Here is a 115,343-nt window from a genome sequence, read left to right as displayed (position 1 = left end):
CACTTACCGTCACCATGGCATTTAAAAAGTAATAGCTAAACATTTGAAAAATAGTTGGACGGATATTCGGCAAAATAACGCGTACCACCGTTTGAATCCAGGAGTCTTTCAACAATTCCCCCGTTACTTCCCAAGTCGGGTCCATTTTTTGCAAGGAGTTTTTCGCCATCAAATACGGTGTTGTGAAAAAATGAACGGCTGTATAGGCAACAATAATAAAGAAGGTTCCTTTTAGCGTGCTTCCATTAAAGAAAAACAAATAAGAAAGACCAAGAACCATTCCTGGCACAGTGTTCGTAACCATCGACATAATATCTATCGTTTTCCTTCCTTTCAGTGGTGTTCTGACATTGAGAAGAGCTGAAACAAATGCTATACAAACACCTAATACGGCTGTAAAGAAGGCAACAATTAGTGAATTAAAATAAACTCTCGTTAAATTCTTTTCTGCTAAAACATTTTGAATATGTTCCAATGTGAAACTAAAGTCATATGGATATCCCTTTGTAAATGGCACAATGAACATTGTCGAGAAGATGAGTAAAATTGAACTCACACATGCTAGTGAAAAAACTGTAAATACACGATCTCGCAGACGATGTACGACTAGCTCACTTTGGCTAGCATGCTTATATTGAAAATTAAATCGGTCTAGCAAACTTAGCATCACGATACCAAGTACTGCAGGCACAAGCATCAATACAGAAATCACTGCCCCTTGTTCAAATCGCACAATAGAGCCAAGCATTGCTTGATAAAGCTCAGTAGCAATAACTTTATAGCTCCCTCCTACCGATGCGGGTATTCCAAAGTCGGTAAAGCTTAAAATAAACGTTAAAATAAAAGCGCCACCAATTGTTCCTATCATTGGACGAAGCACGGTATGGTAAAATCGACGTGACGGTTTATCATGCATCAGCATAGAAACGAGTAAAAACCGTTTATCGATATACTGCATCGAATTTTGCATTAAAATAAAGGCAACTGGTAATGTGTAAAGCACATATCCAATCAACAATCCATTAAATCCATAAATGCTCACAATAGGCTGTCCGACTAATTTAGTAATAATGCCTTGATTACCAAATGTATAAATTAATACAAAACCATAGGTGATTGTCGGCAACAGCATCGGTAATGTAATCCCTACGTGAACAAGTTTTTTAACAGACCGATTCATCGTCGTAAAATGTAATGCATAAGCCAATACAAACGCTAAACAGGTTGTAATAATTGCAGCTACGATTGACACTTGAAAACTATTGAGAAATGCTTCACGTATTTCAACGCTCTGTAATGCTTCTACATAGTTTTGTAACGTTATGCTATTGCCTTTTTTCAAGGACTGCCAAAACATATAAAGCAATGGCACAATTAAAAAGAAGAGAAAAAACAAGGCAATGGGCATAAATAAAATTTTCACCATTTTTTTCGTTTTAAGCATAGGATTCTCCAAACAGTTGGTAGATGTTATGACGTTTAATGTGAAGCTGCCTTAAGATAAAATCTTCGATAAATTGATTTTTTGGCGATTTTAAAATTTCATGAGGTGTACCATATTGTGAAACAGTTCCCTCATTAATAATGAGTACTTTATCTGATAACGTAAGCGCCTCTTCAGGATCATGGGTCACGATAATAGTTGTTAGATTAAACTGTCGTGCAATCGATTTAATGCGTTCTTTAATTGATTCCTTAATTACTCCATCCAGCGCACTTAATGGTTCGTCTAGTAATAATATTTTCGGTTGCATTACAAGTGTTCTAGCTATTGATACACGTTGCTTCTGCCCACCTGATAATTCGTGAATCTTCTTATGTAAATGTGGGGCAAGTTCTAAAAAATCAACATACTCTTGTATCTCGCTTTTTGTCATTTGCTGTTTTTTATTTTTTAAACCATATACGATATTGTCGTAGGCATTTAAATGTGGGAACAACGCAAAATCTTGGAAAACGATATTAAATCCTCGTGCCTGCATCGATTGTTTCGATATATCTTGTCCATTGTAAAAAAGTTGTCCTTCCGTTTGTTCTGTAAGACCTAGAACAATGTTGAGTAATGTTGTTTTGCCACAACCACTCGGCCCCAATAAAGAAACTATTTCTCCAGAGCCAATCGTTAAATTTATATCATTTAATACTTTTTTATTTTTATAGCTTTTTGAAATATTTCTTAGTTCCAACAAATCGCTCACTCCTTTTGAGTTGTTACTCACAGTATAGAGGCAATTTGTAAAGGGAAAATACATATTTGTGTAAATGTTGAGTAAATTTTGACCAACTGTTGACAAAGTCTTTACTACTTTGAGTAAATAACAAATAGAGGTGATTGAATGTACACATTAGAAAGGCAGCAACAAATTTTGCAATATGTGCGCAATAATAAAGTAGTGAAATTAGTGACCTTAACAAAAGAATTCAATGTATCAATGGAAACTATCCGTAGAGATATTCAACTACTTGTGCAAGAGAAGAAAATCGAGAAGTTTTATGGAGGCGTAAAATATATTGAACCTGTCGAAGGTTTAATAGACAATCGATTAACGCAGCAACTAACAGAAAAAATTGCCATCGCAAAAGCTTGCGCATCTTTAGTAGAGGATGGTGATTGTATATTTATTGATAGCGGCACAACAACCTATCAGATGACGCCATTTCTTTTAGGAAAGGAAAAACTAACGGTTGTTACAAATTCTCTACCTGTGGCATTTGATTTAATTGGCTCTAATATTGAAGTCATGATTATCGGCGGGAAGATACGACATTCAGAAAAGTCGGTCACTTCAAATGATTTTCTTTTCCGATTTGAGCATTTGAATATTAATAAGGCGTTTATATGTGCAAGCGGGGTAACGCTAGAAAAGGGTATATCCGATTTCAGTGTAGAAGAGGCGATGACGAGGAAACAGCTCATTAATATATCGCAAACAGTCTATGTTGCAACAGATTCTTCTAAATTTAATAAAGATGTTGCAATTCAAGTGTGTCCGTTAAATCAGGTCGATATGATTATTACGGATAACACGCTCTCGAAAGAAACGGTAGTGAAATATAGCGAAGCAGGAATTGAGCTAAAAGTCGTTGCTATTTAACGCAACAAGCTCCTAAAGTAAAAACCCACGTTATTTCTGCGGGCACAACGGAAGCTATAACCCTCGCTGTCGAGCGGCCTGTTGCTTCTTACATTATGTGTGTTCCCGCAGGGGTTTCCGTGGGTTTTTTACCTATTTAGCCCTACTAGCAGTGCCATAAAAATTCAGAATTGTTTGGGTGACTGGCACTTAGATAATCTTCAGATAGCGCATCGCTTTCGCAAGTCCGTCCGCATCTACATGATCTGTAATATGTGAAGCAACTGCCTTGACTCTTTCATGACCATTTCCCATCGCTACGCCTGTGCCAACAGCCTCTAACATTTCGATATCATTAATCCCATCACCAAAAGCAAAGGCATCTTCTAACGTGAGCCCCATTTTTGCAAGCACTTTTTCTATCCCCGCAGCCTTCGAGCCTCCTTTAGGTAAAATATCACATGAATATGGATGCCAACGTACAAACTGAACATTCGGAAAGGCTTCATCATATAAATGTTCATCTTTCTCTTCCATGAAAATCAGTGTTTGATAAACATCGTTCTGCATATAATAAGATGAGTCTAGTTCTGGATATGGATATTTTAAAGTTTCGAGACTTTCAGATACCATGTTATGTTCTCCAACTGACGCAATCATGCGCTTGTCGTCTAAAAAAACAACTGGTTCATTACGCGCTTCACCAAAGGCAATAATTTTCGCTAACTCATCTCTGTCAACACCATTTGTATAGACAACCTCACCACGATAAACAACGTACTGTCCATTGAAGGTCACATACGTATTTATATCAAGTTCTTCTAACAATGATTGAATCATAAACGGTGCACGTCCAGTGGCGATTGCAATCTCATAGCCTTTACGACGAGCCTCTAATAACGCTTCCTTTGCCGAAGCTGGCAATATTTTTTCACTGTTATAAAGTGTTCCATCAACATCAAAAAATAAAATTTTATTCATTCTATAATTCCTTTCTTTATGTAATATATTGCAAAGGCAAAATACTTTACACAGGTATCGTTTTTAATTATAATGATCCTAAGGAGTGATGTGCCATGCTGAAGAAACTAAAGCAAAAATTGTTGAAGCAACTTCGCGGCGTACTCGGAAAAAAATCAATTGCCTAACATTTGCCCTTCATTATTTGAAGGGCTTTTCTTTATTTTAGAGTAGCCGCGTGATAATATAAAGGAAATGCATTTATTTGACTATGCGCAACCACTGTCTCACTGCCTTATGAAAAGTGCAAGATTAAAGTATTGAGATACAAGAAATTCAAACGCTCATTTCTTTATTAGTTTGAAGTATACTAGAAATTCGCGGTTTTTTCTTGTAGTACGTGTGTGGTAATAGCCAAATCTGCAATAATAATGTACGCAATTAAAGGAGAGCAAACTATGATTTACAAAGTTTATTATCAAGAAAAAGCAAATGAGATTCCAGTTCGCGAAAACACTAAAAGTCTATACCTTGAAGCTGCTTCAGAACGTGAAGTACGTCAAAAGTTACAAGACCGTCATTACAACATTGAGTTCATCCAACTGCTTGAAGGTAACTATTTAGACTACGAACAAGCAAGCCCGAACTTCGTCTTGGAGGAAATTTAACAAACATGAAGTTTGTTAAAAATGACCAAGCAGCTGTTTTCGCGCTCGGCGGACTGGGCGAAATCGGCAAAAACACTTACGGCGTTCAATTTCAAGATGAAATCATCTTAATTGACGCCGGAATAAAATTTCCAGAAGACGATTTACTCGGAATCGACTATGTTATTCCTGATTACACGTATTTAGTACGAAACGTCGATAAAATTAAAGGGTTATTTATAACACACGGACACGAAGACCATATTGGTGGTATCCCTTATTTACTACGTCAAGTGAATGTTCCCGTTTATGGTGGTAAGCTTGCACTTGGCTTATTGCGCAACAAACTTGAAGAACATGGTTTACTACGTACAACTAAACTAATCGAAATTAAAGAAGATGATGTTATTAAATTTAGAAAAACATCTGTAAGCTTCTTTAGAACAACGCATAGTATTCCAGATGCTTATGGTATCGTCGTAAAAACACCTCCTGGCAATATCGTGCATACAGGTGACTTTAAATTCGACTTTACTCCAGTAGGCGAGCCAGCAAACTTAACAAAAATGGCCGAAATCGGTCGTGACGGTGTGCTGTGTCTACTATCTGATAGTACGAATGCTGAAAAACCAAATTTCACAATGTCTGAACGTACAGTTGGGAAAAGTATTGACGAAATCTTCCGCAAGGTTGATAGTCGTATTATTTTCGCAACATTCGCATCAAATATTCACCGTTTGCAACAAGCAACAGATGCAGCCATAAAATACGGACGCAAAATCGCCGTATTCGGTCGATCTATGGATAATGCCATTACAATCGGTCGTGAACTTGGTTATATCAACGCACCAAAAGATACATTTATTGATGCCCAAAGCATTAACCGTTTACCTGCCAACGAAGTGATGATTTTATGTACAGGCTCTCAAGGTGAACCAATGGCAGCTCTATCTCGCATTGCCAACGGTACACACCGTCAAATTCAAATCCAGCCTGGGGACACAGTTGTCTTCTCTTCTTCACCTGTACCAGGTAATACAGTTAGCGTAAATAAAATCATTAATTTACTTTTCCGTGCTGGCGCTGAAGTTATTCACGGTGCATTAAATAATATCCATACATCTGGTCATGGATCACAAGAAGAACAAAAGCTAATGCTTCGATTAATGAAACCAAAATTCTTTATGCCTATTCACGGTGAATTCCGTATGTTAAAAATGCATACACATTTAGCAGAAGATTGTGATGTGCCACTTGAAAATACTTTCGTAATGGAAAATGGTGATGTACTTGCATTAAGTGCAAATGAAGCACATGTTGCAGGTCGTATTCCTTCTGGCGATGTATATATTGATGGTAACGGCATTGGAGATATTGGTAATATCGTACTGCGCGACCGCCGTATACTTTCCGAAGAAGGTTTAGTAATAGTGGTTGTAAGCGTAGATATGGAAAACCAAAAAATTGTTTCTGGTCCTGATATTATTTCACGTGGATTTGTTTATATGCGTGAATCAGGTACGATGATTAATGAAGCACAAAAAATGCTGAACCGTCATCTTAACGAAACCATTCAAAGCAAAACGCCACAATGGACTGAGCTTAAAAATGAAATTACAGACGTTTTAGGGCCTTACTTATTCGAGAAAACTAAACGTCGTCCGATGATTTTACCGATTATTATGGAAGTATAATCTTTTAAATTAGAAAGCTACGCATTATTTGCGTAGCTTTTTCTGTTTATACACTTTATTTTATTTCCATAATATTATAGAGTTGCAGTATGTAGTTAGACGCCGTTAAATTAGGTTACCGATACTCAATGACTTATCCTTCCAACTAGTTACGCGAAGAGGCTTTTTTGAACGATTCCAAATTTAATGAAATAAATTACTAAAATATTGAAACCTCCTTTAACAACGAACGTATATAGTATTAGAATATGCTTCCTTCCCCATTAAAAACGAAATATCTTGTTCAATCCATAAAAAAGAGAATTGCTCACTATTACTTCTTGTGAACAATTCTAATTCAATGTGTACAATTAGAAATATTTATCTAATACATATGCGATCCATTGACACCCTGGTTGTAGGCGAATATTTTCAATTAGACCTTTAATAATCGGTTTACTGTATGTTTGGTGTTCTACTTGACTTTTTAATAGCTCTAATGATTCTCGCTCAATAGATGGCTCTAAGTTCTGGATGTTTTGTTCGATTAACTGCAATAAGGATTGTTGCGTGACTTCCTCTTCACAAGGTCTTGCGACTATTTGTGCGAGTTCCTCTGTAATAAAAGGAATTGTCGTATGACGAGCAATAATATCTGTCTTTTCGGCTAATGATTTTGCCAATTGATCTAAATCAAGCGGCAAATTTGAGAACATAAACAGCTCGGCATAGCCTTTCACAAATCCTTTTACACAATACATAACATCATATATCGTCTCTTGTAGCTCTTCTCGATAAAGCTCTTCAAGCATTTGGACGATAAACTTCGACATATCCGCTTCATAAGCACTTACTTTATGAAACAGCTCTTTTTTTGTAAGAAAAACTTTTTCATTAAAAAACACACGCGAAGAAGCTGAATGTTTTTTAAACGCTTGAAAAATACCTTTATAAAAATCTACCAATACTACATCTTTGTTGTTCATGTTTCTGACTACTTGGTCAATATCCGCTATAAATTGCTGTAGGAAGTAGTCAACCATTGAAAAAAGTAATTCATCTTTTGTTTTAAAAGACAAATAAAATGCCCCTTTAGAAATCCCACAGCGCTCTGTAATTTGCTGCACAGACGTTGCTTCAAAGCCTTGTTCAGAAAACAGTTCTAATGCTTTCTCCATAATCAGTTGCTTTTTTGACATATTTTTAAATCTCTCCTAATGCATTTCATTGACAAATGACCGATTAGTCATTATTATAAATAATTGAATCTAGTAAGTCAATAAAGGGTAGGTGTGAAGGTGAAAGGTTTAGTTAATTTTGTATTGAAGAACAAATTGGCAGTGTGGTTATTAACAATTATCATCACTGTCTCTGGTATTTATTCAGGTACAAGAATGAAAATGGAATCAATCCCTGATATATCGATTCCATACTTAATTGTAATGGGCGTTTATCCAGGTGCAACGCCTGAACAAGTCATGAATGAACTTTCCATTCCATTTGAAAAATCAATCGAAAGTTTAGAGGATGTTAAAGCAGTTTACTCTACTTCTTCATCCAACATTGCACAAGTTCAAGTTGAATATGACTATGGCATTGATATGGATGAAAAAAAACGCCAGTTAGAGTCAGCTTTAGATAATGTGAAACTTCCTGAAGGTGCACAAGAACCTACAATTATGGCAATTAGCATGAACATGATGCCTGTTGTCGCATTATCAGTAAGTAGCTCTAAGGAAGATATCGTTGATCTGACATCAACAGTAGAAGATATATTACTTCCTAAAATCGAAAAAATCGACGGTGTTGCTTCTGCAACTATTACTGGTCAACATATTGAACAAGTTTCGTTTAAATATGACGAAGAAAAAATGGCTGCTCTCGGCTTAACTGAGGATACTGTCAAACAAATGATCCAAGCAAGTGATATGTCTCTATCACTCGGTTTATATCAATTTACGGTTGGTGAACAAGCGGTTTCCGTAGATGGTAAAGTTAAATCTGTTGATGAATTAAAAGATTTATTGATACCAGTCACACCTTCAGCAACACAACCTTCTCCATTCGTTCGTTTAGGTGATATTGCAACGATTGAAGTTGAAGGTAAAGTACAATCTGTTTCACGCACAAATGGTAAAGATGCCATTGCGATTCAAATCGTGAAAGGTCAAGATGCAAATACAGTAACTGTCGTAAATGCAGTAAAAGACCTTATTAAAGATGAAGAAAAAAGAATTGACGGCTTAAAAGTGGATATCTCACTTGACCAAGGTGCGCCTATTGAAGATTCCGTCTTCACAATGATTGAAAAGGCAGTATTCGGTGGCGCTATAGCTGTATTAATTATTTTACTATTCTTACGCGATTTCAAGTCAACAATTATTTCAATTATTTCTATTCCAGTTTCTGTATTCATGGCTTTACTATTACTAAACTGGATGGATATTACGTTAAATATTATGACACTTGGTGCAATTACCGTTGCAATTGGGCGGGTTATTGATGACTCCATTGTCGTAGTTGAAAATATTTATCGACGTATCCACTTAAAACAAGAAAAGTTAACAGGTCGCGCACTTATCCGTGAAGCGACAATCGAAATGTTTAAACCAATCTTGTCTTCTACATTAGTTACAGTAGCGGTATTTGCTCCACTTATTTTCGTTGGTGGTATGGTTGGCGAATTATTCATGCCATTCGCCTTAACAATGACATTTGCTTTAGGTGCGTCATTATTAGTAGCGATTACAATCGTACCTGCTTTATCTCATTTCTTATTCCGTAAAAAAATATATGGAGAGAAAAAAGAAAGCCAACATCAAGAAGTTGGTAAATTAGCTACTTGGTACAGAGGTGTATTAGAAAAAGCGTTAAATCATAAAATCATTACGTCTACGATTGCGATTTTAATGCTTGTTGGTTCACTTGCCCTCACACCATTAATCGGTTTCAGTTTCATGGGATCTCAAGAGGAAAAGGTGATGTACTTAACATATACACCTGGTACTGGTGAGTTAAACGATGAAACAGAAGCAAATGTGGCAAAAGTAGAGCAAGAATTAATGAAACGTAAAGATATTGATATTTTACAAGTTTCTATTACAGATGCTACAAATGCAGACCCTGCAACAATGATGATGGGTGGCGGAGCTGGCGGTGCATTAATGTACCTAATCTTTGATCCAGAGATGGAGGACTTCCCTGCAGCACGTGAAGAAGTAGAAGATTACGTCTTTAACATTGACCAATCAGGTGAATGGAAAAGCCAAAACTTCTCATCAATGTCTATGTCTTCAAACGAAGTTAGCTACACATTATACAGCGAAAACTTAGATAACCTACGTAGTGCTGTAAAAGACGTTGAAGAAACGTTAAAAGATGTTGATGGTTTAGAGGATGTTAAATCCGATAATGAAGACCCTTATGTAGAGCATGTCTTAAAAGTAGAGCAAGAAAATGTCTTACAATATGGTTTAACGACTGCTCAAATCGTCATGGCTTTAAATTCTACAACATCACAAGAAGTGTTAACAACAGTTGAACGTGATGGTAAAGACATTAATGTTATTGTAAAACGCGATGCAAAGGCAGCAGCCTTATCAATCGATGATGTTCTAAAAACTGAAATTAAAACAGCTTTAGGCACAACGATGACTATTGGTGAATTAGTGGATGTTGAAGAAGGTACAACACTTAATTCATTATCACGCTCAAAAGGTGAATACTTTGCAACTGTATCTGCCACAATTATCGGCGATGATATTTCAAAAGCAACAACTGCAGCAGATAAGAAAATTGATAAGTTAGACTTACCTAAAGGTGTGACAACAGGCGTATCAGGTGTAGCTGCAGATATGCAGGAAACATTCACACAACTTGGCGTAGCTATGTTAGCCGCAATTGCCATCGTTTACTTCATTCTTGTCGTAACGTTTGGTGAAGGTTTAGCACCATTTGCAATCCTCTTCTCATTACCGTTTGCGGTAATTGGTGCATTTGTTGGCTTATACGTAACAAATCAAACAATTTCTGTTTCAGTTATGATGGGTCTATTAATGTTAATAGGTATCGTTGTCACAAATGCCATCGTACTTGTTGACCGCATTATCCATATGGAGCGCGACGGTCTCGGTATGCGTGAAGCAATTTTAGAAGCAGGTGCAACGCGTTTACGTCCAATTTTAATGACTGCTATTGCAACAATCGGTGCAATGATTCCAATGGCACTAGGCAGTGGCGGTAGCGGATTAATTTCCAAAGACCTTGCCATTACAGTAATCGGCGGTTTATTATCTTCTACATTATTAACATTAGTAGTCGTACCAATTGTGTATGAAATGCTATCAAAAATGTTAAAGAAAAACCGTAAAGATATTGAAGAAAATTAATTAATCTTAGCAATGCAAAAGAGGGCATTCCAGAAATGGAGTGCCCTCTTTTTACGTTGTGATAACTAAAAGTAGTCTTAATATTTAATAATTGTTCGACCCAAATGTTGGCCATTCTTAATTGCTTCAATTGTATGGGGTAATTTTTCAAGTGAAATTTCATTGATGAGAGTTGTTTGAGAAATATTCCATTCATTCGCTATTTTCTCCCAAATATAATCACGATCTTTAATTGGTACATTTACCGAATCAATTCCCAAAAGGTTAATTCCTCTAAGTATAAATGGCAACACGGTTGATGTTAGTTTTATCCCACCTGCATTCCCACACATACTCATACTTCCACCGTAGGAAATTTGAGAAATTAATACAGAAGCAATATCCCCACCAACAGTATCTAAGACAAAATCATAATTTTGTTTATTTAATGGTTTATTTTGTTCTCCTAATTCATTTACGAAAATAACATCGGTAGCTCCTAAAGATTTTGCTACCTCTTTCTGATGTTCTTTTCGAACTAAAGCAGTAATATTTTTGTAGCCGATTTTAGATAAAATCTGTAAAGCTATACTACCTACTCCACCAGTTGAACCAGTGACTAGAATCCTAGGGTTTTTATTTAAATCCATACCTTTCTCCTCTAATGCTATGATTGAAAGAGCAGCAGTAAACCCAGCTGTTCCAAAAACCATAGCATCCTTTAACGAGAGATTGACTGGTAATGGAACAATCCAATCTCCAGAAACTCTTGCATATTCTGCAAACCCGCCTGTATGGCTCATACCCATCGTAAAGCCTGTAACAATCACTTTCTGTCCCTCTGTGTAACGATTATCTGTCGTATGAACAATGGTTCCACTTAAATCAATGCCTGGGATCATCGGATAATTCCGAATAACTCCTCCATTTTTTTGAACAGCCAACATGTCTTTATAATTTATTGAAGAATACGCTACCTTAACTAAAACCTCACCATCAGAGAGACTGTCGAGATTAACATCTTCCAAACCATAAATTACTTGATCATGATTTTCTTTTACAACAATTGCTTTGAATGTCTCCATTGATATTTCCCTCCTTTTGATACAAAACATTTTTGCACCAAAAATGTTTCTTATCAAAAACTAACATGATATTATAGGTAATGTCAATACGGAGGAGATGCTATGGAATTAAAAGATTGCATGAACTTTTTACTAAGTGCTAGTCAGAATAAAGTTTTTAAATATTTCAGTAAGCTTTTAGAAGAGTATGGTGTAACACCTGCTCAATACGGTGTGTTGAATTGTTTGTGGAGAGAAGGACAATTATCTCCTAAACAAATCGGAGAAATGGTTTTTTTAGAAGCCCCTACTGTCTCAGGAATATTAGATAAAATGCAAAAAGCTGAATTAATAGAGCGTTCGGTAGATCCAAAAAATCGTAGAAATGTTTTAGTAATGGCTACTCAAAAATCTAAAGAAATTAGAGATGAAGTTGAAGCTGCAACCATTAAGTTAAATAATAAGGTACTTCAAAACTTGACAGACAGTGATAAAGAAGTGTTAAAAAAAGCATTAGAAGTAATAATAAAGTCTGAGTTTTGATTATAAAACATAAGTTCTTTTAACAAATAGATGGAACAGTACTTGAACGTAGATTAAAGGTTGTAACTTTCTCTAACTATTTATGTTCGTAGTATAAAATTAAAGTAACCCCCATCATAATTTGTTGATGGGGGTATTGAGTAATTGCATTGGAAATTTTTCTTTATAAACGATCAATTAATGTGAAATACCAATCATTATTTTAAAATTTACAGCTGGAGCCGCCTTCTGCGGGCATGGCTTAAATGTCTCCACCATTTTCAACTTGCGTTGCCTTTTACTTACCGATTTAGCCCTTAACCATCTTAAGTTGTTTTCAATAACTGATAGACAGCTTGCTCATGACCAAACCTTTCTAAAACCATTATTTTTTGCATCCCTAACTTTTCTAATACACGACAGGAGGCAATATTTGCAGTTTGCGTTTCCGCAACTATCTTCGATAAATTAAGACTGTCGAATCCATAACGGATAACTGCTAATAATACTTCAAACGCATACCCCTTGCCCCAATATTGAGGCAAAAATTGATAACTCAGCTCATATGTTGATTTCTCATGATATGCATCAATCGATACTAAACCAATAAACTCATTTTTATTTTTTAATGAAATGCAAAAATAGGAATTAGGATAAGGTGCCTGTAGCATGCTGTCAAAAGAAGCATAAATGTAGCTTTTATCTGGTATCCCTCCGAGAAAGGCTCTGACATCTTCATTACAATACAATGAATAAACATCTTCAATATCGTTTGGCTTCACAGACTGTATTTTACAATTTTCAGTTATTATCATAACTTGTTGCCTCGCTATTCAAATTTTCTTTATTATGACAAAGCTATAACAGGAAATCAAACACAACTTTACATAAATATGTTACATTTACTAAAAATAAAAGACCTGCTTCGATACAATATCGAACACAGGCCAAAACGTTATTTCATTATTGGAAGCTCCTTTAAGCTTTCTTGTCTAGCTTCCCACTCTTCTCTTAACAAACCCATACGTATGGAATCATAATAGACACCCTCGTAAAAACGTACTTTACGAATTTTCGCTTCCAATTGCATCCCCAATTTTTCTCCGACGCGAATCATCCGCTTATTTCCCGACCATGTCGTAAAGCCAACACGGACAAGTGGCATCGTTGAAAATAAGTGATCAATCCATAGTGTCATTGCTCTAGTGCCAAGTCCTTTGCCCCAATTATGAGACTCATGAAAAACAATGCCCATTTCTAACCATTTAGAAGGCTCATGCTCCCAATAATAAGAAATAACGCCACAAATAATGCCATCAGCCTCGATTGCCCAAACGTTTTTCTGATTAATAAATTGCTGTGATGTTAACATAAAATCATGCAATGATTTAGCTTGATGTGGAAAATAAGGAGCATCCCATTTTTTCCATTCTGGTTGCTCGTCTTTATAAATAAGCTCCCAAATGCGCTCTAAGTCTGACTCAATGATAGGACGAAGGTTTAATTCTTGATCTGTGTACATAAGCAGCCTCTTTTCAATGATTATTCATTTTTTTACTATTGAAAAGTGGCATATCCTCTATATGCTACTTCTCAATCACGTTCCCAAGCTGTTTCATATTCATCATTCCTTCCATTGTAATTAGGAAAATTATAGCACATTTCCATTTCTAGTATGCTTACTTGCAATTTAAAAATTACTTATTTTCTTTTTCGACCGATTAATAGTGTTACTTGTGCCATTGTAAATGGTAATGAAGATTTTTTTCGGTACGCCACATATTTTGGTTCCCAAAAATCAGCATATTTTAATTTGAAATTTTTTAATCCTTTAAAATGATAGAAGTAATGGCCATGTAAAAATATTTGTGCTGCAATTTTTTCGCTTAAAAAGGAGTATCTCGATTGACCAACATTTGATAATGGCGACATGCCCATATTAAACACGCGATACCCTTGTTCTTTCGCCCATTCAAACAGCGATAAAAAAATGAAATCCATCGTGCCAGACGGTGCTCCTGGTTTAAAGCGCATAAGATCGACGGAAATTCTTTCGCCATCGTCATACATTGGCATAATACTAGCAAAGCCCATTACACCTTGAGCTCCTCTTAACACAGCAATGTTCGACTTACTCAAATAGTTTTCATCGAAAAAGCCAAGCGAAAAGCCCTTTTCAGCTCTTCCTTGTAGCCACTTTCTTGATACCTCTTGCAATTCTTTCATGACGTCCTGTGAATAAGGCGGGCTTAATAATGCAACAGTGTAGTTCTCTCGTTCAAACTTATTTTTTACTGCCCTACTACTCTTCATATCTTTACCAGTAAACGTGAATTTTTCTAAATCAACAAATGCTTCCTCTCCAAGTTTAAAAAAGCTATAGCCATGCTCATGTAGAGAAGGGAAAATTTTATTGTTTATTTCATAAAAAACAGGTGTATACCCATGTTTATCTGCTAACTCTAAAAACTCTTCCATTGCCTGTAAGAAATCACTTTCTTGACCTACTGGATCGCCCAACACAACAATTTTATCTGCAATTATTTGATACGCAAATAATACTGTATTTTTCTCATTCCAGTATACAAATTTATCATGCAAAAATATTAAATGAGAAAACTCCGTCCCTTTATATTCCATTAAATGATTTTTAATTTTATCTTCCTGCTCTTTTGATAGGAGCTTCTCCATTTTTTTAGGTCCGCGCGTAAAATAGCCGAAGTAAAAAATGATACACGCTATGAGGATACCAATAATTGCACTATAAAATAAATCCCGATAGTCGGTAAGAATATAGTATTGTAACGCTGTCGGAATATGAATTTTTGCTGTAGGTAAGTTGACATAGCCGATTAACAAATACATTGTAGTAATGAAAATAACAGCAGCAATGTCAAATAGGATGGCACCCCATGTGAGGACATAACTTTCTCGATAAAATTGTTTTTTCGATGCCATGAGTAACACGGCGACAATTAGTAAAAAAATCGCTTCTTCATAATCAAAGCCTTTAATAATGGAAAATATAGCTGAACTACCAAGCACAATAATTGCAAGCTGATAAGCTTTTTTCACCTTATAATTAATTCCCCTACACAACCCTAAAAGGATAAAGGCTGCTGCGACCGTCAATTGATGGGATATATTCATAATGGGTGATGATAAAAACTCCTGGGCAATTTTTAGCCGACTTAGAACGCCTGGTACCGAAGCCGATAGCAATAACACAATACCTGATACAAAAACTAATATTGTTAACAACTTATGACTAATTTTTTGAAAAATAACATTCGGTAAGTCATCCCAAGAACGATTCCAGCGTTCCCAATAATCTTTAATAAATAATAGTACGGATACTAAAAATGGTAATACAAAATAACCAACGCGATACAAAATTAATAAGAAAAGTACTTTTTCTTCACCTATGTCTACACTTTGGGTCCCCCACAGAAAAACAAGGTCGAATGAGCCGACCCCTCCTGGTATCATACTAATTATGCCAGCACACGAGGCTATTAAAAATATTGGTATAAGGGTCGTTAACTCAATAGGAATGTGCAAGATTAATGTTAACATCCAAATAACGAAAAAAACCGCAAGCCATTCTGCTACTGAAGTAATTATTAACTGAAAAGAAACTTTTATGGATAAGGAGCTACCTTTTTTATAACGAATAAGGTGCATCCCAATAAACGCGGGAACATACAAGCTGACAAGAATAACAGCAATTGAAAGCCACCGATATTCTTTTAGCAATGGGAAATCCCAAAAGAAAATATACATTAGCCACGCTAGTAAGGAAATGCCAGTCAAATAAAAAAGAGTAACGGTGGCAATACTTTTCAGCAAACCTTCTCGATCCTCTTTATATTTTGAATAAAAATAATTGCGTAGAAAAACGCCTACTAAACCACCAAAGCCAATAAGGTTCGAAAATGTATTGACGATAAATGAATTGTTCACCAAAGTACGCTTCTTCATTTTAATTCCTAGTAGCTTCGTTAAAATGACATCGTAAAAAATCATCGGAGTAATCGCACAAAATGCGATGACAAAAATCAATAACAGTTCCCATATTTGCAATTGACTAACTTCATTCCGAAGTAAATGAACATCTACCCCACTTAACGATTGCTGAATTTCATAAATAGCTATCGCTAAGAGTACGATTGGAAATAAAATTTTCAGAAACCGCATTAATGGTTCTTTTCTAATTTTGAACATGTGCTAAACCTACTCCCAAGCTTTCTTAAAAATTTAAAATTGTGTGCGTGCCTGGCACCCAATTTTTATTCTTTCATCGCTTTTTTCACAAAACGATTTATATCCACATCTGCACCAATAAGAAGCATAATATCCCCAAGTAAAATTTTGTCACTTGCCTGTGGCGAAACAATAATATCTGATCCACGCTTTATACCTACGATGTTAATGCCATATTTTGCTCGGATATCTAAATCCATAATAGAGTAGCCTGCAATGGCATCATTTGCTTTTAACTCCATGATAGAGTGCTCATCTGAAAGCTCTAAATAATCGAGCACCGTATTAGACAGCATATTATTAGCAATACGAATCCCCATATCACGTTCAGGATGCACGACAAAATCTGCCCCAATTTTTCTTAGCACTTTTTCATGATAATCATTTTGGGCCTTTACAGTAATTTGCTGAACACCGATTTCTTTTAAAATAATTGTCGTTAAAATACTAGCCTGAATATCTTCGCCAATCGCGACAATCACATGTTCAAAATTACGAATGCCTAATGAATTTAAAACCGATTCATCTGTTGAATCTGCAATAACAGCCTGAGTAGCAATCGCAGCAAATTCATCCACACGTTCTGATGAATGATCTATCGCCATCACTTGCGCTCCTTGACTCATTAATTCACGAACAATGCTTCCCCCAAAACGACCAAGTCCAATGACAGCAAATTCCTTTTTCATCATTACAAATCCCTCCGAAAACTACAATTACTTTATTTTAACTTATATTTCCCCATATGTATCGTCAAAACAGGATACGATTCCCCATTTTATATATTCTATCTATAGCTTTCGACATTCTATCATACAACTATTATTTATACATAAGCTTAACAACATTTAAATATTTTCGAGCACGCTTGAAACGCATCTCTTAAATACCATGACATTCCATCTGCACGTTTCTATAATGGAAGTTAAAAAAAGACGAGGATGTAAATATCCCCGTCTTTCTACAATCAAAATTATGCGTTACGCATTTCATCAAGCACTCGATTTACACGCTTTTCAAGCATTTTCATGCCACTTCCACCAGCTTGCATATGACGAAGCTGACCATCTTTATCGAAAACGAAGTACGCTGGAACATATTGGTTTTCAAATGCATCCGTTAGCTTCATTTCACTATCAACAAAAATTGGTTGCGTAATATCATGCTCTGCCGCAACAGCTTTAATTGTATCTAAATCCGTATCTTCTTCAGAACGAGGCATATGCACAGCAATCACATTTAGTTCATCTTTATATTGATCACGGAAATTATTCACATCTGGCATTGCTTCTTTACATAAATGACAGCTAACTGACCAAAAATGAATTAAAGTTGGTTTTTCGCCTACTAACTCTGCTTTTGTTACTTCCCCATTTAACCACGTTGTTGCGCCTACTAGTTCAGGCATTTGTTCACGAAGTTTCATTAAAAATCCTCCCTAGAAAAAAATATCCCCACAAGCGTATCGTGGGGACCCATTATTTATTTTATGCATCCATAACGTTCTAGCGTAATGGTGTTTAGATTTTTTCGAGCATGCTCGAAAATTATCTTATAAAATCAGTAATTAAAGTGTTGCTTGACCTGGGCGCCAGTTTGCTGGGCATAGACCACCTGTTTGTAAAGCTTGTAGTACACGTAATGTTTCATCAACATCACGGCCAATGTTATTATCGAATACTGTTTGATATTTTAATTCGCCTTCTGGGTCAATAATAAATAAACCACGTAGTGCGATACCTTCTTCTTCAATTAAAACACCATATTCTTTTGAAATCGCATGGTTTGTATCTGCTGCTAATGGGTATTTTAAATCGCCAAGCCCATTTTGAGTGCGATCTGTGTTAATCCATGCTAAGTGTGTGTGGATTGTATCAGTTGATACACCGATTACTTCTGCATCTAAGTCTTCAAACTCGTCATAACGATCGCTCATTGCAGTAATTTCTGTTGGACATACAAAAGTGAAGTCCATTGGGTAGAAGAAAAGTACAGTCCATTTGTCTTGTGCTTTAATTTCTTCTAAAGATACTTTACCAAAAGATTTGTCTGGAAGTACTGCTTCCATTGTGAAGTCTGGGGCTTGTTTACCTACCATGCGTTCTGCCATTATTAATCCCTCCGAATAATATGTAGTTTTATATTCTATTCGCACATGCGAACCGTCTTCTACGATAGCAAAGAAAGCTCAGTTTTTCAACGAAGTTCACTTCTCTATGCTAATCGTTTCCAACGCATTGACAATTATTTGTCATATACCCAAAAATAATCAACTCTACACATTAGTTATTCGCTTCTTTTCGCAAATTTATTCTGGAAAAGCCTAAAAATTTGCATGAAAATACATATGCATTTTTTCTATAAATTTCTTCTACTTTTTTTCTTTCAAAACGATTGCAAATTTTTTATTATTATGTATAATAGTAATGTTTTTAGTAAACTAAAAGTTTCGTTAAAGTAAACTTCGTTTTCTGAAAGTTTATGATTGCTAAACTTCTTCTAGGAGGGAAAGGATGCAAATTGGAGGAAAAATTAAAGCACTTCGTTTGAAAAAAGGTCTTACCCAAGAAGAGCTTGGAGAACGTACTGATTTAAGTAAAGGCTATATTTCACAACTGGAGCGAGATTTGAATTCGCCTTCTATTGAAACGCTTTTTTCATTATTAGAAGTTTTAGGATCGACGCCAAAGGAATTTTTTGATGATGATGCACCAGAACAAAAGGTTGTCTACACTGAGGAAGATCAATCAACCTATACTGATGAAGAAAAAAAATATGAAATTCAATGGCTCATTCCTACATCCAATGAGAAAGAAATGGAGCCTATCTTTTTGACACTCGCTGCTGATGGTGAATTTAAACAATTCGAGCCGTCTCTATCTGAAACTTTTATTTATATTGTCAAAGGGCGTATTCGTCTCGTTTTAGGGAATGAACAATATATAGCTAGTGAAGGCAATGCGCTCTATTTTGACGCAGCCGATCATCACCAAATTTTTAATGCACATGACGATGAGACGAAAATTTTACTCGTCGCAACAGATTCTTATTTATAGCTTAAGGAGGCGCTTCAATGACAACAAATTCAATTATCCGCTTTGAAAATGTTTCAAAATCATATAGTGACGGTACAGTCGTCCTACAAAATATTAATTTAGAGCTTGAAAAAGGAAAGTTTTATACGTTACTTGGTCCTTCTGGTTGCGGTAAAACAACTATTTTACGTATTATTGCTGGTTTCACAGAACCTACTACAGGTGATGTCTTCTTCCACGATAAAAAAATAAATACTGTTCCAGCTAATGAACGCCAAGTTAACACAGTATTTCAGGATTATGCGTTATTCCCCCATTTAAACGTTTTTGAAAATGTTGCATTTGGACTACGCATTAAAAAGCTTCCTGAAAAAAATATTAAAGAACGAGTGTCAGAAGCGCTTAAATTTGTCAATTTAGCAGGTTATGGAAATCGTGAAATTTCTGAGATGTCAGGTGGTCAGCGTCAACGCGTAGCTATCGCACGTGCCATTGTGAATGATCCAGAAGTAATTTTACTTGATGAGCCACTTTCTGCATTAGACTTAAAACTACGTACAGAAATGCAGTATGAGCTTCGTGAATTACAGCAAAGACTCGGCAAAACTTTTGTATTTGTTACACACGATCAAGAAGAAGCCCTTGCCATGAGTGATGAAATTTTTGTACTAAGCGAAGGTCAAATTCAACAATCAGGCACACCTGTAGATATTTATGATGAACCAATTAACCGTTTTGTTGCCGACTTTATCGGTGAATCAAACATTGTTAACGGTGTGATGATAGAAGATTTTACAGTTGAATTTGCTGGTAAAGTGTTCGAGTGTGTTGACCAAGGGATGAAACCAAATGAGAAAATTGATATTGTTATTCGTCCCGAGGATTTAGAAATTACAACAGTCGACAAAGGAAAATTAGTTGTTAAGGTAGATACACAATTATTCCGTGGAGTACATTATGAGCTTTCCACGTATGACAAGGCAGGCAATGAATGGCTTGTTCATTCATTGAAAAAAGCTGAAGTAGGGACAGAAATAGGATTAGACTTCGATCCAGAAGCCATTCATGTTATGCGCTTAAATGAAACTGAGGAAGAGTTCGATAAACGTCTAGAATCCTATGGAGATGACGAAGATGCAAACTAAAACTTCGAAATCAGCGTTATTTCCATACGTTTTATGGATTGCACTTTTTGTTATTGCGCCGATTGCTCTCGTTGTTTACTATTCCCTACTAGATTTACATGGCAATTTTACGCTTAATAACTACAAAGCCTTTTTCTCTTCTGTCTATTTAAAAATGACGCTTAGTTCGTTTTGGTATGCGTTTTTAATCACTTTCTTTACACTGCTTATTTCATACCCGACGGCTTATTTTTTAACAAAGACGAAACACAAGCAGCTATGGTTATTGCTTATTATTATTCCGTCTTGGATTAATTTATTGTTAAAAACATATGCGTTTATTGGGATTTTTGGTTTATATGGCCCAATCAACGCTGCTATTGAAGTATTTGGCTTTGATCCGAAACAAATGCTATTCACCGATATTAGCTTTGTCTTCGTTTCCGTATATATTTTCATACCATTTATGATTTTACCAATTTTCAACTCATTAGATCGTCTAAATCCAACGCTTGTATACGCAGCGCGCGATTTAGGTGCATCTGCTTTTACAACATTCCGTCGCGTTGTATTACCATTGACGATGGATGGTGTTAAATCAGGGATTCAAGTTGTATTTATTCCAGCTTTATCACTATTTATGATTACTCGCTTAATTGCAGGGAATCGTGTCATTACACTTGGTACAGCAATTGAACAGCAATTCCTTGTAACGCAAAACTGGGGCATGGGTTCAACAATAGCCGTATTTTTAATTTTATTTATGGTGATCATTATGCTTATTACAGGTCAAAAGGATAAAGGAGGTCGCGTACGATGAGCAAACTCTCTACATCTGCAAAAGTGTATTTAGCGATCGTTTTTCTCGTCCTGTATGCACCTATTTTTTACTTAGTCTTTTACTCATTCAATAGTGGGGATTCCATGAATAACTTTCAATCCTTTACATTGGACCATTACAAGGCAGTTTTCGAAGATTCAAGGCTAATCGTTATTTTAATTAATACGGTAATCGTGGCACTGCTTTCTGCCCTAATTTCCACAATTATTGGCACATTAGGAGCAATCGGTATTGTCACAGTAAAAGATTCAAAAATGCGCAATACCCTACTTTCCTTAAATAATGTGTTAATCGTTAGTCCAGATGTAATTATTGGTGCCAGCTTTTTAATATTATTTACAATGGTTGGTATTAAATTAGGCTTTGCTTCAGTGTTATTAGCCCATGTAGCATTTAGTGTTCCTATTGTTGTACTTATGGTTTTACCGAAGTTGCTTGAGATGAATAAGTCGTTAATTGATGCAGCTTTAGATCTTGGCGCGACGAAAAAAGATGTCATGATGCGCGTTATTTTACCGTATATTCAGCCTGGTATTTTTGCAGGTTTCTTTCTCGCTTTAACTTATTCATTGGATGACTTTGCCGTAACATTTTTCGTAACAGGAAATGGCTTTAGTACATTATCTGTTGAAATTTACTCGATGGCACGTGCAGGTATTTCGTTAACGGTTAACGCAATTTCTGGTTTAGTATTCTTCGTAACGATATTAGTTGTAGTTGGCTACTATTTCTTTACAAGCCGTACAAATAAAAGAACGGAGGGACAACGATGAAAAATTTAATTCAAGCAACCATTGCCATTCTTGTCGTGTCCGCCCTTTTAATGTACGCTGCTGACGCAATGAGTGCGAACGGTGGTAAAAGTGGTAAAGATACATTAACTATTTTTAACTGGGGAGAATATATCGACCCTGATTTGCTAAAGCAATTCGAAAAAGAAACGGGTATCCATGTTATTTACGAAACATTTGACTCAAATGAGGCTATGATGACGAAAATTAAACAAGGTGGTACGGCTTACGATATTGCCGTGCCGTCTGAATACATGATTGAAAAAATGAAGGAGGAAAACCTACTCCTTCCTTTAGATAAAACGAAAATACCTAATTTTAAAAATATCGATCCGTATTTTCTCGATTTACCATTTGATGATAACAATGAATACTCTGTTCCTTATTTCTGGGGCACAGTAGGTATTGTTTATAATCCAGATTTAGTCGGTGACTTAGATTTCTCTTCTTGGGAAGATTTATGGGATCCCTCGTTAAAACGTAAAGTCTTTTTAGTAGACGGTGCACGTGAAGTTATTGGCATGGGCTTAAATAGTCTTGGTCATTCTCTTAACTCGTTAAATAATCAAGAATTACGTCAAGCTACAAATAAGCTAATTACACTCGCTCCAAATGTGAAAGCAATCATCGGTGATGAAATTACACCTTTGATGATTAATAATGAAGCGGCTGTCGCCCTCACTTGGTCTGGTCAAGCAGCAGATATGTTATTCGAAAATGAAGATTTAGACTTCGCTGTTCCAGAGGAAGGCTCGAACTTGTGGTTTGACAATATGGTTATCCCAAAAACTTCGAAAAATGTTGATGGTGCACATGCTTTTATTAACTTTATGTTAAATGCGGAATCTGGTGCTCAAAATGCGGATTATGTAGGCTACTCTACTCCTAATATTGCAGCGACAAAATTAATGGATAAAGAAGTTGTAGCTGATGAGCGCTTCTACCCTTCCGAGGAGCAACGTAAAACATTAGAAGTATATAAAAACCTTGGTCCAGATTATTTAGGAAAATATAATGAATTGTTTTTAGAATTTAAAATGAGTATTCGATAAATACTAAAGAGAAAAAACAATATTTTTCTCTCTCAAAGCGTCGACAAAAGACATCAAGAGTTAAATATTTGATGTCTTTTGTCATTTTTTCTTTTAATCGTTCTAATATAGAATTTCACTTTCGATGTGTTCAGTTGATTGGAGCGGAGGTCAGCGACTCCTGCAGTAACACACAACACGTAAGAAGCAACAGACCACGCGCACCGAAATGATTGAGGCTTACCGTGTGCCCACGGGAAGCGACCGCAAGTAGCGGAAATCAACGGTATTATTCTGAGGAAAAACAATGTCTTCGTTCCGCTAACCAAGTCATTCACCTACGACTATAATCTGATAGCCAAGCAATATTTCTTTATGATAGACTTTAGGAATGTTTCAATAGAAAAAAGGGGGGTATACGATGACCCAGCAGAAGTCCAACAAGGCGGCTTTGTACATTTTAATGTTTAATATGTTTATCGCAATGGGGAGTATCGGAATTATTATTCCTGTCATGCCAAAGTACTTACACATATTTGGTGCTGCAGGACAAGTTCTTGGCATGTTAATTGCAACGTTCGCCTTTGCACAGTTTATATTTTCTCCAATTGCTGGGAATCTTTCGGATCGATATGGTCGAAAAAATTTGATTGTTTTTGGTCTGATTGTAACTGGTATTGGGCAAATTTCATTTGGGCTATCTACAGATGTGTGGATGCTTTTTGTTGCTCGTTTCTTAGGAGGGCTAGGTTCTGCCTTTATAGCACCTCCAATTATGGCATTTGTAGCAGATATCACAACGTATGAAGAACGAGGTAAAGGGATGGGCATGTTAGGTGCTGCTATGTCTCTTGGTTTTATGATTGGACCAGGTATTGGCGGGTTCCTCTCTAAAGTTAGTTTGCATTTCCCATTCTTTATGGCTGGAGGAGCGGCTATTATAGCCTCTATCCTTTCGTTGGTGTTATTACCTTCTACAAAACCAACTGCTGCTCAAAAAGCACAAAAGCAAGAAAATCTTGCGAAGCAGATGGCGCGTTCAGTCCAAATGCCTTACTTTGTCATGCTTATTATTATGCTAGTGTTTTCGTTCGGAATCGCCAATTTCCAAACGACATTATCATTATTTGTAACCGAGAAATTTAACTATACACCTCCAGATATTGCAATCATCTTAACTGTAGGTGGCGCATTCGGTGTTATTGTGCAAATGTTCATTATCACACCACTGTTTAAGCGCTATGGGGAAATGAAAGTTGTATTAGTCAATTTATTTATTGCTGCTGTAGCAATCTTCCTCATATTATTTGTTTCTGGCTTCGCATTAATTTTAGTTGTCGCAACAATTTTCTCTACGGCAACAACACTTATACGTCCAGCAGTCAACACACTGATTTCTAAGCTTGCTGGCAATGAGCAAGGCTTAGCCGCTGGACTTACCAATGCCTATATGAGTCTTGGAAATATGATTGGTCCTGCACTTGCGGGTCTTTTATTTGACTGGGATATGAACAGTCCGTATATATTCGGGTCGATTATTTTAATGACATGCTTCTTACTAGCGCTCATTTGGACCGTAAAAAAGGCTCCACATCTTATGCATCCTGATTCAAATTAGTCCATTGACAATTATTTCAAATATGGTACATTTATTATCGAAAAATTAAATCGTTTAACACCACTAGGGGAGTCTTTACAAGGCTGAGACGTATATGTTCATATACGGACCCTTTGAACCTGATCTAGTTCACACTAGCGGAGGGAAGTGGCGACACTTGCTTTTGTGTAATTTAAAAATGCAAGGCCGCTTCCTTTCGTTACTAGGAAGCGGCTTTTTTGTATTCATCAGGCAGTGCTATCGGCGATTTGTCCGATTTTATCGGCGATTTTGTGAGGTCTCTCGGCGATTTGCCCCGTTTTATCGGCGATTTCTCACATTTTATCGGCGATTCACTGAGTTCTATCGGCGATTCATCGCACAAAACTAAAAGGAGTAACTATCATGTCTATTCGAAAACTAACTACTATGGCTTTATTAGTAGCTATTGCAGTAGCAGGCTCTATTTTTGTCTCCATTCCAACTGGCATTGCACGTGCCTATCCTGTACAACATGCGATCAACGTCATCTGCGCCATTCTATTAGGTCCTATGCCTTCTATCGTCGTTGCTATAGTTACAGCATTGATTCGTATCTTAACAGGCACAGGCTCCCTTTTAGCGATTCCTGGAAGCGTCATCGGTGCGGCATGTGCGGCCTTTGCTTATAAATACAGTCGCAGCAATTGGCTTGCTGGTGCTGGTGAAGTATTTGGCACAGGTATTCTTGCCTCATTAGTCGCTGTTCCATATGCGCAATTATTTATGGGAACGTCTGTCGGTGCATTATTTTTTATGCCTGCATTTTTTACATCTAGTTTAATCGGGGCCGTTCTTGGCATGATGATGGCTAGCAGTCTACGGAAAACTGCGCCCCATTTTCTTATTACGAAATAGCTATGTTTATAAAAAAACGATGACACATGCTTTTTGCATTGTGCCATCGTTTTTTATTTATGAGCGTTTTTTCATGCCTTTTAATAACTGTGCAACATTCGTATCCTCTGACTGGACAGTCGCTTCTTCAACAGGCTTTTCTTTCTTTTGCCTTGTTATAAAGCTCCATCCAAAGCGTCGAATCGTAATATCTACGAAGAATAATAGCATCCCCGTTAATAGTAACCATGTTGCAATATTTTGGCGCTCTGCTCCTTTGTTGGTGAAATTACGGAACACGTCTTGTGGTTCTTTCAAGACAGAGCCACCCGTTTGCTTCGTTAGTTGCTCGACAAGTGTTTCATTCACAGGACGTAATTCATATTCTGCACTGTACGGTACGCTTAGACCAGCCTGGTAAATAGCCTGCTCTTCGTCAGCAATACGGAAAAAAATCAATCCTGGTTTCGCTTGCACAACTGCCCGTACTTGCGATGCGGAAATCGTTTCAAGCTGTAAATCAAGCTCCTCACCCGCTTCATCGACAGCGACAATATCTAAAAATGCTGCTTCATTTGTCGGATCAGTGATGAGAAATGAGCCGTCTGTATCGAGTCGTACATCATAGGCCACATCATTATAGCTTGGTAGCATTTGCGAAATGATTGTTTGCCAAAATGATCCCCATTCCTGCCATCTTGCCCAGTCACCAGCCCATTTCCCTGTCGAATCTGATGTGAAAGCAAAAGTTTTACCAAGCCCATATTGCCATTGGGCCAATACAGGGTCTTCCTTCTCACTTTCAGCTATCACAGCAGCTCCCTGCTTTGCCTTCGTGCCAATATATGCATTCATTTGTGGCACACCTTTTGCAAATAGTGTATTCCATCCAGTTGCATTATAAATTGTAGGATAAAACGGATTGTCCTCTATATAAGTACGGGAAATCATCGCTGTTTCACGGGATAAAATTGAAGGAATTGTTTGTTCATCAATAACATCATAGAAACGACCACTACCCATTTCACTTAATGACTGAAGTAAGTTGCCATCTGCATCTTGTCCAATCGCCACTGTAGAAAGTGTAATCCCTTGTTCCTTCCCATTTTCAATTAAATCCTCATAATTGCCTGATTGTGACTGTCCATCTGTTAGTAAAATAATATGCTTTCTCTGCAATTTTAAATCTGCCAAACTATCATATGCTGCTGAAAGGGAGCTATATATTTCCGTACCCCCACCAGGCGTCACTGATAAAATCGTATCGACTGCTTCCTCTTTATTACCAAGGGGGGCCGTTTCGATGATTTCCCAAGGGCGATCATCGAAGGCAATAAACCCGAGCGTATCCTCATCACGTAACATTTCCACTGATCGTGCGGCTGCTTCTTTCGCTAGCTCTAATTTTGAGCCATACATACTTCCTGAACGGTCTAGTACGATGACAAGTCCTAGCGATGGTAATTGCTCTTTACCTTTTATCTCCATTTCAACAGGTAACAATGTTTCAATCGGCGTTTTGAAATAGCCACCCAAGCCAAAGCTATTTTCACCACCGACCATTGTAAAACCAACACCGAAGTTTTTAACTGCCTGCTCAATAACACTCATCTTCGCTTCACCGACTAAGTGGCCTGGTACATTATCAAAAATAATAGCGTTATATTGCAAATAGCTAGAAAGTTCATTTGGCAAGCTTGCTGCATTTATCACATCATAGGAAATTGAATTCGTCCCTAGCGCTGCAGCAATAGGTGATGCCGTATCGTAGCCGTTAACAATAAGTAAATGTGGCTCGCTTTGCACCATTGTAATACTTGTTAATTTATTATTTTCAAAAATAGCATCCTGTCCAACTTGCACCTGTGCCTCATATTTTACAAGCCCCTCTGCAGTTGCGGTATGTTTATATGTGAAAACATTTGAACCTTGTGCAAGTTCCACCGACTCACGATGAATGAGTTCATCATTTTCGTACAGTAATAGTTCACCTTGTTCTGCAGCTGTAGCATTTACTTCCGTTACAAGCTGCTGCTGTTCACCTACATAAGCTACTTGTGGTGTGACAAAACTTTTAAGTGACACATCATTCGTCACGTTTTGATGGAACGGAACGACATCTACACTAATATTGGAGCCCTTTAGCTTCGTAGCAAAATCTATCGCACTGCCTTGGGTTTCATTAGCATCCGTTAGTAAAACAAGTCTCGTTGCCTTTTTCGGATCGACAATACCCGTAGCCAGTTGAAGACTTTGCTCAATATTCGTTTGGTCAGTTCCTTTAACTTCAGTAAATTTAGGAACTTCTTTTAAAGATTTCGATAAAATCGCTTCTGTTTGGAGAGTTGATGAAAAAGAGTAAATCCCTGCAAGTTGTTCATCCTTTTTCGATTTCAAACTTTCCTCTATAAAACTAGTCATTTCCGCTTCTGTGTTATTCATTGAAGCAGAACGGTCCATTAAATACAATACTTGCTCGTCCTTTACTGGTAATAAAATATAGGGCGCTGCGAGTGCGAAAACCAAACAACCGATTGCTATTATACGAATGCTCATGACGACTAGATGACTTTTTTTCAGGCGCATACGCTCTTGCCAATAAGACCATCCAAAGTATATAAACAATGGTACTAATAACAATAAGGCTAATGGCGTATCAATTCGTAAATCCACGGCGTCGTTGCACCTCCCACTCTGCTACAAGCAAACATAAAATAATGAGTATTAACCAAGGAACAAATGAAGCCTTTGATACTTCTTCCTTACCATTAGGCTGAAGTTCTCCAAGTGTATAACTTGTTCCTTCTTCTATTACACGTTCAGGTGCCTGTAGTTGCACGATAAGGCGTTTTTCTTCACTGCTTGAGCGAGCCGTGTAAATACCTGGCTGCATCGGTGCAGTTATTAAGCCATTAGTGATTGTCGATAAAAATTCATCGTCCTGAGAATAGACACTCCAATCACCTTGTGCTAACGCAACTGAACGTTGCTCATTTGGTACGAAAATGCCAAGAGAGCCTACTGATTCAGATAATTGTTGTGTCGCACTCCATAAAAATAACGGGAACGAAGGATATAACGGCCAGTCCGTATCAGCAATATCAGCTAAAACGATGATATCGCCTTGCGGTGATCGTTGAATAAATGGTTTATCACCTACTGTGGCAATTGTCTTATAGCCATCAAAAGCAGGATACAGAGCACTTACATAAATATCATTTAACTCACTAAATGCAAATAAAGCATCGCTCGTTGTTTTGACCTCACCATTGATTTCCTTTTTTTCTACATCATCACGTCCATTTAACACTAACGGTCGCTGCATGTTTTGAAGTAATGACGTTTGGTTTGTTACGATGGTAGCATTTTCGTTATCCGCTAGTTGTAATGACGGTACTATCTTTACATGATCGCTAATCGATTGGAAGCCCTTTTGAATAAGTTGATGCATGTTTTGATCGACAACGATATTCGATGTAGCTGTTTGAAGCACAACTGATTGTTTATTATCCACCACATAATCATCTTCCACATTAATGTTAGCTGTTATAGTATCCATTAACGGTAAATCTTTAAATGTTTTAGTCGTTGCCTCGTTTTCTGCTAAAGAAACTTGCTCTTCGATTACTACTTCACCTTGACTATTTTCTAGTGCAATTGTCAGCTCATGTTTCTGGTCGGTATCATTTTGCAACTGCACTAATGCCATTGTAGATTGCCCATCTGTCGTAGCGGCAAAGCGTGTTATCGCAACATTTGCTAACCCCTTCTCAGAACCATATACGAGCCATTTTACTGAATTTTTCTCCATCGGCAATTGCTTTTTATCAAGTGAATCTGTAAAGACGTAAATCGATGTTTGTGTATCACCGACAAATGCTTGTGCGACGTCAAGCGCTTTATTCATTTGCGCAGTTTCATACGTTACCTGTAAATCTTGTATCGCTTTTTCAATACTTTTCACATTCGTTTCCTGCTGTAGTACTGCTTGTGGCGTATTGCCAGTTGTAATCAACGTGACAGGTCGACCTTCAAGTTGATCTACTAATGATTGCATTTCTTTTTTATGTGCATCAAATGTGGATTGCTCTTTGCCAGCGAGCATTGTAGCAGACGTATCCACGATAAATATCGTCTGCGCACCAGCAATAGTGCTTTTTTTCATATACGGATTCATTAGTGCAAGCACTAATAGGAGCAATGCCAGCAATTGCAAATAGAGCAACGCATTTTTTTGTAAATGCTTTAAATATGGGGAAACCCTTGTTTCTTGCATAATTTCAGACCAAAAAAGTGTTGAGGACACCGTTTGATCGGTATATTTTTTTCGAAAGAAATAATAGAGCAGGACAATGACCGGGATGATGGCCGTCCAGCTAAACATAATTTGACTAAAGCCCAAAACGGCTCACCTCACCTAATCCAATGTGCTTTTAATAATTGCTGAAAGATTGCATGTTGCAACCCGTCCTCCACCTTAAGCTGCAGTTTACGTACACCAAAGCGACGGCAAATCGCTTCAAATTCCTCTTCGTGCTGGCGACGTCTTGCCTCATACGTATTTAGTACTTTTGATGACATTGTGACATTTACATCACGTCCTGTTTCACGGTCGAGTAAACGCACATCTCCTGCATAATGAGGGGATAGCTCCTCCTCCGTAACGATTTGTAAAATGCGGACATCACCTGCAAAACGGGGTAATCTTCTCAATAATTGCTCCCATTCCTCAATAGGTTCAAGCCCATCCGTCACGATGAATAGCACTGTACTATCCTTTGGTAAAGCCTTTAATGCACCTTGTGCAAAGCCTGCTGTATAAGTTGCTTCTTCAATATCTGTTACAACTTGCAAAAATGCACGACGATACATTGCTCCTTTCCGACGAAAAGGTGGCTTTACGTCATCTTGCACATAAGTAAACGATAAACGGTCATCTCGTCCAAGTACCATTAAACCAAGTGAAGCAACGATTTGCCTTGCGAACGTCCATTTAGCCGAATCGCCCATTGACTTTGTTGCATCTAATAAAATATGCACGCGCATTTCTTGCTCGTCTAAAAAACGTTTAATAAAATATTTATCGGTTCTTGCAAAAACGTTCCAATCTACTTGTCGCACGTCATCACCTAAATGATATTCGCGAAAATCAGAGAAATCGAGGGATGCCCCGAAGCGCTGCGAACGATGCGAGCCTTTATGTTGACCACGCAATTTGGAGGCAGTCGCCACTTGGAAACGACTAATTTTCGCTAACCAATCTTCGGGCAGGATGTTTTTTGTCATCGACTTACGCCTTGCTGTACTTTTTCTAAAATCACATCAATCACATCATCTGCTGTCTTACCTGAAGCCTCCCCTTCATAATTCAGCAGCATTCGGTGACGGAATACTGGCTTCGCCACTGACTTAATATCACCTACAGATACATGAAAGCGTCCACTCATTAGTGCTCTAGCTTTCGCTAATTTAATTAAGCTTTGTAAGCCCCTTGGACCACTGCCATATTGTACATAGTGTTTTACTTCATCTATAGCTTCTTCTCTTTCTGGATGTGTTGCCACTACAAGATCTGCTGCAAACTCAAGCATCTCATCAGCAATCATCACTTCCTTAACCATTTGTTGTGCCAATATTAGTCCATCTGTATCCAGAACTTTTTGTAAGCTTACTTCTTGCGCACCTGTTGTTCGCTTCATAATTTCCATAAGCTCACTTTTCTCGGGATAAGGAACAAGTATTTTACAAAGGAATCGGTCCATTTGCGCCTCTGGCAACGGATATGTACCTTCCATTTCAATAGGGTTTTGTGTAGCTAAAACGAAAAATGGTTTTGCCATTTTCTTCGTATCACCTAAAATCGTAACTGTTTTTTCCCCCATTGCTTCAAGCAAGGCACTTTGCGTTTTTGGTGTTGCACGGTTAATTTCGTCCGCCAATACCATTTGACTAAAAATCGGCCCAGGCTGGAATGTAAATTGCTGTCTGCCGTCTGCTGTTCGCTCAATCATGCTTGTTCCTGTAATATCAGCGGGCATTAAGTCCGGTGTAAATTGAATACGAGAAAAAGATAAATCGAGCACTTCAGAAATTGTACGAATGAGCATCGTTTTCCCTAAACCTGGAAGCCCCTCTAACAGCGCATGGCCATCTGCAAGGACCGCATATAACGTGTAATCAATTGCTTCTTCTTGTCCAACAATAAAGCGATGAATTTCATCCTTTACTTGTTGTAATTTCGTACCCATTTCAACATACTGTTGTTCTGTAAATGCCATGTTTTCTCCTCCTACTGCTGCTCAATAGTCGTGAAATAAGATTGCACGACTTGTTGTAAATCCTTCGGCAATTGTAAACGCTCAGAGCTTTCTAAATAGCTATCTTTATACGAGCCAATTACTTCTTCATACGGTCGGATAGAACCTTTCGTAATCGGTCCATTTCCTTGTTGCTCCGATACATGCGAACCGTCCCCTAATTGCCCACTATCGACAGACGTTTCATTAGTTCCACCAAGTCTAGGTGTAGTTAATAAGTTGCGGCTACCTTGACCGCTCCCCGCACCTTTTCCAGAACCAGAACCAGAGCCGCTTCCTTGTCCTTGACCCTGTCCTTGACCTTGGCCTTGACCTTGTCCTTGGCCTTGTCCTTGACCCTGTCCTTGACCTTGGCCCTGTCCTTGTCCTTGACCCTGGCCTTGCTGATTGCCTTGTGATTGCCCATTGCCTGTTGCTTGTTGGGAACCATTTTGTGAATTATTTTGCCCTTGCTGTCCCGCTTGCCCTTGTTGACTATTTGGCTGAGCGTTACCCGAAGTTTGATTAGCATTGGCATTACTTTGTTTGTTATTATTTGTACTATTCGCACTAGCAATCGCATTTTGTAACGTATTGCTTGCTGGTTTACCTAGATTGCTCATTGCAGTTTGTGTTGTATTTGCACTTTGTGTAAGCTGTTGCTGCATCTGAGCAAGCTCTTTTAACTGGGCGATTTCCTCTTTTGATAATGCATCATTGTTATTGTCTGCAGCGCCTTCATTACTCGCTGTTTGCTTATCTTTTAATTGCTGTTCTTTTAGAGCTAATTCCTTCTGCTTTTTCACAACTTCACGTAATGCTTCTTCCGCTGTTTGTGTTTCTTTTAATGTATTTTGTAATTCTTTTAACTGCTCTTTCACTTCTTTTGTCTCTGCTTTTTTCTCTAACTTGGCAACTTCTTTTTTAATGTCCTCAATAACCGCTTTTTCTTTTTCAACTTCAATCGCCTCGATTTGCGTTGCAGCTGGGAACATATAAAGTATTGCTAATACGACAGCTGTCACAAAAAGTCCGACGAATGCCTTAGGACGAAACAAATTCTTTTTTCGACCTTTAAATTCTGTAAATGCTTTATCCGACTTTTGCATTGCTTTCGCAAGTAAAGACTGCACGAGTGGGTCTTTATCATCTTTAAAAGATAGTGCGGTTACTAATTCATTATGAGAAAAGTAATGATCAAGCGCATGCAATGCTTCCTTCTCTTTCACACGCCGCCACCACATTAAAATAACAGTAGCAAGTATGCCTATAATAAAGGTAGCAACAGCAATCTGACGGTAATAAGGCCATACAAATAATCTTGATACAAGGACGAGTGAAGCACTCGTAAGCAATGCTAAAAACAACCCGTACTGTGCAATTGGAAGACTTCTCTCAAAAGTTAAACTACTTTGTGCACGCTGAATAAATTTTCGTAATTGCTGTCGACGCTCCATACTGTTCCCTCCTCATCGATTACTCTTCATATTGGCACGTAATTTTTTAATCGCAATCGATAAACTTAACACGATAATTAAAATATAAATTACTAAATAGGTAATCCATACAGGGAATTCTACTCCGCTTAGCTCTGTTAACGCATCTCCCATAGATGGAGAAATCAGTGTAAGCATTAAAGCTCCTGGATTAATAGATGCCCAAAAGTATGTCATAAATGAAGTACTTGTTGCGATCGTATTCCCCATTTGATGGAATGCCATTGATAGGAAGAAGAAAAACGCTGTAATTCCTCCTAAAAAAATGATAGAGCCATACGTAGCTATCATGGCAACAATGGTTTTCTTCGTAATAGTTGAAAACATAACTCCAATGCTGCCAATTGCAACGACTGTTAATAAGTAAAATAAAAAGATTGAAATAAGCTGTGAAGGTGATACACCACCAAATAAAAATACTAAACTATACAACGGTAGCCCTGCGATTAACATTAATACTAAAAACGCCACTGATGATAATAATTTACCAATAATAATTTGTGTTGAACTTTGTGTCGTTGTTAGCAAAATATTTAATGTTTGCTTTTCTCGTTCACTACTAATTGCCCCTGCAGTTAAACTTGGGGTAATGAAAAGAACGAGTGCCATTTGTAAAATTGTCAGTACGGCAAACATCATAAAGCTCGTATCAGGTCTAAAGAAGCCTCTGCCAGTAAATCCAGTCGTCAGCAGTAAAAACCCTGCGATAAAAATACAAATCACCGCTAGATAAAACATTAAACCTGAAAAGCTTTTAAAAGAACGGAAGCGTAACTTCAATTCTTTCACGAGTACGGGGTTATAAAACCTTTCCATCATTGATTGTCCGCTCCCTTCGTAATGGCCATAAAGACATCCTCTAAATCTTTTTCTTCCTCACTTAATGCATAAATTGGTAAATCCGCAAGCATTGCTTTTTTCAGTAGCATAATTTGATCGCGGTCTGTTCCACGATAATTAAAGGCAATTTCCAATCGATTGTCGATCACATCTATTGAAGAAATAAGTGGATCTTCCTCCAAAAATGCACGTACATCGTTTAATCTATCCGAAACCTTTATGACAATGCGTTTTTCTCCTTGTAACTGCGCTTGAATAGAAGCAACATTGCCATGAGCAATCAGCTTCCCATTATCTATAACGCCAATTTCATCACACATTTCAGCTAGCTCTGGCAAAATATGCGAGGAGATTAAAATGGTTTTCCCCATGGATTTTAAATTTCGTAATATATCACGCATTTCTACGCGTGCACGTGGATCTAATCCTGAAGCAGGCTCATCCAAGATTAATACCTTTGGATCATGGATGAGGGCTCTTGCTAAACATAGACGCTGCTTCATTCCTCGCGATAGTAAATCTACATATTCAAAACGTTTATTTGTTAAATTGACGAGCTCTAGTAACTGCGGTATTAATACTTTACGCTCCTGTATGCCAATGCCATAGCTCGCACCATAAAAATCTAAATATTCGTCTACCTTTAGTTGATCGTAGACACCGAAGAAATCTGGCATATAGCCTATTTGTTTACGAACTTCTTTTGGTTCCTTAATTACACTTTTTCCATTAATCAATGCATCGCCTGAAGTAGGGGAAAGCAATGTTGCTAAAATCGAAAATGTTGTCGATTTCCCAGCACCATTGGCACCTACAAAACCAAACACTACCCCTTCCTCCAATGACAGATTTAAATGATCTAGTGCTATGAAGGAGCCATATTTTTTTGTTAAATCACGAATTTCAATCATTACTTCGCCACTCCTTTCAGCTCTATTTCAGGTAATTTTGTCTGCTCTCCAGTTTGATCTGGTCCAAATTTAATTTCTAAAAGCAGTTCACCCTTATCATTGAAATACTGGGTAATATCTTTTGTAAACACCTGCTTTGTATCAACTAATGGCTCATAGGCACTCGTTGTATTATTCCAAATTGACAGCTGCATACGTTTCACATCTTTATTAGAAATTGTGAGCTCATTTAAAGATTGAACGAAGCTCATAAAGTTGTCTGGCATCTCTATTGATAATTCATATAAGCCGTCTTGCATGTACCACGTATTCAACTGCTCATCTATTTTATCGAAATAAGCATTTGATGATTGTGGACTCAAATTATACGAAAAGTTGTTACGTTTCATCGTAAACGGACCAGACATTTCAACTTTTCCATCGAATGGCTGTACAAAATAGGAAATAGGCGACATTTTGACGCTTGTATCAAGTTCTACGCCAACAATAGCTTGTTCCGCCCATGCAGTAATAACAGGTTGTTTTTCATTTTCTACTAAAAGAAGTGCTTGAGACTTCATGCGATCTATACGTAGTGGGTCAACTTCTTCCTTCTTCTTTGGATAATCATAATTATAATTATTAAAGTTTGAAGGCTTTTGAAGAACCGTTGTTTTCATCTCTTGATCTACCTTCAGTGTAGCATTTGGCTCAATATCACCAAGCTTCACTTCTTTCGTACCTGATATGACCGTGACATCCTTTAGAGCAAACGGGAAGTTATTTTTAACTGTTCCAGAAAGCTTTTCATCTTTTAATGTAATATCAACATCCATTTTACCAATATTTTGCGCTGCTGTTTTCCCTCCAAAAGATTGGACGGACCAGTAGCTTAAATCACGTAATGTTAATGTAGAGCCATTTGCATGCTCCTTAATGTACGAAGATTCATGTAATGAACCCGCTGTACCAGTAAGATTATAGTTATTGCGGAATGCTAATGCAGAGGTGTTATTATCTGCATTCACAACAAAATCACCACTTCGATTGGTTAAAATGGATTCTACATAATAACCATTTACACTACTATCTTCATTTACTTTAAAAAATGCGGATTGTTGAACTTGTGGCTGTACTATACGATCTTTTGCACCAAATATAAATAATGCGATTGATAGGACAACAGAAATAGCAGGTATTACCCACCAAGCATGCTCTCGTTTATCCATTTTCTTTAGAACGAAGTAAAGGAGTGGACCAATTACTAAAATATAAAGAATGATGACGATAAGCATATAGCTAACAGACACTTCAAATGATGGGAATAACTCATTTATACTACCTAGCTCATAGGATAGCTGATCCATCGTAGATTGACCTTGCATTTGCGTTTGCTGAGACATTGTTTGAATATCTAGCATTTTCGCTGTTAATGCCGCATAGCCATCCATTGATGCTAGAGGTTGATCTCCTAAAGAGAACGTTGTTTGTACAACCTCTCCACTACCAACCTGTTTCTTAGCTGCTAGTATAATATTATTATCCTTTAATACAGGAATACTTCCTTTGTTTTCTGTTGCTGTATAAACAGGGATTGCTTGCGTGAAAATGCCGCCTCCAGATAATTTTGTTAAGCTATCTGCTGAGACGCTTGCCGTTTGTTGAGATAATGAAAGTGGTAAATAGTCTTTAAAAACGCCCGCTGTTTCATTAATCTGCTCAGCGCCTCCAAGTAATAATGTACCGCCATCTTGTACCCATTTTAATAACGCTTCCTGTTGTTTTGGTGATAAATCAGCAATGGCTATCTCATCTACTGCAATGATATTCGCCATCGCAAAGCCTTGCGCAACCTCTGGTAATGTATAGTCTTTTAATTGATTTAAATTAAACACTTCAACACTAGTGGATGGTGCAAATTGAGATAATCGCAAATATGCTGATAAACGGTCACTTTTATCTGTTAGCGTATAAACAAATGTGGAATTTGCTTCTAAGAAATTAGCTTGCAAACGTTTTGTTCCTTTATAAGCAACCTTTTTCCCTTTTTCAATATCGCCCTCATAAAAGGCAAATAAGTCGGCATCGGAATAGCCGTAGTCAGCTAGGCTGTCTAAATATAATGTGAATGTTTTTTCCTCACCAGCCGCTATATCAATTGGAACGACTAGTGCTGATGCAGCCTGATAAGAATTAAAGGCATTGATGGCCATATCACCCGAAAAATCAGCACCATTATTTTTTACTGTTACTTGCAATGGTGTAACGGATTGATATTTAGCCTTTCCTGAAATTCCTGCCTTAGCTTGTACCTCTAAAGTAGGTGCTGCACTCGCCTCGGAGACAGGCAGAGCATAACCTACAACAAGCATTAATAGTAATATTAGTACTGTAATATTTATTTTTTTCAAAAGCTCAACCCCTTTTTCTTACTTTTAGATGATTACATAATTATACGTTTTATCGGGCATTTTGTTCCATTTCTTATGATATCTTCATGAATATTCATAAACTCTTAAGATTTAGGGAGCTATTGTTGATGTCCGCTTCGGCGGATGCTTTCCGCGGGCACACACGTAAGCCGCAACCCTCGCTAACGCGCGGCTTGTTGCGTCTTACGTTCTGTGCGTTCCCGCAGGAGTCACCGCCTTCGCTACCATCAACTAGTGTGCTCTGCTAAATTTTTTCTTTGGCAGAAGAAAGTATTTCGTAGTTCTCCTTTTTATTAGGTATTGCAAAAAAGTGTTAGATTGACTGAAATCAATCTAACACTTTTTGTCCCAGACCCTTTTAGCATTGGGTTATTTATTTTGTATAATCAAACAGACATCGCGCATGATCTTGTACGACTTCTACAAATGCCTCCACTTGTCGTAATTCGAATGAAGACTCATAGCCAATTAACCATGTATCTCTAGTTAAACCGAATTCTTTTTCATCGTTTGTTAGTGCGATTTTATTGATATTATCATGCTCATTTAAAGTAATGGACGGTAAAATAGCATAGCCTATTCCATTTAGCGCCATCTGCTTACATATTTCAATTTGGTCCACTAAAATTTGTCTTCTTGGATTTGAAGCAAAATGCTGTTGCCACCATTGCTGTATTTCTTGATAATAATTCGAATCACTTTTGAATTGAATAAAAGGGCGATCAGTCGTTAACACATCTTCAACTGTTTTTAATTCCTGATCGACTAAGTACAATGTATCTCGGAAAAGATGAATCTTTTCACCTTTCCAATCGACCTGCCCACGCACAATTCCGACATGGGCTTCTCCTTCATATAAAGCTTTTACAATTTCTGAGCTCCAGCCAGTCATAAGTGAAATTTTAGCTTCAGGATATTTTGTCACAAAGTCCTTTAATATTTGGGGCAACCAGTTTTGTCCAACAATTGAAGCACAAGCAATCTTTAAAGTCCCATTAACTTTTGTCGTTAAGGATTGAATCATTTCAAAGATTTCCTCTTTTTTAGTGAGCATATCTGTTGCATAGGCAATAACATGCTCCCCTGCTGGTGTGGCTGTTAGACCCTTTTGTGAACGAATAAAAAGCTGTGCACCCCAATCTTTTTCAATCGATTGCAACCGTTGTGAAAGTGCAGGCTGCGATAAAAACAACCGCTCCGCTGCCTTACGCATATTACGTTCCTCAGCTAAAACTTTCAAAATTTCCGCCTCTGTTGCCATCAATTACCTAAACCTCCTAATACAAGTAAAGGGGGACCTCATGATTTTCATCTGAGCTCCCTCTTACACTACTTTTCTTTTTGATAGATATATTTTTTCAATTGCTTTAAAATAACGCGTCTTGTTAAAATCCCTGTAAATGTACCATCTTCATCTATAACACATAAAAATGCATGGTTAATAACCAAATCTAAAGCGCGTTGGAATGTATCCGTCATATTTAAAACGGCTATATTTTTCTCCATTATTGTATCCACTTTAATATCTGGTAATTTTTCATATTCAATATGTTCGAGACCTAGAATGGATTCGGTAATCATTTTCATGCTCAATAAACCTTGAAGTCGATATTTTAAATCTAATACAGGTATTGATGAGTACCCCGTACGTGTTAGAACAAGGAGTGCATGCTCAGCACTATTACCAATTTGTACATGCGCGACCTTTTCGGATGAAATAATAAAATCACTAATTGGCATTGCTAATAAGTCTTTGCTGTTAGTTGAAATCATGAAATTCTTCTCCTTTTCTGTCCTTGCTTTGCAGAACAGGATCCTTCTCTTTTATCATATCACAATGTTTCCGAATATGACCACGACAAGGTCAAGAAGAGTTTTTTATACACAACGCATAATATGGGCATTTCCCATTAACACCTTCTTCTGTTCTAAGTGTATTAGGAGGAATAATTTTATATTCTCCTGTTTTACAATAGATAATGCATATTTTAATGTACTATCTATTTATGTATGTAATGCTGAAATAACTTTATGTCGTTTTCTAATAAAATTTCCTCATAACCCTTCGACTAAACCATTAATGCCTCTTTCCATATACAAAATTCATTTCACCTGTTCTCTACAATGTATTCGCATATGGAAAGGACATTTGTTCCTGTTAACTTAAATTTTCAGAATTTTTTGTGTGCCTGACACCCAATATAATAAAAAATATAATGCCTGTTAGTATTTCCAGAGTGCCACTTATGAGTGGGACAAATCGGATACCTAACCCTTCGATAATGATACCAGTAAGTAATGCACCCAATTGAATTGCAGCCAATGTAACGGTATTCCACAAGCCAAAGACTCTGCCCTGTAGATTTTCTGAAACTTGAGTCTGCATAATATATCTTTCAAATGGAGCTAGTATAGCTGCGCCGATTGAAAATATTATTAGTGCAAGAATGCCTTGATATATCCCGTTAGTAAAACCGAATAGTATCCATCCTAATCCAATCATGCCATAAATAAAGCTATAGTTAATTTTATTGCTTAGCATAAATTTTTTCTGCGCTATTTTATACCCAACAATAATTGCGATGAAACCTTCCGCACAATACAAAATACTAATTCCGTAATTTTGCATTTCATAGATATTCGTTACATATTGCTGAAGCATTAAATTGAATGTCCCAATAATGATTCCCATTGAAAATGCGGAAATTAAGACGATTCCTACTAATTTATTTTGCTGTACCACTTTTAACCCCGTTATAAATTCTTCTTTAAAATTCTTTTCAGTTTTTATTTTCTCACTAAGCTTCCAGTTACATAAATAAATATTAACCGCTGATATTAGATAGAGGAATGAGGCAATAATCCATGCTATTTCAAGGGGGAAAAATGATATTACTAGTCCCCCAATTGAGGCACCTGTCAGTCTTATAACACTTGTAATTGTATAACTTAAAGAGTTAGCAGCAACTAAATCTTCTCCATTAACGATATTTTTCACTACTTTTTGAGAGGCAATAGAGGAAAACGAATTTGAAATACCAATTATAAATCGAATAACAAAAAATAAAACCCAAGATATTTTCATATCTAATTGAGGTACAAATATATAAACTAAGAACAATATTGCATTTAAAAAATCAGCCAATACAATGAACTTCCTAATATTTACCCTATCTACAAATACCCCCGTAAATAAGCTAAATAAAATAGGTGCAAGTCCACTTATTGACCATAATAACCCTAACTGTATTCCATTTTGTGTTATTTTATCTAATAGCACTAGCATCCCAATAAACGAAATCCATGATCCTAAACCCGTAAAAATGGAGGACATTTGTAATCTTTTAAAATCGGGATACTTTCTCCATATAGACGAAATTGTATTTATTTTAATGTTAATCACCTGTCTATACTAGTAGAGTTATAATAAATTTGATAAGGATTAAGTCGTATTAAATGCTCAAATTGTGTTTGGGGTGCCTTCTTCATAAATTTATTAACAATGTAATATCCCATCGTATAACCTAACCACAATGGATAATCCAACGTATTACCATACATAAATTTTTGAATTTCATCCACTTTCGTTAAAGAAAGCTTATGTTTAAAACGTCCTATATACTGATCTATTTCATTGTTACTTATAGCTGTTGCCCATCTTCCAACATAGTCTTTGCCCAGCGCATATTCTACAAATAATTCTGAGCAGCCTTCATCTATTATTACGTCTAGTAAAGTTTTTGGATCTTTCTTTTTGACGATTGTATTGCGAACAACATGCTGGTATTCATGGAAGGAAATACTGTGAATATATTTTGACTCCACCCTTTTATCAACATTTAAATACATAAAAATATTCGATGTGCCATCTGTATGTGCCAAAATTCCGTTCATTTTTTCTAAATAAAATCTATCTGTCGTAATTAACGGGAGAAGGAACACATTCGTAGGAACTTCTATTAAATTGTTACTCGCTGACTGAATATAAGTTGCCACTTCATGTTCGATGTCATTATATAAGTTTTCCTTTTTGTCATGTATCATTTGACTAAAACCAGTTTGTGATAATTGATTGATATCGAAAGCTGAGCTAAATATAGCAAGCTTTTCTTTTACCTCGTCGATAGGTTTGTCAATTAAATTAATTACATTAACTATATCACTCACCTCATCTTGCTTTTATTATGTTGGTCCAATAAATAAATATAATCGTTCCCATCCACTTTAAAATTACTGACAAGTAAGTTCTTTAATTCTACTGAATTTGTATAGTCAAATTGTATATCTTGAATTTTTTCCCCTTTGTAAAATTCCTTATAGCTATTGTTAACTAGAAATAAAAAAGTCTCTGGATTCTTCCACTTATTAATATATAGATTTTGAAGAAATGTATTGTCTTCATGCATAGAATTTTCCCATTCGCACCAAAAATCATTAACAGTTAGGAAACGCCCATCCCACCATTTTGCTGGTTCTCCGCCACATAGAAGAGTGCCACTTTGCGTTTCAGGTACATAGCGCCATTCAACAGAATGCACATGATTAGTTACAATCCAATTTTCTCTTAAAGGAAAGGGCTTAAATAACGGTGCCCAAAAACCAACATCTACGTAATACTCTTCTGCATCATAGCTGACAACTAACGCAAAATGTAGCTCCTCTAATTTAATTATTTGTACGTCATAATGAAGTGCTCGTAACAGATTATAAAGACCCCACGTGAGATGAAAGCAGGTCCCTCCATAACCATTTTCACGAACAGATTCAATATATTTATTCACATCTGCATAATTCTCTTTTACAGTTTTTTTAGCATTATAATCTTGAAATTTTCTAACTGTATCGAATGGTATTGCTAACTGGTGATTTAAAATAATTCGTGAAAGTAACTCAAAACGCGGCAGTTGTAAAAGCATAGATTCATCAATGTTTAATAACCTTAAATATTCTTTATATGCCATCATCTACCCCCCCTTTTGACCAATACAATATAAATATAACGGCACTTCATCTAACGGTAGATTTAGTGCACGATGTAATTTGTCATCATAAAAGCCACCAATAGCACAACAACCTAAATCTGGATTATCTAACACTGCCCTCGAAATATTTTGACCTATGTGCCCCGCTTCAAGAAGGGCGTATCTATATCCTCTAGCTCCATATTTATTAATTATTTCTTCCATTCTTGCCGTCATTACTATGACAAAGGAAGCACTATAAACAAAACTATTATTAATCGGTAGAAATGAGTCAAACGGGATTGCATCACGAATATAATTTAGCTTTGCTTCTGATCTAAGATAATGATAAGTTCCTTTTAAATAATGACTAGCAGATGTTAGTACATACATTTCAATTGGATATAAACCACCTGCTGAGGGGGTTAAAGATTTAATTTCATCCCCCTTTTTCTCTAAAAAGTAACTCTTTTTTAGTATTTGTAAAAGTACTTCCATTGTTAAATCCACTTGTTCATAATTTCTAAAAGAACTCGTTATAGTACCGTTCACATTCGGTACATCACCATAATTTTTATTACTAAGTGGATAATGTTTGCCGTTACTATCTATAGTAAAACTTTTCCCCGGAGCATTTAAAATTTGCGAAAGATAGTTTTTTGAATTGTTATGATAAAACTCGTATATATATGAATCTTTCAAATAAAGCCCTCCTTATGGAAATGGGTGTGGTTCTAGATTTATTTTTCTCCCTAATTTAGAAGCTGTTTCTTGTAATCTTAGACAATTGAGTAGAGGATCATTAATTGAGAGAAAACACAAAGTGGGTATTATCACCCTTACAACGGATAATCCCATTTGTTTTACATCTTCAGTTGTAATTTCGCTATAATATATTTTATGACCTAGACGATTTATCCTTTCGACTGCATCAGTAAATTGCATACGATGGTTTTTGACAGCAATTTTAGGTAAAGAACTAGGCAGTAGTTGCGATAAAATTTCATCATTATTGCCAGCTAAATAATATAGCGGATGATCATCTAAAGTCGATGTATGGTCAAGTTTTTTAGGAATTGGTTCTTCATAGTGATGAATTAGCTCATAATAAATAGAAAATCCTCCCAAACCCTCTTCTAATGACTTTCTTATAGCTTGCAAATATTCAAGTGAGCTAGCACAACCTAAGTAAAATCCAGCATTCCCTTTAACTTTTACAACAGTTAATATTGTAGGAACTTCTAAATCAGTAGTAATATCATACAGACGCAGTTGTAGGTTGCTATTTTCCGCAAGCTCTAATAGCCTTTTTATATATTCGTTGTGAACCGTATTTAAATCGATTTCTCCTCTAACACATCCAAGCAACCAAAATTGAATAAACGCATCGCGTTCTATACACTCATTAAAGCCACTTAATACCGCCTTCTCTAAATTTTGACCACACGCCAATCCAGTAGAAATTAAATCCCGTAATGGTAAATGATTAGGCGGTGATGCTAAAAAAATGAGTTCAAATGGAACTAATATTTTTTTATTATCTACGACATCCTTAGCCTCAACCCATGTTCTCTCTTCATGAAAGTTGACCTCTTTGTACTTCGTATTATTTTTGTATTGTTCTTCTGTATATCGAGTAATGATTGTTGGGTTAAGTGCCTGATGGCGAATATCAGCATATTTACCGACATAAATGTCTTTCATATGAAACTGATTAGCACAATACCTCTCAATACTCTCCCCAATTGCAGCAGACCGAGCATACTCCTTATTTATTGAAAAGCCAGAGCCGCTACTTAAATAATGATCCCCATTAATGACTGCTAAATAGCGAAATAATCTTGGTGACCCTGGCAATGGGTGAATTTCGTTTATTGTTGAAATAAAGCTTGCTCTTAAAGTATCCTCAATGATTATTTGATTACTCATAAACTAACCTCACCCCTACAATACTCACAGTCAGGCATTTGGAATACAGGGTATTTTTTAATTTCAAGTTCCTCCACATCAAAGACGATTTCAGTATTAAAACAAAGTGTTGGCGTTTTCGCTCTACAATACTTTAATAATTCTTTCTCCATAAAAGGTGCTAGAAAAGCATCTAAATTGCCTAAACTTTTATTTTTTATAGGCTCTTCTTCTGCTCTACTAAGACGTTTTTCGAAGCAATTGTAACAAGGACCCCCATCAGGAAAGAAAATCGGTCCCATAAAAATTTTAGAATAGCTAAAGGAATACTTTAACCATGGGACTTCAATCGCTCTTAAACGTTTATGTACCTGTGAAAAAAAACTACTACCATCATTATCAAGTGCTATTACAATGTCTGTATTTTCTATAGAGATATTTTCTAAAGTTGTACAAGTAATAATTTGATTTAAAGTAGGAATGTCAAAAATTCGTTGTAACTTTTCACTTTTTAAACTTCCAGAAACTATGCTTACTTTCAACAATGGTGCTTCATTAATGGACACAATCCCAACTTTCTCTAAATCACTTATATTATTCAATAATTCATGTTCTTCCATATGCACTAATTCACTTATTTTTGTCAAAGGAATTGTTCCTGTTAAATAAGGAAATAGTTCATTAAAATTTGTTACACCTTCTCCATCTATCTCATAACCTACTCTATCATTAATAAATATTAGCTTTTCAGATAAACGTTGTAGTTCCCCGTTTGATTGAATATACATATTTATCACCTCAAAGTTGCAAAAAAGTAGCAAATTTAAAATTCGCTACTTTTTTTAAATTTTTATATCTAGATGGTACGAAAATATTTGCTCTTATTTTTTTAATGGACGAGCTTCACTTCCACCTCCACAACAGCAACCAGCTTGAAGTAATTGTTGTGAATCTTTTGTAGTTTTTGTGTTTAATGCTTGAACATCTACACTTTTAATTGTTAATTTCATATTTAACACCTCCTTGTAAATAATTATACTAATTTTTAATATTTTTACAATAAGTTTATTTATTAAATTATAAAATTATTTATTTTAATTAGTATTTTATAAATAAATTTATTACATTAGTGTTATAATTAGAAAAAAACAATTGGAGGAACCTTATGTGGACACAAAATATGATTGAAACCCCTCGAGGTAACTTTGAGTATTTTCAAATGGGCAGTGGAAAACCAATATGTATTACACATCAATATACAGAGTTTAATAGTAAGGGCAATATCTTTGCTGCTCCATTTACTAAATACTATACGGTCTATTTAATTAATTTAAGGGGCTGCGGAAACTCTATTGATTCAACATCACCTGATGACTTTAGTTTTATGAATAGTGTTAAAGATTTGGAAGCTATCAGAATTGCACTAGGCTTTTCACAATGGAGCTTTGCAGGGCATTCTGCTGGTGGTATGTTAGGTTTAACTTATGCCATAACGAATCCTAATTCTTTACAAAAAATTATAGTAGGTGGTTTGTCCGCATCGTCAAAATATATGTCGCATCCAGATAGCATATATTGCAAGAGTAATCCGTATAATTCGAGGTTATTAGAAATTTTAAAACTTCTTAAAGATCCTTCTAAAACTTTAGAACAACGAAGAGCGTTAAATAAAGAGTGGAATCTAATGTCCTTTTATAAAAAAGAAGATTATGACCGCATAATGTCTCGACCTAATAGTGGAAAGGCAGTAAACAAAAGATTAGATTATTTTATAACTACTGAATTAAAAGACTATGATGTCACTGATAGATTAAAAGCAATAAACATACCTGCTTTTATTTATTGCGGAAGGTTTGATACACAATGCCCTTTAGTTTTTTCTGAAGAAATTGCCAAGGCAATTAACCATTCTAGCTTAACGATATTTGAAAAAAGTAGTCATAACCCTTTTGTTGAAGAAGAAGAGGCATTTCATCATTTCGTTAAGTCTACTAAATAAAGAAAGAAGCTATTCCCCCACGTATAGGAGGAATAGCTTCTTTTCAACATAGGATTAGTGTTGGCTAGGTAAATCAGGTATATCCAGAACTTCTATTATATTGACTACTTCAATATTTTTCGGACTATCCACCATTGCTGTCGGCGTAGTTGTTGGTCCACTAATAAAAGTTACGAAAAGAGTAGATACTACTAAAAATTGCGCTATTATTTTCTTCATATATTACCCTCCTTTTGAAATATTATACATAAATATTTTGATTTTTTCAATAAGTATTTTTATATAAATATTTTTTTATTAAAAAATTCCCGATAGCAGATTGCAATCAGGAATCCATTATTGTTATCGTTTTTCAGTGAAATAATCCAATTTTACTTTTTCTATCACATCAAGGAATTCATAGTTTCCTTCAATTTCAAAAATATGCTGCGCTTTCTCAAAATATTGTTCTGACTCCTTGACCCTATCTAAAATAACTAAGTTTCTACCTATTTGGAAATAAAGCTCTCCCAATAAATATAGTGACTCTTCTGTAACACAGATTTTAATTGCCTTTTTACATTCCAAAATAGCTTCTTCTTCTCTTTTTAAAGCAACTAACGTTTTAGATAGACCATATAAAATCCTAATCTTTAAAACACTATCTTTTAAATTACTTAAATCGTATTCCGATTTGCATTTTTGGAAGAACTCTAAAGAATTTTCATACTGTTGTACTTCAAAATAAATGATCGCAATACTATTATTTATACTAATAGTTTGCTCAGTGTAATTTTCTTTACCAGTTAATTTTAATGCCGTGTTTAATATATCTATAGCGTTTACACTATCTTTATTTAAATAAAAATCACATATGCCCTCATGCCATAGTAAAAACTGTTTATCTTCATTGCTGCTAAAATTCGCCTTTTCTTTTTCAGTTTTGACAATATAGTTTATCGCTTGATAATCTCGATTTCTAATTAGTTTCCTTATTAGTTTTTTTGTTTCCTCATTATCATCATGGTGAGTTTTCATTGAATTTTGTCCGAAGAAGTAGTTAATATCTAACTTTAATTTTTGAGCAATTTTAAACAACACTATACTAGATGGTACACTTTCACCTTTTTCAAAATTACTTATCATCGCCTGCGTACAAATTCCATCTGCCAGCTCTGCTTGTGTAATGCCTTTATCCTTACGTGCTTCTTTTATTTTACTTGAAATAAGTTCTAACATAATTCTCCTTTTCTTCTACAGTATATTTGGTTCTTATACTTCCCTAATCACTACATTTTTTTATGTGAGCGCCACATGGTGCAAATTTTTTGAAGAAATTTGTTATTATATATTATTACTTATAATATAAACCCCTTATCATTATAACTATTCTAATAATAAAAAAGTAATATGTCCATAACACAATTATAGCTTCAAAAATATTACGAAGTGTTTATGTCATTCATTTCAAATTTACGGTTAAAAAGAAAAAAGTGCTGTCGCTCCAAATGTTTGAGCTCAGCACCGATTAGACGTTTAATTAAAGATAATAAAAAACACCTTATAATTTCTTTATTTTAAGGAAAAATAATAGTTAACACTTTAGCTTTTGCTTTTATTAAAAATGAAGTACCACATGTAAATGTGATACTTCATGTAAATCATGTTAATATCCTATTTTACTCCAGTAGTAAAAAATCATAATCCCTAAAAAAAGTAAAAAAACAATATACACCCAAACAATTGGATTCAGCATTGTTGCAAATTCTTCGACTGTCCCTGAAATCGGTTTATCTTTCTCCGATTCCCGCTCTGAAGTCATTTTGGCAATTCGCATTGTTGATACAAAGGAAATAACCGCAATGATTGTAATCGCAATTAGAGCTGGTATTAACCACATACCCATAGACAAAACTCCTTTCTTTGTCCTTAGTATGCATCAATACAGCGCTTCCTTATGCAATGATTTTATTCAAGACTTTAAATGCTCCCTTTCAAAATAAAGAAATCTTCAAGTGTATTGAACTGGATTCAACCATTCATACTTTTGCTGAAGCAAGTTAAAAAGGTGATTGATTTAGCCACTGTCCTCCATCCAATGTGACACATTCCCCATTCATATAACGCGCTTTATCCGACATCATGAATGTTGCTAAATCCGCTACTTCCTCTGGTGTACCAATTCGCCCAAGTGGAACGGAGTCAAGAGTCATGGCAGCTGCTTCCTCTGATACCCATAGTTTCGCTGCCCCACCTGTGCGTTCAATTGGACCAGGCGCAATAGCATTTACACGAATTCCATAACGTTTTCCCCACTCAACCGCTAATGTTCTTGTCATTGATAATACGCCTGCTTTTGCAGCAGATGAATGGATTACACCTGCGCCTGCATTCCAAGCATAGGTTGCCACCATATTAATAATGGAGCCTTTAATTTTATGTTCAATCCAATATTTACCGATGGCAGAAGAGCAAAAGAACGTACCATTTAAGACAATATCCACAACTGCTTTCCAACCATTTGGCGTCAAATCCTCTGCCCGAACGATAAAGTTACCAGCTGCATTATTCACTAGCCCATCAACTTGGCCAAATTTATCAACAGCAAACGCAACCATTGCCTCAGCCTGCTCTGGTATACGAACATCCATTTGGAATGTTTCAATTGTTTTTCCAGCTTCTAATATAAACTCCTTTGCCTTTGCTAATCGCTCTTCATTACGACCAGCAATAACTACATTTGCCCCTTCTGATACGAATTGCTTCGCCATATAAAGCCCCATACCACTTGATCCACCCGTAATAATAATTGTTTTCCCCTGCAACATTCTACTTCCCCCTTTTTTTAGAAAAATGAATACTCATTCATTTTATTTTACTATATTTTCTCGTAAATGTCATATTAATTCTACAAAACTCTTTTTTTATAGAAGTGTATTCACTATCTTTTCATACTTCCCTAACTTATTTATGTATTTGAAATTAAAAAATACTGTAGACAAACTCAAAGTTTTACTATGTTTGTCTACAGTATAAGTGATTATTTAAGTATATTTATAAATTCTATTATTTAACAAAAGAAACTACCACTTTCAAAATAATATGATTTTCAAAGTAGTAGTTCCTTTTTAACTATTTATTCAGTTACACAAGGAGCCTAATATATTGTAAGCAATACTGAAGGATAATCAAAAACGAAATATTCATCAGCACAAATGTTAAATACTTCTTTTTAATTGTTAATCATTTATTTCTTCATAATCAACAACTCCATTCGTTTCTATCGGTTTATCTGATGAATTTCCCATAAATACAATAATTGCTATAAATATAGAAAAAATGATTATCCCTATTAAAGAAGCCATTACAGTTATCCATATTTTCTTGCTGTTCTTTTGTTTAATAGGATGTTTATTTTCAGTAGAAGGTGCACTATACAAGTGTTGAAACTCAGCTTTAATTTCTTTCGCTAATTCATTAGCTGGGAGAAAACTTTTTAAGACCTGTTCTACTGATTTACCATCATTTACTGATTGCAATAAATGATCTTTTACTTCCATGATATGATGATCTCTATCTTTTTTGGGTAATGGCTCCAACTCAAATTCCAGTTGTCGTACATATTCATTTATCTTCTGATTATCCACGTCTAATCCATCCCCTTAATTTCTTCAAAATATTTTAATATTGATTCTAACTCCCTTAGTCTATTTTCTACTAATGCCTTTCCTAAATCTGTAATACTGTAATACTTTCTAATTCTTCCTTCGTATTCTTCTGAAAATACATCAACATAATCATTCGCCGTCAAACGTTTTAATATTGGATAAATTGAGCCATCAGAAATAGAAAAACATTTGCTCTCTTTCAATTCTTTAGTCAATTCATAGCCATACATCTTTTTTTTCTGTAGCATCATTAAAATTGCTATTTCAAATAAACCCTTAAGATATTGCGTATTATTATTTTTGTTGTTCATAAGGTAATTATATTTTTCCAATACATATATGTCAATCATACATATGTATAACTGATACATATCATTTTTTATTAGTGTACGGAACATTGCATTATAATGACACAAGCATGAATGTGACGTCTAATTTTATGAAATATCAACTCCTTTTTATTTTCAACATAAAATTTCAAATAAAAAGTGCCTTCATCTATTGCATAAAGGAAGACACTCTGACTCGAATTGTTTAAAATTCATAATGATAGGCAATTTTGTATAGCTCCATTAATTCGTCCTGTGTGGGCACTTTAGGGTTATTTCCTGGGCTACCACTTGCAATTGCATCGGTTGCCATTTTTGGAATTGCTGCATAAAAAGCTTCCTCCTCGATACCCCATTGGCGTAAATTACCGATCCCCATCTTTTTACATAGTTCTTTTATTGATTCGATAGCTAAAGTTGCTAGTTCTTCTTGTGTACCGCACTGTCCATCTTTGTTAAAGAATTGGCCTATGTTCGCTAACCGTTCTACACATGCATCCTTCGTATATTCTAATACCGCTGGTAGCAGCATTGCATTTGAAATTCCATGAGGCACATGGAAGAGTGCACCTATAGGACGCGACATCCCATGCACTAAAGCTACTGACGCATTGGAAAACGAAAGTCCTGCTTGCATCGAGCCTAGAGACATCGCCTCTCGCGCATCGATATCATCACCATGCTCATAAACTTTTAACATATTATGAATAATTAAATCCATCGCCGATAATGCCAATACATTTGAATATGGATGTGCTAAACGTGATAAATAGCTTTCAATTGCATGGCTTAATGCATCAATGCCAGTCGCCGCTGTGATGGCTGGTGGAGAAGTTATCGTTAACATTGGGTCAACAATTGCAACTGGTGGCATAAAAGCTGCTTGTTTTATCATCATTTTTACATCATTTGTCGTGTTGGTAATAACGGTAGCATCTGTTGCTTCAGAGCCTGTGCCTGCTGTAGTCGGGACTGCTATATGTGGAATAGGTGCTTGCTCAGCGATTTTCGCCATTTTCATGTAATCACCAATGTATCCACCGTTTGTTGCTACAACAGCAATCGCTTTCGCTGTATCAATGCAACTTCCGCCACCAACAGAAATGATGACATCACATTGCTCAGATAGCAAAATTTCAAGACCTTCTGCTACATACGTATCTACTGGCTCAGTCGTTACCCCTAAATACGAAACCGCTTCCAAACCATTCGCTGTCAATAATGACTTACATTGATTGACAAACCCTAAGCTATCCATTATTGGATCGCTAACGATTAGTGCCTTCGTACCTAGTTTTTTAGCATATACCCCAACCTCTTCGAATGCATCTCTTCCATAAATAATCGTCCCTGGAGAATTTACAGTGAAAGTTGTTTTAGTTTGAATCATAACGCATCTCTCCCCCATTATTGAGCAGTATAACCACCATCTAACACTATCGCCTGACCAGTTAAGCCTTTTGCTACATCACTAGCTAGATAGAGAGCAAGTCCAGTAATCTCTGAAACGTCTAGCAAGCGCTTTTGAGGGACAAGTGGATATAACACTTGCTCTAGTACTTCTTCTACTTGGATACCTCGCGTCTTCGCTAAATCTGTAAACTGATTTCGGACTAATTCTGTATCCACATATCCTGGACATATAGCATTTACAGTAATGCCATCATTGGCTACTTCAAGTGCCGCGACTTTTGTTAATCCTATTAGCCCATGTTTTGCAGCATTGTATCCTGCTTTACCAGCAAAACCAATAACACCGTTTATTGACGCCATATTAATAATGCGACCAAATGTATTTTTCTTCATATGAGGTAATGCATATTTCATTGTGACAAATGGTGCAACAAGCATTACTTTTTGCATTTGTTCAAAGACTTCAGTCGGAAAATCCTCGATATAAGAAACATGTTGGAACCCTGCATTATTTATTAAAATATCAAGAGTGTTAAATTTCTCAACTGTAAAAGCGATTGCATCGCTAACTGCTTGTTCATCTGTAACATCACATGTAAAAGCTGTTAATCGTGGATTTTGTTCTACTGCCTCAGCTAAACGTTGCTCATTCATATCTGAAATAACAACATTCGCCCCTTGCTCAGCAAATGCTTGAGCGATTGACAGACCAATTCCACGTGCAGCGCCAGTAATAAATACTGTTTTGCCATCTATCACTTCGTTTCCCTCCTACATTCCAATTGAAAATAATAGTATTGCAATGATTGTACCAATAATTGGTATAACGACTGTCAATGCACCGAAAGGCAAATAGGCATCTTGATGTTTCTCATTACAGACAGAATTTATCGTCGTCACAACGTAACCACCATGTGGCAATGAATCAAGGGAGCCAGAAGCTATCGCGATTGTTCGGTGTAATGCTTCTGTATCTACGCCCATGTCAATATAGTGTGGAGCAAGTAATGGCATCGCAATCGTTTGCCCACCTGAGGCTGACCCTGTTAAGCCTGCAATAACAGCAATTGCAATAGCACCGCCAATCAAAGGATTACCAGGAATATTGGTCATTAAATCTACAGTTGCTACGAATGATGGTGTAGCTTTTACAACGCCTCCAAAGCCGACTACTGCTGCCGTATTTGCAATAGCTACAACAGCACCCATAGCACCTGCTGCAAGTGTCGCACTTACAGACTTTGAATATTTATAACTTACTAAATACGCCATAATACAACCACTCGTTAGCGCAACGATTAAAGCCGATGTGCCAAGTGAGTCGTGGAAAATAAACGAAATCACTAACACGACTAAAAGAGGCACTAAGCTTAATATAGGGCTAGGAAGCTTCTTCTTTTCGTCAACTACTGGATCCGTTGAGCGCTCAATAAATACTTCCCCATTTTTCACTGCACGCTTAATCATCCAATTTAGCCATAGCGCCCCTCCAACCCCCATAAAAATCGCGACGACTATACTCACTTCCCAACCTGCATATGGTGAAGTATGTAAATATTCAATGGGAATCCAGTTCTGAATCTCAGGTGAACCTGCAGATGTCATCGTAAAGGTCACAGAACCTAAGCCAAGTGCCGCAGGAATAAAGCGACGTGGGAAATTTGCTTGCTTAAATAAACTTATAGCCATCGGATAAACAGAGAAAGCTACAATAAATACAGAGACACCACCGTACGTTAAAACTGCTGCTGCAGCCACCACCGCAAAAGTCGCATATTTCACGCCAATTTTTTCAACAATCCACTTAGAAACACTATCCGCTGCACCAGTATCTTCCATCACCTTCCCGAAAATTGCACCTGCCATGAACATTAAATACCAAGAACCAACGAAGCCAGTAAAGCCATTCATATAACTCGTTAAATAATTTGCTTGATTGTCGTGTGCAGTTTGTGGAAAGATTGCTAGACCATTCGTTACAGCTGCGATTAATGCGGTTAATGGTGCTGAAATAAGTAAATTGACACCTCTCATTGTTAAAAAGACCAAAAGTGCTAAACTACCAAAAAGTCCAATATACGCTAACATTCACATCCCACCTATCTTTGTATAGAAAGTGCTATGTTACATCTCATATATTCGTATCAGTAAGCTGCAGGCAGTTACTTTCTGCTATCAAGCAGCGGGAGTCGCCGCCTACAGCTCCCTTGATGTTTGTTATAAAAAAATATGAAGTTTACTTAAGGGATACAACTTTTTCTTTAGCATTAATCGTTATTACTTGGGAAAGCAAATGTAGATGCTGAGGAAGCATTACTAGTCATCCAGCGTTCTGATATTGTTTTAGTTTTTGTAAAGAAACGTGCCTGATCTGGTCCAAACATATGCCCCTCACCGAAACGTGAGCCTTTAAATCCAGCAAAGTTATGGTAGCCAACAGGAATTGGAATTGGTACATTCACACCGACCATTCCTACATCAATCTCTGTTGTAAATTTTCGAGCTGCAAGCCCATCATTTGTAAAGATCGTGACACCATTTCCTAGCTCGTGCTCGTTAATAAGCTCGATTGCTTCTTCTAATGAATCAACACGTACAACATTTCGAGCTGGTCCAAATACTTCTTGTTCATAAATTTCCATTCCAGGTTTTACATGGTCTAATAATGTTGGTCCTACAAAGAACCCTTTTGATTCGTTAACGATAGCTAGCTCACGACCATCACATACAACAGTTGCCCCTTGTGATTGTCCTTTTTCGATTGCAGCAAGAATTGCTTCTTTTGATTGTTGTGAAATAACTGGACCAAAGTCTGTATCTGCATCTGTGTAAGCGCCTACTTTTAATGCCGTAATTTTTTCTTTTAATATCGCTACTAAACGATCTGCCGTTTCTTTACCAACAGGCATAATTGTAGAAATCGCCATACAACGTTGTGATGCAGCCCCATATGCTGCACCGATAAATGCATTTGCAACTTGCTCTAAATCTGCATCGGGCATTACGACCATATTATTTTTACCACCACCTAAAGCAGTGACACGTTTCCCATATTTTGACCCTGTTTCATATATATATTTAGCAACAGGTGTTGACCCTACAAATGAAATCGCTTGCACAATAGGGTTTTCTAAAAGCTCATTCACTGCATCTTTATCGCCATTGACTACTGTCCAAATACCATCTGGCAATCCAGCCTTTTTCCAAAGCTCACTTACATATAAGGCTGTCATCGGTACTCTCTCTGAGGCTTTTAATACAACGGCGTTCCCTACAGCAATAGCCATACTTGTTTGTGCTAACGGCACCATAATTGGGAAATTAAATGGAGAAATTGCTGCTACAACGCCTAATGGATACTTGGCTGAATAGGCATTAATTTGACCACCGACGTTAACAGAGTACTCACCTTTCACTAGATGAGGAGCACCAATTGCTAAATCCACGGACTCTAGCCCTCGTGTAATTTCACCTCTTGCATCTTCAATCGTTTTACCACTTTCCGTACAAATTATTTGTAATAATTCTTCCATATTGTCTGTCACTAAATTACGGAACTTTAGTACAACCTCCGCACGTTTGGATACAGATGTATCACGCCATTTAGGGAATGCTTCCTGCGCTTTAGCAATTGCCTCACGTGTCTCTTCTACCGTTGCTAGCGGAACTTTCGCGATGACATCACCTGTTGTAGGATTATAAACCGAACCATACCGACCGCTTTGCCCCTCAATCATTTCTCCACCGATAAAATGCGTTAATGTTTTCACTTCTTGTGCTGTTGTCATAATTGTTTTCCTCCTTTAATGTTTAATGTTGTTTAATAATGCATTTTTCCTTCAAACTTAAATAAGCTGCAGACATATCGTTCTCACCATAGCCTTCCGCTGCTATATCATTGTAAAGATGGACTAGCTGTTCGCCTATTCGAAGAGGGACACCTGCTTCATCAGCCATATTTTTAGCTAGCCTTAAATCTTTTAGTAATAAATTCGTAGAAAACCCAGGCTCATAATTTTCATTTTTCATGTATTCTAAGTAATTACGTTCGTAAATACGACTTTGACCATAGCTATTACTTAATACTTCGTAAAGTGTATTAGCTGAAATCCCCATTTTTTCTCCGAGGACAATCGTTTCCGCTACAGCCTGCGTATAAAAACCAATCATTAAATTGTTAAGTAACTTAATACGTGTACCGATACTAGGTGATGTACCAAGGTGATAGATGTTTTTTCCAACTATTCCGAAAATTTTTTCACCACTTTGATAATCTTTTTCTTCTCCACCAACCATTATTGTTAAAGTTGCATTTATTGCTCCAATAACGCCACCACTTACAGGAGCCCCAAGATAACGTAAATCAAATGATTGCGCTTTCTTATGTAGCTCATCATTTAGCTCAGGATTTACTGTACTAAAATCAATTAGCAGGCTGCCTTGCTGAGCATTTTGTAAAATCCCTTCTTCTGAGGTGAAGACATGTTCAACGACTTGCGGTGTAGGTAAGCTTGTCATTATAACATTACTGTGCTGAGCAAGTTCTTTCGTTGTTGATAGACCAATACCACCTTCTGCAATAAATTGCTCCATTGCTTTCGTATTCGTGTCAAAACCGTACACTTCATAACCAGCACGAAGTAGATTAATCGACATTGGTAACCCCATATTGCCTAGGCCTATAAAACCTAACTTCTCTTTCATTTGAGTCCCCCATTTCCTGTGATTTGCATAATAAGTGCTGATACACTAGCAAACTTTACGTTTTTATCGTAACATTAATAGCGAGATACTCTCGATGACCGCAGTCACTGACTTCGGTCACTTAAATCATAAACAAACTTAATAGAGCGCGTCAATTAAATTTTTTATATTTTCTGAATAAATTTGATTTTTATTATTATAGAATATTTTATTTACGGAGGCAGAAGGGCATGAATTCGTTAACTACACGCCAAAAGAAGGCATTAGAAACAAGGGAAAAGTTACTCAAAACATCATTAGAATTATTTAATAAGCATGGCTATGAGCATGTGTCTGTTGAACAAATTACGAAAGCATGTAACGTATCAAAGGGGACATTCTATACACATTTCCCATCTAAATATGATGTTATTTTGGAAAAGTTCGAGGAGCTTGATAGTTTTTATAGTACAGTTGAAAAAAAAATTGATCAAACATTATCAGCAAATGACAAAATTCTTGCGCTTTACAAGGAACAAATGTTGTATTTGACGAATGTTGTTGGCAAAGATTTATTACGAACAGTCTATTCTGCCGCAATGACTAATCAAGTTGAGCAAAACCATTATTTAATTAGCCCTCAGCGCAAAATCTTCCAAATAATTAATCGCTATATTGATGAAGGCGTGCAGCAAGGAGAGTTTGTTAACGAACTACAAGCGCAACAAATGCAACAAATTATACAGCGTTGTATGCGCGCAAATGTTTATGATTGGTTAATTCATAACGAGGAATTTGATTTAGTGTCAGAAATGGCAAACTTCACAGCGATTGTATTAAATGGCATGAAGGCATATCCTACAAAATAACCAAAATTATAAAAAGAGCACCTCGATATTTTCGAGGTGCTCTGTGTGTTGACAGAAGGCATATAGTTCATGCTCTCTATTTTTTAATTAGTTGATTGGCGCGGAGGGTGGGCGACTCCTGCGGGAACAGCACAAAACGTAAGACGCGGGCATTCCGCACGTTAGCGAGGGTTGCGGCTTACGTTGTGCCTGCGGAAAGCGCCCGCCCATAGCGGAAATCAACGGCAATGTAATATCAATTACCCTACAAAATATTGTGCAACAATCGTTTCAACAGGCAAAGGTTTATTGTATAAGTAGCCCTGCCCTTTTTGACAACGATGACGTTTTAAAAATGCTACTTGTGACGGTTCCTCAATGCCTTCTGCTATTACTTCAAGCCCTAAATTATGAGACATGGAAATAATTGCTTTAATAATCGCCTCATTTTTATCATCCTTTTCGATATCAGCAATAAACGATTGGTCAATTTTTATAATATCGATTGGATAACGTTTCAAGTAGCTAAGTGATGAATAACCCGTACCAAAATCATCTACCGAAACATATACCCCTAGCTGCTTCAGTTCCGTTAGGATTGAATATGTTTCATGAACATTGGTCATTGAGCTTTCAGTAATTTCTACTTCAATTAACTGTGGTGCCACATTATATTTCTTTAGTGTTGCTTTAATCTTGCGAGCAAAGTTTTCTTTTCTAAATTGTTTTGGCGATATATTTATCGCGATTCGGACTGGGCGATAGCCTTTCGCACTCCATTCTTTTTGATAGCGACAAACCTCATTAATAATCCAATCACCAATTTCAACAATTAAGCCTGTCGCCTCGGCAATTGGTATAAATTGCGCTGGGGAAACAAAACCAAATTTACGATTATTCCATCGTAATAATGCCTCAAAGCTATTAATGCTATTATCATTTAAATTCATCTGTGGTTGTAGATGGATACTTAGCTCATTAAACTCGATCGCACGACGTAAATGAGCCTCCATCAATGCCTCATTTGGAAACACATTTGTCATATCATCACGATAATAGCGATAATGTGAACGCCCATGCTCCTTAGCCGAAAATAATGCTTGATCGGCTTTTCTCACAAGCGTTTCTATATCCTTGCCATCAGCTGGACTTAACGAGATACCGATTGAAACACTGATAAAATACTCTTGTTCATCAATCATAAAAGGCTGTTTCAATGAGTCTAATATTGAATTCGCTAATTGCTCGATTTTGTCAATTGTTGCATCCTTTAGAATAAAAATAAATTCGTCACTATTATAACGATATAGTGCGCATTTTGCGTAACAAAGTTCACGAAGTCTATGACTAAACATCCGCATTAGCTCATCACCCTTGCTTTCACCAAGGGACTCATTAAATTTTTTAAAGCGATCTATATCTACTAAAATGATTGTTGCTTGCTGATGCTCATTTTGATTATCGTTCAAATGCTGTAGCCAATGCTCTTTAAATGCTCTACGATTCCAAATACCTGTTAGTTCATCCTTTAACGCTAAATAATAAAAGGCATCATGATCATTTATAAACGATTTCGGGTCTTTTACAAAAAAATGAACTCCTATTATTTCACCGTTAAAATAAGTTGGATGGATACGTAAATAAAATGGCTCGCTACTTAGTAAATTACGCTTAAATAAACATTTAGGCATGTCCAATGTAGCGCCCTCAATCGATTTAGCAAATAATAATTGTACTTCGTTTACATAGTTGCACTCTAATAATGAAAAAATATCAAGTCCTATTAGACTGTGATGTTCTCTCGACAATACAGACGTAGCAGCGACGTTTTGATGGATAATATGACCTTGTAAATCAGTCGTCAGCACAGGACATACATGTTGTTCAACGAATTGCAAATAAGGCTTCGTATCCTTCTGTTCTTCACGTAAAATAACAGCTATCAGTGATGCCTCCAATTGCTGTACACTTACAGCAAATGTTTTTTTCATTTGCTCTGTCTCTGAATAAAGCTCCATCTTACGCGCAATGTTAAATTCTTGTTGCACGATTTTCAATAATTGTTGCCAACATTGCTTAGTAAAGAATTGGTCTGCTTTCGTTGCTTTCACATCCTGCAACACTGATAATGGGAGTTTATCGTTATAGTGAACTATTTCAAATTCCCCATTATTAGCTTTTTTCAAGCATATAACTGCATCAAACGGATTAAGCATTGCCATCTGTCGATAGTTTGCGAATTGCGCTACATTATCTCTATATTTTTTCATTATATCCCTCTCTAGGTAGCGTGTTTACTCTAAGTCGTCTAGTACGCTTATTATTTATTCTTCATCTAGCGTAGGCTTTAGAGCATCCTTTAAGAAAATTTCCTGACTATTAATAGGGTCTTCGCTTCGATCAAATTCTTTATAATGATACTTTCCATTGGAATCTTGAATACGAGCCTTTGCTGTATCCTCAAGTTGTTTGTTCATAATATCCATAATACGGGCTTTTGCTTCAATTGAATAGACAGGGAAAAGAATTTCAACTCGTTTTATCATATTTCTTGTCATCATATCTGCTGAAGATAAATACACTTTATTTTCACCATTATGATGGAACCAATAAATCCGTGAATGTTCCAGGAATCGACCAACGATGCTTGTGACGGTGATATTGTCACTAATGTTCGGTATACCTGGCCGTATACAGCATATACCACGAATAATAAGCTCCACTTTTACACCAGCAATGGAGGCTTCGTAAAGCTTCATCATTAAATCCTTATCCGTTAATGAATTCATTTTAGCGCGAATAAACCCATTACCGTATTTCTTATGACAGCTAATTTCTTCATCCATTAAACGGATAAATTCATCACGAATATCGAATGGAGCAACGACTAAATGATTAAAAGTAGGCTTTTCCGTATAGCCACTTAAATAATTAAAGAAGTTTGTTGCATCGATACCAAATTCCTTATCAGACGTTATAATGCCCATGTCCGTATAAATTTTGGCTGTGGCATCATTATAATTTCCTGTGCCAAGATGTACAAAACGTTCAATTTTTCCATTTCGACGACTCACTACTAGCGTTATTTTAGAGTGTGTTTTTAAATTATTCATACCGTATATAACAAGACAGCCTGCTTGTTCCAGTTGCTTCGCCCAATGTACATTATTTTCTTCATCAAAGCGGGCTTTTAGCTCTACTAAAACGGTCACCTGCTTACCATTTTCAGCCGCGAGTTTTAATGCTTGTATTATTGGGGAATTACCACTAACCCGATACAATGTTTGCTTTATTGCTAATACATTGGGATTGATAGCGGCCTCTGAAATAAAGTCCACAATCGGTGCAAATGACTCATATGGATGATGGAAAAAAATGTCCTGTTGTAATGCTTTCTCAAAAATATTTTCATCTGATTGTAAATCTAAAGGTGGCTGCGGGATAAAGCTTTCGTACTCTAAATGTTCTCGTCCTACAGAAATACCTTTCACAAACGAAAACATAAATGTTAAATCCAATGGACCATCAATATGAAAAACATCGTTCTCTTCGATTTCAAATTCTTCTAATAAATAAGCAAGGACTTCTTCATTCATTTCTCCGACGCGTACTTCAAGGCGACTGCCGACTCCCCATTTGCGTTTCTTTAACTCTTTTTCAATTTCCACGAGTAAATCGCGTGCGCCTTCTTCATGAATCGTTAAATCCGCATTACGTGTTAAACGGAACGCCTGTGCAGATTTAACACTGTACCCATAAAAAAGCTTTTCAATATGGGCAACAATAACATCCTCAAGAAGCACAATAACCGTTTCTCCCTCAGCACAAGGTACTTTAATATAGCGATCCAATACAGATGGTACTTGCACTATTGCCACTTTTTCACGGCTTTCAAAATCTGTTTCATCTTGTTCCAATAGTACAAGTAAATTTAAAGTTTTTCCAAGCAATGTTGGAAATGGTCGATAAGCGTCTACTGCAACAGGTGTGAGTACAGGGAAAATTGTCTCAGCAAACATTTCATTAATAAATGCTTTTTGCGTACTATTTAAATCCTTCATGTCCGCAATATGTACATTATGCTGTGGCAATAAATCATATATTAAATGTCTGTATACTTCTGTTTGGCGACGTACTAAAGCTTGTGTACGCTCAGCAATTTTCGCTAATTGTTCTTTTGGTGTTAAGCCTGATTTATTTTCAGGTTTATGAAAGCCTGCACGCACTTGGTCCTGTAGCCCTGCTACGCGCACCATAAAAAACTCATCTAAATTGGAGCTAAATATCGCTAAAAACTTCAGACGTTCCAGCAGAGGATTATTGACATCCTCTGCTTCTTCTAAAACACGCTCATTAAATGCCAGCCAGCTTAATTCCCGATTATTATAATATTGAGGCTTTGCAATTTCTTCGAGTAAACGGCTATGTGCTTCTGAAAATTCATCTTCATGTAAGCGGTTGTTCGTTACTTCCGTTGTCATCTTGGTTCCACCCTTCTTCAATGAAATTTACTTTAATTGGTGTTTTTAGAGCACGTTCTAAATGTTTTTTATGACGATTGGCTTGATATTTTTCAGCAGCCGCATTTTTTTTAACATAGATGTTTAACTGAACAAAATTGTCCTTAGGTTGCAGTTCAATCGCATGCACGATATTTCTCTTTGATACATTTAACGCATAGACAAATTTTAACAATGAACCGAAATCACGCATTTTACGATATTCTTCGCGACTCATCCATTCTATAAAAGGTGCAGCAAATCGTTGAAAATAATCTTTATTTTTATATGATGCTAAAAGTGCAAGTTTTAGTCGTTCTTTATGGTTTAAGCCATCAATGGATTGATTGGCAACTAAATAAAAGGTATGTTGACTCGCAGAGCTTAACTCGATATATTCCCCGATATTAAATATCTTTGCTGCCTTTCTCAACAATTGCCAATCTGACTCGTCAAATTGTAAAAATTTTAAATGACAACACTCACGGTATAATTGGTCTGCTAGGTGCATTAAATAATCAACTTCTTCCTCAGAGCGACCATACTGCCTAGCTAACCTTCTAGCGTTTCCCTCAAACACATTATACTTATCAAAAGCATTGGCATCCTTTTGCAAAATACGATGGATAATAAGCCCTTCTCGTAAACCTTTTTTCGTTAGTTGGAACACTTCACTACCAACAATGTCCATAAGTACGCGGAACACCTCTAAGGCAGGTACAATAATATCTGCGCGGTCTGTCGATAATCCATCTAAGTGTTTTAATTCTTGAAAGCTTAAACTTCCTAAAAACAAACTAAGCTGATCTAAATCACCTTTAGATATTTCGTAACCATGCACACTGGCAATGGGATATTGATGTCGTTGCTGATGAACTTGCGCAATATTTCTGGCACTGCCACCAATCGCAATAATCGGTAAGCCGACTTGCTGAATCCAAGGAAGTGTTTTAAATTGCTCTTTCACAAATGCAATTAGTTCTTTCTTTTCACTACTATTCATAATGTCACCTTTAACGAAACGTTGCTTTAACGACACCGTTCCAAAAGGAAAGCTGAAAGATTCAATCAGTTCTTTATTTTTAAACAATGTTATTTCCGTACTTCCTCCACCAATATCAATGGTCACAGCAGAAAGTGTGCCAATGGAATGTGCTACAGCAACATAACCGAAATACGCCTCTTCCTCCTCAGACAACAGCTCTATTTGTATACCAGTTCTCTCTTTCATTAACGCTATTATTTGTTGTCGATTCGTTGCTTGACGAATTGCAGCGGTCGCAGCAGCTTTCACATCCACAATTTCAAAATCATCGAGCATTGCTTTAAATGTTAATAATGTTTCTGTAAGTACTTGTATACCTTCTTCTGACATGTCACCAGTTGGTTGCAAATATGTACGTAAACGTGCAACCGTTTTAATATTCCCTAGCTCTCTAAGCCCTTCTTCATTATCATACTGATACAGTACTAAACGAATCGTATTCGAGCCAATATCAATAATAGCCGTTTTCAATTCATCCAAATAATCACTTCCTTTATAGAACAATCGGTAGTCTCATTATTTTGTGTAAGTAGCCCCTTCATTTATACAAAAAAGTCGGAACCTAAAAGGTATCCGACTTTCATTTTTTATTAATATTTCAGGATACCAATTATTATAATTGTGAAGTTCCTTTTCACTAGCTTTATAAAATAAGTTGATCAACGCGTAAAATAAGCTCTGCAATTTCGGGTTTACTAATTTGGTCCTCTGCCCCTACTTGATCACCTTTATGGCGAAGATCATCTGTAATTAAACTAGAGAAAATAATGACTGGTAGCTTTTGTAAATCGGGATGCTCTTTAATTTTGCGTGTAAGATGGTGACCATCCATTTGTGGCATTTCAATATCTGTTACTACTAATTGAATGTGCTCAGTTACATTACTGCCACTTTTCGCCAATGTTTCTAAGTATTCATAAGCATCACGGCCATTTTCAAAGAACTCTACATTCTCGTAACCGGCTTCCTTCATCGTATCGAATAATAACTTACGTAATAATGGTGAATCCTCAGCAATTAAAATGCGTTTTTCTGAGCGTTCACGTTTACCAAGTTTTTTTACTGACTCTACACTTATACCCGAATCAGGGTTAATATCAACCATAATTTTCTCGAAATCTAGCAATAAAATCATTTGTTCGTTTTGCTTAATCACACCAATGACTTGTGAAGTACCACCCTGATACATATCTGAAGGTTTTTCAATTTGATTCCAAGAAATACGGTGAATTTGTGTTACGTTATCTACATGGAAAACAACTCGTTGTTTATTAAACTCAGCAACAATATATTTTTGTTGTGGATTACGTTCTGCGCTTTGTATCCCTAGTACTCGTAGCATGTCTACTACAGGTAGTACTTCGCCTCTTAATTGAATAATTCCCTCTACATGCGGGTGCGCGTGTGGAATAAACGTTACTGGAATCGGTTGAATAATCTCTTTTACTTTAATAACATTAATACCGAATTTATTGTTAGCTACTTCAAATTCAACGATTTCTAGCTCATTTGTGCCACTTTCTAATAATATGCCTTTATGTTCCAAAGCAACCCCGCTCCTTTCTATATCAACATCAAATAATAATTCAATTGTATCATAGGCGATACAATTCTCCTATCTGGTATTTCCATTTTTATCATTTACTTTTAGATGAACCAATAGACCAATAACCGTCATCAAAATTAATGTTGATAATGCAACGCGGCTTGCTAATGTACCGTAATCTTTCATCCATAATGTAACCGTTCCATATACAGCTGGTCCGATTATCGATGACACTTTACCAGAAAAGGCAAATAGGCCGAAAAACTGCCCTCGCTTTTCATCTGGTGATAGCTCAATAATATATGTTCTTGATGTAACCCACATTGAGCCTAATGAAATCCCAAACATACTGCCAGCAATCCAAAACATCCACTGTTCTGTCGCAAAAACAGCAAAGGTTAATGCAATAATCATTAATACGGCTACAATGGTAATAGCCCGCTTAGCGCCAATTGCTTTCGTAATATAACCGAATGCAAGTGAGCCAATAATTGTCGATACAGTGGAAACTAAATATAGGATAATAAATTGACCTGAAGAAAACCCTACAATAGTCGTTGCATAAACAGCCATCATCGCTATTGTTGTCGCAATTGCATCATTTAAAAAGAAATAAGCAATCATAAAAGTAAAAATTGCTTTATGTTGCTTCATATCCTTAAATGTAAGAATAATTTCTTTGTATCCTTCAAAAAACTTAGCCGTTTTACGCTGTTCCTTCGGTATCGGCGTATCTTTATTAATAAAGAATAATGGTAATGAAAATAACAAATATAAAATTGCTGTTGGAATAAACGCACGGTGGAAATCACTGTTTCCTACATATAAATAAACAAGAAGTCCAAAAATAGTTCCTAAGTAACCAATTGCGACACCATAACCTGATATTAATGGCATTTCTTCTTTTGTTCCAAGATCTCCCATCATTGAATCATAAAATACGAGACTCGAATTAAAGAAAAATTTCGCAATGACAAAACTTGCAACGACTAAAAATAAACTGAGCGGTACACCTGAATAATTTGTTGTTGTCTCTAAATTAGCGAAAACACCCATCATAAAGGTAAATAAAATAGAGATTGATGCGAACCATACAATGAATCGCTTTTTATAGCCTGTTTGATCTATCCATACTCCAAAAAGCGGAGAAAAAACTACCAGAAAAAAGCTTGCTAATGCATTGGCATATGAAATAAATGTACTTGCTACTTGCTGCATGACTTCATTCGTACCTAAAACTTCGTCCATATAAAAAGGGAAAAAAACTGTATTAATATTTGAAGAAAATATCGTATTAGCAAAATCGTAAAACGCCCATGATAGAATTGGCAATGATAAATAGAGTGCTAGCTGACTGCGATGCTGTGTTTCCCCTGCTTGCCTCTGTTTCATTAAATCCCTCCTTTTCCTTTATATAATATTAAATTAATTCCTACTTGTATTAAAAAATACCTTTTGTTTAATAAAAATTAATATTATTTACAATATAACAAACATACCTATTAAAAGACCATAAATTGGTTAATCCTTTACTAAGCCATTTTAAAAGAAAGAAAAAAAGATATTCAAGCCCCTCGCTTGAATATCTTTTATATTATTCCTCAGCAATAGTTACCCATTTACTAGACCATTGTTCAATTTCTTTTAGAACGGGTGTGATGGCATATCCTTTTTCTGTAAGCTCATACTCAATAACAACTGGTGTAGAAGGAATAACGGTACGTAACACGATTTGCTCGGTCTCCAACTCCTTTAATCGCTCCGTTAATACCCGACTACTAATATTCAACTGATTTTTAATTGTTGAAAATCGTTGTGGCCCATCAAGTAACTGATAAATAAGTAATGTATTCCAACGATGATTCAATAGCATAAGTGCTTTTTCAAATCGCGGACAAATATTTTTTTGATTCAAATTACTCCCCCCTTTATTACTAGTTCCTATAAAAGATTATATCATTTTTTAAAAATCAGTTCTTAAAATCTACTTAGTTACTTGACAAAAGTTGTTTTTAAAAATAAACTAAGTTACGAAATGTAAGTTGAAGAAAAGGAGTAATTACATTATGCAAAACATTGGTTCAACTATTTTACGTGTCGTTCTCGGCATTATTTTTGCAGTACATGGTTTTCAAAAATTCCAAGGCGGAATTAGCTACACAGCTGACTTTTTTAATAGTCTAGGTATACCAGGTTTTATGGCGTATATCGTTGCGATTATTGAATTAGTTGGCGGAGTTGCCCTTATTTTAGGCTTTGCAACAAGGATTTTTGGTGCTTTACTAACAATGACAATGATTGTTGCTATCTTTACAGCAAAGCTTAGTATTGGGTTTATCGGAGAAAATGGATTGGCAGGCTATGAGCTTGATTTAGCATTAGGTGCTATAGCTCTATACTTTGCTCTTGCAGGGGCGTCTAGATTTTCTTTAGATTCTCAACTTTTTAGTAAAGAATAGTGCCAGGCACTCAACAACAATGCAAAAAAAGTGTTAGATTGATTGCATCAATCTAACACTTTCTCTTTTATTACTGTCTATTGATAATACTTTAAAAGAGCCTGTGTACCATTGTCACCATAGCCCTCAGCGATCAGCTTGTTATACATTTCATAAGCTAATGCTAGTCCTGGTAAAGAAATACCCATATTCTTTGATTCATCTAAAGCAATTTTCATATCCTTTACAAAATGTTTAATATAAAAGCCTGGTGCAAAATCTTCGTTCATCATGCGTGGAGCTAAATTGCTTAACGACCAAGAACCAGCAGCACCTGATGAGATAGATTTTAACACCGTAGCTAAATCTAACCCAGCCTTTAAGCCATACGTAAGTGACTCACATACACCAATCATGCCAGATGCAATAACGATTTGATTGCACATTTTGGCATGCTGTCCTGCACCTGCTTCACCTTGATACACTATATTTGCTCCAAATTGTTGTAGTACTGGTGCAACTTTATTAAAGGCATGTTCATTTCCACCAACCATAATGGATAATGTGCCATTTTGAGCACCAACATCTCCACCAGAAACAGGTGCATCCAAAGCTTCCACCCCTAGCGTTTGAGCATGGGTATAAATCTTCTTCGCTAACGTCGGCTCAGATGTTGTCATGTCGATAACAATATTGCCAGCCTGTGCAGTTTTGAATAGACCATGTTCACCGAAATATACTTCCTCAACATCAGTTGGGTAACCCACCATCGTTAACGCTATATCCTTATCTTTAAAAGCTTCAGCTGGCGAACTAGCCCAACCAGCACCTAATGCCATTAACGGCTCTGCTTTTTCTTTAGTGCGAGTGTAAACTGTGACCTCATGTCCATTTTGCAGTAAGTGTTTGATAATGCTAGCACCCATAACACCAGTACCAATAAATGCAATACGCTCTTTTCCCATATGTAAGGACTCCTTTACTTGAATCAATTTCATTCGCAGCAGGATGCACTATTTGCGGGCAAGCACCGAGCACTTCGTTCGCTTATCTTTCCGCCAAAGTAGTCGCATTGTACGCGTTTAAATGCTATTAATTCATTTAGTAAAACTAAACAATTGTTTCCTCTGCCCATAAACTGAGCTATAAGGAGTTGTTGCTTAGCTTATGATGTGTTTTTAGTGTAGTTGAATCAGTTCAATAATTCAAATTCTTCTTAAAACTTGTACTAATTTTATTATGTATGGCATATATACCGAATAAGCAAAAAAAAGAGAGCAGGTGATGGGAATCACTGCTCTAAAGGGGGAAATGAGAATGTTGCTGTGTTCATATTAACTATTCCCCAGTAAATGCATTTTTAAACATCTAATCTAAAAAGTTTTACTCTGAATACTGAAACAAATCATCCTGATCTTCTTCTTCTAATGTTGTCTGTCTATAATAAGTATTCATTAACTGATCTAGTCTGCGACTCAGTTGAATGGTTTTTGCATTCTGTAACCCGTTTTCAACACCAGAGCGAATCATCATCTCACGAGTTTGTTCCATTTGTTTCAAGAGTAGATTGACCATTCATACAACCCTCCAACATACAAATAATCATACCATTATTATACATTTATATTTCATTTCTTACAGCATTAAGTTACGACAATGTTCGACAAATTTAACTCCTAGGAATTTCCAAATAAGTATAGATGATAATCCCATTTTGTTTTGCTTCACCTCTAAAATGTTTAAATAGCGGGTGCTTCACTAATACTTCACGAAACTCATAAAATTGGTCTTTCGTAATTTCAATACTTTGTATTTCTCCCTCTTGTAATTGTTTAAGTATTTTTTCATATTGTTCCATTTTTTCTATTCCCTTCTCTTTCCTTATTTTGTGTATCAAAATTATGAATTATTCAAAAAAAGCTTTACGTTTTCCTTTTTTTCATGCAAACTGTATATTATTAGTCGATGAAGGAGCTGACTGTCTGTGAAAATAGCTGAAGTTGGAAATATTATCGAGTTTAAAAATGGTTTGCAAGGTATTGTTGAAAAAGTAAATGAAAATTCGGTGATCGTTGATCTAACATATATGGAGAATTTTGATTCCCTTGAAATTGAAGAGAAAACGGTCGTCAACCATAAACGTTACAAAATCTTATATGCAAGTGAAGCTTAATATTCTGAATAGTCCCTTTTTGTCTTTATAGATGATTAGGGACTATTTTTTTGGTAAAATTAAAGTATGGAGGTCGAATTATGCAAACAAATTCGAAACAAACAATAATACTTCTCCTTTCTTTATTATTCGTTTATGGTATGCTTGCTTTCACATTTGCTAATCCAGCTGTATTTTGGTACTTGTATGCATTCACACTGCTCGTATGTATAGCTATTGCTATTCTTTCAGGTACGATTGAAGATCAATTGCCTACTTGGAAGTTTCTAATTTTCGGCATAGGGTATGGTACTATCACATATGGCATTATACGTTTTGGTTATTGGCTCGCTCCATATATAAATGATCGGCTAGTAGTAACTGTGAAAAAGTTTTTAACTGTTTACGGTCCACAAAATATTTGGCACTATATTTTACTTGTGTTTATTGTTGCCATTGGCGAAGAACTATTTTGGCGTGGATACGTACAACAACAATTAAAGCGTTTTATGCGCCCTGTTTTAGCAGTGGTCGTAACAGCCATTTTATGTTCCATCTCAATTGCATTTAGTGGTTTTAAGCTAGGTATAGTTGCAGCTCTTGTTACAAGTCTTATTTGGGGCTTTATTTATGAATGGCGCAAGAGTATGCCGTTAGTTATTGTGGCCCATGTTGTTTTTGTTCTACTGTTGTTTTTAGTGTTACCTTTAACATCATAACAAAAAAAATTGGAAACATTTTATCTTTTATTAGCGTTTAATATAGAAAAGGAGGGCTTTTCATGCAAAAAAAATTATTTTCAATGCTTGCATTATTACTAACAGCTGTTATATTCGTGGGGTGTAATACCTCTGATAAGACAGAACAATCAGATGCTGAACAAAATGAACCAGCGAACTCACAACAACCATCTGACAATGAAACTGCAGGCGATGACAAGCAAGAAACGCCTACATCAAATGATGCCAATACAGACACACAAGCTAAACCAGAACAAGAAGTGCAATACGTTCAAAATGGTGTCGACAAAAAGGAAACAGCAACTGAATCTGATAGTGTGGATCAAGGCTATAAATTCCAACAACTACCTGAATTTACGCTTTCTCAAGAAGAACCAGGAAAAGACATGTTAGTATCAAATGCTGATGATGAAGTATTTATGCGTATTGAAGCTACAAATGCTTCTGAAACAAGCTATGATGCTGTAAAAACATCTATGCAAGACTACATGAATGCAGTTGGAGGCACAGTACCATTATCTGCTGAGGAACTTTCTGCATTTAAGGATATTAAAAATATCGAAGGCTATGTTGTAGACTTTGATACAGAAAAAGTAGTGGGTGTCGTATTTGAAAAAGATGGACTCATTACAAAATTAACAATTCATGATAATGATAAACAAGATTTAACTGCTGCAATGCTTGCCATGGCAGCCACTATTTCTAAAAAATAATATAAATTATTTAAAAGGCCTTAGAATTCATTCTAAGGCCTTTCTTCTATTCGCTAACAAAAAACATAGGGCGACGGAGTCATCCCCTTAAAAAACCTTTCTAACAGGCAAAAATAGCTATTAAAATCGATTCCTTGCCAAAAACTATGTTATGTTCCTTTTTCACATCCTATATTTGGGCATAGAAAAAAGAATCGCCTCAAAATCCATTTGAGACAACTCTTTTTAATAAGACAAGTCTTTAATCGATAGTCCTAATTTTTTTAATAAGCCTATTGCTTGATCTTTTTCCTCGACTGATAAAGCACTCATCAATTCATGTAGATGTTGTTCATGCTTTGGAAATAATTCGCCCATAAACGCTTCACCATCCGCTGTAATTTCTGCATAGGTAACGCGACGGTCTGATGGACAGGAAACTCGTAAAAGATAGCCTCTTTTTTCAAGCTTATCAATTACATACGTAATAGACCCACTGGCAAGTAAAATTTTATTACCGATTTGCTGTAATGGTTGTCTCCCTTTATGGTAAAGGAGTTCTAAAACCGCAAATTCAGTAGGATTCAGACCATTCTCTTGAAAAAAATGATTTGTCATCTCATTAATTGCTTTATGGGCACGGGATAATACAATATATAATTTTAAAGTTTGCTTTAAATCTTCTTCTGACGTCATAACCTAGTCCTCTCAATTCGCTCTTTATACATGTCATTATAGCGACTTTTGAAAAGCATTGTCAAAAGCAATCAATAATAGCGCACTATTGAAATAATTTTCACTGTATTTAGGTTACTAAATACGCAGAATCCTTCGCAGAAACATCTAACGAGTCCAATTGATTGAATGTGTAAACTGGAAACTGCATATGGAAGCATGTCCCCTTCTGTACTTCACTTTGTACGCCTATTATACCTTCATGCTCTTCGATGACCTTTTTCACGAATGCAAGGCCTAGTCCTGTCCCTGATGATTTCGTCGTGTAAAAAGGTTGGAATAGGTTTTGGATTGTTTTACTATCCATACCACTGCCTTCATCTTTAATCATTAATTCTACAATCGTACAGTCAATAACATTCATTTCTACCGTAATTGTACCGCCATTATGCATCGCTTCCATCGCATTTTTTATAAGGTTCATAAATACTTGCTTTAGACGATTTTCATTGCCTCCAATATACACTTCTGTAGCAGTAGGAATATATTGAATCATAATTTTCTTCATCAAAGCATCTGGTAACATAAATTCGATTACTTGTTTTACAATTTGATCTAATTCGATTAATTCGATCTTCATGCTTGTCGGCTTCGACAAAACTAACAATTCTGACAAAATTTGCTCCATCCGTTGTAGCTCACTATCGATGACAGATAAATACATGCGCGATTCCTCATCTGCATTCAGCTTTAAAAGTTCCGTAAAGCCCTTTAAAGACGTTAAGGGATTACGAATCTCGTGTGCAATACTTGCAGCCATTTGTCCAACTACATTTAATGCTTCTTGATGCTCCACTTTATGCTGCAACTGCTTTTTCTCAGTTTCATCATTAATAACCGTAACGATAATATTATTATATTCATCGAAAACACTTGAGATTTCGTAATAGCAAGTTCTGCTTACTTGGGTTTCATCTACGACATGAATATTGGCATGTTTTTCACCCATCAATTTGGATAAATATGTTGTAATTTGTCCATTCTTCATTGTAAATGAGTCAAATATATGTTGATGCGCTTTATGAAGAAGCTGCGATTTTTCTATTTTTAAATACATTTCTGCATATTTGTTTAAACCAAGAATAATCCCACTCGCATCACTCACAATAACAGCATAGGGTAAATGATCATATGCACTGAAGGATTGTGAACGTTCCTGTTCCTTGCTAACATATAATTCAATCGCTCTGTCATTATTGATAGTTGATAGCTGTGCGACTATTTCTTCTGTGTTTGGATCATAGAAACATTTAAAGGACATCATTTCTAGATCGTTGTTATTTTTACGAATATTAAATATTTCTTCTGATCTTAACTCACTTTGTAGCTCCTTAACGAACTTAGCCCACTTAATATTGGATGGCTCGTCCATTGTTATATAACCTTTAAATGATGAATTAAGATCAAAAAGTTTAATAGCTGCCTCATTACAATTCAAAATTTTCCCTGATTTATTTAGAATAAGTGTTGGTGACGAAGTACTTTTCATAAGATTTCCAAAACATTGATTTATATCATTTTGCTTCAACTTTCTCACCGAACCTTTCAAAAGAGTAAAAAACCTCTCATTCGAATTTTGAGCCTTTACTATACTTTATGACTGTACGATTCTATTATTACAAAATTTAGTGAATTTAAGTATTTAAAATTATTTCACGAACCGTTCACAAAATAAATAGGTCTAAAGGATTATATTGTTTGTCAGCTACTTGACTGTTACAATTAGAAAGTGAAAGGAAGATTAATGCATGAATACTATTTTAACTACTTTAAACGCAAAATATATCCACACAAATTTAGCATTGCGTTATTTAAAAAGTGCTGCTTTACCTGAATACAATCCTGTCATTGCAGAATACACAATTAAAGACCCTGCATTTAATATTGTATCAGATTTATTTCAAAAAAACCCCGATATCGTAGGTTTCAGTTGCTATATTTGGAATATTGAAGAAACAATACACGTTATTAAAATGTTAAAAACGGTTTGTCCAAATGTTAAAATTTTGCTAGGCGGACCTGAAGTATCTTACGATGTCCATCATTGGTTACGTCGTATCGAAGAAGTTGATTTTATTGTCATGGGCGAAGGAGAAACTTCATTTAAGCAGTTACTACACCATTTGCATGGAGAAATACCTTTAGAAGATGTTCCAGGCATTTGTTACTTAGAGGACGGTAAAGTTCGAATTCACGCGCAAGCACCTAAAATTGACTTACGTGAATTGCCGAGCCCATTCCGCTTTGAAGAAGATCTACCACATCTAAGCAAGCGAATTCAATACATTGAGACAAGCAGAGGCTGTCCTTTTAGCTGTCAATTTTGCTTATCTTCTATTGAAGTGGGCGTACGCTATTTCAATAGAGAAAGTATAAAAGAAGATATTCGTTATTTAATGAATAATGGTGCTCGAACTATTAAATTTGTCGATCGTACATTTAATATTAGCCGTAGCTATGCAATGGAAATGTTCCAATTTTTAATAGATGAACATCAGCCAGGTGTAGTCTTCCAGTTTGAAATAACAGCAGATATAATGCGTCCCGAAGTCATTCAATTTCTAAATGATAATGCACCAAAAGGGCTTTTCCGCTTTGAAATTGGTGTACAATCTACAAATGATTTAACAAACACACTAGTACAACGACGTCAAAACTTCGAAAAATTAACGCGTACAGTAACAATGGTCAAAAATGGCGGCAAGATCGATCAACATTTAGATTTAATTGCTGGCCTACCAGAAGAGGATTATAGTAGCTTCAGACAAACATTTAATGATGTTTTTGCTATGCGCCCTGAGGAATTACAGTTAGGCTTTTTAAAGCTATTGCGTGGTACAGGTCTACGTTTGGAGGCTGAAAAGTTTGGCTATACGTATGTGGACTTAGCTCCATATGAAATTTTTTCGAATAATGTCTTAAACTTTGATGATATTGTCCGTATTAAACATGCGGAAGATGTACTCGAAAAATATTGGAATGCTCACCGAATGGATCATACAATCGAATATTTAGTAACAGAAGTATTTGATACACCATTTGATTTCTTCCAAAACTTCGGAACTTATTGGGAAACAAAGGGATGGTCACGTATTGGTCACCAGCTTGAAGATTTGTTCCGCCGTTTACTAGAGTTTTTAGAAACAGTGGAAAGTGCTAATTTACAAGTTATCCAAAGCTTAATGCAGCTTGATTATTTAAAGGCACAGCAATTCCAACCACGGAAATTATGGTGGAAAGATCGCCCAACCGAAGTGCAGCAAAAAGCACTTTACTCTGCTCTACGTGAAAATCCTACCATTGCAGGCGAAGAATTTGCTAACTTGAATTTAACTGAAAAGGAATTATTCAAGCATACCCTTATCATTCCGCATAATTTAGATTATCAAAAATTTGCAAATGGCAAAATTGTACAAAAAAACGGCTATCTTTTAACCTACTTCCGACACGGCCAAGAACCGTATTTTGCAACAATCCCTTCTGTTTAATAAAAAAGCGCTATTCACTTGAAATATTTCAAGGAGTAGCGTTTTTTTTAATTTGAAACTAAAATAATTCCATTTTTTAATTCATTCCATATCCTTCGCATTACGAATCAATTATAAATTCTGCCTACTAAAACTAACTTTTAGCGCTAGTAACGGACTCACAATGACAATAAAAACCATTAGAACAAATTACTTAAAATCTAGTTATTCACAACAAGTACTTTTTACCTATTATGCACTATTTTTATTCAGGAAATATTTTGTTAAATTTTCTAAATTTTTAGATATATTTTCGACAAATTTACTTTTTCGCTATTAAATGCTTAGTCTGAACGACTTTCAAAGGCAAATTTAATCTTGTAAATTGCATAAAAAAACAATTAAACATCCTAAAAAAGCCTAGCGAATAAACCGAAATATAGTTTCGCATCTCTTTGTTTTCCATTGAGCAAAACCACATACTTCATAAATCCACTACTTTACAATTGCTTACATCTGTTTACATATTAAATATTAAATACAATATAATAGTAGAAAGTCATTAAGCCTCGTCCTTTTCGATATTACAGTAAAGTACTTAATCTACTTGCTTTAGAGTATAGCAATGTACATAGAACCCATTGTAGCATGTAGTTATTTCTATTAGTAAAATTTTACAATGTACGTTTTACAACAGAAATTAATAATCCTAATGCTTCGCTATCTGTCATACTGCTTACTCGATCACTATGATCTCTTTTCATAATTCCTCGTTTGTGTGTTTCTTTTAGTAAGTCCTTTAATTCTTGTTTAGCTGTGCTTGTAAGTGACATAGTTAAGTTCTCCTTTTGTTTCTTTTTCATAACTGGGTTCACCGTTATCTGTCTTTTTCTACATTCTATTTCAGATGCCCCTCAGTTCTAATACAAGGTGGTGGTATTCAACCACTCTTAATAAGTTGTACCCGCACCCTAAAACAACTAAACTTTTTCTTCAGTATTTTTTCAGTGTATTTTTTCAGTGTCAGGCACGCAAACAATTTTGAAAATTTAAGGAAAGCCCATATGACCCGCAGCACAAATCTACGACAATTAAATGCAAAAAAACTGTAGCTAAACGCTCGAAAAATTTCGAGTTTAGCTACAGTCTCGGGGGCACAACCATTTATGCCCATTAAATCATTCTCGACCCATACTTCTGAATAATTACCCGATAATCACTCGTTTATTAGTGTGGTATCTTTATGTGTTTTTAGGTTTATTTGTACAGTATAATCCGTCTATAATTTCACTTTTGATTTTTTGTTGTCTTTACTTAGCTTATCTATAGGGGGCAAGTTAGGGGGCAAGATGAGGGCTTGTCATTATGTCAACACACTTGTAATGACAATAGTCGACAATTTATAATATTTTTCCCTATATAATAGTAGAAACTCATGGAACTAATTCATGCGCACTTTACTGACAACCCCTACCATTATTGATATAATTTATTGGTACTAATATACAAAAAGGAGACTATACATAATGAAGAAACCCTTCTATAAAAAATGGTGGTTTATTTTAATTCTAGTAGTAATCGTAATTGGTGCTATTGGGAATGCAATTGAAGGTGATGAAAAGGAATCTTCACAAAAAGAGGAAGCTCCAAAAGCAGAAACTAAAAAAGAAACTTCTGCTGAAGCTGGCAAAAAAGAAGAGAAAGATAATGAGGTTACTATCGATATGGCGGCCGCAAATGATACAAACGTGCCACTTGAAAAACGTATTGCCAAAATAGCTACTGACTTATTTGGCACAAAGACGACTGATGGTAGTGATCGTAATATCACTGTTGAAAGTATGGGCGACATGTATTATTTAAAAATGATGATTGACGATGCTGTTACAAAGAAAAACACATTAGACTACGCACAACGTAATACAGTGAAATTACTTGAAGTATTAAAAGATGTTGAAGATATGGGCAATATTAATATTAACTGGCAAGCAAACTTTAAAGATGCTTCAGGCAACAGCAGCATTGGATCTGCTATGACTGCATTATTCAAAAAGAGCGATATAGATAAGATTGATTTTGCTAATTTTAAGGCATCAAACATAAAAGACGCTGCGTCAAGTTATGGTACGCATAACGATTTCAAATAATATAGAAGAAAGTCACTCATTATTTTTCACATGAGTGACTTTTTAAATGTTCTATTAATAATTTTTCTACTTGTGATTTTAGAGCTTGCTTAGCATACCTCAGTATTACATCTTCTCCAGGAGTTTTCAAAACAACGTCACTAAAGTATTCGTCTACATGGATCCACTTCACTACCTCAATTTTTTGTTTAGCTAACATTCGTTTTTTATTAAAATAATCACTTCTTAAATCTTTCAATAGGTCATCAACTATTTTGACATATACCACTGACATTTTTAGATTTCCTAGTTTATCGTAATCATTCTGCAACGATTTTACAGCCATATCCAGAAGGATAAATTCATGTACATTTCTTCGCTCATCAGGCTTAATCATCAACGTCTACCAGTGACGCATTTTGTATCATATCAAAGGTAATATGCTTGATTGATAAATCAGTATCTAAAAGTAACTCCTTATTATAAATATTTGTCCCCGTAATCATTCCAATTTCATCATATAATTTTTGGCTTTTCCAAAGTGTGAGCTTAATTTGCTTTTTCATTTTGAAAGCTCGCTGTATTGTTTGCTCAATCTCATCAAGTTCCCATTCAGTCAACTCGCGCTTTTTATCGTAAAATTGCTCTTTTTTCCATTCCTTTAACTTAACTAAATGTTCGGGTAGCATCAATGATGTCCATTTCATATTTCCGCGGTCGTTTATCATTACAATCACTCTCCACAATTAATCAACGTCAGATACTTTTAAAATATCTAGAAAATGTATCTTATGGATGCCCATATTTCTGTCTTTTATGTGGATTAATTTAGTGTTTGCATCCATTTTTACGACTGTACCCTCTAACAGCTCATCATGTTTGTAAATTGTGTATGTATAAACTTTATATTCTTGCATCGATTCTGTTAAGGTATATGCGATTTCTTCAAGATCGAATTCATCACGATCTAAATGTTTAGGTTCTTTCTTTTTTGCTGGTGTTTTTGTTTTAACAGCCATATTAACTCCCCTTATTAGAACATTTGTTTGTTTTATTATAGAACATTAGTTCTCTTTTTGGCAATAAAAAAAATACCAGGCTCCCATTAAAAATATGAGTACCTGGTATCTCTGTTTATAGAGTGCGCTTTACAACTGAAATCAATAATCCTAAAGCTTCGCCATCTGTCATTGAACAAACTTTTTCACTATGGTCCACCTTTAAGATTCCTTTTTGATATGTCTCTTTTAACAATCCTTTCAAATCCTCTTTAGCAGTTGATGTTAGTGTGTTAGTCACTTTTGGTTCCTCCTTTTGTTGGATAATAGTTGTTGGTTTCATAGCCTCTTCGATTCGTTTTAAGAAGCTATTCCATCTGTTTTCATTTAAAATTCGATGCGGACAGTATTTTCCATTCCAGTCTTGATGCTTTTTAACTCGTTCAATGCCCCATCCATATTGTTTTAGTAACGAGGCTATATACTGCACTGCATTTTCCTCAGCAGCACTGTAACGAGGTCCGCCACTTTTGCTGTAACAAATTTCGATACCAATGGATTTGCGATTACCGTTACCTTGACCATCTCCACAATGCCAGCCGTTGCGATTATATGGGATTGCTTGAATAACCTCTTTGTCATCAACTGCAATATGGTAAGATACCTGATTATCATTAGTTATCATGTATTTAATCTCATTAGCTGCAGAAGCATCATTTGCCGTATTGTGAACTGTAATATACTGAGGTGTCATAGTGTAAGGCGATTTTATAGAATACTTACTAGTTGGCAATAAGTTTTGTTTAAAAACGTAAGCCATTACTGTTCACCTTCTTTTTTTGCAGCCTTTAGTAAATCAAAAGTTCCCGAAGCTGTTAGACCAGCAACAAAGCCAGCCATCAACATCACATATGGTGGATACTCTGATAACGGCCAACAAACTATGCCAATAAAAATACCAATCACTACCGACGTGATTGGCATGTATTGTGTATTAATTTTAAATGTCTTTTTCAGTACCTCTGAAACGGCTAATACGATAGCCACCATCACCATTGCAATCATAAAAATGTTTGTTAAATCCATTATTCATCATCCTTTTCATTGTTTTTATGTTTGAGCGAGTGTTTTTCGATACGGTCCACTCGACCTTCTAATACGTTCAGCGATCGGTTCATACCTTCTAGTGCGATTGCTGTTCTTTCTTGTGATTCATTTGACCGTTCTAGATGGTCCATTAATTTGTTTTCTCGTTCTTCTGCTCGGTTCATTAGATTATCATTTTTGCTTATTAAATAGCGAAATGCCCCAAACGCTATAATTAAACAAGCTATCGCCCATACTGCTTGGCTTGTAGCAATTTCATTTACTGCAGCTACATCCATTCCATCACCAATCCTTTGCCCTATTCAATTAAAATTAAAAAGCTATGAGAAGCATCGAGATTCAGTAACATGTACTGTTGCCCGTCTCGATTGTTCTCATAGCGCATAATAAAAAGCACCCTCAGTTGAGAGTGCTTATAATTCAGAAATTCCGGTAACTTTTATACTGTAATAACCATATTGTCTCTTTAATTCTTTAATAATTAAATCAATCAATACACGCTCTTCCAAAGTACCATCTTCTAAATCTTCATAAGAGTAATCATCAAAATACATTATTTCGAAACCTTTTTCTATCGGAGAATTTATAGTAGCATTATAAATAAATTTTACCGATATATTCATTATCATCATCTCCCTTTTAATTACCAAATTCGACAAATGGTATGATTTTCCTTCTAATGATGAAAATAAAAAGACAAAAAAGTTTTTACTTAAGTATGGTCAGTTACTGAACAATATGGGACAAATGTTTATCATTATAGTAAAAGCACCCTCAATAGAGAGTGCAATAAAACTAATTAATACTAAATTAACTCACCATTATAGGCCTGAAATAACCGTGACAATTGTATCTGGGTACCCTGTAGCTTTAATAGTTATTATCCAAGTTCCATCTTGAAGGAACCTACGATTTAGAAACTCAAGTTGTCCGTTGGTAAATTTAGCCTCATTTGTGTAATCAAATACATTAGATCCATACATATTATGAGTAAACGTGAAGCTCGTAAATGCAGCTCTCCAAGCCAAATCATCATTAAAACTAAATACAAAAGGTGTAGACCTTACTACCTGGTGGATACTAGAACTAGAACCTATAGTTAATGGAACCGCGTTTACATTTACGTTGCTATTCTCGTCTTATACCTTCTCTATATATCGGTTTTATAACGAGCCTTCACCGTACAGGCGACTTTCATCGCATACGGCGATCCGTCAACAATAGATCTTTATAACTTATTTCCCCGCATTTAATTATATATCAATTAAAATAATGTCAATACTGACGAATGTTAATGGTCATGTTAATTATCTGGTTAAGACAATAAAAATAACGCTAAGCATCTGCTTGCGTTTTATGCTCATCCATTATAGTAATTAGTTCCACATACTGTTCTTGTGAAATTTTCTTCATCATTAAAAATAAACTTAAATCTGATTCTAATGATTCGTAAATATAATTACCTGAATTGATAACAATTTTTGCTGCTTTGTAAATCATGCTTATTCCTCCTATAATCCAATTTCTTTTTGTAGTAATAACATTTCAGTGTTTAATAACGTTTGAGCTTGCATTTCTTTTTGCGTTGGTTGAGGTTCGACAGGAATAGGCTCTGGAATGATAGGTGCCGTAAATTCGCCTGTTTCTCGATTGTACGAACTACCTAACGCAACCTCTTTATCTGCTATGAAAATCATATTATTGGCAGCTACTTCACCACTTAATTGACTTATACCAACTACAACATTTCCAGCATCTAATTGTGCATATTTAAACATTTTACCACCGCCTTAATAAAATTCTATAACTTCCCAACTTAGAACAATGTTATTCGTAAAGTTCACATCTACTGTAGCACTAGGTTTTATTACTAATTGCGTTTCGCTTAATGAGTTAACATACGGTGGGAAGTCATTACTTGCTGACGTAAGGGCGATTCCGTATAATTCCACATGCGCCTTAGCTGGATTTATTTTAGCAAGAGTAATAGAAAATGAGGTTGCAGTTGAAATTTTAACTGCTCCTCTTTGAACACTTTTAACTACGCGACCTTCTAGTAAAGTTCCTACTTTAATGTCTATTTCTTCAACTTTAGTTGCTGTACTATCCACTTTAACTTTGGTGCTGTCTGTAGTTGTTTTTATTGCATCAACCACAGTTTTAACCCCATCAACCGCAGATTGTATTGCTAACTGTAATGTTTTAGTAGCCATTTTTAATACTTCCAACTACAGAACCTCCTCGTAAATAAACTCCGGTTCTCCGCCTACTGTTCGAAAGCCCCATCGATACCATTTGCCGTTGTCTAAAAATTTGTGAGGCATAATTTCTTCCAAATGTGCAGTAACTTTAGTTTCTAATTCATCTACTTGTTGTTGTAAATCTGCTATACCACCATTTTCTTGTAGTTCTTTCAACGCAATATATGAACGATTAAACAACCAATTCATATGTTGCGCTGATGGTTTCATACCAGGTTGCCAACCTGTTGTTTTTAAGCTTTCAGGTGGTTCAACACCTTGATTCGACCACACAGGTAATGCACTTACCATAATCTTCACTCTCCTTTAAATCGGTAGTTCATTGTCTTGCGAAGGTGTATAGACAGCACCAAAGTAACCCCCTATTACCTCATCATTTATATCTCCTAGGCCTTTATTGTTGTCGATAGTGTTTGTTATATCACCAAATTCGAAAGTTCCTGTAAGTTCAATAACACCAACCTTAACACCTGCAGCTACTGTCCTTTGAACAATCCTAACGAAGTTCGTAGGGTCAAGTCCTGCCTCATTTAATTTTGTTAATGGTAACTCAATGACTTTAATTGCAGCAGGTTCTGGTTCCTCTGGATCGTTCCACTTTTCCTTAATCCTTATCAGCTTGGGTTCGACTGATAATGCAATAGCCAGAACTTGAATTATGGTATCAATTGTTCCATCACTTAGATTTCGGGCTATTTTTGATTTCAGTAATATTCGATACACTTCATCATTCGCCACTCCGCGAGGTTGATTAACGTTTTGACCTATTAAATCAAGTCCAGCACCTTCAGCGTCGTCTATGTTCCTCCACTGCCTAATACGGTCATTTGTGGCTTGTACTTCTTGTGCTTCTGCAGCAAAGATACTCATTAGTTTAGAGATATTCGAATCTGGCGTTTTATCAAAGTAATCAGCAAATCGTTTTACAATTGATTTTGTACTAAACATTCACTGCCACCTCAATGTTATTAAAATGTGTTTGAGCAACTTCCTGTAAGCCGACTGATACATTTGAATCGTTATAAACTAAACCATCCGTAGATACCTCAACAGTAACGTCCTCAATACCGTCTACACTATAGGTACTGGCGATTAATCGTGACACTATTACATCATCACCCATGTTTAAACCTGCATAAGAGTTGTTACTTAGGTCTGTACCTCCGACATATTTGACGAGAGCTGATTTTATTTGATTAATGCCATTTGAGCTAAATGAAGTATTCGTTGTCACATTGACTTTGATGAAAACATTTACTTCATTAGCCCTTGTGAATCCTATCTGTTTTACATCGCCACTTAAATCAATCACTTCGACATACGTCGTACCATAAGGTTGTATGCCACCTGCTTTCTTTTCGTGGATAGCTTTAGCTACCTCTTCATCGCTGCCACCTAACACAAAAGTTTGAATCGCTCTTGGTGGTGTTCCATATTGGTCTATTACATCGCTGTAGTTTTCTATAACTTTAGCTGCACGTATACTTGATAACTTTAATAGATTACTTCGTATTGCGGCTGTTGTAGCTGAACCTATACCTTCAACAGTAATGTCAGCTCTTTCTCTAGCTTCGGAATCTGTTTCTTTTTCACGACCACCATTAGTCTTTCTAGGATTATTAACGCCGTTAATGTTAGCGTCAGGATTAACTATTTGAGTTATGGTATTTGCTCCTACATTGCCTTTTGCTCCGACTTCATAGGACACTATATCAACTAACCCTTTACCTTCATCATTGAGCGTTAAATCATAAAGTGTTTCGAAATAAATATCGTTATCTGTAGACACTAAAAAACCACTTTCAATAAAGTGGTTTGGTGTACCGATTATTTCTATTTGTCCGTAGGCAAAGTCAGCCAAATTACGGCTAATTCCCGCGTAAGGTAGTAACATATCTAACTGATTACCTTCAGCAGTCTTTCTATATCCACTGTGATAAACATCCTCTGTATCTTGCCAAAGAAGTGAAAAGAACCATGCCATAATGCGAATGATAATACCCAATACGGATCGTTCTGTAGTATTAGCATCCGCACCAAACTTTTCTTTTGCCTTAGCTGACATATTATCAACTAATTCGCTGTATGTTTTTCTTTTAAAACCAGTCTTATCTAATGCCACCTAAAACCACCTCCTCGTTTAAAAAAGTGCCATCAGTGAGGGTTACACTAAAAACAATTTTTCGAACTCGATTAACATCTTTTATTTCTATGCTATTTATTTCTCTAATTCGTTCCTCTTGTGAAAGTACACGCATAACCTCTGCTCTTGCTTCCTCTTTTGTTGATTTTTCTAATACACGCTTGAAATCAAGCCCTGTAGCCTCGTTTAAGAACCACTCTTTTAAGTTAGTGCCTAATGATATTCCAATACACTGAGCAACCTCTTTTTCACCTTCATCTAACTTGAAATCACCATTTTCAAAAAGTAAATCGCCATTTAAAAGCGCTAACGTTTTCACTAAAACACCCCCACTATAACAGCGTCGTGAATATCAAACATCCTGGCGGTACCCGGAAAAACATTATGACCGTTTTGTGCTTCATCAATGGATCGCTGGTTAAATATCACTTGTACTATGTCGCCATTTCTTAAGTCTGGAATCATTTCAACTGATTCTGTAAAAGTTATTACATTATGCACATGCTCGCCTGTACCTGTGTATTGAGCGTGAGGTGCAGTATCTGTGGTTATAGAAATCGGTGCATTGTTATGCACTTTATACCGTTGAAATAATACTGGTACATTTTCGATTGGAGCCAAAGAACTTTCACTTTGTCCGTATTCTTTCACTTTAAATAAAGGTTGTATCTTAGCTCTTCGATTACTCTCATCATAAGAAAGAACTTTGCAAGGCATAGCCGTATTTAAGTTCATAAATACTCCTTGTTGAAGGGTACTGAAAAAATCGGTCATATTCGTCATAAAACAGCCTCCACTTCAGTATAAAATGAGTTGCCTTTGCAAATATGTTTTCCCTTCTTCACACGAACTTTACTCTTCGTTACAATTGATTGAAGTTCAATAATAGATGCCGTATTCATTCTGTGTTGCAATAATGATTTTGCTTTGTAACCTTTGACAATGACACCTTTTCGCTCATTCTCAAAGTATTCAGGTGAGCCAATAAGTCCTGTATCTGGACTTAAGATAAATCGATGGTTATCACCCTCTGTAATGGGTCTTATATAGGTTTGTTGCCTTGAAATATAAGCCGATGCTCCGCAATCATTCGCGACATCTTGAATTTTCTTAAAGACTTCTCCATTGATAGAAAAACCTTTATCATATACTTTATTTGTTGGTAATTTGAGTACGGCTACTTTTAAACCTAACGCCTTCGTTAAATCTTTAAGAATGGCATCAGCTTTAATTTTTCCTTTATACGAACGTTGCAAGGTCTTTTTCACATTGAATGGATAAGTGTCTAATACTTTTATTACTGTTGCTCTATCTGCTCCTAATGGTGTTGTACTTACGCTATTAATACGACCATTTAGAATTAATCCTTTATCTTCAACATAACCAGCATTTATTGATATAGATTCACCGAGTTTTAGCTTATTTCTTGTTGATTCAGATAAATTGTAGATAGTAATTTCACTTATATTAGGTTCTAAGTCATCATCAAATGGAACTTCAAACTCAATATCTAAATCAGTATTATTAAACTTTAAATTACCTGTCACTACCTCTACATATCGTTTAAATAATTTACTCATAGCTGTTCACCAACTTTAAAAATACTGTTTTGTTCAGATTCTCATACGTTACACGTGTTTCTTTCCCTGATTCATCTAAAGGGATGATAGTTGGCGCTGGATAACGATGATCAAATATCTCGTTAAACAATGGCATAGCGTAAATAAGCTTTTCACCATAAACTAGGACCTCCCCATCTTTTTGTAAATCTAATGAGAAGTAATCATGTAACTCGTTGTATCGTATTTCTATTAAAAATAATTCAGCGCCCAATTCCACTTCAAAACGATAGGGAATGAGCGCTTTTTCAATTTCGATATATTCAAATTCTAACATCCCTACACCACCCTAATCTTAACTCCAATAGGTAATTTTTGAGGAGCATAGCCACTCCATTTTTGAATGTCTTGCCATTTAGTACCGTACTTTTGACCAAGAGAAGAAAAAGTATCTCCTTTTTTAATAACATGATACACTTCTTTCTCTTTCTTATTTTCGGTTTGTTTACGTCCTGCCTCTGCAACAGGTGCAGTAACTGCCTTAATTTCAGGAGCTACATAAGATGATTGAGCAATCCGCACTTCCTTTAAGGTGCAGCTAAAATTATAACCATTCATCACCTTAGAACTTGCTTTAATAGATAATCCACTCATGAGCATGTTCTTGTAGATGCGACGCCCTTCATACGTAACCAGTTGGCCTTTAATCTCTATATTTTTCAGCTTACTGATTAATGATTCAACTCTCTCATTAGTCGGTCTAATTAAGAGCCCAGATAATTTAACTACCTCTGGTTTCCGTTCAACGTGGTCAGATAAATCAATTCCCTTTTCAACCTTATGGGTAGGAATATCAACGTCAAAGTTAGCATCCTCACTTGTGACATGTATTAACAAACCGTTCAATTGAGCCTTACCAACCAATTCTTCTGCCATTGACTATCCCTCCCTTGGTACAGGCATTACACTCAATAAATCTCCAAACATTTCTTCCAAAGTAGCTTTCACACTAAACGCTGTCTCTTGTGGGTTATCACTACCTTGTACAATAATTTGTATAGGTGCAGAAACCTTCGTACTACTGGATGTATTATTAACAGTTTCTGTTGTTGAATAGTCCTTTGCTGGCTCGAACTGTGTTGCTTGATCTAGGTTAATTTCTGGATGCGTGCCATCGCCTTGTAAAATACCTCTATCACGTAATTTATCTGCTTCAACTGCAGGTAAAACAGCTTCATCTTTGTGTAATAATGCGGGCATTTCATCAAACGGTACTCGCCCTAGACCAATCTCAAATCCTGGCAAGAAACTCGAAACCTTCGATACTACTCCGCTAATCTTTTCACCAACGTCGAAGTTTTTGATTGCTTCTCCGACTGCTCCTAGCTTCTTCATTACCCATTCAATTGCATCAGCAATGCCATTAAACGCTTTGGAAATAGCGCTGAGTATAGGTTTTAGTATTGCCCATGCATTTTCAATCGAACTTACAGCCAAAGGGAACATAGGTACAATAACTTCGGTTACTAAAAACTTTATTATTGCCGTTAATCCTTCAAAAAGTGCTCCCCCAATTTTTAAAGCTGGAGAAATAATGTCCATCGCTACGCTAATAACTTCTTGAGCTACAGGGAACAACGGAACGATAACATTTTGAATTAATCCTTTGATAATCCCTGCTGTCATTTCGAAAATATTCATGGCCCCACCTACTATGTGGCCTATATATTCAAATGCAACACCGATATATTCTTGTGCTTGAGGTATAAGAGGGATTACGACATTTTCAACAAAATCAGTAATAGCTCCTTTTACTGTCGAAAATACTGACCCTATAATATCGAAGTAGTGTGCAATACCATCTGCTATCTCTGAAGGAACCCCAAGATTTTGCCATATATCCGATATCTCTCCTGTATCATAAACTAGTGACATTATTGATTCGTAAACGGCTGAAATAACGTCTTTTATAACAGAGAATTTACTAAAACCTGCAGATAAAAACTCCATAATTGGTCCAGGATCAACATTGCTTAAAGCAGTGCCTAATTTATCTAAAATAGATACTACTTGCTCAAGTATTGGAGCTCCAGCTTTTGCTAAAAAGTCTTGCCATGCTTGTTTGAGGTTTCCTATTACGTTCTCGTAACCATCCGACTCACGCGCTGCTTGCCCTGTAGCACCTGCTAATTCTTGCATGTTTTCTGCGTATTCTAATCGAGTAGCTTGCTTTGTAGCTTCATCCAGGCTAGACCATTCTTTCGTTGCAGCTACTACCCCTTCTTTTACTGCAAAGGCTGCTAACTGTGTATCATTAGCGAATAATCCAATCGATTCGCCACCTTCATAGTTACCTTTAATAAAGCTGTTTAATGCACTATTGGCATCCTCAAAGCTCTTATCATAGAATGCCGCGGCGTCTGCCACTACTGTAACAGCTCTTTCAGCCATACCTAGAGATTGCTCAGTATCTAAACCCAATCCCTTAAACATAGAAGTCATTTGAGTGATTGGCGCCTTAATACGACTTGGTAGCATTCCGAATTTATCACCCAGTTGTTCAACTGTTTCGGTTGCTTTAGTTTCCAACTCCCCAAATACCTGTTCAAACTGAGCGGTCAAAGCTTGAATATTAGCTGCTGCTTCAATTGCAGATACGCCAAATTCAATGATCTTATCAACAGCTATATAAGCTCCGATAGCTGAACCTATACCAATGATTGTGCCTTTTAATTTTCCAAATGCTCCATCGGCATCATTAGCGCCTCTTTCAACATCTCTTAAATTATCTCCGTCTAAATTATTCAATTGGCGGTCAACATCATAGATAATCTCACCTAAGTCATCGAAGTTATCTACTACATCTTCCGCATTATCTTCCAGATCATTTAAGCTACTGAAATCCATGTGTGATATAGCTGATATCACTTGGTTAATTCTTCTGTCTAACTCTCCTAAAGGGCCATCGTCAATATCCATACCGATTTCAACAAATAAATCACGAATACTCACGTTTTATCCTCCCTTCGCGGCATTCTTACGTTCGACATACACATCCATCGCAGCATTGAATTCATGTAGTTCATCTGGCGTCATCGTTTCGGCACGTTCAAAACTTAAAAAGCGCTCCATTACAGGGCGCCAGAAAAACCAATTTTCTTCAACTTGTTGCTTATAAGATTCGTATGGCTTACACGTCTTGAAAGAGGAACGTTGCTGCTGCTTTCATAACTTCAGATAGGCCACCGTTTTCCTCGAAGTGATCCCAATTTGTACGACCACCTTCAGCAGTAAAGACAACGTGGTCCATGAATTCGCTATAAAGTAATTCAGATGATGTTCCAACCTCTGTTTTAGCACGATCACGCATACGTAGTGACTCGCGTAAACCAGGGTGTTGGAAAGTGTATTTTTGTCCTTTTTGTGTTTCAAATTGCATTTGTTCGCCTTTTTTAGCCATTGCTTTTCGCTCCGTTTCCTTTTGTTTTAATTGATTTGTTATGTGTTGTTTTTTCATTACAAATTAAAAGAGTGAGCATAATGCCCACTCTCCTTTCGTTTTATTTAACTGTGTAATCAAATACTTTGATTGTATATACACGGTTAGCTACGGATTTACCATGTTCAATGTCCCGAACTTTTGTAACCATTGCCTTCGTGCCACCAACAACCTCTTTAATTTCGTTGTTACTGTTCACCCATACGGGGAACATTGTACGCTCATTTGCATGTTTATTAAGTGTTGTGATTGATGGCGATGTTTGATTCAATGTAATTTCGACTGTACCTAATGAATCTCCGTTGATCGACACAACTGCATCCCCTTGCGCTGATGAACTCGCTTCGAAGTTATCATTATCCTTCGAGCATTTGACCATAGTTCCATCTGCATAGCCTGTAATAAAAACGCCGTTTACGGTCGTCGTAACCTTTCGCGCATCATATGTGCCGATATGTCCTGTCATTTAAAAGCCTCCTTATACTAAAATTTCGCCATGAATTTTGGCCTCATGAATTGCTCCAGCAAGTTCAAAGCTAAACGACAACCCATTATATTTACGTGCCGCGCGATCAGATGCTAATACTTCATTTCGACTTTTAGCAGTAATCGTATATAAGTATTGTCCTGCATCATCAGTGCCAATTATGCCGTTCTGTCCAGCGATTTCTAGCACTGTACGTACAGCACCCTCAATTTGAGCAATACCACTGTCTGTGTAAGGGATTTTCGGGTTGGTTGATAACAAATACTGCACTTGTTGTTCAATGTTCAATTTCACCCAATCCTTGCCGTGAATTACATCGATATATTCTCCGCTGACTAGCGTACCTTCGCTTGTCTGGTCAATGCCTGCTTTAGTTACATAAGCAAATGCTCCACCTGTATGAATATCATTTAATTGTGTCGGTGTAAGGTCCTGTGGCGTAACAAATTTGAGTGTTTTAAACTTCCACGTAAGTGAACCTACTGGACGCGAACCAACTTGTCCAATTAAAGCAGCGTGTGGTAATTCAGCAATTGTATTATGTTGAATAACAAAAGTACGATCATATTTACCAGCTTTTAAAATTGCTAAATCTTCTTTGCTATCAACTACATGTGCAGCCATTTTTAATGCTTTTGCTTCTACCGCATCACTAATCGCCTTATAGTCAGTAACCGCGCCAGTATCCAACATTACAAAGTACCAATCGTTATAAAAATAGTTTTCTAATACTGTCACGGCAGTTATTGGATCGCTGTAAGTCGCGATAGCTACTTTCTCAGGTCTGTAATCCCCTTGTGCAAAGATTTGTTTTGCAATCTTATAACCATCTGACTCTTGACCTAATGCCTCTTTGATACCATCTAAATCAAGATATTCTTTGTAAGTACTTTCGCCAGCTTTATTAGCTAAAATCAGTGGCGTACCTAGCCCGATAAGCGCTGATGGTTTCTTAATGTCAATCGTGACTGTAACGTCTTGTAATGGCATTAAATCCCCTCCTTAATTTCGATATTTTCTATAGTTCCTGTTGCATCAATGCTATCTATAACATCGATTTCAAATGACTCTCGGCCACGTACTCGTAAACGAATATCAAAGCCATATCGACGTTCATATTCGATATTCAAAAAAACATCACGGTTCGTGATAGCCAGTGCTTCAACGACTGTAATGTTTACATCTGATAAATCAATATTTCCTTTGCCTAAAAAATAAGCTCTCGCTTTTTGTGCTATATCATGTGCATCCGCAATGTCACTAGCGTGGCATGTTATAGAAACAACAATTTCAATATCTTGCTCTATAACACCAGTAGCATCACCTACAACCGTTTCAGCAACTTGCCCTATACCTTGACCCGGTGTAGTAAATTTTATAGCCAGAAATGGATAATCAGGTTGTTTTGCTGTAGTTTCGGCTGTTATTGTCGTCACTCCGCTGTAACCCTTCAAACCTTTTATAATTGGTTGGCGTATTTCATTTAATTTGATCAAACGCACTCACTCCCTTACCTACATAGCGATAGAAATCTCCAAACGGTGTTAAATCAAGGCTAGTATCAATTTTGTATTTCATGCCTTGATGTTCGAACTTATCACCATGCTTGAAAGGTGTCAGCGAGTATACTTGCCTATCTGATTGAGTTACAAGTCCACCTAATTGAGCTATTGTTTTTATGTCAAAAGGAATAACAGCGCATTGTTTAGTTTCAGTTATTTGCTGACCGTTAACATACTCTCCATCGTCATTCCAACCACCATCAGCTACCCCGATAATGAAGGTTACATCAGTGCTGTATTTACGTATCAATCGGCTAAAATTGTACATGCTCAATCGATATCGACCTCCATTTTGTTAATAAGGCCACCACTATCTACTAGAGGATTGCTTGAACCCTTGCTAGAAACAGTGAATGGATGATTAACAGGATTATTTAAATCGATTGCATGCTCTTGAATTTTCCCTTTAAGCTCATTAGCTAATTGTTCAAAGAATGTTTCTACTGACAAGTTACCAGCAATCACCTTATCAATGAGTTGTTCTGCTTTTCTTTGTACATCCGCTTGGTGCAAATCGGCACCTGTCCTCATAAATGAACGTTCTGGAATGACAATATGAGTAGTTTCAGCCTTTAAATGCAAACCGTGATAAGCTAAGTAACCTCGCATTTTTTCCGTAACTTTTATTCTCGCTCCATATTCGTGTACAGCTGCAATCATTGCCATTTCACTATCTTTTACATAGCCTACTTTGGCTTTTTTGCTTCGAGCCTTGTTCAAGTCTCTTCGGATCTCAGGAATGCGATTATTGTCAGATATGTTTATACGGATGTTTGCCATACCTTAATAACCCCCAAACGGTCTGAAACGAAGCTTTCTAAGTCCTGCTGAACTAAGTTTTTTTATCAATGCATCGTTACGTTCCTCAGCACTATCAAAAGCCTGCGACATACCTGCTATTGATTCACTTTTGATACCTGTGTTTCCTTGTAATTCAAACAGAACATATTGAGCTACAATACCTTTAGCTATTGAAGGTAGTTTGATAACCCCATTAGCAATAAAAGATTGGTTACATACCCCTTGAACCCATTCGATTGCTTCATTAAGCTTTAACTTTAAATAAGCGTCAGTGGATTCGTCACTTTGATTCATTTGAATGAGTATCTTCAGTTCCGTTAGTTCCATTCATAACGCCCTCATCCCCTAAAATCAGTGCAATCAATTCCTTTTTTGTTGCACGTGATTTATATTCAATTTCTTCTTGATCTAGGAATTTTTTTAACGCTTCATTTTGCAACGCATCTAATTCTTCATAACTTAAACCATAAAGTTCAATGTGTTCCAATTCTTCGGTTATCTGAACATAACCGCGTGATGCGTAAAGAACCTCGTAAGCTTTCTCTGTCGCATTTATAACATGATCACCTTTTTTGTACTGCGGCATAAAGAGCCCTCCTTATTAAAATATAAAAAGGATGGAGCTTTTCCCCACCCTGTAGAATCATCCACCGACTGCTGCTTTAGGTACTAGGGCCGCAAAAGCATCTTCTTTTAACGTCATGAAGCCAATATGCATTGTTGCACGTAACGCAAACATATCTTGCTCGTAAAGATTAATTGGTTTGCCGTCAGCATCAACAATCGTTGATAACGTCGCCTCTTCTGATACCTTGTATTCAATCCCTTGTAAAATACCGTAACGAGCCATATCCCAATCACCAGCAAGCATTAAAGCTTTTGTTTTATCAAAGGATGCTTTTGAAACATATCCAATCGGTTGCCCTAATACTTGTGAAGGTGTGCCGCCTGTCGCGTCATTAAAGATAGGGTTGTTGTTCTGGTCTTTAGCTGCGCGTAAATCCTTACGGAATGATTTAATCGTAGTAAATCCATTAACATCATGATCAGCTTCTTCTAATAATCCAGCAACGTCGTTTAAGTCAAAGTAAAGGTTGGCACCTGTACCGTACTCAACAGATTGACCACTCGCTGTGATACGTTCAAAAACTGATACACCACTTGCATAAGGTGAACCTGTGCCAAATAATGCAGCTTGGTCAAACTTTTTATAAAATGCTTCTGCAATAGCTGGTTGCATTTGAGTAAAGAAATCACTTACTGTGAATTTTAAAAATTCTTTTGACACTGGGATGATTACAGCTAACTTCTTCGCTTCCATTACAGCTTTTAACCAAGTTGCTTTAGATGTTTGAATACGTTCAGTTTCTCCAACCCAGTAAGCGCCAGGACCTTCTGCTAAATAAGTAAATTCTTTTTTAGGCTTAGTCATTTCTTCGTACTTAGCTAATTGAGCCACTGCCGAATTTGCCATGAATTCTTTTAATACCAAAGTTCCTGATTCAGTTGGAATAGATCCTGTTTTTGCATCCTGTAATAAGATGTTGTTGGGAGTTGCAAACATTTGAATATCTAAATCAATATAAGGTGTAAAGCCATTCGGTAAAATACTAAATTGTTTGTTCATTATTGTTGTGCTCCTTCTCGTTTATTTTCGGATACTAGCTGCACTAGCTAATTCCGATAAGTTTGTTACTGTAGGACCGCCCTGTCCAGGTTTATCAATGTCGCGACCAGATTCTTTGAATTTGGCATCGACTTGCGCCTGAACAAACGTATCAAGTTCTGCTTTATATTCACCAAGCGTCACTTTCGTACTTTCCTCATCGTCAGCTAAAAAACGCTCGATGAATTTCGTTGGTAGACCTTGTTCGGTAGCGTACTCAATCGCTTTGGTTTTTAATGTCTCTCGTTCACGACCTTTACGTTCGTCCTCGATTTCTTTGCGAAGCTTTTCGATTTCAATTTGTTCAGGTGTTTTTTGAGGGTTACGTTTGCTTACTTCTTCCTCAATCAAAGCCTCAAGATTGTTCGATTTCCATGTTTCAAGTGCTTTGGTATGGTGCTTGTCGCGCTCAGACTCAAAGTCGCTTTTAACATCTCTATTAGTTTTCACAGCCAATGTTAAGTCGCCTTTTTCAAGCGATTCCTCTAAAACATGCTTTTCAATTGCAGTAACGTCACCAGCTTCAACTAATTCTTTCAATTTATCTAAATTAATTTTCATTGCATCCTCCAGTCCTCCGCACGCTATGCCCACGGAACACAATAGTATTTTGCCTTATTCGCTTTTATCCTCTGTTTAGGCTTTCGAGCATAATAAAAAGCCGTATTGCTACGGCTGTTCATCACAAAATAAAAACACTCAACCATTTTGGTTAAGTGTTCTATGCTTTAAAGATTATTTTCTTTATTTCGTCGCTTTTTAAAGATATCAGTTCATCATCATCCGACCTTTGAGCGTAATACAATGGTTCGGAATCATATTTTTCAATAATTGTAGCTTCAATGCCTGATTTCGTTAAAACAACGTCGTATTCTTTTGCTTCAATCATTCTAATCATCCTCCATTTTCTTTTTCGCTTTCTTTTCTTCGATGATATAAGCTGTAGTCAAAGTTGGCGTATCGGTATTATCCTTAACAATCCAACCTGTAAGAATAAATGCGCTTCTTCCAGATGGACCACTAATGTTCAATATCGATTCATACGTTTCACCATGACCATTATGCCCTTTTGAATTAGTAAATGAATCAGGTAATTGCTTCATGATCGTATCTTTCAAATGTTTCCAGTTGCTCTGATTATACCCCAATAAGTCATCAAATAAAACAGCTTTAGGTCCACCTGTAGGATGGTTTTTATCGAGTGCGTAATAAGTAAGCTTTTGATCAATAAATTTCGCATTCTTAATATTTGGAATTACATTACTTGCTCTTTTTTTAACCTCAGTTGATGAAGATGAATCGTTGTCCATTGCATTCTTAAAATCTTCAAAGGTTCGCTTCGCTAAATCGTCATTCGTTTGCCCTTGTACATCCTCTATTTCGTAAACAAGTAAGCAGCGACAATTAATATCATGATGCGCATATCCTGTGTTACCTGGTGCAATACCACTTTCACCATTCCCTAAGTCAAATAAATCATCTACAGGTATTTGCATACCATCCATCTTAATGTGATTCGCCTTTGATTTTTTACGAACGCGACTATCTTTCATGTTTCGCCATTTCTTTAACATGAGAATGCCTTTTTGATTAGCTCGTTTAGCGCTATCTAATGCTCCTTGTTCTCTTACTCGATGCGTTTCAGTACGTGCCACTCTAATAGCCTTCTCATAATCACCCTCAAATGTACCTTTTAATGACTCAGCCATATCTTTGTAACTAGAACCTCTCACAAGGCTCTGAGTAACGTCCTGTTGAATCTTATAGATTATGTCACTCCGATTCTTTTCAAGTGTCTGGGATAAAGTTAAGCCTTTTACAGGATTATCTAAAGCTGCTCTTATCTGTTCAACCTTTAGAGAACTATATTGCAAGTTCCTTCGAGCCTCGTTTTCAATAGCCCATCCCATCCACGAATATGAATAGACATATGATTCTGCTAAATGAGTTGAGATACTGTTTTGTACCTCTATAGACATCGTATCAACATGCTCATTGAGCGAATCAATGAATTTCTTTAATCGATCATACTTAATCATGCTTTCGTAAGTAAGTACGCCATCATCTTCATAGTCAGCGTAAATCTTGCCTAACTCTCCAAGCGCTACATTTACTAATTGGCGATAATAAAAGCGGATAGAGCCCTCAATCTTCTTGAGTTCTTTATCCGCCCAATCTTCCAGCTTCTCACTGTACTTTTCGAGATCCATCTTCGTCACCACCATCATCTTTAAATAATGGTTCTATTCCATCTCGCTCTAATTCCCTTTGTTCCATCTCATAGTCCACATCATCAACTATCGATAGCGTAGACAGCGCTGTTTTTTGTGATGTTATCGCCATTAACGTTGTGGCCGTTTGAGCCTCCTCTAATAAATTAGCAGGAACATTACGACGGAAACTAAACCAAAGCTTCAAATAATCTTCATTAGAGCAAATGCCCTTCTTTGCCCATGCGCTACAAATTACCTTGAATTGATAACGTAAAGCAGCAGTCATTTTGCGCTCCATCGTTACACACTTGTTTTCAAGTGACATTAGCTTGTATTTCATAGCAACACCTGACGCATTGTTAGAGAATGATTCATCACTGAAATTGACTGACTTCGCTAAACGCAAGATGTTAGCTTCCAGACGATCTAAATGATTTTCAATCATGGTGTCGTTAATATCCTTTGTTAAATAACGAACATCATCATCCTTTTCAAACAACTCAAAGACGCCTGACTTTTTAATATCCGCAATGGTTTCAGCATCAGCACCTAAACCTTTTAAAATTAGGTATGCTAAACGGTACTGCTCAATTTCATTGGACGCATCTGATAACGTACGGTCATAAGCATCAATAAGCGCGAATACTTTCTCTGCATCTGCCATAAGTTCCTCATTGTTAGGCAACCCCCATAATGGACAGTAATCGAAAGTGTGAAGCTTTCCTTCTCCCACTAGAGGTAGGCCGTTTTCACCTGTTTCAAATACATAAAAATAAGCGTTGTTGTAAAACTCGACACGCTGTTTGTTATCATCAATATCAAAATAACGAATGGCAAATTCCGGCTCTGTATAATCTGTTGATGAAATGATAATCGTTTCCCAAGGGTCAATATTAACAATGCGTTCTTTACCCTCTTTGTCGATATAAGCCATCCGAGCGCTGTAACCGCATATTGCAGCCTTCTTGCCCCACTCGCTATCTTTATCCTCAACATTATTACGTAACCGAAAGTCATTTACTTCGTCTTTCATTTTAACTAAACTATCTCTCGACTTTTCTTCAATTTCATAACCAATCGGATGACCAAACATATAACCTACTTTTGTATCTACTATTTCAGCATCAAACGCATTGTTTAGACGGTTGTTTACTTTGTTATCGATACGTTTTATAGCCCCTGTTTCAAATTCGTCATAATCGACCGCCTCACGCTTTAAAATAGGCACACCCTCAACAGATGCTTTATAACGCTCATAAAATAATATGCGTTTTTCTTTATCTGCTTTATGTTCATTAATTACTTTTGTTATTAATTGTGGGTCAGCTCCTTGTTTTCGAAACTGATTCAAATATTTATAAGTATTCATTCAATCACCCCTAGCCTTTTCGACGTTGTGGTTTCAATTCTGTATAGATTGCATACCTTAATGCATCGAGCACATCATCCCACAGTTTTATTGGATCACCCGTTGTTTCATTCCATACATAAAGATATATTTCTTTATCAAATCGATTCACATTTTCTCGAACAACATACAATTTGTTTTGTTTGAATAACCTTGCAACTTCTTCAATTCCTGCAACTACTTTTTTATCTGCGTTTAAAGCACGTATTCTTTCTCTTCTAAATCGAACAACATGCTCTGGACGCGCGCTATCACAGTAAAAGTTTATATTGCCGTAACGGTCTTTAATGTCCTTAGCTACGGTTACCCAATAATCAATCTCTTCATGTTGCTTTGCATGCTCTTCAATCAAATACACGTTATCCTTGTCGTCAATGCCCATCACTACAATAGAACCGTGGTGATCATACCCCCAGTCAACACCAGCGAAATATTTCGTAATATTCACTGATTCGATATTCTCTCTCGAAATGTAATGTGTATCTTTATTGAAGTCTTTATAAATTACACCTTCAGCAGCTACCCATTGTCCATGAATGTCGCGATCAGTAAACATCCCTGTCGGAGTTGAAGCAATAATTGACTCAACGTATTCAGGGTCAAGGAAGATATTATCGAACAACGTAAAATGGAATGCTCTGATATTTAAACGGCCGTTATCTAACATTTGACCATCTTTATCAATGTAATCTGTTTTTACGCTATGCGCTGGATTCTCAGGGTTAGTATCTATCAATATACGAGCTCCTTTATATGAGCAACGTGAGATAACTTCTTTTACGAATGAATCATGAAGCGCTGTGCCCTCATTGAGTAGTGCTCCAGCAGCAGTGAAACCACGCACCTTTTTCCATGCATCAGAATTAGCGCCGTCAAAACAATATATTTTATTGCCAAAAACAGAAACTGCATTCGATTTATTAAGCTTTAACTCTTTACCTAGAATGACTTCCATATCGTTTAATATGTTACGTCTAATACTCGCTTGAGTAGCCCCGCCCATAATGAATGACAATCCTTGCCCTTCGTATTTAGCAATGTGCATTAAAAAAAGCAGAATAAACACGAATGTTTTCCCTGCACGTTTCGCGCCACTGGCGAGCAGTATTTTAGGTCTTTCTTGAATAAAAGAATCCATAACCTCTTTTTGCTTCGGTGTAAGTTCGGCCACTAATCATCACCTGCCATTTTACGAAGCATCTTAGCGATTTCACTTTCTTGAGCATTTGTATCGCCTTGCTCAATTTTGCTAATTTCAGCTTTTGTCTTATCAATATTCAACTGCATCTGCTCAAGTTTAAGCCTACGCTCATCATCCTCGGTTGTAAGGTCCATGAACTGCTTAACCAAGTTACGATGTTCAGCGAACGCCCTTGTTTGAGCTTTGATGTAAGACTCGTAGCGTTCGTGAGCGTAGATAACTTTGTAATCTGTCTTGCTGATGCTCTCGCCTTCCATCTCGCCACTAACTTCTTTCAAATGGTCAAACGGATCTTCTACCCACATTATCTTTTGAGCACGGATGATAGCTGAGAAGCTTAATTCGATTTGCAACCACAGTTGGTCAACGACATCGAAGTCCTGCAAAGCTTCCATGATTTCAATTTGCTCATCGTAAAGGAACTTACTACGCAAGCCATGTATCATAGCAGCCCTGTTCCGTTTGGTGAACTGATTCGGTGGATTAGGATTGCCACTTCGTTTCTTCACTCGCCCATCCTTCTTAGGCGGTGCATCCTGTATCACTTCATGGTTACTCGGTTCGGTTGCATCCTTACTAGAAATAGTTGCAACCTTCGCTGTTTTGATTGCATCCTTTTCAGTTGCATCCCTCGACCATTTCTCTCGGCTTTTTCGGCTTTTTAATGTACCAAGTTTTATTCCATGCTTTTCAGCAAGATCAGCAAGTGTAATCTTTGTGATTTCCCACTCTTTCTGTATTTCATCCCAATTAGCCATATCTCATAATCACCACCACCCCTATTTCTTTAATTAAAAAAGGGTAAGGATTATCGATTTAGATAACCCTTACCTTTTTATTAGATACTTTTGTATGTTTTCAGTTATTAAAATAAATCTCTCAACGTCTTTTAAACTTAATGTAATTAATTCATTCCCTAAAGAATGAGCAGATTTAATATTTAGTCTATCAATACTATCAACTGATTCTTTTTCTATAATACCACTATTATGAATTAATACATTTCTTATTTTATTCCAGTGAGGTAACTCCTGGTAATAATTATTATTTTTCACTTCGATACCAACAACTCTATCTAAATAGTTCAACGCTCCTATAATTCCATCGCCTTTTAAATCACTGAATTTTAACCGCAAATTCAAAGTTTCTTTGTATGCTTTACATAAATTAATTAGGAAGTACTCAAAATCGCTATATAGAGTTAAAAATATTGCATTTGCTACTTTCGGAATAACTAAATATTTAATTTCTAATTTTTTATTTTCATCACCAATTAATTCATTATTAGCTTCTTGATTTTCAATAAATTGTATTACCATGGAAGATAAATAATTTTTAGAATAAAAATCATGGAATGCACTATATACACTTCCGGTTTCTTCATATTTTTCGATTAACATGTCATGTATTTCTTCGGTCACAAATATCCCTCCCAGTTTATCTTAATCTTAGAGACGACAAATAGGAAGAACTTTCTACTAACTTCACTTTCAAAACCACACCAAACTCTACCCTCTCGACACAAAGCGTTTTGGCTGTTTGATGCAGTTTTCAAAGCAAAATAAAAACCCCTCGAATCCGCTCAAGGGGTCTTGCATTCGTCTATTATTCTATTTGTGGTAAAACTGTCGATTTAGCTCACTTCTAGCAACCGTGGCAGAGCTTCTTCCCCACGTTAATTATTGTATCGAATTGTTTTCGTGCATTTCCGTGCACGTTTAGTATGTTTGACTGATCAAAATGGAAAGTGGACGAAGTTCACATAATAACCACTCCTTATTCCGATTTTTAGCCCTTTATATTAATTAAGATACCTAATCTTTTTAAATATATGGGCCGGCCATGTATGTCTTGCCTCGAACAAGTTTATGAGGCGCTGGTCGGTCGTCGGTCTGTCTTTCCCTAATATTTAGGTTTTTATAAATACCAAGGGAAGAAACATTTACCTGCCCGACCTCCCCTTTAGTTTACATCGCACCCTATCCAAAATGATACGTTTGGAACATCTGGAACATTTGTAACACTTGGCACATTTGTAACATCTGTAACACCTATACTTCTAATCACATCACACGAATCACACCTCTTCAATTACTTACGCATTCCTTAATAATCTGTTAAATTAATCTCAAATACATTAAGAGGTGATCAAAATGCTAACTGAAAAGATAACATGTAGAGATGAACTTCTAAATGCCTTCAAAAACTTAATAGCTTCAACTGGAAAGAAAGAATTTTCTATACAAGAAATAAAGGACTACATGCTTCGAAATGGTTCTATTTCTACTGAAAAGACAATTGAAGCTCATGTTCGTTACCGATGTTGCGCTAATGCTAAAAAACGTTACCATGCAACTAACTATGATGATTTAATTAGACTTGAAAGTGGCTTGTACTCGTTGTTTACTAGATGAAATGAAGCAACCCGAAGGTCACTTCATCATCAGATCAATAACTCGTTCTCGTACTCGTTGTACGCTTGTATGGCTCATATTAAGCTTTGCACCAATCCAACGGAAAGGCATGCCCTCTAACAACCAATAAAGCACTTCTTGCTCTATGTCGCCAGCTACCTTGCTTGTTAAATTTTGAACCATAAGTAGTTCGTCTTTAATCTTGTTAATTCGTACTTCGCGCGCTGCTCTAATTTGTACATGTGCATGGACTGGATCACTTGTGCCACCAACTGCTTTTGGCATTGTTGCTTCAATTCCATATTGCGCAGTAGATGCAGCAGCTGTTAATGAATCAAGCTCATCCTTCATTCTCATGTACTTACACATGTTGTCGTGATACTTCTTGATTGCCTTGTCTAGTTGGTAGCGATTTAATTCTGTTCTCTCTTTTAACATAGTTTTGCCCCCTATGATATAATGCTTATATGACTAAGCCATCAAAGGGCATAAACCAATTCGAGCTGTAGCGTGTGACGACGCTGCGGCTTTTTTTATAATTAAAAAGAGTAAATGATAGAAAAGCATTCAATATTGGATATATAATGTAATTAGATATGCTTTAAGGGACCAGTCGGTCAAAGACCAGAGCTAGTAACCTTACTTGTGTTGTTAATAACATTACAGTTGCTTTTAGTAGCAAAAATGAATCGGGTGGTGGTTGATATGAAAAATAACTTATTGTATGAATGTTTAGTACTTGTTGTTGGTCATTTAGCCGCTATGTGCGGCTCAGCTGTAGTAACGGTTGCTCTGGCCCCTTAAGGTATATCGTTTAATCCTCAAAGTGTTCAGCAACTAACTACTTTTAAATGCGGATTAATTTCGCAAACATCTAAAGGTAGCCAACCAAACGTATCTTCTTCATATTCGATTTTTGCAAAGCTATATGGTGAGATAGCTAAAACTTCAAATGTTTTACCAATCAAACCATAACGATACCACCAATTAAGGTCGTGTGTTTTCTTTGTAATTTTTACAAATCTCGGTTTCATTAAAAATCACCTACTGCACAAAATCTTTCAAGTGCGCATTCTTCTCGAAATGTTTAGTACCAGTGTTCTGCTGCCGCATCTCTTTGTTCTTGAATGATTTTTTGATAAGATTCTTTATCCACAACCGTTCCTTTAATTAGCTCACAGTCCTTAAAGTTTTCGAAGTTATTCCCAAATAGATGATAAATGCTATCAGCTTCTTGATTCTCTTCATCATAAATACCAGGACATTCTTCTTCATAAGTGTAAAGACCATTATCGTTTTCAAACCATTGTGGTGAAAATTTTACAATTTGATTTATAAGTTCTTCTCGTCCATGTTCTTTACACCATTTTTCTCCAAATTTCACACTATCTCCACGCTCAAAATTCATTATTTTTCCCTCCATTTACTGTGCAATATCTTTCAACCATTACACAGCACTAATTCTTTTATCTTTTTAAAATCCTCAAACCAATCATCATAATCACCATCTAACCTCTTACCGATTAATCCATGTTTCCTTGGTTTAATTACTCCTAACAACTCCAAATCTATAGCAATTAGAGCAGCACTAACCTTATGAATATTCAACTTGCGATAAATCAAATTAATAGAGAAATCAGCTTCCCACATACCAATGAATTTTTCGATCTGTTCATGCGTGAAATCCAGTTGCAACATTTCGTGTTCTGGTTGCGAGAATAAAATGTATCTTCCTTTTACTTTTCGCCCCATTCAATCGTCACCTCTGCCCTTGGATTATCCGAATACAACTTACGAACAAACAACTCCGTCACTTGGCTATCGTCATGCCATACAACCTTACTAAGGCCATCTTTTATGCCCTTTGCTAAGTTGTCGATGTCTGGCTTAGTTGTAGGTCTTAACTCTCCATCTACAGCTTGCTGATGCTTCTTTTTGCTAAATGATTTAGGTATCTTGCGATAAACATCAATTCGTAGCCTTATTTCCTCGGTAATAAGTGCATCTGGCGCAACCTGTGAGGCTACCAATCTCACGAATGATTTATAGTCTTTGGATTCTTTCGGATCACGTACAGACACGTTATTTCCAAACCTTGAAAACTTCGGTCGCTGTTGTGCCTGCACATCTCCTGGTATTTCAATTTTGAGTACGTTCATGTTTGCCCTCCTGTCGGCACCCTATTTAATCCTCAAGTTTAATGAGCTGTAATCTATTATTCACTTCACTTTTAGCGCGTCTTTGATAAACCTTCGACATGTAAAACTGTATTGTTTTTGGCTTAACACCACGTTCCTCGGCTATTTCCTCAACCGTTCCTATTGCTACCATCTGTTCACCTTTGAAGAGTGCATATTCTTTCATACAGCACCTCAATACCCAGCGTTTTGACGCTCATGGTTGACCTTGTTCTTAGCGTAGTAGGCTTCTTGGACCTGTTCCCATGTGAAGCCAAGTAATTGACCCAACTGAACAAAGTTACTGAAAATGTTTTTATAAGAACTTTCGGTATTTTCAGGATCGTGATAATCCGCCCAATATAAGTCACACGTATGTGTCAAAACTTCTACAAACATTTCGTTTATTTCGGTTTCCCCAGCGTGTAATTCTCTTATCAGAGAATTTGATCTATCGTTTAACTCCAATTCCAACCCAATACTCAAAATGAAATGCAAGCAGTCAACGTATTCCTCAAGAAGTGGGTTTCTTACTTCGCCAATATCTTTTCTTTCAATCCAATTGGGATTATCAGTTGGTACATCAACATAATGTGTTTCTTTTTTGTAAATTCTCGGCTCCTGGTCCTTACTCCACTTCTTAAACCCACGCCATTCATTCGCGCATTCACCAAGCTCAACCTGTAGTGCTAACAGCTTCCAATCAAGATTGTTTTGTCCTCGTAACTCCGAATGCTCTTGCATGATGTGCTCGTCCAACGCTGCCTGTGTATCAAATAATTTTGTTAAGTTCATTTTTACGCTCCTTTGCTAGCCACTTTTTCTCTACTAAAATTTGATATGGTTATTTTTCATTTTCATAAAACTTAACCGTGCTGATGGGTACATAAGCTGCATGCTCTTGAAATTTAATTTGCTTTTGTAATTCTCTCAGTGTTTTGCCGTACAAGATTTTGCGTTTTTGTGTATTTGACATATAAATCACTCCTTAGAAAGGCAAATCTGATTCATCGACCTCTATCGGTGCCTTTGTATTAGCAAATGGATCTTCATCCACTCTCGTATAACTTGGCTGGTTATTATTACCGCCATAATTGCCCTGTGGTGGGATTTGATTCGTTCCACCTGTATTTGTACTAGATTGATAGTTTGGCGTGTTCTGAGCGCCTCCTGTGCTGTTTCTTGGCTCTAAGAATTGGATGCTGTCTGCTACAACATCAGTTGTAAAAACGCGCTTACCATCCTGCCCTTCATAGCTGCCTGTTTGGATACGTCCTTCAACTCCAATTAAATTACCTTTCTTCATGAAATTAGCTAGATTCTCAGCTTGTTTACGCCATGCCATACATGGGATGAAATCTGCCTGTTGCTCACCTTCGTTTTTGAATGGTCTGTTAACTGCCACTGTAAAGCGACATGATGCAATGCCGTTCGGTGTATATCGAAGCTCAGGATCTTTTGTAAGTCGACCAACAATAACGACTCGGTTAATCATGCAATCATTTCCTTTCTCTGTTCTGGATAGTAAACTGTTGCTGCATCAAATCGACTATAAAAATCCCCATCCGTTTGATGACGCTCTAGCATGTCTTGGATAGCTTGCTCATCATCACAAAATGTTCTGTGTTCTGCTTGATCATCTTTGCGCCAAATGATAATTGCATATGGTATAACTCCAAAACCTATATATACTGGATTCATCACTCATTCACTCCTTCGATTTTCAAGTTAAGTAAATTTAAAGTTGTAATTATTCCGTCGCAGACACCTTCATTAAAGGCTTTATTTGAAACAGATTTTTGAGTCTTAATATTTTGTTTAGAATTGAGATATATTTCTGCAATATCCTCTTCTGGAGTTACATCGAATACCTCATATCCACCAGTAATTAAAGCCAACAAAGTAAACCAATCAATATCTTTTAAAACACAATTCGTCTTATGCGCTAGGATCTTTTCAGACCATTCGTAAACTACCGCTAATGAATTGCCTTCATGTTTGTCTAATAGTTCTTGGTAAGCCTCAGCAACCTTATGACTAACCTTCACTTTTTCAGCCATTCGTTACCCCCTTCTTCACCTGTACTGATTCCCAATCAAACGACATCAAGATGTTGATTAATTGCGCTACTTTCGGTGCTCGCCAGGCTGTCATTGCGTATGTGTGAGCTTTTTTCGAATAATGATAGTGATTTAGTTCAATATGGCGTTTAGCTTCTTCTTTGGTAAGGAACATCGTATTTGGTGCAATGAAACTAACTTCTCTTTGAGGAACTAAATATGCATCTCCATCAATGAATTTTTGGAACCATTCCAATACATCGTCATCATCCATAATGCTAAAATCCTCTAAAATCTCAGCTGCATCACCTTTTAGATCATGGTTGTCGATTAAATCCTTAATTGTTTCTTCTTCCATTGAATAATCCTCGCAATTACTCGGTGAATAAATTACCCAGTACTCTGCATGTTCATCCCAACACGGTTCTTTCTTATAATCCATAACAGTCCAAAATCTAGGCGAAGCTTGTGAATCATAATCATGTTCATCTTCCCATTTCATTTGAGCTTGTAATTCCTTCAAAAACTGAATGTCTGTGTTCATCCCTTCACCCTCCAATCAAGGGGCTGTGCGCCCCTCAATGATTTAAAATCGCATCAAATTTACTCATTCGCCCTTTGGCTATCTCTCGACGATAACTAGTAGCCTTGTTTTCAATTGGCTGTGACATCTCGACTAAACGGTCACAAGCACGCTTTCCTATTTGCTCTGGCAACTGTTTCGGATTTAAGTTTGATGTCGCTAAAATCGGTCTCTCACGACGACAACGAGCATCAAATATTTCGAATACGGTTTCCTGCACCCAATCGCTTGTTTTTTCAGCACCAAGATCATCGATAATAAGTAGGTCACATATAACAAGCGCTTTCATAATCTGCTGTTCACTTTCATTATTGTTGCGATTGAAAGTAGCCTTAATTTTGCTTAGTAGTTCCGGCATTGATACGAATACGATTACCTTTCCTTGTGCAACTAAGTAATTGTGTATAGCAGCTGCTAAATGAGTTTTACCGTTCCCGACATCACCCCAGAGCATGATTGAATCACAACCATATTCCTCAAAATGTTCCGCATAGTGCTTGGCTACTTTGAATGCATTTTCAGCACCTTGACGCATAAGGAAATTCTCGAAACTAACATTCAAGTATTTCTGGCCTATATTGCTAATGGAAAATAAGTTACGAACCTCGTTTTCTTCTTTCGCTCGTACCAAGCGTTCAACCTCAGCCTTTTTAATGTCCTGTTCACATTGGCATACAGGCTGCACCCAACGAGTTCTTCCCAGGACTTCAACCGAAATTGCCTTTACCTCATTTCCACAATGTTCGCAAATTTCACTAGAGTGAGAGGTTGTCGTATTCGTTGTTACTAGGTCGTTCATAACCTTGGCTAATGGTTGCATTCTGCGCTGCCTCCTTCTGTTGTAAAAGTTCGTATGATAGGACGCCTTCATGCTTCCAATTTCGTAATGTACCTAATGCATATTTTTCTTTAGCTTTTACACGACCATCTGCTAGCGATCTATTAAATGCTTCGATAATTAAATCTGCATCGTAGTAAGTTTCTAAGTAGAAATTAATATCTTCTCTTAGTTGTTCACTTGCGAAACGATTTAATCTTGTTGTAAAGAAAGTGAATAATTTTTGAGATGCAACCGACGACTGACTAACTGTCTGTTGTATGTCTTTATCTATATCTAAGTCTTTATCTAGTCTTGTCTTAGTCTGTTCTGTTTCGTTACTTTGCGTTACTGTAACGTTACATGTAGCGTTATCTTCATTTTTAGGTAATGGTAAAGCTTGTTCAGCCTTCTTTTTCTCACGATGTTTCGCCACTCTAGCTGCTGTTTGAAGTCTGATTTTCTCCATTCCATCAACGTTTTGATGCTTCTCCCAGTTGTGTATACGGATGATTTCGTTTTCATCAACTTCTACCATGCCGTATCTTTTAAATGCCTCTAATGCCAATCTGACAGTGTTTAACGGTCGATCAAATATTACTGCCATTTCTTCAATATTCATTGGAATGTTTTCGCTTAACATAATGTATCCATTGCAGTTTGCTTTGCCCGCAGCTGCTAATAACTTCACCCAAATGACCAAGATTGTATCGCCCTCTGGTAGCTTCTCAATCAAACGGATTTTTGTGTTATCAAACATATCTGTACGTAGCTTAATCCAAGTGATTTCAGCCATTTGCCCTCGTCCCTCCTAAAAAACTCTGCGTGGTAAAACCCCTATAGTCATTTCTTCGTTTTCCAAAATAAAAATCCTTAATGCCCCTTGGTTATAAACAGTGATATTTTCATCTGAAGAAAATTTTATAAATGCTTCAAAAGCATCTAATAAGTAGGAAGGTGTGAATGAAAGTGTATTATCAGTATCTTTGTGCTGATTAATATCAAATTCAAAACCATCTAATTTTAAGTGAATGCCAGGTACTGAAAATTCAATAGATTCGTTTGTAAAAGTAAATTTCATAGTTGAAAATTTGTTTGCCTTAATAAATTTAATTGCAGGTATAAGTTGCAAAGCATTTTCTTTAGATAACTGGAACGAAGATTGAGGTGGCTCTCCAACTTTTAATAACCCACCTAGTTCTGGATAGTTGTAACCTTTCATTAAATCCAATGTTTTATAGTTCAACAATAATTCTTCTTTGTAAGAATGAATGTTCTTCAAGATAATTGCTCGATGACTATCTGTAGCATGGATCTCACCGTTTTTTCGTAAAGCCACATAAGTTAATGCTGGTCTAGCTTGTGATGTAGATACAAATTTTTTCGCTACATCTATTGCTGGCGTTAATCTTTCTCGCCCAACTACTTCAAGTTCATTACTTTTTAATGCTATTGCCATGTTTTTCGCCCTCCATATTTTCAATATTCTAAAATCAAGGAATATAAATCATCTTGCCTGTTACCCTTGCTACTGCTTTAAAAATGCGCTCCACGTTGCTATTGCCATCCGATAAATGCAGTAAATGTATTTCTTCGACCTTTGATAAGTCGTTAGCTCTAAAGAACTCTAAAAGGTTTTCTAAGCTAAAATGTGACTTCATAACCCTTTTACGCATTGCTGGATGTATTCGGCCACTCTCTACGTTGTCATCTAATGTTTGTTGGTCATAATTACACTCAATCATGATGTGTGTTAAACCTGTAAATCGGTATTTCACATAGTAAGTATCCGTTGCAAATAACATCTTGCTACCGTTATCTGACTGCAATAAGAACCCTAACGGCTCATTTACATCATGCTGCACATCAAACGGCAATATCGTCCACGTACCTACTCTAAATTGTTGCTTGCTTTCGACTGTAACAATACGGTGATGCTGTATCTGTAAAGCCTCTTGAGTTCCTTTTGACATGTAAACATCTAACCCTCGATTTAACACCGATTCCACGCCTTTACAGTGGTCTTTGTGCTCATGGGTAACAAAGACACCACCAAGGCTTGAAGTCTCGAAATTAAGTCCCTGCTGTATCTGTTTGAAGCTGATACCACACTCTAGGAGTAGAGGGGTGCTACCATCTGTAATGTGATAGCAATTCCCCTTACTTCCTGTTGCTAGAGTTTTGATTTCAATCATTAGAAACCTGGACCATCAGTAAATGATGCTTGCTGTTGCTGTACTGGCTTTTTAGTTTCAACAACTACTGTTGCCTCAACTTTTTCAGCAGGTTCATTAGTAAAATCAATTACTTCTGAGTTAGCATTTTGTTCAATTTCTCGCTTCACTTCTTCAATGTCACCCATATCTTTGACTGTTGGCTCAAACTCATTTTCAGTTGTGCGATTAACAGATTCTATTAATAGATCACTATCATCGGATGTATTAATAAAGGCTTTCGAAGCACGGTTGATAACTGTACGTTTCGCCATTTCTTGCGGATACTTATTTTGGACATTTTGCGTTTTAGCTGTTGACCATGCTGTTGCAATTTCATCCATTGTCATAACCGTTAAGAACTGTTTGCCGTCCTCGCGCTCAATAATGCAATAAGCACCTTCGATATCCTCTTTTTTACCTGTGGCAGCTTTCCAATTTACTTTGTGAGCTTTGAAAGCTAGTTGACCTCGTTCGTTATATTCGACCTCAAACTCTTCGCCTTTCCAGATAACGTTTGCCCAAATATCTTTTACGCCATTCAATCTTTTAAGGACTGCTTGGGTACCATGATAAGAGCGTAAGAACTGCAATTTGTCACCGTATGGCACGAAATAACCCTGCTTTTTAGCTACAGATAACCCTTGGATTGCCATGTCTTGGAGAGCAAAGGCTACTGATTCAGGAGTTACTTTATCAATCAATGCTTTGTCACTACCGAAATCTACGGCTGTCAGCGTGAAATAAGCTGCTTGTAAGGCATTAACTGCAGAATAGTTATCTGGCAAGTTAATTTGACCTTGTTGTTTCATTTCCTCAATCTTTTTCGCTACTTGTGTAACAAAAGCGTTTTGTTTTTCTTTTGGAGCTACTTGGTTTTGTTGTTGTGCTAATTGATTTGTCATTAATGAACATCCCCTTTAACCTTCGATAATTGGTTTTCGCCAACAAAAACTGGTTCATTTAAATCATCTAAAAATACTGCATACTCCATACCAGGCTCTCTAAAATCGTTGTAATTATAAATTGTCCCTGTGTATGTTTCAGTGCCATCATTATTTGTAACTTTCACTTTCTCTCCCACATCGAAAGTCATGTTACATTGCCTCCAATACTTTAAGTTTTAACGCTTCTTTATCAAAAGAATCGAAGCTTTCCATGTGTAAAAAAATTACTTTACCTTGGCAATTAACTAAAGTAAGATTTTCACCGTCTACTGACTTCACAAGGAAAACACGGTCATATTCTTCACCATCTACATCGTGGCCTTTAATGTGTACTGCCTTACCTGCCAGTTTTGAATTAAAAACGGTCGTTTGTTCATATAATTCCATGTTAAATTGCCTCCTTATATTCGATTGGTTCTAATTCAACTCGTAACTGCTTGTCCTTTTCAGAAACCACTAAGCTAATAAGTTGAGTTTCCACATCTATAAACTTGGTTACAGCCTCGGCATTGTCTACGAAAATAGGTGCTAGGATGCCATAATGAGCTGATAGTGTATTGATGATGTCTAAGCCGACATTGATTTTCGCTGCATTGTTAAGGCCAGTGCCGTAAGGTACGCCCTTAAATGTCGTTTCACATACTTCGTTTAATCCACCATTTACTTGTGTATCAAATAGCTTGAATCGTGCGTATTTGAACTTGCTGTTAATACGTTCAGTGAGCATGTTTACTTTTGTTCGGATAAATTCTTCGATAAGGAATGTAGTTTGCTCTAGTTTTTCGTACTCTTGAGCAAGTTTCACCTGTTGATCTTCCAGCTCAATGATTCGCTCTTTACTCGCTTCAATGTTTGCATGTTGAGCGATTTCGGAATTTAAGTTGCCGATAATATCACGCTCGCCCCGGATTTCTTGGTCAATACCAGCAATCGCTTCATTTGCATGCTCATTAAGCTGTTGAATTTCAGCTTGCAGCGCCTGTTTTTGTGCCACAATTGCTTGGTAAGTATCTGTTGTTGTAACGTCTGGAACAGATGCTTGTGCTTGCTGTAATTTTTCATTAAACTTTGCAAGCTCTTTTTCTGCTGCGGCTAATTTTTCGTTTAGCTCCTTAGATTTAGGGATTAGAACAGAATTGAGCTTCTCGTTCTTTGTTTGAATTTGCGTTTGAATTTGAGTATTCTCATCCGCGAATACTGGCCCCTCTGCTTTAATTTCCGCCTTACGCTTAGAAATGCGCTCATTAAACTGTGCTAAAGCCTCTGCTCGAACAGCCTCAACTTGTTCTGTTGGCAATGCCTGTTTACAAGTAGGGCATTCGCATTCATCCGAATACTCAAAAGTCCATGCATTTAATGAAGCAAATTCCTCTCGTAACTTCTGCATAAACGCTTCATTTTGCGTAATACGACCAGTAAACGCTTGAATGTCACGATTGATTGATTGCTTTTCAACCTCATTCATGCGAATTTCAGATTGGATAATTTGCACATTACCTTGCGCTTCCTGCAAACGTACTTGAAGCTTATGAACTTCTTGCAAACTATCAGCTTCAAACGAGCGTTTAAGGTCATTCAGCTTCATTTCTAACTCTTGCAACTGGCGTTGTTTATCAAGTACTGATGCACCATTTTTCACACGGATTTTTTGTTGCTGCAGTTCATCCATCTCTGCTTCTATTTGCTCCACTTGTTGACGCATTTTTTCAATGTCTACAGTCGTTTCTGGCATCATTTTATTGATTTCATCAATGCGTACTGGAATCTTTTCAAGCTCGTCATTGATATGTTTCTTTTGGCTAGTAATGATTTTTTTCATATCATTCATTGTCTTGCCGTTAAGAAGGTCATTTAGTTTAGCCAGCGATTTATTCGAAGCAATCACATCTTCATCCGAAATATCACCACAGATTTCAATAAGTAAGGCACGACGATCTTGCCATTTCATTTGTTCATTAAAGTACGTTGGTGATGTTAAAAGCTTGAACACTTCTTCATCTACAATCTCAGCAACTTTGGACGTATAGTCTTTTTTAGACATCGGTACATCATCTACAAAGTGAAAAGCCTTATGACCAGTAAACTCCTTTTTGACTCCGCCCTTTTTTTGAATCCAAATCTCTTTGTAAATTTTCTTTAAAGTAACTTGCACCCCATCGATTAAGAATGAGCCTTCAACCGTATGCTCCAAGTTGTGGCATTCGGTTCCGTCACCGTTTAAAGTCTTAATAGCAAAATCCTTTTTGTTGTTGCTATCCTTATCGAATAAAAGCCATAAGAACGCATCAAATGTTGTAGTTTTACCTGCCTCGTTGTCACCAAAAATCTCCGCGTTGCCACCGTCTAATTGAATATCTAGTGATTTAATGCCCTTGAAATCACGTAATTTTAAAACTACCAGCTCAATTTTCTTCATCTTTTTTGCCCTCCTGTGGTATGATGATGTAAATTATTTGTTTTTGAAGCCACTGTTGTCGCAGTGGTTTTTTTGATGGCTTTTCCCATCAAGCAACTTGTAAATTCCTTAGAGGAAACGGCTAACCAACCATTTACAAGCTGCTTGACGGAAGCGAGTTTCGACTCGCAAACGTCTGATTTTGTGTTATAATAAACTTGTATAAGTTGTCGCTGTTTAATCTCTCGCTAAGATTAAGCAGCTTTTTTATTGCCATTTAACTTTTCTAATACTTTCTTGTCACAAAAGAAATGTACATATATTAACCTCTGCTTTAACGACATGTGTCTCCACGCTCTAGGCTTGATGCGCATATCTCTTCACCACCTGTACAAGTATTCCTTGCTGGTTTAAAACATCTACTGTTGCCCACAATTCCTTTTTTCTATGAAGTTTCTCTAGTTGGTTCAATGAATTATGTAGGTCATGTTCTCGTTGTTTGGCTAAGTTGGTTTGACCCTTACGAGCAAGCATTTTGATTTCAGTTGTTAAATCATCGATACAAATTAGCTCTCTATTAATCTGTTGATTCAGTTTTTCTAAAGCATCCAATTGAATAATCCTCCAATAAACATAGGTACTGTTTGTAAAAATTGAAGTGCTGCATCCGTGCTAAACAATGTAGCTACAACAACATCTTGTGAATTAGTGACTGCTGCTGCCCTAGCTAAAAACTTAGCCTCACAAGCAATCAAATTTTGTTCTATACGACTAATCGTTGATTGTGTCGTGTGCATCAAATCTGCAAATGCCTCTTGTGAAAGCTTGGCTTTCTTACGACACTTTTTTATTAACGTCCCAATGTCAAAGTCCATATTTATCCATCCTTTTTATGCAGAATTTGCATATTATGCAACCGTTGCATGGTCTCTTTGTTAAGTTAGCTTTATTATTGAGATAAGAGGTAGATTTGCCCCTACCTCTTACTAGATTGGTAGTTTGACGAGGCCATTTGCCCTGGCCTCTCCTATGCTCTTGGTTGTTGTTTCAACCATTTTGTTAAAAACTCACTAGCTTCTTTGGCTGGAATTAACCATTTAGTACCGACTTTATGTCTTGGGAAATCCGGCAAAAAGAAGAATGTTTCTAAAACAAAACTGCGTGACATGCAAGTTTTTTCACATAAAGTTTTTAAATCCCAAAAAACAAATTCTGATTCAATGGTTTGTAATTTAGCTTTTATCTCGTTTCGTGCAATATCTAGCACTTGTTGTTCGTCTATTTGGACTTGAATCATGTATCACACCTCCAGTTTGTTAATTTGAGAAGTTCAAGAAACTTTTCTAGGAACCCAACAGCGAATGTAATTCAAAACTGTTTGTAATTCTTGACGACGAACATCTTTATAGCTTGGTACAGCAAAACGATCTTTAATTTCACGATGCAATTCACGGAATAGTTTTGGGCGGATTGTTGAGTCATTTTCAATTTCATAGACCTTTATGGCAACTTCCTTTTGAACAGCCCGTTGTTCTCCTGAAGTTAAAGTAATTTGCTCTTCAACTTTTTCATTAATCATCGAAAGTTCTTTACGTATTTCGTGTTGTTCTAATTTTATTGCTTGAGTATCTTCGACCAAATCAGCTGTTGTACGCAGTACCGTTACTAGTGCTTGGTCTTTGGAAAGTGGAACTACTTTTTGAGGTACTTGTTCCATTTCGTTAAAACGTTCGATGTATTTCACTGAAAACGCTGTTCCATCTGCGCCTGTCATTCGATTTCCGTACAGTTCGCAACCTTGCTTTGTTAATAAGAAACATGGACGTTGTTGTCCGTTTCCACCTTTGTACGATGATTCAATAAAATAATTAACGGACTGAATTTTCAGCTCGTCTAAATGAGCGATAATCCCTCGAATATCTTGCAAAACATTTTTATGATCACGTCCGACCATTTCAGCAACTTCTGTACTTGGGATATTTCTTGTTAATTGATTCATGATAAAACCTCCTATTTTGTTAAAGGTTTCCTCCATCTTCTGTCGAATAATGACAGTGAGAGGAGGTGTTAAAATGTCTAATTTAAAGAAACCAGGTCAGGATAACCAACCACCCGGAACTTACAAAGAAGTTGGCCCACGCGGTGGACAAATTTCTAAACCAAGGGTTGTGAAAATTGATCAAGGAGACCGTTTGCCTCCAACACAAGAGCCTGGACGTAAATGGGAAAAACAAAAGTAACTTTTCGAAGTCGTTGTTGGCGCAACGGCTTCTAAAGACTTATTCTTTTCTTAGAAAAGCACCAGCACCATTTGAAGAAGTCGATTTGTAACCACGATTCTGCATATCGTTTGCCTGACTCTTCGTATTTTGTAATGTAATGATGAATCACATTAACACCACCTTTCGAGTTATATACATGCCAACAGTTAATCTGTGAATAGTTAGGCAGTTTTATTCTTAGAAACTAAGAAATTATCTTTAAAAAAATTTAGCTCGACATTTAAACCAATGCAAATTTGTTCGTACTCATCCGCCGATAAAATTGAATCTCCATTAATAATTCTGTAAAACCTTTTTAATTCAATGGACGATTTATCAGCAACATAATTCATTTTCAAACCGTTGCTTTCTAAATACCGACGAATTCTTTCGTGTACTTTCATAAGAATCACCTCTTTTCTTAATATCTAAGAATTCGTTAAGTTAACTATAATTCTTAATTTCTAAGAAGTCAATAAAAATTCTAAGTTTTTAAGAAAAATATTCTTTATTTTTGAGATTATGATTAAATGTTCTTAAACTTAAAGAAAAAGGTGGTGTTATGATGACTACATTAGGTGACCGACTTAGGATGGCTCGTCAGAAGAGTGGATTAAAACAAACACAAGTAAAAGAAAGAACTAACATTAATAATAAAACACTTAGTGGTTATGAAAATAACGTTAGTGAACCAGACATGAACACATTAGCTACCCTTACCGAATTATATGACGTTTCTTATAAATGGCTTTTAACTGGTGAAGGAGATATGAACATACCTAGCCGAATTGAGAAAAAGAAGTCTTCTCTTACCGAAAAAGACGAGCGTGATATCGGCAAACGAATGGCAAAAATAAAAAAAGATTTATTAGAGGGAAGTAGTAATGATAACAATGATGCATTAAGTTTCATGGGCGAGCCGATGAGTGAAGAAGCGATTGAATCTCTTTTAGAAGCCTTAGAGCATGCTGAAAGATTAGCCACACTTGCTAATAAAAAGTTTATCCCTAAAAAATATAGAAATGATTAACCATTACCATTGAGGGGTGACAAGCATGTGGATAAAGAAAATCGTCCAAGACTTGATCAATACATATCAGACAAATGATATTGCTGTAATTACTCAACATATGAATGTTCAAATAATTGAGTATGATTTAGACAATGAAATTCATGGTTTCTACCGATATGTTAGAAGAAATAAATACATTTTTATAAATTCAAATCTTGCTGAACACAAAAAAGAATTTGTCTGTGTTCACGAACTAGGGCATGTAGTCTTACACCCTGACGTAAACACACCTTTTATGAGAAGTAACACTTATTTCTCTATAGATAAGATAGAGCATCAAGCGAATATATTTGCGGTTGAATTATTAATACCTGACGAGCTTGCAAGAAAATATATATCAGAACGAATGACGATATACGAAATAGCTGCCTTACACCATGTTCCAGTTGAATTAGTGGAATTAAAATTTAAGGGGCTATTTTAATACATAAAAAAAGAACATACATTCTATT

General features: G+C 36.4%; 136 protein-coding genes and 1 riboswitch (1 of these 137 only partly in view). Of the genes, 24 read left to right on the top strand and 112 right to left on the bottom strand.

Translation table 11 applies throughout. The features are described 5' to 3' along the window. On the bottom strand, positions 1–1,444 hold the 5' portion of the coding sequence (locus FH508_RS04555; RefSeq protein ID WP_173477921.1) for an ABC transporter permease subunit. The gene continues 185 nt to the left of window position 1, outside the view; the window shows 1,444 of its 1,629 coding nt (coding positions 1–1,444); its start codon is at positions 1,442–1,444; its stop codon lies off the left edge, out of view. Further along, positions 1,437–2,189 (bottom strand): ABC transporter ATP-binding protein, encoded by a 753-nt coding sequence (locus FH508_RS04550; RefSeq protein WP_173477922.1) that lies wholly within the window; start codon positions 2,187–2,189, stop codon positions 1,437–1,439. The genes FH508_RS04555 and FH508_RS04550 overlap by 8 nt, the downstream gene beginning before the upstream one ends. Before the next feature lie 147 nt (positions 2,190–2,336). On the opposite strand from FH508_RS04550, the gene FH508_RS04545 reads away from it, so the two are divergent. Next, entirely contained in the window at positions 2,337–3,095 is a 759-nt protein-coding gene (locus FH508_RS04545; protein WP_173477923.1) for a DeoR/GlpR family DNA-binding transcription regulator, read from the top strand. Between the two features lie 189 nt (positions 3,096–3,284). Here the strand turns inward: FH508_RS04545 and FH508_RS04540 are convergent, their stop codons facing one another. After that, positions 3,285–4,055, bottom strand: coding sequence for a Cof-type HAD-IIB family hydrolase (locus FH508_RS04540; RefSeq protein WP_139859990.1), 771 nt, complete (start codon positions 4,053–4,055; stop codon positions 3,285–3,287). A 437-nt stretch (positions 4,056–4,492) separates the two neighbouring features. On the opposite strand from FH508_RS04540, the gene FH508_RS04535 reads away from it, so the two are divergent. Both FH508_RS04535 and rnjA read left to right on the top strand, forming a co-directional pair. Next, complete coding sequence (locus FH508_RS04535; protein ID WP_173477924.1) at positions 4,493–4,702, top strand: DNA-dependent RNA polymerase subunit epsilon; 210 nt, start codon at positions 4,493–4,495, stop codon at positions 4,700–4,702. A 5-nt stretch (positions 4,703–4,707) separates the two neighbouring features. Further along, positions 4,708–6,375 carry a ribonuclease J1 gene (rnjA, locus tag FH508_RS04530; protein WP_173477925.1) on the top strand — a complete coding sequence of 556 codons (1,668 nt, stop codon included), beginning with the start codon at positions 4,708–4,710 and terminating at the stop codon, positions 6,373–6,375. 350 nt (positions 6,376–6,725) lie between these two features. Here rnjA and FH508_RS04525 read toward each other — a convergent pair whose 3' ends face one another. Beyond that, the gene (locus FH508_RS04525) at positions 6,726–7,553 is read right to left on the bottom strand and encodes a TetR/AcrR family transcriptional regulator (protein ID WP_173477926.1); all 828 of its coding nucleotides are present in this window, start codon (positions 7,551–7,553) and stop codon (positions 6,726–6,728) included. A 99-nt stretch (positions 7,554–7,652) separates the two neighbouring features. Between FH508_RS04525 and FH508_RS04520 the strand changes: the two genes are divergently transcribed. Next, positions 7,653–10,742, top strand: a complete 3,090-nt coding sequence (locus FH508_RS04520; protein WP_173477927.1) for an efflux RND transporter permease subunit — start codon at positions 7,653–7,655, stop codon at positions 10,740–10,742. 77 nt (positions 10,743–10,819) lie between these two features. On the opposite strand, the gene FH508_RS04515 is transcribed toward FH508_RS04520, so the two are convergent. Beyond that, positions 10,820–11,806, bottom strand: a complete 987-nt coding sequence (locus FH508_RS04515) for a YhdH/YhfP family quinone oxidoreductase (RefSeq protein ID WP_139860454.1) — start codon at positions 11,804–11,806, stop codon at positions 10,820–10,822. A gap of 102 nt (positions 11,807–11,908) precedes the next feature. Between FH508_RS04515 and FH508_RS04510 the strand changes: the two genes are divergently transcribed. Next, entirely contained in the window at positions 11,909–12,328 is a 420-nt protein-coding gene (locus tag FH508_RS04510; protein ID WP_173477928.1) for a MarR family winged helix-turn-helix transcriptional regulator, read from the top strand. 305 nt (positions 12,329–12,633) lie between these two features. Here the strand turns inward: FH508_RS04510 and FH508_RS04505 are convergent, their stop codons facing one another. The 6 genes from FH508_RS04505 to FH508_RS04480 form a co-directional block, all read right to left on the bottom strand. After that, complete coding sequence (locus FH508_RS04505; protein WP_173477929.1) at positions 12,634–13,122, bottom strand: GNAT family N-acetyltransferase; 489 nt, start codon at positions 13,120–13,122, stop codon at positions 12,634–12,636. 140 nt (positions 13,123–13,262) lie between these two features. Beyond that, the gene (locus FH508_RS04500) at positions 13,263–13,829 is read right to left on the bottom strand and encodes a GNAT family N-acetyltransferase (RefSeq protein ID WP_173477930.1); all 567 of its coding nucleotides are present in this window, start codon (positions 13,827–13,829) and stop codon (positions 13,263–13,265) included. 179 nt (positions 13,830–14,008) lie between these two features. Continuing rightward, the gene (gene mprF / locus FH508_RS04495; protein WP_173477931.1) at positions 14,009–16,531 is read right to left on the bottom strand and encodes a bifunctional lysylphosphatidylglycerol flippase/synthetase MprF; all 2,523 of its coding nucleotides are present in this window, start codon (positions 16,529–16,531) and stop codon (positions 14,009–14,011) included. Between the two features lie 65 nt (positions 16,532–16,596). Beyond that, on the bottom strand, positions 16,597–17,259 hold the full coding sequence (locus FH508_RS04490; protein ID WP_024362220.1) for a potassium channel family protein: 663 nt from the start codon (positions 17,257–17,259) through the stop codon (positions 16,597–16,599). A gap of 284 nt (positions 17,260–17,543) precedes the next feature. Continuing rightward, positions 17,544–17,996 carry a TlpA family protein disulfide reductase gene (locus FH508_RS04485; protein WP_173477932.1) on the bottom strand — a complete coding sequence of 151 codons (453 nt, stop codon included), beginning with the start codon at positions 17,994–17,996 and terminating at the stop codon, positions 17,544–17,546. A 141-nt stretch (positions 17,997–18,137) separates the two neighbouring features. After that, complete coding sequence (locus FH508_RS04480) at positions 18,138–18,680, bottom strand: peroxiredoxin (RefSeq protein WP_173477933.1); 543 nt, start codon at positions 18,678–18,680, stop codon at positions 18,138–18,140. A 403-nt stretch (positions 18,681–19,083) separates the two neighbouring features. Here FH508_RS04480 and FH508_RS04475 point away from each other — a divergent pair, with 403 nt between their 5' ends. The 7 genes from FH508_RS04475 (at position 19,084) to thiW (ending at position 25,886) form a co-directional block, all read left to right on the top strand. Beyond that, entirely contained in the window at positions 19,084–19,626 is a 543-nt protein-coding gene (locus FH508_RS04475; protein ID WP_024362223.1) for a helix-turn-helix domain-containing protein, read from the top strand. 17 nt (positions 19,627–19,643) lie between these two features. Further along, positions 19,644–20,750, top strand: a complete 1,107-nt coding sequence (locus FH508_RS04470; protein ID WP_173477934.1) for an ABC transporter ATP-binding protein — start codon at positions 19,644–19,646, stop codon at positions 20,748–20,750. Next, positions 20,740–21,549, top strand: a complete 810-nt coding sequence (locus FH508_RS04465; RefSeq protein WP_173477935.1) for an ABC transporter permease — start codon at positions 20,740–20,742, stop codon at positions 21,547–21,549. The genes FH508_RS04470 and FH508_RS04465 overlap by 11 nt, the downstream gene beginning before the upstream one ends. After that, on the top strand, positions 21,546–22,343 hold the full coding sequence (locus FH508_RS04460; protein WP_173477936.1) for an ABC transporter permease: 798 nt from the start codon (positions 21,546–21,548) through the stop codon (positions 22,341–22,343). The genes FH508_RS04465 and FH508_RS04460 overlap by 4 nt, the downstream gene beginning before the upstream one ends. After that, positions 22,340–23,413: an ABC transporter substrate-binding protein gene (locus FH508_RS04455; protein WP_173477937.1), complete on the top strand. Its 1,074-nt coding sequence runs from the start codon at positions 22,340–22,342 to the stop codon at positions 23,411–23,413. Before FH508_RS04460 ends, FH508_RS04455 begins: the two co-directional genes overlap by 4 nt. 400 nt (positions 23,414–23,813) lie before the next feature. Then, positions 23,814–25,010 carry an MFS transporter gene (locus FH508_RS04450; RefSeq protein ID WP_173477938.1) on the top strand — a complete coding sequence of 399 codons (1,197 nt, stop codon included), beginning with the start codon at positions 23,814–23,816 and terminating at the stop codon, positions 25,008–25,010. A gap of 55 nt (positions 25,011–25,065) precedes the next feature. Continuing rightward, a riboswitch (TPP riboswitch) is annotated at positions 25,066–25,173 on the top strand. A gap of 221 nt (positions 25,174–25,394) precedes the next feature. Beyond that, the gene (gene thiW / locus FH508_RS04445) at positions 25,395–25,886 is read left to right on the top strand and encodes an energy coupling factor transporter S component ThiW (RefSeq protein WP_173477939.1); all 492 of its coding nucleotides are present in this window, start codon (positions 25,395–25,397) and stop codon (positions 25,884–25,886) included. A gap of 57 nt (positions 25,887–25,943) precedes the next feature. Here the strand turns inward: thiW and FH508_RS04440 are convergent, their stop codons facing one another. The 17 genes from FH508_RS04440 to FH508_RS23915 all read right to left on the bottom strand — a co-directional run bounded on the left by FH508_RS04440 (position 25,944) and on the right by FH508_RS23915 (position 45,698). Then, positions 25,944–28,538, bottom strand: a complete 2,595-nt coding sequence (locus tag FH508_RS04440; protein ID WP_173477940.1) for a VWA domain-containing protein — start codon at positions 28,536–28,538, stop codon at positions 25,944–25,946. Further along, entirely contained in the window at positions 28,522–30,267 is a 1,746-nt protein-coding gene (locus FH508_RS04435) for a vWA domain-containing protein (protein WP_173477941.1), read from the bottom strand. Before FH508_RS04435 ends, FH508_RS04440 begins: the two co-directional genes overlap by 17 nt. An 11-nt stretch (positions 30,268–30,278) precedes the next feature. Then, positions 30,279–31,151, bottom strand: coding sequence for a DUF58 domain-containing protein (locus FH508_RS04430; RefSeq protein ID WP_173477942.1), 873 nt, complete (start codon positions 31,149–31,151; stop codon positions 30,279–30,281). Then, complete coding sequence (locus tag FH508_RS04425) at positions 31,148–32,143, bottom strand: AAA family ATPase (protein ID WP_173477943.1); 996 nt, start codon at positions 32,141–32,143, stop codon at positions 31,148–31,150. The genes FH508_RS04430 and FH508_RS04425 overlap by 4 nt, the downstream gene beginning before the upstream one ends. An 11-nt stretch (positions 32,144–32,154) precedes the next feature. After that, positions 32,155–33,618 (bottom strand): hypothetical protein, encoded by a 1,464-nt coding sequence (locus tag FH508_RS04420; RefSeq protein WP_173477944.1) that lies wholly within the window; start codon positions 33,616–33,618, stop codon positions 32,155–32,157. Between the two features lie 12 nt (positions 33,619–33,630). Further along, a complete protein-coding gene (locus FH508_RS04415; protein WP_173477945.1) occupies positions 33,631–34,476 on the bottom strand; it encodes an ABC transporter permease in 846 nt (281 codons plus the stop codon). Next, on the bottom strand, positions 34,473–35,408 hold the full coding sequence (locus FH508_RS04410; protein ID WP_173477946.1) for an ABC transporter ATP-binding protein: 936 nt from the start codon (positions 35,406–35,408) through the stop codon (positions 34,473–34,475). The genes FH508_RS04415 and FH508_RS04410 overlap by 4 nt, the downstream gene beginning before the upstream one ends. Further along, positions 35,408–37,798, bottom strand: a complete 2,391-nt coding sequence (locus FH508_RS04405; RefSeq protein WP_173477947.1) for a hypothetical protein — start codon at positions 37,796–37,798, stop codon at positions 35,408–35,410. The genes FH508_RS04410 and FH508_RS04405 overlap by 1 nt, the downstream gene beginning before the upstream one ends. A 394-nt stretch (positions 37,799–38,192) precedes the next feature. Further along, positions 38,193–39,080 (bottom strand): transcriptional regulator CcpC, encoded by an 888-nt coding sequence (locus FH508_RS04400; RefSeq protein ID WP_173478122.1) that lies wholly within the window; start codon positions 39,078–39,080, stop codon positions 38,193–38,195. Positions 39,081–39,148: 68 nt separating this feature from the next. Then, positions 39,149–39,592: a cyclic-di-AMP-binding protein CbpB gene (cbpB, locus tag FH508_RS04395; RefSeq protein ID WP_173477948.1), complete on the bottom strand. Its 444-nt coding sequence runs from the start codon at positions 39,590–39,592 to the stop codon at positions 39,149–39,151. Positions 39,593–39,977: 385 nt separating this feature from the next. Further along, the gene (locus FH508_RS04390) at positions 39,978–41,222 is read right to left on the bottom strand and encodes an MFS transporter (protein WP_255639662.1); all 1,245 of its coding nucleotides are present in this window, start codon (positions 41,220–41,222) and stop codon (positions 39,978–39,980) included. Then, positions 41,219–41,986, bottom strand: coding sequence for a DUF2268 domain-containing putative Zn-dependent protease (locus FH508_RS04385; protein WP_173477950.1), 768 nt, complete (start codon positions 41,984–41,986; stop codon positions 41,219–41,221). Before FH508_RS04385 ends, FH508_RS04390 begins: the two co-directional genes overlap by 4 nt. After that, a complete protein-coding gene (locus FH508_RS04380) occupies positions 41,983–42,783 on the bottom strand; it encodes an arylamine N-acetyltransferase (protein WP_228134383.1) in 801 nt (266 codons plus the stop codon). Before FH508_RS04380 ends, FH508_RS04385 begins: the two co-directional genes overlap by 4 nt. After that, positions 42,784–43,482 (bottom strand): SagB/ThcOx family dehydrogenase, encoded by a 699-nt coding sequence (locus FH508_RS04375; protein WP_173477952.1) that lies wholly within the window; start codon positions 43,480–43,482, stop codon positions 42,784–42,786. It abuts the gene before it with no gap. 12 nt (positions 43,483–43,494) lie between these two features. After that, positions 43,495–44,709 (bottom strand): YcaO-like family protein, encoded by a 1,215-nt coding sequence (locus FH508_RS04370; RefSeq protein WP_173477953.1) that lies wholly within the window; start codon positions 44,707–44,709, stop codon positions 43,495–43,497. Then, complete coding sequence (locus FH508_RS04365; RefSeq protein ID WP_173477954.1) at positions 44,706–45,476, bottom strand: hypothetical protein; 771 nt, start codon at positions 45,474–45,476, stop codon at positions 44,706–44,708. The genes FH508_RS04370 and FH508_RS04365 overlap by 4 nt, the downstream gene beginning before the upstream one ends. A 93-nt stretch (positions 45,477–45,569) precedes the next feature. Further along, positions 45,570–45,698 carry a hypothetical protein gene (locus FH508_RS23915; protein ID WP_255639661.1) on the bottom strand — a complete coding sequence of 43 codons (129 nt, stop codon included), beginning with the start codon at positions 45,696–45,698 and terminating at the stop codon, positions 45,570–45,572. A gap of 155 nt (positions 45,699–45,853) precedes the next feature. Between FH508_RS23915 and FH508_RS04360 the strand changes: the two genes are divergently transcribed. Then, the gene (locus FH508_RS04360; RefSeq protein WP_173477955.1) at positions 45,854–46,687 is read left to right on the top strand and encodes an alpha/beta fold hydrolase; all 834 of its coding nucleotides are present in this window, start codon (positions 45,854–45,856) and stop codon (positions 46,685–46,687) included. Between the two features lie 54 nt (positions 46,688–46,741). Here the strand turns inward: FH508_RS04360 and FH508_RS04355 are convergent, their stop codons facing one another. The 11 genes from FH508_RS04355 to FH508_RS04305 all read right to left on the bottom strand — a co-directional run bounded on the left by FH508_RS04355 (position 46,742) and on the right by FH508_RS04305 (position 56,780). Continuing rightward, positions 46,742–46,906: a hypothetical protein gene (locus FH508_RS04355; protein WP_173477956.1), complete on the bottom strand. Its 165-nt coding sequence runs from the start codon at positions 46,904–46,906 to the stop codon at positions 46,742–46,744. Positions 46,907–47,029: 123 nt separating this feature from the next. After that, positions 47,030–47,905, bottom strand: coding sequence for a helix-turn-helix domain-containing protein (locus FH508_RS04350; protein WP_173477957.1), 876 nt, complete (start codon positions 47,903–47,905; stop codon positions 47,030–47,032). Positions 47,906–48,332: 427 nt separating this feature from the next. Next, on the bottom strand, positions 48,333–48,572 hold the full coding sequence (locus FH508_RS04345) for a short-chain dehydrogenase (RefSeq protein WP_173477958.1): 240 nt from the start codon (positions 48,570–48,572) through the stop codon (positions 48,333–48,335). Between the two features lie 154 nt (positions 48,573–48,726). Further along, positions 48,727–49,494 carry a 2,4-dienoyl-CoA reductase gene (gene fadH / locus FH508_RS04340; RefSeq protein ID WP_173477959.1) on the bottom strand — a complete coding sequence of 256 codons (768 nt, stop codon included), beginning with the start codon at positions 49,492–49,494 and terminating at the stop codon, positions 48,727–48,729. Positions 49,495–49,905: 411 nt separating this feature from the next. Next, the gene (locus tag FH508_RS04335) at positions 49,906–50,313 is read right to left on the bottom strand and encodes a DUF1700 domain-containing protein (protein ID WP_173477960.1); all 408 of its coding nucleotides are present in this window, start codon (positions 50,311–50,313) and stop codon (positions 49,906–49,908) included. Between the two features lie 2 nt (positions 50,314–50,315). Next, on the bottom strand, positions 50,316–50,645 hold the full coding sequence (locus tag FH508_RS04330; RefSeq protein ID WP_173478123.1) for a PadR family transcriptional regulator: 330 nt from the start codon (positions 50,643–50,645) through the stop codon (positions 50,316–50,318). Positions 50,646–50,868: 223 nt separating this feature from the next. Then, positions 50,869–52,053: an iron-containing alcohol dehydrogenase gene (locus tag FH508_RS04325; RefSeq protein WP_139859875.1), complete on the bottom strand. Its 1,185-nt coding sequence runs from the start codon at positions 52,051–52,053 to the stop codon at positions 50,869–50,871. 17 nt (positions 52,054–52,070) lie between these two features. Beyond that, on the bottom strand, positions 52,071–52,832 hold the full coding sequence (locus FH508_RS04320; RefSeq protein WP_139859881.1) for a 3-hydroxybutyrate dehydrogenase: 762 nt from the start codon (positions 52,830–52,832) through the stop codon (positions 52,071–52,073). A gap of 15 nt (positions 52,833–52,847) precedes the next feature. Beyond that, a complete protein-coding gene (locus FH508_RS04315) occupies positions 52,848–54,164 on the bottom strand; it encodes a GntP family permease (protein WP_139859877.1) in 1,317 nt (438 codons plus the stop codon). Positions 54,165–54,343: 179 nt separating this feature from the next. Continuing rightward, complete coding sequence (locus tag FH508_RS04310) at positions 54,344–55,864, bottom strand: CoA-acylating methylmalonate-semialdehyde dehydrogenase (protein ID WP_173477961.1); 1,521 nt, start codon at positions 55,862–55,864, stop codon at positions 54,344–54,346. 22 nt (positions 55,865–55,886) lie between these two features. After that, complete coding sequence (locus FH508_RS04305; RefSeq protein ID WP_173477962.1) at positions 55,887–56,780, bottom strand: NAD(P)-dependent oxidoreductase; 894 nt, start codon at positions 56,778–56,780, stop codon at positions 55,887–55,889. Between the two features lie 230 nt (positions 56,781–57,010). Between FH508_RS04305 and FH508_RS04300 the strand changes: the two genes are divergently transcribed. Next, positions 57,011–57,628 carry a TetR/AcrR family transcriptional regulator gene (locus tag FH508_RS04300; RefSeq protein ID WP_173477963.1) on the top strand — a complete coding sequence of 206 codons (618 nt, stop codon included), beginning with the start codon at positions 57,011–57,013 and terminating at the stop codon, positions 57,626–57,628. Between the two features lie 239 nt (positions 57,629–57,867). Here the strand turns inward: FH508_RS04300 and FH508_RS04295 are convergent, their stop codons facing one another. From FH508_RS04295 to FH508_RS04270, 6 genes are all read right to left on the bottom strand, one after another. Then, positions 57,868–59,877: a putative bifunctional diguanylate cyclase/phosphodiesterase gene (locus tag FH508_RS04295; RefSeq protein WP_173477964.1), complete on the bottom strand. Its 2,010-nt coding sequence runs from the start codon at positions 59,875–59,877 to the stop codon at positions 57,868–57,870. A 54-nt stretch (positions 59,878–59,931) separates the two neighbouring features. Then, positions 59,932–62,088 (bottom strand): RNA degradosome polyphosphate kinase, encoded by a 2,157-nt coding sequence (locus FH508_RS04290; RefSeq protein ID WP_173477965.1) that lies wholly within the window; start codon positions 62,086–62,088, stop codon positions 59,932–59,934. Then, on the bottom strand, positions 62,054–63,631 hold the full coding sequence (locus FH508_RS04285) for a Ppx/GppA family phosphatase (protein ID WP_173477966.1): 1,578 nt from the start codon (positions 63,629–63,631) through the stop codon (positions 62,054–62,056). Before FH508_RS04285 ends, FH508_RS04290 begins: the two co-directional genes overlap by 35 nt. 163 nt (positions 63,632–63,794) lie before the next feature. Then, positions 63,795–64,697 (bottom strand): chemotaxis protein, encoded by a 903-nt coding sequence (locus tag FH508_RS04280; protein WP_173477967.1) that lies wholly within the window; start codon positions 64,695–64,697, stop codon positions 63,795–63,797. A 69-nt stretch (positions 64,698–64,766) separates the two neighbouring features. Further along, on the bottom strand, positions 64,767–66,089 hold the full coding sequence (locus tag FH508_RS04275) for an MFS transporter (protein ID WP_173477968.1): 1,323 nt from the start codon (positions 66,087–66,089) through the stop codon (positions 64,767–64,769). A gap of 202 nt (positions 66,090–66,291) precedes the next feature. Next, positions 66,292–66,612 (bottom strand): winged helix-turn-helix transcriptional regulator, encoded by a 321-nt coding sequence (locus FH508_RS04270; RefSeq protein WP_139860730.1) that lies wholly within the window; start codon positions 66,610–66,612, stop codon positions 66,292–66,294. A 151-nt stretch (positions 66,613–66,763) separates the two neighbouring features. Between FH508_RS04270 and FH508_RS04265 the strand changes: the two genes are divergently transcribed. Then, positions 66,764–67,156: a DoxX family protein gene (locus FH508_RS04265; RefSeq protein WP_139860728.1), complete on the top strand. Its 393-nt coding sequence runs from the start codon at positions 66,764–66,766 to the stop codon at positions 67,154–67,156. Between the two features lie 77 nt (positions 67,157–67,233). Here the strand turns inward: FH508_RS04265 and FH508_RS04260 are convergent, their stop codons facing one another. From FH508_RS04260 to FH508_RS04250, 3 genes are all read right to left on the bottom strand, one after another. Beyond that, on the bottom strand, positions 67,234–68,100 hold the full coding sequence (locus FH508_RS04260) for an NAD(P)-dependent oxidoreductase (RefSeq protein ID WP_139860726.1): 867 nt from the start codon (positions 68,098–68,100) through the stop codon (positions 67,234–67,236). A 418-nt stretch (positions 68,101–68,518) separates the two neighbouring features. Beyond that, positions 68,519–68,710, bottom strand: coding sequence for an aspartyl-phosphate phosphatase Spo0E family protein (locus FH508_RS04255; protein WP_024362260.1), 192 nt, complete (start codon positions 68,708–68,710; stop codon positions 68,519–68,521). Positions 68,711–68,804: 94 nt separating this feature from the next. Continuing rightward, positions 68,805–68,993, bottom strand: a complete 189-nt coding sequence (locus tag FH508_RS04250) for a hypothetical protein (protein WP_173477969.1) — start codon at positions 68,991–68,993, stop codon at positions 68,805–68,807. Positions 68,994–69,119: 126 nt separating this feature from the next. Here FH508_RS04250 and FH508_RS04245 point away from each other — a divergent pair, with 126 nt between their 5' ends. From FH508_RS04245 to FH508_RS04235, 3 genes are all read left to right on the top strand, one after another. Next, positions 69,120–69,308, top strand: a complete 189-nt coding sequence (locus FH508_RS04245; protein WP_024362262.1) for a YkvS family protein — start codon at positions 69,120–69,122, stop codon at positions 69,306–69,308. Positions 69,309–69,388: 80 nt separating this feature from the next. After that, positions 69,389–70,006 (top strand): CPBP family intramembrane glutamic endopeptidase, encoded by a 618-nt coding sequence (locus FH508_RS04240; protein WP_173477970.1) that lies wholly within the window; start codon positions 69,389–69,391, stop codon positions 70,004–70,006. Between the two features lie 62 nt (positions 70,007–70,068). Next, the gene (locus FH508_RS04235) at positions 70,069–70,740 is read left to right on the top strand and encodes a hypothetical protein (protein WP_173477971.1); all 672 of its coding nucleotides are present in this window, start codon (positions 70,069–70,071) and stop codon (positions 70,738–70,740) included. A 225-nt stretch (positions 70,741–70,965) separates the two neighbouring features. Here FH508_RS04235 and FH508_RS04230 read toward each other — a convergent pair whose 3' ends face one another. Together FH508_RS04230 and FH508_RS04225 are read right to left on the bottom strand one after the other, a co-directional pair. Then, positions 70,966–71,415, bottom strand: coding sequence for a MarR family winged helix-turn-helix transcriptional regulator (locus FH508_RS04230; RefSeq protein ID WP_173477972.1), 450 nt, complete (start codon positions 71,413–71,415; stop codon positions 70,966–70,968). A 109-nt stretch (positions 71,416–71,524) separates the two neighbouring features. Then, positions 71,525–72,943, bottom strand: a complete 1,419-nt coding sequence (locus FH508_RS04225) for a PAS domain-containing sensor histidine kinase (RefSeq protein ID WP_228134382.1) — start codon at positions 72,941–72,943, stop codon at positions 71,525–71,527. Between the two features lie 259 nt (positions 72,944–73,202). On the opposite strand from FH508_RS04225, the gene FH508_RS04220 reads away from it, so the two are divergent. Continuing rightward, positions 73,203–74,942, top strand: coding sequence for a B12-binding domain-containing radical SAM protein (locus FH508_RS04220; protein ID WP_173477974.1), 1,740 nt, complete (start codon positions 73,203–73,205; stop codon positions 74,940–74,942). A 653-nt stretch (positions 74,943–75,595) separates the two neighbouring features. On the opposite strand, the gene FH508_RS04215 is transcribed toward FH508_RS04220, so the two are convergent. Then, positions 75,596–75,754 (bottom strand): hypothetical protein, encoded by a 159-nt coding sequence (locus FH508_RS04215; RefSeq protein ID WP_173477975.1) that lies wholly within the window; start codon positions 75,752–75,754, stop codon positions 75,596–75,598. 693 nt (positions 75,755–76,447) lie between these two features. Here FH508_RS04215 and FH508_RS04210 point away from each other — a divergent pair. Continuing rightward, complete coding sequence (locus FH508_RS04210) at positions 76,448–77,068, top strand: hypothetical protein (protein ID WP_173477976.1); 621 nt, start codon at positions 76,448–76,450, stop codon at positions 77,066–77,068. Positions 77,069–77,087: 19 nt separating this feature from the next. Here FH508_RS04210 and FH508_RS04205 read toward each other — a convergent pair whose 3' ends face one another. The 36 genes from FH508_RS04205 to FH508_RS04035 form a co-directional block, all read right to left on the bottom strand. After that, positions 77,088–77,444 (bottom strand): YhjD family protein, encoded by a 357-nt coding sequence (locus FH508_RS04205; RefSeq protein ID WP_173477977.1) that lies wholly within the window; start codon positions 77,442–77,444, stop codon positions 77,088–77,090. Continuing rightward, the gene (locus tag FH508_RS04200; protein ID WP_173477978.1) at positions 77,437–77,775 is read right to left on the bottom strand and encodes a YolD-like family protein; all 339 of its coding nucleotides are present in this window, start codon (positions 77,773–77,775) and stop codon (positions 77,437–77,439) included. Before FH508_RS04200 ends, FH508_RS04205 begins: the two co-directional genes overlap by 8 nt. An 18-nt stretch (positions 77,776–77,793) precedes the next feature. Beyond that, positions 77,794–78,066 carry a YolD-like family protein gene (locus FH508_RS04195; protein WP_173477979.1) on the bottom strand — a complete coding sequence of 91 codons (273 nt, stop codon included), beginning with the start codon at positions 78,064–78,066 and terminating at the stop codon, positions 77,794–77,796. 115 nt (positions 78,067–78,181) lie between these two features. Beyond that, positions 78,182–78,865: a peptidoglycan recognition protein family protein gene (locus FH508_RS04190; protein WP_173477980.1), complete on the bottom strand. Its 684-nt coding sequence runs from the start codon at positions 78,863–78,865 to the stop codon at positions 78,182–78,184. Then, a complete protein-coding gene (locus FH508_RS04185) occupies positions 78,865–79,131 on the bottom strand; it encodes a holin (protein WP_173477981.1) in 267 nt (88 codons plus the stop codon). The genes FH508_RS04190 and FH508_RS04185 overlap by 1 nt, the downstream gene beginning before the upstream one ends. Beyond that, on the bottom strand, positions 79,131–79,430 hold the full coding sequence (locus FH508_RS04180; protein ID WP_173477982.1) for a hypothetical protein: 300 nt from the start codon (positions 79,428–79,430) through the stop codon (positions 79,131–79,133). Before FH508_RS04180 ends, FH508_RS04185 begins: the two co-directional genes overlap by 1 nt. 135 nt (positions 79,431–79,565) lie before the next feature. Then, positions 79,566–79,775 (bottom strand): hypothetical protein, encoded by a 210-nt coding sequence (locus FH508_RS04175; protein ID WP_173477983.1) that lies wholly within the window; start codon positions 79,773–79,775, stop codon positions 79,566–79,568. A 198-nt stretch (positions 79,776–79,973) separates the two neighbouring features. Further along, positions 79,974–80,135 carry a hemoblobin-interacting domain-containing protein gene (locus tag FH508_RS24085; RefSeq protein WP_173477984.1) on the bottom strand — a complete coding sequence of 54 codons (162 nt, stop codon included), beginning with the start codon at positions 80,133–80,135 and terminating at the stop codon, positions 79,974–79,976. A 352-nt stretch (positions 80,136–80,487) separates the two neighbouring features. Next, the gene (locus tag FH508_RS04170; RefSeq protein WP_173477985.1) at positions 80,488–80,652 is read right to left on the bottom strand and encodes a hypothetical protein; all 165 of its coding nucleotides are present in this window, start codon (positions 80,650–80,652) and stop codon (positions 80,488–80,490) included. 11 nt (positions 80,653–80,663) lie between these two features. Next, positions 80,664–80,930 carry a hypothetical protein gene (locus FH508_RS04165; protein ID WP_139859943.1) on the bottom strand — a complete coding sequence of 89 codons (267 nt, stop codon included), beginning with the start codon at positions 80,928–80,930 and terminating at the stop codon, positions 80,664–80,666. Positions 80,931–80,942: 12 nt separating this feature from the next. After that, positions 80,943–81,380, bottom strand: coding sequence for a hypothetical protein (locus tag FH508_RS04160; protein WP_139859944.1), 438 nt, complete (start codon positions 81,378–81,380; stop codon positions 80,943–80,945). Then, positions 81,381–81,704 (bottom strand): hypothetical protein, encoded by a 324-nt coding sequence (locus FH508_RS04155; protein ID WP_139859946.1) that lies wholly within the window; start codon positions 81,702–81,704, stop codon positions 81,381–81,383. 15 nt (positions 81,705–81,719) lie between these two features. Continuing rightward, entirely contained in the window at positions 81,720–82,361 is a 642-nt protein-coding gene (locus tag FH508_RS04150) for a baseplate wedge 1 family protein (protein ID WP_139859948.1), read from the bottom strand. After that, positions 82,354–83,535, bottom strand: coding sequence for a baseplate J/gp47 family protein (locus FH508_RS04145; protein WP_139859950.1), 1,182 nt, complete (start codon positions 83,533–83,535; stop codon positions 82,354–82,356). Before FH508_RS04145 ends, FH508_RS04150 begins: the two co-directional genes overlap by 8 nt. Then, positions 83,522–83,875, bottom strand: coding sequence for a contractile injection system sheath initiator (locus tag FH508_RS04140; protein WP_139859951.1), 354 nt, complete (start codon positions 83,873–83,875; stop codon positions 83,522–83,524). Before FH508_RS04140 ends, FH508_RS04145 begins: the two co-directional genes overlap by 14 nt. Then, positions 83,875–84,339, bottom strand: coding sequence for a Gp138 family membrane-puncturing spike protein (locus tag FH508_RS04135; protein WP_139859953.1), 465 nt, complete (start codon positions 84,337–84,339; stop codon positions 83,875–83,877). Before FH508_RS04135 ends, FH508_RS04140 begins: the two co-directional genes overlap by 1 nt. Then, positions 84,336–85,136 (bottom strand): phage protein, encoded by an 801-nt coding sequence (locus tag FH508_RS04130; RefSeq protein WP_173477986.1) that lies wholly within the window; start codon positions 85,134–85,136, stop codon positions 84,336–84,338. The genes FH508_RS04135 and FH508_RS04130 overlap by 4 nt, the downstream gene beginning before the upstream one ends. Further along, complete coding sequence (locus tag FH508_RS04125; RefSeq protein WP_173477987.1) at positions 85,129–85,452, bottom strand: phage baseplate plug family protein; 324 nt, start codon at positions 85,450–85,452, stop codon at positions 85,129–85,131. Before FH508_RS04125 ends, FH508_RS04130 begins: the two co-directional genes overlap by 8 nt. 2 nt (positions 85,453–85,454) lie before the next feature. Next, a complete protein-coding gene (locus FH508_RS04120; RefSeq protein ID WP_173477988.1) occupies positions 85,455–86,051 on the bottom strand; it encodes a LysM peptidoglycan-binding domain-containing protein in 597 nt (198 codons plus the stop codon). Positions 86,052–86,054: 3 nt separating this feature from the next. After that, positions 86,055–88,127: a phage tail protein gene (locus FH508_RS04115; RefSeq protein WP_173477989.1), complete on the bottom strand. Its 2,073-nt coding sequence runs from the start codon at positions 88,125–88,127 to the stop codon at positions 86,055–86,057. A gap of 178 nt (positions 88,128–88,305) precedes the next feature. Next, positions 88,306–88,575, bottom strand: a complete 270-nt coding sequence (locus FH508_RS04110; RefSeq protein WP_228134381.1) for a hypothetical protein — start codon at positions 88,573–88,575, stop codon at positions 88,306–88,308. A gap of 100 nt (positions 88,576–88,675) precedes the next feature. Further along, the gene (locus tag FH508_RS04105; RefSeq protein ID WP_173477991.1) at positions 88,676–89,080 is read right to left on the bottom strand and encodes a phage structural protein; all 405 of its coding nucleotides are present in this window, start codon (positions 89,078–89,080) and stop codon (positions 88,676–88,678) included. Between the two features lie 12 nt (positions 89,081–89,092). Then, positions 89,093–90,091, bottom strand: coding sequence for a DUF3383 family protein (locus FH508_RS04100; protein WP_173477992.1), 999 nt, complete (start codon positions 90,089–90,091; stop codon positions 89,093–89,095). Continuing rightward, a complete protein-coding gene (locus FH508_RS04095; RefSeq protein WP_173477993.1) occupies positions 90,091–90,597 on the bottom strand; it encodes a phage neck terminator protein in 507 nt (168 codons plus the stop codon). The genes FH508_RS04100 and FH508_RS04095 overlap by 1 nt, the downstream gene beginning before the upstream one ends. After that, on the bottom strand, positions 90,581–90,937 hold the full coding sequence (locus tag FH508_RS04090) for a hypothetical protein (RefSeq protein WP_173477994.1): 357 nt from the start codon (positions 90,935–90,937) through the stop codon (positions 90,581–90,583). The genes FH508_RS04095 and FH508_RS04090 overlap by 17 nt, the downstream gene beginning before the upstream one ends. Further along, the gene (locus FH508_RS04085) at positions 90,934–91,443 is read right to left on the bottom strand and encodes a hypothetical protein (protein ID WP_173477995.1); all 510 of its coding nucleotides are present in this window, start codon (positions 91,441–91,443) and stop codon (positions 90,934–90,936) included. The genes FH508_RS04090 and FH508_RS04085 overlap by 4 nt, the downstream gene beginning before the upstream one ends. A gap of 3 nt (positions 91,444–91,446) precedes the next feature. Then, the gene (locus tag FH508_RS04080) at positions 91,447–91,791 is read right to left on the bottom strand and encodes a phage head-tail connector protein (RefSeq protein WP_173477996.1); all 345 of its coding nucleotides are present in this window, start codon (positions 91,789–91,791) and stop codon (positions 91,447–91,449) included. After that, the gene (locus FH508_RS04075; protein WP_173477997.1) at positions 91,745–92,050 is read right to left on the bottom strand and encodes a hypothetical protein; all 306 of its coding nucleotides are present in this window, start codon (positions 92,048–92,050) and stop codon (positions 91,745–91,747) included. Before FH508_RS04075 ends, FH508_RS04080 begins: the two co-directional genes overlap by 47 nt. Before the next feature lie 57 nt (positions 92,051–92,107). After that, positions 92,108–93,028, bottom strand: coding sequence for a phage major capsid protein (locus FH508_RS04070; RefSeq protein ID WP_173478124.1), 921 nt, complete (start codon positions 93,026–93,028; stop codon positions 92,108–92,110). Positions 93,029–93,112: 84 nt separating this feature from the next. Beyond that, the gene (locus FH508_RS04065; RefSeq protein WP_173477998.1) at positions 93,113–93,691 is read right to left on the bottom strand and encodes a DUF4355 domain-containing protein; all 579 of its coding nucleotides are present in this window, start codon (positions 93,689–93,691) and stop codon (positions 93,113–93,115) included. A 160-nt stretch (positions 93,692–93,851) separates the two neighbouring features. After that, positions 93,852–94,019, bottom strand: a complete 168-nt coding sequence (locus tag FH508_RS04060; protein WP_228134380.1) for a hypothetical protein — start codon at positions 94,017–94,019, stop codon at positions 93,852–93,854. Between the two features lies 1 nt (position 94,020). Beyond that, on the bottom strand, positions 94,021–95,340 hold the full coding sequence (locus FH508_RS04055; protein ID WP_173478000.1) for a DUF6883 domain-containing protein: 1,320 nt from the start codon (positions 95,338–95,340) through the stop codon (positions 94,021–94,023). Further along, entirely contained in the window at positions 95,318–96,712 is a 1,395-nt protein-coding gene (locus tag FH508_RS04050; RefSeq protein WP_173478001.1) for a phage portal protein, read from the bottom strand. Before FH508_RS04050 ends, FH508_RS04055 begins: the two co-directional genes overlap by 23 nt. A 10-nt stretch (positions 96,713–96,722) precedes the next feature. Further along, positions 96,723–97,889, bottom strand: coding sequence for a PBSX family phage terminase large subunit (locus FH508_RS04045; RefSeq protein WP_173478125.1), 1,167 nt, complete (start codon positions 97,887–97,889; stop codon positions 96,723–96,725). A 32-nt stretch (positions 97,890–97,921) separates the two neighbouring features. Continuing rightward, the gene (locus FH508_RS04040; RefSeq protein WP_173478002.1) at positions 97,922–98,710 is read right to left on the bottom strand and encodes a hypothetical protein; all 789 of its coding nucleotides are present in this window, start codon (positions 98,708–98,710) and stop codon (positions 97,922–97,924) included. A gap of 69 nt (positions 98,711–98,779) precedes the next feature. Further along, positions 98,780–99,373, bottom strand: a complete 594-nt coding sequence (locus tag FH508_RS04035; protein WP_173478003.1) for a hypothetical protein — start codon at positions 99,371–99,373, stop codon at positions 98,780–98,782. 732 nt (positions 99,374–100,105) lie between these two features. Between FH508_RS04035 and FH508_RS04030 the strand changes: the two genes are divergently transcribed. Then, complete coding sequence (locus FH508_RS04030) at positions 100,106–100,366, top strand: DUF7669 domain-containing protein (protein WP_173478004.1); 261 nt, start codon at positions 100,106–100,108, stop codon at positions 100,364–100,366. An 18-nt stretch (positions 100,367–100,384) separates the two neighbouring features. Here the strand turns inward: FH508_RS04030 and FH508_RS04025 are convergent, their stop codons facing one another. The 24 genes from FH508_RS04025 to FH508_RS03915 all read right to left on the bottom strand — a co-directional run bounded on the left by FH508_RS04025 (position 100,385) and on the right by FH508_RS03915 (position 113,557). Continuing rightward, positions 100,385–100,804: a hypothetical protein gene (locus FH508_RS04025; protein WP_228134379.1), complete on the bottom strand. Its 420-nt coding sequence runs from the start codon at positions 100,802–100,804 to the stop codon at positions 100,385–100,387. A gap of 392 nt (positions 100,805–101,196) precedes the next feature. Further along, positions 101,197–101,400 (bottom strand): hypothetical protein, encoded by a 204-nt coding sequence (locus tag FH508_RS04020; RefSeq protein WP_173478005.1) that lies wholly within the window; start codon positions 101,398–101,400, stop codon positions 101,197–101,199. A 53-nt stretch (positions 101,401–101,453) separates the two neighbouring features. Next, positions 101,454–101,774 carry a hypothetical protein gene (locus tag FH508_RS04015; RefSeq protein ID WP_173478006.1) on the bottom strand — a complete coding sequence of 107 codons (321 nt, stop codon included), beginning with the start codon at positions 101,772–101,774 and terminating at the stop codon, positions 101,454–101,456. Between the two features lie 32 nt (positions 101,775–101,806). After that, entirely contained in the window at positions 101,807–102,118 is a 312-nt protein-coding gene (locus FH508_RS04010; RefSeq protein ID WP_173478007.1) for a hypothetical protein, read from the bottom strand. After that, positions 102,103–102,525 carry a RusA family crossover junction endodeoxyribonuclease gene (locus tag FH508_RS04005; RefSeq protein WP_173478008.1) on the bottom strand — a complete coding sequence of 141 codons (423 nt, stop codon included), beginning with the start codon at positions 102,523–102,525 and terminating at the stop codon, positions 102,103–102,105. The genes FH508_RS04010 and FH508_RS04005 overlap by 16 nt, the downstream gene beginning before the upstream one ends. 25 nt (positions 102,526–102,550) lie before the next feature. Beyond that, positions 102,551–102,730 (bottom strand): helix-turn-helix domain-containing protein, encoded by a 180-nt coding sequence (locus FH508_RS04000; RefSeq protein ID WP_173478009.1) that lies wholly within the window; start codon positions 102,728–102,730, stop codon positions 102,551–102,553. 8 nt (positions 102,731–102,738) lie between these two features. Further along, positions 102,739–103,338: a dUTP diphosphatase gene (locus FH508_RS03995; protein ID WP_173478010.1), complete on the bottom strand. Its 600-nt coding sequence runs from the start codon at positions 103,336–103,338 to the stop codon at positions 102,739–102,741. A 49-nt stretch (positions 103,339–103,387) separates the two neighbouring features. Continuing rightward, positions 103,388–103,519: a hypothetical protein gene (locus FH508_RS23910; RefSeq protein ID WP_255639656.1), complete on the bottom strand. Its 132-nt coding sequence runs from the start codon at positions 103,517–103,519 to the stop codon at positions 103,388–103,390. 12 nt (positions 103,520–103,531) lie between these two features. Continuing rightward, positions 103,532–104,038 carry a single-stranded DNA-binding protein gene (ssb, locus tag FH508_RS03990; protein WP_173478011.1) on the bottom strand — a complete coding sequence of 169 codons (507 nt, stop codon included), beginning with the start codon at positions 104,036–104,038 and terminating at the stop codon, positions 103,532–103,534. Beyond that, entirely contained in the window at positions 104,035–104,244 is a 210-nt protein-coding gene (locus FH508_RS03985; protein ID WP_173478012.1) for a hypothetical protein, read from the bottom strand. The genes ssb and FH508_RS03985 overlap by 4 nt, the downstream gene beginning before the upstream one ends. Then, complete coding sequence (locus tag FH508_RS03980) at positions 104,244–104,603, bottom strand: hypothetical protein (RefSeq protein WP_173478013.1); 360 nt, start codon at positions 104,601–104,603, stop codon at positions 104,244–104,246. Before FH508_RS03980 ends, FH508_RS03985 begins: the two co-directional genes overlap by 1 nt. Continuing rightward, on the bottom strand, positions 104,596–105,147 hold the full coding sequence (locus FH508_RS03975) for a hypothetical protein (RefSeq protein ID WP_173478014.1): 552 nt from the start codon (positions 105,145–105,147) through the stop codon (positions 104,596–104,598). Before FH508_RS03975 ends, FH508_RS03980 begins: the two co-directional genes overlap by 8 nt. A 34-nt stretch (positions 105,148–105,181) precedes the next feature. Then, entirely contained in the window at positions 105,182–106,006 is an 825-nt protein-coding gene (locus FH508_RS03970) for a DnaA ATPase domain-containing protein (protein ID WP_228134378.1), read from the bottom strand. Next, entirely contained in the window at positions 105,942–106,799 is an 858-nt protein-coding gene (locus FH508_RS03965; RefSeq protein ID WP_139860333.1) for a phage replisome organizer N-terminal domain-containing protein, read from the bottom strand. The genes FH508_RS03970 and FH508_RS03965 overlap by 65 nt, the downstream gene beginning before the upstream one ends. A 15-nt stretch (positions 106,800–106,814) precedes the next feature. Beyond that, on the bottom strand, positions 106,815–107,462 hold the full coding sequence (locus tag FH508_RS03960; RefSeq protein ID WP_139860335.1) for a hypothetical protein: 648 nt from the start codon (positions 107,460–107,462) through the stop codon (positions 106,815–106,817). A 34-nt stretch (positions 107,463–107,496) separates the two neighbouring features. Then, the gene (locus FH508_RS03955; RefSeq protein ID WP_139860337.1) at positions 107,497–108,198 is read right to left on the bottom strand and encodes an MBL fold metallo-hydrolase; all 702 of its coding nucleotides are present in this window, start codon (positions 108,196–108,198) and stop codon (positions 107,497–107,499) included. After that, entirely contained in the window at positions 108,198–109,121 is a 924-nt protein-coding gene (locus tag FH508_RS03950) for a RecT family recombinase (RefSeq protein ID WP_173478015.1), read from the bottom strand. Before FH508_RS03950 ends, FH508_RS03955 begins: the two co-directional genes overlap by 1 nt. Further along, positions 109,121–109,312, bottom strand: a complete 192-nt coding sequence (locus tag FH508_RS03945; RefSeq protein ID WP_173478016.1) for a hypothetical protein — start codon at positions 109,310–109,312, stop codon at positions 109,121–109,123. The genes FH508_RS03950 and FH508_RS03945 overlap by 1 nt, the downstream gene beginning before the upstream one ends. Position 109,313: 1 nt before the next feature. Then, complete coding sequence (locus FH508_RS03940) at positions 109,314–109,550, bottom strand: hypothetical protein (protein WP_173478017.1); 237 nt, start codon at positions 109,548–109,550, stop codon at positions 109,314–109,316. A 1-nt stretch (position 109,551) separates the two neighbouring features. Beyond that, positions 109,552–111,579: an AAA family ATPase gene (locus tag FH508_RS03935; protein ID WP_173478018.1), complete on the bottom strand. Its 2,028-nt coding sequence runs from the start codon at positions 111,577–111,579 to the stop codon at positions 109,552–109,554. A gap of 336 nt (positions 111,580–111,915) precedes the next feature. Further along, a complete protein-coding gene (locus tag FH508_RS03930) occupies positions 111,916–112,170 on the bottom strand; it encodes a hypothetical protein (protein WP_173478019.1) in 255 nt (84 codons plus the stop codon). After that, the gene (locus FH508_RS03925; protein WP_173478020.1) at positions 112,158–112,433 is read right to left on the bottom strand and encodes a helix-turn-helix domain-containing protein; all 276 of its coding nucleotides are present in this window, start codon (positions 112,431–112,433) and stop codon (positions 112,158–112,160) included. Before FH508_RS03925 ends, FH508_RS03930 begins: the two co-directional genes overlap by 13 nt. A gap of 152 nt (positions 112,434–112,585) precedes the next feature. Beyond that, the gene (locus tag FH508_RS03920) at positions 112,586–112,855 is read right to left on the bottom strand and encodes a group-specific protein (protein WP_173478021.1); all 270 of its coding nucleotides are present in this window, start codon (positions 112,853–112,855) and stop codon (positions 112,586–112,588) included. Between the two features lie 33 nt (positions 112,856–112,888). Further along, complete coding sequence (locus FH508_RS03915) at positions 112,889–113,557, bottom strand: Rha family transcriptional regulator (protein WP_173478022.1); 669 nt, start codon at positions 113,555–113,557, stop codon at positions 112,889–112,891. Between the two features lie 73 nt (positions 113,558–113,630). On the opposite strand from FH508_RS03915, the gene FH508_RS03910 reads away from it, so the two are divergent. Beyond that, positions 113,631–113,798 (top strand): YjzC family protein, encoded by a 168-nt coding sequence (locus tag FH508_RS03910; protein ID WP_173478023.1) that lies wholly within the window; start codon positions 113,631–113,633, stop codon positions 113,796–113,798. Positions 113,799–114,001: 203 nt separating this feature from the next. Here FH508_RS03910 and FH508_RS03905 read toward each other — a convergent pair whose 3' ends face one another. Beyond that, on the bottom strand, positions 114,002–114,223 hold the full coding sequence (locus FH508_RS03905) for a helix-turn-helix domain-containing protein (protein ID WP_173478024.1): 222 nt from the start codon (positions 114,221–114,223) through the stop codon (positions 114,002–114,004). Positions 114,224–114,381: 158 nt separating this feature from the next. Here FH508_RS03905 and FH508_RS03900 point away from each other — a divergent pair, with 158 nt between their 5' ends. Further along, entirely contained in the window at positions 114,382–114,849 is a 468-nt protein-coding gene (locus FH508_RS03900; RefSeq protein WP_228134377.1) for a helix-turn-helix domain-containing protein, read from the top strand. Positions 114,850–114,874: 25 nt separating this feature from the next. Beyond that, positions 114,875–115,315 (top strand): ImmA/IrrE family metallo-endopeptidase, encoded by a 441-nt coding sequence (locus FH508_RS03895; RefSeq protein ID WP_173478026.1) that lies wholly within the window; start codon positions 114,875–114,877, stop codon positions 115,313–115,315. Positions 115,316–115,343 lie beyond the last annotated feature (28 nt).

This window comes from Lysinibacillus sp. CD3-6 (genome assembly GCF_006351725.2).
In the GTDB taxonomy this organism is placed as follows: Bacteria; Bacillota; Bacilli; order Bacillales_A; family Planococcaceae; genus Lysinibacillus.
This window is presented reverse-complemented; position numbering and strand designations above follow the sequence as displayed.

Coding starts and splice junctions, on each gene's coding strand:
- FH508_RS04430 (WP_173477942.1), bottom strand. CDS start 31,151: ATGACAAAAAACATCCTGCCCGAAGATTGGTTAGCGAAAATTAGTCGT.
- FH508_RS04020 (WP_173478005.1), bottom strand. CDS start 101,400: ATGAAACCGAGATTTGTAAAAATTACAAAGAAAACACACGACCTTAAT.
- FH508_RS03910 (WP_173478023.1), top strand. CDS start 113,631: ATGTCTAATTTAAAGAAACCAGGTCAGGATAACCAACCACCCGGAACT.
- FH508_RS04485 (WP_173477932.1), bottom strand. CDS start 17,996: ATGAAACTTCGTGAACAAATGCCTGAACTAGTAGGCGCAACAACGTGG.
- FH508_RS04085 (WP_173477995.1), bottom strand. CDS start 91,443: ATGGCAAACATCCGTATAAACATATCTGACAATAATCGCATTCCTGAG.
- FH508_RS04215 (WP_173477975.1), bottom strand. CDS start 75,754: ATGTCACTTACAAGCACAGCTAAACAAGAATTAAAGGACTTACTAAAA.
- FH508_RS04240 (WP_173477970.1), top strand. CDS start 69,389: ATGCAAACAAATTCGAAACAAACAATAATACTTCTCCTTTCTTTATTA.
- FH508_RS04100 (WP_173477992.1), bottom strand. CDS start 90,091: ATGCCATTACAAGACGTTACAGTCACGATTGACATTAAGAAACCATCA.
- FH508_RS04070 (WP_173478124.1), bottom strand. CDS start 93,028: ATGTTTGCAACTCCCAACAACATCTTATTACAGGATGCAAAAACAGGA.
- FH508_RS04110 (WP_228134381.1), bottom strand. CDS start 88,575: ATGGCTAAAAAAGGCGAACAAATGCAATTTGAAACACAAAAAGGACAA.
- FH508_RS03950 (WP_173478015.1), bottom strand. CDS start 109,121: ATGACAAATCAATTAGCACAACAACAAAACCAAGTAGCTCCAAAAGAA.
- FH508_RS04080 (WP_173477996.1), bottom strand. CDS start 91,791: ATGGAACTAACGGAACTGAAGATACTCATTCAAATGAATCAAAGTGAC.
- FH508_RS04370 (WP_173477953.1), bottom strand. CDS start 44,709: ATGAGTAATCAAATAATCATTGAGGATACTTTAAGAGCAAGCTTTATT.
- FH508_RS03915 (WP_173478022.1), bottom strand. CDS start 113,557: ATGAATCAATTAACAAGAAATATCCCAAGTACAGAAGTTGCTGAAATG.
- FH508_RS04310 (WP_173477961.1), bottom strand. CDS start 55,864: ATGACAACAGCACAAGAAGTGAAAACATTAACGCATTTTATCGGTGGA.
- FH508_RS04295 (WP_173477964.1), bottom strand. CDS start 59,877: ATGAAAAAATATAGAGATAATGTAGCGCAATTCGCAAACTATCGACAG.
- cbpB (WP_173477948.1), bottom strand. CDS start 39,592: ATGATTTCAACTAACAGCAAAGACTTATTAGCAATGCCAATTAGTGAT.
- FH508_RS03945 (WP_173478016.1), bottom strand. CDS start 109,312: ATGACTTTCGATGTGGGAGAGAAAGTGAAAGTTACAAATAATGATGGC.
- FH508_RS03965 (WP_139860333.1), bottom strand. CDS start 106,799: ATGGCTGAAATCACTTGGATTAAGCTACGTACAGATATGTTTGATAAC.
- FH508_RS03920 (WP_173478021.1), bottom strand. CDS start 112,855: ATGATTCAAGTCCAAATAGACGAACAACAAGTGCTAGATATTGCACGA.
- FH508_RS04450 (WP_173477938.1), top strand. CDS start 23,814: ATGACCCAGCAGAAGTCCAACAAGGCGGCTTTGTACATTTTAATGTTT.
- FH508_RS04230 (WP_173477972.1), bottom strand. CDS start 71,415: ATGACGTCAGAAGAAGATTTAAAGCAAACTTTAAAATTATATATTGTA.
- FH508_RS04130 (WP_173477986.1), bottom strand. CDS start 85,136: ATGAGTAAATTATTTAAACGATATGTAGAGGTAGTGACAGGTAATTTA.
- FH508_RS03985 (WP_173478012.1), bottom strand. CDS start 104,244: ATGAATCCAGTATATATAGGTTTTGGAGTTATACCATATGCAATTATC.
- FH508_RS03960 (WP_139860335.1), bottom strand. CDS start 107,462: ATGGCAATAGCATTAAAAAGTAATGAACTTGAAGTAGTTGGGCGAGAA.
- FH508_RS04290 (WP_173477965.1), bottom strand. CDS start 62,088: ATGACAACGGAAGTAACGAACAACCGCTTACATGAAGATGAATTTTCA.
- FH508_RS04360 (WP_173477955.1), top strand. CDS start 45,854: ATGTGGACACAAAATATGATTGAAACCCCTCGAGGTAACTTTGAGTAT.
- FH508_RS03900 (WP_228134377.1), top strand. CDS start 114,382: ATGATGACTACATTAGGTGACCGACTTAGGATGGCTCGTCAGAAGAGT.
- FH508_RS04120 (WP_173477988.1), bottom strand. CDS start 86,051: ATGGCAGAAGAATTGGTTGGTAAGGCTCAATTGAACGGTTTGTTAATA.
- FH508_RS04065 (WP_173477998.1), bottom strand. CDS start 93,691: ATGAAAATTAATTTAGATAAATTGAAAGAATTAGTTGAAGCTGGTGAC.
- FH508_RS03895 (WP_173478026.1), top strand. CDS start 114,875: ATGTGGATAAAGAAAATCGTCCAAGACTTGATCAATACATATCAGACA.
- FH508_RS24085 (WP_173477984.1), bottom strand. CDS start 80,135: ATGTATGGATCTAATGTATTTGATTACACAAATGAGGCTAAATTTACC.
- FH508_RS23910 (WP_255639656.1), bottom strand. CDS start 103,519: ATGTCAAATACACAAAAACGCAAAATCTTGTACGGCAAAACACTGAGA.
- thiW (WP_173477939.1), top strand. CDS start 25,395: ATGTCTATTCGAAAACTAACTACTATGGCTTTATTAGTAGCTATTGCA.
- FH508_RS04195 (WP_173477979.1), bottom strand. CDS start 78,066: ATGGCTGTTAAAACAAAAACACCAGCAAAAAAGAAAGAACCTAAACAT.
- FH508_RS04180 (WP_173477982.1), bottom strand. CDS start 79,430: ATGGATGTAGCTGCAGTAAATGAAATTGCTACAAGCCAAGCAGTATGG.
- FH508_RS04415 (WP_173477945.1), bottom strand. CDS start 34,476: ATGATGGAAAGGTTTTATAACCCCGTACTCGTGAAAGAATTGAAGTTA.
- FH508_RS04525 (WP_173477926.1), bottom strand. CDS start 7,553: ATGTCAAAAAAGCAACTGATTATGGAGAAAGCATTAGAACTGTTTTCT.
- rnjA (WP_173477925.1), top strand. CDS start 4,708: ATGAAGTTTGTTAAAAATGACCAAGCAGCTGTTTTCGCGCTCGGCGGA.
- FH508_RS04235 (WP_173477971.1), top strand. CDS start 70,069: ATGCAAAAAAAATTATTTTCAATGCTTGCATTATTACTAACAGCTGTT.
- FH508_RS04060 (WP_228134380.1), bottom strand. CDS start 94,019: ATGATTGAAGCAAAAGAATACGACGTTGTTTTAACGAAATCAGGCATT.
- FH508_RS04540 (WP_139859990.1), bottom strand. CDS start 4,055: ATGAATAAAATTTTATTTTTTGATGTTGATGGAACACTTTATAACAGT.
- FH508_RS04055 (WP_173478000.1), bottom strand. CDS start 95,340: ATGGATCTCGAAAAGTACAGTGAGAAGCTGGAAGATTGGGCGGATAAA.
- FH508_RS04275 (WP_173477968.1), bottom strand. CDS start 66,089: ATGAAACAGAGGCAAGCAGGGGAAACACAGCATCGCAGTCAGCTAGCA.
- FH508_RS04500 (WP_173477930.1), bottom strand. CDS start 13,829: ATGTACACAGATCAAGAATTAAACCTTCGTCCTATCATTGAGTCAGAC.
- FH508_RS03935 (WP_173478018.1), bottom strand. CDS start 111,579: ATGAAGAAAATTGAGCTGGTAGTTTTAAAATTACGTGATTTCAAGGGC.
- FH508_RS04265 (WP_139860728.1), top strand. CDS start 66,764: ATGCAAAACATTGGTTCAACTATTTTACGTGTCGTTCTCGGCATTATT.
- FH508_RS04355 (WP_173477956.1), bottom strand. CDS start 46,906: ATGAAGAAAATAATAGCGCAATTTTTAGTAGTATCTACTCTTTTCGTA.
- FH508_RS04400 (WP_173478122.1), bottom strand. CDS start 39,080: ATGGCAACAGAGGCGGAAATTTTGAAAGTTTTAGCTGAGGAACGTAAT.
- FH508_RS04465 (WP_173477935.1), top strand. CDS start 20,740: ATGCAAACTAAAACTTCGAAATCAGCGTTATTTCCATACGTTTTATGG.
- FH508_RS04365 (WP_173477954.1), bottom strand. CDS start 45,476: ATGTATATTCAATCAAACGGGGAACTACAACGTTTATCTGAAAAGCTA.
- FH508_RS04045 (WP_173478125.1), bottom strand. CDS start 97,889: ATGGATTCTTTTATTCAAGAAAGACCTAAAATACTGCTCGCCAGTGGC.
- FH508_RS04490 (WP_024362220.1), bottom strand. CDS start 17,259: ATGAAAAAGGAATTTGCTGTCATTGGACTTGGTCGTTTTGGGGGAAGC.
- FH508_RS04105 (WP_173477991.1), bottom strand. CDS start 89,080: ATGACAGGACATATCGGCACATATGATGCGCGAAAGGTTACGACGACC.
- FH508_RS04185 (WP_173477981.1), bottom strand. CDS start 79,131: ATGGATTTAACAAACATTTTTATGATTGCAATGGTGATGGTGGCTATC.
- FH508_RS04330 (WP_173478123.1), bottom strand. CDS start 50,645: ATGAACAACAAAAATAATAATACGCAATATCTTAAGGGTTTATTTGAA.
- FH508_RS03905 (WP_173478024.1), bottom strand. CDS start 114,223: ATGAAAGTACACGAAAGAATTCGTCGGTATTTAGAAAGCAACGGTTTG.
- FH508_RS04420 (WP_173477944.1), bottom strand. CDS start 33,618: ATGGAGCGTCGACAGCAATTACGAAAATTTATTCAGCGTGCACAAAGT.
- FH508_RS23915 (WP_255639661.1), bottom strand. CDS start 45,698: ATGAAATTAACAATTAAAAGTGTAGATGTTCAAGCATTAAACACAAAA.
- FH508_RS04315 (WP_139859877.1), bottom strand. CDS start 54,164: ATGTTAGCGTATATTGGACTTTTTGGTAGTTTAGCACTTTTGGTCTTT.
- FH508_RS04220 (WP_173477974.1), top strand. CDS start 73,203: ATGAATACTATTTTAACTACTTTAAACGCAAAATATATCCACACAAAT.
- FH508_RS04010 (WP_173478007.1), bottom strand. CDS start 102,118: ATGGGGCGAAAAGTAAAAGGAAGATACATTTTATTCTCGCAACCAGAA.
- FH508_RS03995 (WP_173478010.1), bottom strand. CDS start 103,338: ATGAACTTAACAAAATTATTTGATACACAGGCAGCGTTGGACGAGCAC.
- FH508_RS04170 (WP_173477985.1), bottom strand. CDS start 80,652: ATGATTTACAAAGCAGCAAAAATTGTTATCAATTCAGGTAATTATATT.
- FH508_RS04150 (WP_139859948.1), bottom strand. CDS start 82,361: ATGTTTAGTACAAAATCAATTGTAAAACGATTTGCTGATTACTTTGAT.
- FH508_RS04210 (WP_173477976.1), top strand. CDS start 76,448: ATGAAGAAACCCTTCTATAAAAAATGGTGGTTTATTTTAATTCTAGTA.
- FH508_RS04005 (WP_173478008.1), bottom strand. CDS start 102,525: ATGAACGTACTCAAAATTGAAATACCAGGAGATGTGCAGGCACAACAG.
- FH508_RS04030 (WP_173478004.1), top strand. CDS start 100,106: ATGCTAACTGAAAAGATAACATGTAGAGATGAACTTCTAAATGCCTTC.
- FH508_RS03980 (WP_173478013.1), bottom strand. CDS start 104,603: ATGGCTGAAAAAGTGAAGGTTAGTCATAAGGTTGCTGAGGCTTACCAA.
- FH508_RS04050 (WP_173478001.1), bottom strand. CDS start 96,712: ATGAATACTTATAAATATTTGAATCAGTTTCGAAAACAAGGAGCTGAC.
- FH508_RS04155 (WP_139859946.1), bottom strand. CDS start 81,704: ATGGTAAGTGCATTACCTGTGTGGTCGAATCAAGGTGTTGAACCACCT.
- FH508_RS03925 (WP_173478020.1), bottom strand. CDS start 112,433: ATGGACTTTGACATTGGGACGTTAATAAAAAAGTGTCGTAAGAAAGCC.
- FH508_RS04470 (WP_173477934.1), top strand. CDS start 19,644: ATGACAACAAATTCAATTATCCGCTTTGAAAATGTTTCAAAATCATAT.
- FH508_RS04250 (WP_173477969.1), bottom strand. CDS start 68,993: ATGGAACAATATGAAAAAATACTTAAACAATTACAAGAGGGAGAAATA.
- FH508_RS04190 (WP_173477980.1), bottom strand. CDS start 78,865: ATGGCTTACGTTTTTAAACAAAACTTATTGCCAACTAGTAAGTATTCT.
- FH508_RS04455 (WP_173477937.1), top strand. CDS start 22,340: ATGAAAAATTTAATTCAAGCAACCATTGCCATTCTTGTCGTGTCCGCC.
- FH508_RS04425 (WP_173477943.1), bottom strand. CDS start 32,143: ATGGCATTTACAGAACAACAGTATGTTGAAATGGGTACGAAATTACAA.
- FH508_RS04545 (WP_173477923.1), top strand. CDS start 2,337: ATGTACACATTAGAAAGGCAGCAACAAATTTTGCAATATGTGCGCAAT.
- FH508_RS04475 (WP_024362223.1), top strand. CDS start 19,084: ATGCAAATTGGAGGAAAAATTAAAGCACTTCGTTTGAAAAAAGGTCTT.
- FH508_RS04000 (WP_173478009.1), bottom strand. CDS start 102,730: ATGAAAGAATATGCACTCTTCAAAGGTGAACAGATGGTAGCAATAGGA.
- FH508_RS04015 (WP_173478006.1), bottom strand. CDS start 101,774: ATGAATTTTGAGCGTGGAGATAGTGTGAAATTTGGAGAAAAATGGTGT.
- mprF (WP_173477931.1), bottom strand. CDS start 16,531: ATGTTCAAAATTAGAAAAGAACCATTAATGCGGTTTCTGAAAATTTTA.
- FH508_RS04125 (WP_173477987.1), bottom strand. CDS start 85,452: ATGTTAGAATTTGAATATATCGAAATTGAAAAAGCGCTCATTCCCTAT.
- FH508_RS04225 (WP_228134382.1), bottom strand. CDS start 72,943: ATGAAAAGTACTTCGTCACCAACACTTATTCTAAATAAATCAGGGAAA.
- FH508_RS03975 (WP_173478014.1), bottom strand. CDS start 105,147: ATGAACACAGACATTCAGTTTTTGAAGGAATTACAAGCTCAAATGAAA.
- FH508_RS04410 (WP_173477946.1), bottom strand. CDS start 35,408: ATGATTGAAATTCGTGATTTAACAAAAAAATATGGCTCCTTCATAGCA.
- FH508_RS04300 (WP_173477963.1), top strand. CDS start 57,011: ATGAATTCGTTAACTACACGCCAAAAGAAGGCATTAGAAACAAGGGAA.
- FH508_RS04025 (WP_228134379.1), bottom strand. CDS start 100,804: ATGTTAAAAGAGAGAACAGAATTAAATCGCTACCAACTAGACAAGGCA.
- FH508_RS04345 (WP_173477958.1), bottom strand. CDS start 48,572: ATGGGTATGTGGTTAATACCAGCTCTAATTGCGATTACAATCATTGCG.
- FH508_RS03940 (WP_173478017.1), bottom strand. CDS start 109,550: ATGGAATTATATGAACAAACGACCGTTTTTAATTCAAAACTGGCAGGT.
- FH508_RS04260 (WP_139860726.1), bottom strand. CDS start 68,100: ATGGGAAAAGAGCGTATTGCATTTATTGGTACTGGTGTTATGGGTGCT.
- fadH (WP_173477959.1), bottom strand. CDS start 49,494: ATGTTGCAGGGGAAAACAATTATTATTACGGGTGGATCAAGTGGTATG.
- FH508_RS04040 (WP_173478002.1), bottom strand. CDS start 98,710: ATGGCTAATTGGGATGAAATACAGAAAGAGTGGGAAATCACAAAGATT.
- FH508_RS04460 (WP_173477936.1), top strand. CDS start 21,546: ATGAGCAAACTCTCTACATCTGCAAAAGTGTATTTAGCGATCGTTTTT.
- FH508_RS04165 (WP_139859943.1), bottom strand. CDS start 80,930: ATGTTTAAATATGCACAATTAGATGCTGGAAATGTTGTAGTTGGTATA.
- FH508_RS04535 (WP_173477924.1), top strand. CDS start 4,493: ATGATTTACAAAGTTTATTATCAAGAAAAAGCAAATGAGATTCCAGTT.
- FH508_RS04175 (WP_173477983.1), bottom strand. CDS start 79,775: ATGAATATATCGGTAAAATTTATTTATAATGCTACTATAAATTCTCCG.
- FH508_RS04350 (WP_173477957.1), bottom strand. CDS start 47,905: ATGTTAGAACTTATTTCAAGTAAAATAAAAGAAGCACGTAAGGATAAA.
- FH508_RS04255 (WP_024362260.1), bottom strand. CDS start 68,710: ATGGTCAATCTACTCTTGAAACAAATGGAACAAACTCGTGAGATGATG.
- FH508_RS04200 (WP_173477978.1), bottom strand. CDS start 77,775: ATGATAAACGACCGCGGAAATATGAAATGGACATCATTGATGCTACCC.
- FH508_RS03970 (WP_228134378.1), bottom strand. CDS start 106,006: ATGCAACCATTAGCCAAGGTTATGAACGACCTAGTAACAACGAATACG.
- ssb (WP_173478011.1), bottom strand. CDS start 104,038: ATGATTAACCGAGTCGTTATTGTTGGTCGACTTACAAAAGATCCTGAG.
- FH508_RS04515 (WP_139860454.1), bottom strand. CDS start 11,806: ATGGAGACATTCAAAGCAATTGTTGTAAAAGAAAATCATGATCAAGTA.
- FH508_RS04075 (WP_173477997.1), bottom strand. CDS start 92,050: ATGCCGCAGTACAAAAAAGGTGATCATGTTATAAATGCGACAGAGAAA.
- FH508_RS04480 (WP_173477933.1), bottom strand. CDS start 18,680: ATGGCAGAACGCATGGTAGGTAAACAAGCCCCAGACTTCACAATGGAA.
- FH508_RS04205 (WP_173477977.1), bottom strand. CDS start 77,444: ATGATTAAGCCTGATGAGCGAAGAAATGTACATGAATTTATCCTTCTG.
- FH508_RS04135 (WP_139859953.1), bottom strand. CDS start 84,339: ATGACGAATATGACCGATTTTTTCAGTACCCTTCAACAAGGAGTATTT.
- FH508_RS04510 (WP_173477928.1), top strand. CDS start 11,909: ATGGAATTAAAAGATTGCATGAACTTTTTACTAAGTGCTAGTCAGAAT.
- FH508_RS03955 (WP_139860337.1), bottom strand. CDS start 108,198: ATGATTGAAATCAAAACTCTAGCAACAGGAAGTAAGGGGAATTGCTAT.
- FH508_RS04325 (WP_139859875.1), bottom strand. CDS start 52,053: ATGATTCAAACTAAAACAACTTTCACTGTAAATTCTCCAGGGACGATT.
- FH508_RS04380 (WP_228134383.1), bottom strand. CDS start 42,783: ATGATGGCATATAAAGAATATTTAAGGTTATTAAACATTGATGAATCT.
- FH508_RS04505 (WP_173477929.1), bottom strand. CDS start 13,122: ATGATAATAACTGAAAATTGTAAAATACAGTCTGTGAAGCCAAACGAT.
- FH508_RS04305 (WP_173477962.1), bottom strand. CDS start 56,780: ATGAAAGAGAAGTTAGGTTTTATAGGCCTAGGCAATATGGGGTTACCA.